Consider the following 113727-nt stretch of genomic DNA (forward strand, 5'->3'; position numbering starts at 1 on the left):
CACCGTGCCCAGATAGCTGGACCAGCCCTTGGCCACCACCGCGGCGCCGATGGCCAACTCCAGCAGCAGATTCCAGCCGATGATCCAGGCCAGGAACTCCCCGAAGGTGGCGTAGGAGAAGGTGTAGGCGCTGCCGGCCACCGGCAGGGTGGAGGCGAACTCGGCGTAGCACAGCGCCGCCAGCGCGCAGGTGCCCGCCGCGATCACGAACGACACCCAGATGGCCGGGCCGGTGATGTCGCCGGTCGTCGACGCGGTGACGGTGAAGATGCCGGCGCCGATCACCACCGCGACGCCGAACACGACCAGGTCCCACCAGGTCAGGTCCTTGCGCAGCCGGGTGTCCGGCTCGTCGGTGTCGGCGATCGACTGTTCCACCGACTTCGTCCGCCATCGACTGGCCATTCAACCGCCCTTTCCCAACGCTGGGAGCCATTGGTCCGTCACAGTACTGGGTAGTCTCCGCAGATGCCGGACGGCAAAGCAAACGCGCGGGAGCACGCGCTGGTCATCGGGGGAAGCATCGCCGGCCTGTGCGCGGCGCGGGTGCTGTCGGAGTCGTATTCGGCGGTGACGGTCTGCGAGCGCGACGAGTTGCCGGCCGCGCCGGCCAGCCGGGCGACCGTCCCGCAGGACCGGCACCTGCACCTGCTGATGGCGCGCGGGGCGATCGAATTCGAGAAGCTGTTTCCCGGCCTGCTCGACGACATGACGGCCGCCGGCGTGCCCAGGCTGCACAACCGGCCCGAGTGCATCCATCTGGGCGCCGCCGGCCACGTGCTGGGCACCGGGCAAACCCTGCGCGACGAGTTCACCGCCTACGTGCCCAGCCGTCCGCAGCTGGAATGGCAGCTGCGCAAACGGGTGCACGCCATCGGCAACGTGACGGTGCTGCGCCGCTCGGTGGCCCAGCCGCGGTTCGACCCGGCGCGAGCGCGGGTGACCGGGGTGTGGCTGGACCCGGTCGCCGGCGGGTCCGCGGAGTTCGTCGCCGCGGATCTGGTGGTCGACGCGGCGGGGCGCGGCACCCGATTGCCGGTGTGGTTGTCGCAGTGGGGTTTTCAGCGCCCACCCGAAGAGGTGATCGACATCGGCATCAACTACGCCACCCAGCACTTCCGCATCCCCGACGGGCTGATCGCCCAGAAGGTGGTGGTGGCCGGCGCCTCGCACGACGAGCCGCTGGGGCTGGGCATGCTGTGCTACGAGGACCGGGTCTGGGTGTTGACCACGTTCGGGGTGGCCGACGCCAAACCGCCCCGCACGTTCCCCGAAATGCTGACGCTGGCGCGCCGCTTGCTGCCCGCCCACTTCGGCGACGCGCTGGCCCGGGCCGAGCCGCTGGGCGATCCCGCGTTTCACGCCTTTCCGGCCAGCCGGTGGCGCCGCTACGACAAGCTGGACCGCGTCCCGGCCGGCGTCGTCGCCCTCGGCGACGCGGTGGCCAGCTTCAACCCCACCTTCGGCCAGGGGATGACGATGACCGCGCTGCAGGCCGGTCATCTGCGCCGCGCGCTGCGATGCCCCGACGACCGGCTGGCCGCGGCGCTGTACCGGGCCACCGCCAAGACCACCTTCCCGGTGTGGACGATGAACGCCATCGGCGACGTCACCTTCCACCACGCCACCACCAAACGACCCGCCCCGTGGTGGTGGCGACCGTCGGGCGCGCTGTTCGACCAGTTCCTGGGCGCCGCCGAGACCGAACCCGTTCTGGCGGAATGGTTTCTGCGCCGGTTCTCGCTGCTGGACAGCCTCTACCTGATCCCGCCGCCCCGCATCGTCGGGCGCGCCGTCGGGCACAACATGCGGCTGTGGCTGGGGCAGCGCCGCCGGGCGGGCCGGCCGGGGACCGCTACAGCCCGACCGTCGCCCTGAACAGCTTGGTGGGTTCGTGGGCGACCAGCCGGATCGGGGCATCGTCGGCGGCCACCCAAGCGGCCATGCCGCGCTTGAGCCGCAGCGAGCCGGATTTGCCGTGCACGGTCGTGCAGCCCTGGATGCACAGCAGGATCTGCGGGCCGTCGTGGCTGCAGGTGGCGTCCACCTCGTGGCCGACGTACTCGTCCTCCAGCTCCAACAGCGCGACGGCGAACTCGTCGGTCGGGGTCTCATAGATCCGCCCGAAGCCCTCGCGCCGCACGCGCGGGCGCAGCTGGTCCTCGGTGGTGGGCGCGAAGTCGAGCACCCGCAGCAGCTCGGGCACGTCGACGTGCTTGGGAGTCAGGCCGCCGCGTAACACGTTGTCGGAGTTGGCCATCACCTCCACGGCGAAGCCCCGCAGATAGGTGTGCAGGTTGCCGGCCGAGACGAAGATGGCCTCGCCCGGGGCGAGGCTGACCCGGTTGAGCAGCAACGCCGCCAGCACCCCGGCGTCGCCGGGATAGCGCTCGCCCAGCTCGAGCACGGTCTTGGCCTCGGCCGCGAATTCCGTTGCGCCCGAACTGAGATAGGCGATTGCGCCGTCCAGCACGGCGGGCACCAGCACGTCGATGTCGGGCTGCGGGGCGGTGATCCAGGTGGTGAACAGCGCGCGCAGGCCGTCGGCGTCGGACTGGTCGCCCAGCAACTCGATGAAGGGATCGAGATCGGAGACGGCCAGCGCCCGCAGCAGCTCGACGGTGCGCGACGCCGGGCGGAACCCGGCCAGCGCCTCGAACGGATACAGCGCGACCAGCAACTCCGGCTTGTGCGAGGTGTCGCGGTAATTGCGCACCGGCGAGTTCAGCGGGATGCCGAGCCGCTCCTCGCGCAGGTAGCCCTCGGCCGCCTGCTCGGCGCTCGGGTGTGCCTGCAGCGACAGCGGCTCGTCGGCGGCCAGCACCTTGACCAAAAACGGCAGCACGTCACCGAACCGGGCCCGCGACCCCGGACCGAGCTGTCCCTCCGGGTCGGCGCGCAGCGCGTCGAGCAACGTGATCTCGCCGTTGTCGGTCTCCAGCCAGGCCGGGTCGCCCGGGTGGGCGCCGAACCAGAGTTCGGCCTCCGGGTGCGCCGCCGGCACCGGTCGTTCGGTGAATTCGGCGATGGCGGTACGCGAACCCCATGCGTATGTTCTCAAAGCCCCGCGAAGCAGCTCCACTGTTCTATCTATCCCCGCACCAGTCGCATGTAAACGGCGGCCATCTCCAGCCGGACGGCCAGCACCGCCAGCTGCTGCTCGGTCCGCCCGGGCCCGCCGAGTGCGGGTGACACGCCGGAGCCGGCCGAGCCGCCGGGGCCGTCGGGCACATCCTCGGCGGCCAGCAGGTACACGTCGTCGAGCCCGGCCGTGCGGGCGGCCACCACCGTCTGCTCGGCGGCCAGCACCACCGCCAGCACCCGCAGCCGGGGCGGCAGCGGCCCGTCGATCTGCTCGTCGTGGAACAGCGCGGCGTCCGGATCCTCCAGGGCGCGCGGCACCGCCGCGCGCATGGCGACCACCGCGTCGGCCAGCCCGGTGGCCGGGGTCACCTGGTTGGCCACCCGCAACAGCACGGAGCTGCCGTGCCGGGCCAGCGCCAGGGTCGCCGCGCTGTCGCCGGCCAGCGCGACCTGGCGATCGGCGATCCGCGCGGCCAGCAGCTTGGCCGGGTTGGTGAACAGCTCGCGCCCGGCGCTGTTGCGCAGCGCCTCGGCGTCCAGCTCGTCGGCGAGCAGCCCCAGGTCGACGCTGGGCCGCGGGTCCACGGCGTGGACCACCGCCAGCCCGGCGGCCAAATACCGGCACAGGCCGAACTCGTCGGGCACCCACAGTCGGGGCGCCAGCACGGCGGCGCGGCCCGCGGTGGAATCGCGCAGCGGTCCCTCGTACGGCGCGACGACCACCACCCGCGCGCCGCGGCGCACCCCGGTCGCGGCGGCGGCGACGAGCGCCGGGTCGCCGGGGTCGTCGCCGGCGACGACCAGCACGTCGAGCGGGCCCACCCACGGCGGCGCCTCGCCGGCCAGCGCGAACGGCTGCGAGGCCACTCCCCCGAGCGTCGCCGACAGCATCACCCCGGCGGTCTCGGCGGTTCCGCGGCCGGCCACCCAGATCACGCTGCGCGGCCGGTCCTCGACCCGCAGCGGCTCCAGCGCGCCCTCCTCGACCGCGGTGGCGATGGCCCGCACCTGCGCGCCGGCCGACGACGCGGCCCGCAGCAGGCCGTCGCGGTCGGCGCTCAGCAGGCCCTCGGTGTCCTCCAGATCGATTGCGCGGGTGGCGTTCACGGCGCCGCCCCCGCGTCCGCCTCGGTCGTCGTTCCCGCGGTGATCGCGGCGATCTCGGCGCTGATCTGGGCGACCACCGCGGCGACGTCCTCTGCCGTGCGGCCCTCCACGTTGAGCCGCAGCAGCGGTTCGGTGTTGGAGCTGCGCAGGTTGAACCAGCTGCCGTCGCCCAGGTCCACGGTCACCCCGTCCACGTGGTCCAGGGAGTGGATCCGGGTGCCGAACGACCTCAGCACCGCTTCGGTGCACTGCCCGGCGTCGGCGACGGTGAAGTTGATCTCGCCGGACGACTCGTAGCGCTGGTAGTCCGCGGTCAGCTCGGACAGCGGGCGGTCCTGTTCGCCGAGGGCGGCCAGCACGTACAGCGCGGCCAGCATCCCCGAGTCGGCGCCCCAGAAGTCGCGGAAGTAGTAGTGCGCCGAGTGCTCGCCGCCGAAGATCGCGCCGGTGTCGGCCATCAGCGCCTTGATGTAGGAGTGCCCCACCCGCGAGCGCAGCGGGGTGCCGCCGCGCTCGCTGACCAGCTCGGGCACCGCGCGCGAGGTGATCACGTTGTGGATGATCGTCGCGCCGATCTCGCGGCCGAGTTCGCGGGCGGCCACCAGGCTGGTCACGGTCGACGGCGACACCGGGTTGCCGCGCTCGTCGACCACGAAGCAGCGATCGGCGTCGCCGTCGAAGGCCAGGCCGATGTCGGCGCCGGTCTCGCGCACGTAGGCCTGCAGGTCGACCAGGTTGGCCGGGTCCAGCGGGTTGGCCTCGTGGTGCGGGAAGGAGCCGTCGAGCTCGAAGTACAAGGGCGCCAACGTGATCGACTCGATCGGGCCGAGCACCGCGGGCGTGGTGAGGCCGGCCATGCCGTTGCCGGCGTCGACGGCGACCCGCAGCGGGCGCAGCCCGGAGGTGTCTACCAGCGAGCGCAGGAACCGCCCGTAGTCGGCCAGCACGTCGCGGTCGCCGACCGATCCCGGTGGCCCGTCGTAGTCCTCGACGCCGGCGATCACGTCGTCGGCGATGATGCGCAACCCGCTGTCGGCGCCGACCGGCCGGGCGCCGGCGCGGCACAGCTTGATCCCGTTGTAGGCCGCCGGGTTGTGGCTCGCGGTGAACATCGCGCCGGGGCAGTCCAGCAGGCCGGAGGCGAAGTAGAGCTGATCGGTGGACGCCAGCCCGATGCGCACCACGTCCAGACCCTGCCCGGTCACCCCGGCGGCGAACGCGGCGGCCAGGGTGGGTGAGCTGTCGCGCATGTCGTGGCCGATGACGACCTGGCCGGCGCCCTCGGCGCGCATCAGTTTGGCGAAGGCCGCGCCGAGGTCGGCGACCAGCGGCTGGTCGAGCTCTTCGCCGACCAGCCCACGCACGTCGTACGCCTTGACGACACGGTGGACAGTCGCGGCGGGCCGGGACATGCGGGACTCCTGACGACGTGAACTCTTGGCCGCCAGCCTATCGGGCCGGGGAGAACACCGGCCGCCGCGGTGCGCGCGGATTCGGGTGCGCCCCCATCGGGTGCGGCCCGGGTCAGTCGCTGGGGTCGGGCAGCACCCGCAGATGCCCGCGGCGCCGTCCGGAACGTTGCTCGGGCGGGGCGATCAGGCTGCTGCTCGGCGCGGTGGCCTGGGCGCCGCCGGGGTGAAGATGCGGATCGCCGAAGCCGTTTCGGGGCACCGCCGCACCGGCGTAGGGCAGCGTGCGCTCGGCCGAACCGCCTTCGCGGACCGCGTCGGCGAGGGCGACCAGGTCGTCCTCGTCGGGGTGGGTGGGCAGCGGCCCGGCGTGGCGCACCAGGTCCCACCCGCGCGGGGCGGTGATCCGGCCGGCGTGGTTGACGCACAAATCCCAGGAATGCGGTTCCCGTGCGGTCGCCAGCGGGCCGACGACTGCCGTCGAGTCCGAGTAGACGAACGTCAGGGTCGCCACGGCGTAGTGCGGGCACCCGGGCCGGCAACAGCGACGGGGAACGTTCACGCTCGAAAGGCTATCGTGCGCAAACGCCGCCGAAGCGCCGGACACGCGCAACGCCGCGGCCCCCGATGTGCAACCGTTACCATCGGCCCGATGAGTGAATCCCGTGGCGATTCGCGCAGCTCCGGCCGAAGCGGCCGGTTTTCGCGACGATCGGCTCCGCGCCGGCTCTCGCGCAGGGGCCGCGACATGCGCGGCCCGCTGCTGCCGCCTACCGTGCCGGGATGGCGCAGCCGCGCCGAACGCTTCGACATGGCGGTGCTGGAGGCCTACGAACCCATCGAGCGGGACTGGCAGGACCGGCTGGCCGACCTGGACGTGGCGGTCGACGAGATCCCGCGCATCTCGGCCAAGGATCCCGACAGTGTGCAGTGGCCGCCGGAGGTGATCGCCGACGGCCCGATTCCGCTGGCCCGGTTGATCCCCGCCGGTGTCGACATCCGCGGCAACGCCACGCGAGCGCGAATTGTGTTGTTCCGCAAGCCAATTGAGCGACGGGCCAAGGATACCGTGGAACTCGGGGAATTACTGCACGAAATCCTGGTGGCCCAGGTCGCCATCTACCTCGACGTGGAACCCTCGGTCATCGACCCGACGATCGACGACGACTGACCCCCGGTCGTTGCGGGAGCGGGTCAGATGATGCCGCGCTTGAGGCGGCGGCGTTCGCGTTCGGACAGACCGCCCCAAATGCCGAAGCGCTCGTCGTGCTCGAGTGCGTACTCCAGGCACTCGTGGCGCACCTCGCAGCCCAGGCAGATCTTCTTGGCCTCGCGGGTGGAGCCGCCCTTCTCCGGGAAGAAGGCCTCCGGGTCGGTTTGCGCGCACAGCGCCCGGTCCTGCCACTGGTCGGCGACGGGCGCCGGCAGCGGCTCGGGCTCGAATGCGACTGGCGCATCAGGAACCACGGTCAAGTGCGGCCGGACGGGACGGGCCGGCGCCGAGTCGATCGGGGTGTGCGGCGTGCCCGCCATGGCGCCTCGAAGATTTTCGTAAGACATACGGTCGTCCGCCTCCTCAGCTTGATTGGAGTGTGATTGGTTCCCACTGTTCTGATGTACAGACAATTCGAACAAGTGATCGAATCTCGGTCTGCGACACCGGAGTCGGCCGGCCAACCGGGAAATGACACTGATGTGATTAGACACGGGTTGACCTGCCGGGTCAAGCACTTTGGCGCATTTCCATACCATCTCGTGATCGAATTTCGGCGTTTCTGTTGTTTTGCGCCTTCGGCGTGTCGATCACACCGTTCACAATTTCCCCACCAGCTTCCCGACAAGCGGTGTGCAACCTCAACTTTGAGGCGCCCGCGACGGGCCCGACACCGCAGCGTCGCCGGGCAGTACTGTCGTGCTCTGTGAGGCTCAAGTGAAGGTCACCGTTCTGGTCGGTGGGGTTGGCGGCGCCCGCTTCCTGCTGGGTGTTCAACAGTTGTTCGGGCTGGGTCAGTTTCGTGCGCAACGGCATACGCACGGGCGCCCGGACACGGCGGCGGGCAGCCACGAGCTGACGGCGATCGTCAACATTGGCGATGACGCCTGGATCCACGGACTGCGCGTCTGCCCCGATTTGGACACCTGCATGTACACCTTAGGTGGAGGTGTGGACCCGGAGCGAGGGTGGGGGCACCGCGACGAAACCTGGCACGCCAAAGAGGAATTGGCGCGCTACGGGGTGCAGCCGGACTGGTTCGGTCTGGGCGACCGCGATATCGGCACCCACCTGGTGCGCACCCAGATGCTCAACGCCGGCTACCCGCTGACACAGATCACCGCCGCGCTGTGCGACCGCTGGCAACCCGGCGCGCGGCTGCTGCCGGTCAGCGACGACCGGTGCGAGACACACGTGGTGATAACCGATCCCGACGACGGCAGCCGGCGGGCCATCCACTTCCAGGAGTGGTGGGTGCGCTACCGCGCCCAGGTGCCCACCCACAGCTTCGCGTTCGTCGGCGCCGAAAAGGCAGCCGCGACAACGGAAACCATCGCCGCCATCGCCGACGCCGACGCCATCCTGATCGCCCCGTCCAACCCGGTGGTGAGCGTCGGGGCCATCCTGGCCGTACCCGGCGTCCGCGGCGCGTTGCGGGCGGCCGGCGCGCCGATCGTCGGCTACTCCCCGATCATCGGTGGAAAGCCGTTGCGCGGCATGGCCGATGCCTGTCTGTCGGTGATCGGGGTGGAATCCACCGCCGAGGCCGTCGGCCGCCACTACGGCGCGCGGCGGGGCACCGGGATCCTGGATTGCTGGCTGGTGAGCCAGGACGACCACGCCGACATCGAGGGGGTGGCGGTGCGCGCGGTGCCGCTGATGATGACCGACCCCGCGGCGACCGCCGAGATGGTCAGCGCGGGGCTGCAGCTGGCGGGCGTGACGCCGTGAGTCCCGCCGGCGAGCACGGCACCGCCGCCCCGATCGAGATCCTGCCGGTGGCCGGGCTGCCCGAATTCCGCCCCGGCGACGATCTGGGGGCGGCCGTCGCCAAGGCGGCGCCGTGGCTGCGCGACGGCGACGTCGTCGTCGTCACCAGCAAGGCCGTCTCCAAGTGCGAGGGCCGGCTGGTGCCGGCGCCGGCCGATCCCGAGGAACGCGATCGGCTGCGGCGCAGGCTGGTCGACGAGGAAGCCGTCCGGGTGCTGGCCCGCAAGGGCCGCACCCTGATCACCGAGAACCGGCACGGGCTGGTGCAGGCCGCCGCCGGGGTGGACGGATCCAACGTCGGCCGCGACGAGCTGGCGCTGCTGCCGCTGGACCCCGACGCCAGCGCCGCGGCGCTGCGCGCGCGGCTGCGCGAGCTGCTGGGCGTCGAGGTCGCCGTGCTGGTCACCGACACCATGGGCCGCGCCTGGCGCAACGGCCAGACCGACGCCGCAGTGGGGGCGGCGGGACTGGCTGTGCTGCACGGCTATTCGGGTGCGGTGGATCAGCACGGCAACGAGCTGCTGGTCACCGAGGTGGCGATCGCCGACGAGATCGCCGCGGCCGCCGATCTGGTGAAGGGCAAACTGACCGCGATGCCGGTGGCGGTGGTGCGTGGGCTGTCGGTGACCGACGACGGGTCGACCGCCCGGCAGTTGTTGCGGCCGGGCACCGAGGACCTGTTCTGGCTGGGCACCGCCGAGGCCATCGAGTTGGGCCGCCGCCAGGCGCAGCTGCTGCGCCGTTCGGTGCGCCGGTTCAGCGCCGAGCCGGTGCCCGCGGAGCTGGTGCGCGAGGCCGTCGCCGAGGCCCTGACCGCGCCGGCCCCGCACCACACCCGCCCGGTGCGGTTCGTCTGGCTGCAGACCCCGGCGGTGCGGACCCGGCTGCTGGACGCGATGAAGGACAAGTGGCGCGCCGACCTGGCCGGCGACGGCCGGCCCGCCGAGTCGATCGAACGCCGGGTGGCGCGCGGCCAGATCCTCTACGACGCGCCCGAAGTCGTCATCCCGATGCTGGTCCCCGACGGCGCGCACAGCTATCCCGACGCCGCCCGCACCGACGCCGAGCACACCATGTTCACCGTGGCGGTCGGCGCGGCCGTGCAGGCCCTGCTGGTCGGGTTGGCGGTGCGCGGGCTGGGCAGCTGCTGGATCGGCTCCACGATCTTCGCCGCCGACCTGGTGCGCGCCGAGCTCGGGTTGCCCGCCGACTGGGAGCCGTTGGGGGCCATCGCCATCGGCTATGCCGCCGAACCCGCCGGGCCGCGGGATCCGGCGGACCCTGGGGATCTGCTGATCCGCAAGTGATACTGAGCGCGTGACGACGTTCGCGGGCAAGGCGGCGGCCTCGGCCGACAAGGTCCGCGGCGGCTACTACACGCCGGCGCCGGTGGCGCGGTTCCTGGCCCACTGGGTGCGCCGGGCCGGGCCGAGGATCGTCGAACCCTCCTGCGGCGACGGCGCGATCCTGCGCGAGCTGGCCCGGCTCAGCGACCGGGTGCACGGCGTCGAGCTGATCCCGCACGAGGCGGCCAAGGCCCGGCGATTCGCACCGGTGTCCGCCGAGAGCCTGTTCAGCTGGCTCGCCACCGCCGAGGACGGCGGCTGGGACGGCGTCGCCGGCAATCCGCCCTACATCCGGTTCGGGAATTGGGCGTCGCCGCAACGCGATCCGGCGCTGGCGTTGCTGCGGCGCGAGGGTTTGCGGCCGACCCGGCTGACCAACGCCTGGGTGCCGTTCGTGGTGGCCGGCACCGTGCTGGTGCGCGACGGCGGCCGGGTGGGGCTGGTGCTTCCGGCCGAGCTGCTGCAGGTCGGCTACGCCGCGCAGCTGCGCGAGTTCCTGCTGAGCCGATTCCGCGACATCACGCTGCTGACCTTCGAGCGGCTGGTGTTCGACGGCGTCCTGCAGGAGGTGGTGTTGTTCTGCGGCGTCGTCGGGACGGGTCCGGCGCGCATCCGCACCGTGACCCTGGCCGGCGCGGACGCCCTGGCGGACATCGACGTCGAGCGCCTGGCGTCCGCACCCGCGCTGCTGCACGAGCACGAGAAGTGGACCAAGTACTTTCTGGACCCGGCCGCGATCGAGCTGCTGCGCGCGCTCAAGGCCTCGGCGACGCTGACCCGGCTGGGCGCGCTCGCCGAGGTGGACGTGGGCATCGTGACCGGCCGCAACGCCTTTTTCACCTTCACCGACGAGCAGGTGACCGCGTTGGGGCTGCGCCGGCACTGCGTGCCCCTCGTCTCGCGCAGCGCCCAGCTGTCCGGGCTGATCTACGACACCGATTGCCGGGCAAGCGATCTCGCCGCCGGGCAGCGCGGCTGGCTGCTCAACGCGCCGCGCGAGCCGGCCGATCCCGCGTTGACCGCGCACATCCGCGCCGGGGAGGCCGCCGGGGTGCACCGCGGCTACAAGTGCTCGATCCGCACGCCGTGGTGGAGCACGCCGTCGCTGTGGCAGCCCGATCTGTTCCTGCTGCGCCAGATCCACGCCGCGCCCCGGCTGACGGTCAACGCCGCGGGGGCCACCAGCACCGACACCGTGCACCGGGTGCGGGTTGGGCCGGGCGTCGACCCGGCGGCGCTGGCCGCGGTGTTCCACAACAGCGTCACGTTCGCGTTCGCCGAGATCATGGGCCGCAGCTACGGCGGGGGCGTGCTGGAGCTGGAGCCGCGCGAGGCCGAGCAGCTGCCGCTGCCCCGGCCGGAGTGCGCGGACGCCGATCTGGTCGGCGATGTCGACCTGTTGCTGAAGGCCGGCGAGCTGGACAAGGCGCTGGACGTCGTGGACCGCCGGGTGCTGATCGACGCGCTGGGCGTCCCGCCCCGGGCGGTGGCGGACTGCCGCGCGGCCTGGGCGTGTCTGCGGGATCGCCGGAAACGGCGGGCATCCCGGTGAGCGTGCGCGACTCGGTGCTGGCGCTGCTGACGCAGTGGGATCCGCCCGATGCGGCCCAGGATTCGTTGCGGCACGCGGTGTTGGCGTTCGTGCACGCCCGCCCCGACGCGTGCCGGCGGGAGTGCGAGCCCGGGCATGTCACCGCGTCGACGCTGGTGCTCGACCACACCGGCGACCGGGTGCTGCTGACCCTGCACCGCCGGCTGGGCCGGTGGGTGCAGTTGGGCGGGCACTGCGACGACGACGACGCCGGCATCGTCGCGGCGGCGTTGCGCGAGGCCACCGAGGAGTCCGGGATCGACGGGCTGCGGATGGCGCCCGGGTTGGCCGCGCTGCACGTGCATCCGGTGACCTGCTCGCTGGGGCTGCCCACCCGGCATCTGGATCTGCAATTCGTCGCGCACGCGCCGGCCGGCGCCCGGATCGCGATCAGCGACGAGTCCGAGGACCTGCGCTGGTGGCCCGTCGACGCGCTACCCGCGGGCACCGATCACGCGCTGGCCTATCTGGTCGCCCAGGCCACGCGAGCGTCACGCTAGCGTGGCCGCCGGCGGCGGGCGTCACGCTGGCGTGACGCCCGGCGAAAGCGAACGCGAAAGCGAACGCGAGCCTCAGACGTCGGAGGAGTAGCGAATCCCGCCGTCGGGGATCGACACGCCGGGCCACACCCGGGCGCCGCGCAGCAGCTCGCAGCGCGCCCCGATGTCGGCGCCGTCGCCGATCACCCCGTCGCGGATCAGCGCGCGCGGGCCGATGCGCGCGCCGAACCCGACGATCGAGCGCTCGATCACGCTGCCGGCCTCCACCTTGACGCCGTCGAAGATCACCGCGCCGTCCAGCCGGACGCCGGGGCCGATCTCGGCGCCCCGGCCGACGACGGTGCCGCCGATCAGCACGGCGCCCGGCGACACCGCCGCGCCGTCGTGCACCAGCTGCTCGCCGCGGTGGCCGTGCAGGGCCGGCGACGGCGCGATGCCGCGCACCAGATCCGCCGAGCCGCGCACGAAGTCCTCGGGGGTGCCCATGTCGCGCCAATAGGTGGCGTCGACGTAGCCGCACACCGTGACGTCGGGATCGGACAGCAGCGCGGGGAACACCTCGCGCTCCACCGACACCTCGCGGCCGCGCGGGATCCGGTCGATGACGCGGCGGGCGAAGACGTAGCAGCCGGCGTTGATCTGGTCGGTCGGCGGGTCCTGGGTCTTCTCCAGGAACGCGGTGACCCGGCCGTCCTCGGTGGTCACGCAGCCGAAGGCGCGCGGATCGCTCACCCGGACCAGGTGCAGGGTGACGTCGGCCTGCTGCGCGGCGTGGAAGTCGAGCATCTGGCCCAGGTCGGCACCGGAGAGCACGTCGCCGTTGAACACCATCACGGTGTCGTGCCGCAGCTGGCCGGCGACGTTGGCGATGCCGCCGCCGGTGCCCAGCGGCCGCTCCTCGGTCACGTACTCGATCTGCAGACCCAGCTTGGAGCCGTCGCCGAACTCCGCCTCGAACACCGCGGCCTGATACGACGTGCTCAGGATGACGTGCTCGATGCCGGCCGCGGCGATCCGGGACAGCAGGTGGGTGAGGAACGGCAGCCCGGCGGTGGGCAGCATCGGCTTGGGCGCCGACAGGGTCAGCGGCCGCAGCCGGGTGCCCTTGCCGCCCACCAGGATCACCACGTCGACTTCGGGAGTTCCCACCTCAGTGCCGCCCTTCTACCCGCCGCCCGGACTCGCGCAGCGCGCTGCGCACCATCAGCCGGGCGCGCACCGCCAGCGACGCGCGCAGCGCCCAGCGCAGCGGCGCGCGCATCCAACCGGAATACCGGTCGGCCAGAAACATATAGGTGCTGCGGTGGTGGGCGGCCAGGTGGCTGGCCGGGTCGGCCCCGGTGGAGTGGCCCTTGTGGTGCAGCACCTCGGCCGACGGCACGTAGACCGACAGCCAGCCGGCCTTGCCCAGCCGGTCGCCGAGGTCGACGTCCTCCATGTACATGAAGTAGCGCTCGTCGAACCCGCCGACCCGCTCGAATGCCGAGCGGCGCACCAGCAGGCACGAACCCGACAGCCAGCCCACCGGCCGCTCGCTGGGCTCCAGCCGCTCCTGGCGGTAGGCCGTCGACCACGGGTTGTTCTTCCAGAACGGCCCGACGACCGCGTGCATGCCGCCGCGCACCAGGCTGGGCAGGTGCCGCGCCGACGGGTACACCGACCCGTCGGGGTCGCGCACCAGCGGGCCCAGCGCGCCGGCCCGCGGCCAGCGCGCCGCCGCGTCCAGCAGCGCGTCGATGCTGCCCGGGCCCCACTGCACGTCCGGGTTGGCGACGATCACCCACTCGCCGCCGCGATCCAGCTGTGCCACAGCACGATTCACCGCGGTGCCGTAGCCGAGGTTGGCGCCGGTGTGAAACAGCCGCACGTTGGGGTAGCGCTCGACGGCGGCCTGCGGCGTCCCGTCGGTGGAGCCGTTGTCGGCCAGCAGCACGCACACCTCGCGTTCGGTGGCCAGCGACAGCGACGCCAGGAAGCGCTCCAGGTGCGGGCCCGGTGAATAGGTCACCGTCACCACCGGCAGCACGTCAGTCACGCGTAGAGGGTATCGGTCGATCCGCCGCGGCCGGGCTACCAGCGTTGGTGAGCGCGGCGACAAGCGCAGGGCGCCAGGGCCGTAGCGGCCGCAGCCCGGCCGCGGCGGACTCGCGGCTGCCCAGCGCCGAGTAGGTCGGCCGCGGCGCCGGCCGGGGAAAGTGCTCGGTGCCCACCGGCCGCACCCGCGCCGGGTCGGCGCCGCATTCCTCGAAGACCGCGCGGGCCTGCTCGAAGCGGGACACCGCGCCCTCGTTGGCGGCGTGCAGGACCGGCCCGGGCACCCGGTCGTCGACGATCTGCAGCAGCGCGGCCGCCAGGTCGCCGACGTAGGTCGGCGACCCGATCTGGTCGTCGACCACCTGCACCGGGCCCTCCCCCGCGGCCAGCCGGCGCATGACGGCGACGAAGTCCTTGCCGGTGCCGCCGGTGTAGACCCAGGCGGTGCGCACCACGACGCCCTGCGCGGGATCCGGCAGCGCCGCCAGCACGGCCCGCTCCCCCGCGACCTTGCTGCGGGCGTACACGCCCTGCGGGGCGACGGGGTCGCCGGGCTCGTAGGGGCGCGGCCGGTCCGGGGCGCCGGCCGGGGACTCGCCGCCGAACACGTAGTCGGTGGAGACGTGGAGCAGCCGGGCGCCGGCGCGCGCGCAGGCCCGCGCGATATGCCCGGGGCCGGCCTCGTTGACCGCGAAGGCGCCCGCCTCGTCGCTCTCGGCGCCGTCGACGTCGGTGTAGGCCGCGCAGTTGATCACCACGTCGCCGGGCCGCACGATGCGTTCGGCCGCCGCCGGGTCGGTGATGTCCCACTGCGCGGACGTCAGCGCCACCACGTCACGGCCCTGACCCGCCGCCAGCGCGCTCACATAGCCGCCCAGCTGCCCACCGGCGCCGGCGATCACGATCCTGCCTGACATGGTTCGAGTTTGGCATGACGGCTCGGGCCGCCGGGACGGCCGGGGCACGCGGGCGCCGGCTACCCGTGAAGCCAGTGTGTCGCAAGTAATGTAGTGGGATGCCTGTGCAACGTGTGGTTCGTGTGATTGCCACCGCGCTGACGCTCGCGGTCGTGCTCGGCACCGGGATCGCGTGGAGCAACGTCCGGTCCTTCGAAGACGGCATCTTTCACATGTCGGCGCCGTCGCTGGGCAAGGGCGGCGACGACGGCGCGATCGACATCCTGCTGGTGGGCCTGGACAGCCGGACCGACGCGCACGGCAACCCGCTGTCGCAGCAGGAGCTGGAGACGCTGCGGGCCGGCGACGAGGAGGCCACCAACACCGACACCATCATCCTGATCCGCATCCCCAACAACGGGAAGTCGGCGACCGCGATCTCGATCCCGCGCGACTCCTACGTCGCCGCGCCGGGGCTGGGCAAGACCAAGATCAACGGTGTCTACGGTCAGACCCGGGAGGCCAAGCGCGCCAGCCTGGTCAAGGCCGGCGACTCGGCCGAAGACGCCGCGGCCCAGGGCACCGAGGCCGGTCGTGAGGCGCTGATCAAGACCGTCGCCGACCTCACCGGCGTCACCGTCGACCACTACGCCGAGATCGGCCTGCTTGGTTTCGCGCTGATCACCGACGCGCTCGGCGGCGTCGACGTGTGCCTCAAAGAGCCGGTGTTCGAACCGCTTTCGGGTGCCGACTTCCCGGCCGGCCCGCAGCGGCTCAGCGGCCCGGAGGCGCTGAGCTTCGTGCGCCAGCGCCACGAACTGCCGCGCGGCGACCTGGACCGGGTGGTGCGCCAGCAGGTGGTGATGGCCTCGCTGGCGCACCGGGTCATCTCCGGGCAGACGCTGTCCAGCCCCGCCACGGTCAAGCGGCTGGAGGCCGCCGTGCAGCGCTCGGTCGTGATCTCTGCGGGCTGGGACGTGATGGACTTCGTGCAGCAGATGCAGAAGCTGGCCGGCGGCAACGTCGCGTTCGCCACCATCCCGGTGCTGGACGGCGCCGGCTGGAGCGACGACGGCATGCAGAGCGTGGTGCGGGTGGACCCGCACCAGGTCGCCGACTGGGTGGGCAGCCTGCTGCACGACCAGGAGCAGGGCAAGACCGAGGAGATCGCCTACACCCCGGCCAAGACCACTGCCAGCGTCGTCAACGACACCGACATCAACGGTCTGGCTGCGGCCGTCTCGGATGTGTTGAGCGCCAAGGGCTTTGCCACCGGCACGGTGGGCAACAACGACGGGGGGCACGTCAAGACCAGCCAGGTGCGCGCCGCCAAGAGCGACGACCTGGGCGCCAAAGAGGTGTCCAAGGAACTGGGCGGGTTGCCGGTGGTGGCCGACAGCTCGCTGGCGCCGGGCGCGGTGCGGGTGGTGCTGGCCAACGACTACAGCGGTCCCGGCTCGGGCCTGTCGGGCACCGAATCGATCATGCCCGCCAAGGTGTCCACCGCCGGCGCGGTGAGCACCAACGACAAGGCGCCCGCGCCGTCGCCGATCCTGACCGCCGGCTCCGACAAGCCGGAGTGCATAAACTAGCGCCGGTGCGCCAATCGAGCACGCTGTCCGCGGCGATCCTGGATCCCATGCTGCGGGCCGACCCGGTCGGTCCGCGCATCACCTACTACGACGACGCGACCGGCGAGCGCATCGAGCTCTCCGGTGTGACGCTGGCCAACTGGGCCGCCAAGACCGGCAACCTGCTGCGCGACGAACTCGGCGCCGGACCGGCCAGCCGGGTCGCGATCCTGTTGCCCGCGCACTGGCAGACGGCGGCGGTGCTGTTCGGGGTGTGGTGGATCGGCGCCGAGGCGGTGCTCGCCGGCCCGGCCGATCTGGCCGTGTGCACGCCGCCGCGGCTGGACGAGGCCGACGCCACCGGCGCCGGCGAGGTGGCGGTGCTGTCGCTGGATCCGTTCGGCCGCCCGGTGAGCGACCTGCCGATCGGGGTGACCGACTACGCCACCGCGGTGCGGGTGCACGGCGACCAGATCGTGCCCGAGCCGCGACCGGGCCCGGCGCTGGACGGCCGCTCGGTCGACCAGGTGCTGCAGCAGTGCCGAAGTTCCGCGGCGGCACGGGGTTTGACGGCGGCCGACCGGGTGCTTTCCAGCGCGTCGTGGCCGGATCCCGACGCGCTGGTGGACGGGCTGCTGGCGATCCTGGCCGTCGGCGGCTCGCTGGTTCAGGTGGCCAATGCCGACCCGGCGGTGCGGCAGCGCCGGATCGAATCCGAGAAGGTCACCCGGGTGCTGTGAGCGCCCGCCTTCGGGCGGCCCGATACATATTGATATCGCTATATTTCGATGTTAACGTCGTGCGAGCATGGGCTGAACGCGCACACGACAGGAAGGTTGCGGCAATGGCGGTCTACGGGCTGTTGGCGAAGGCGGCAGGGACGGTGGTCACCGGGTTGGTCGGCGTGACGGCCTACGAGGTGGTGCGCAAGGCCGTGGCCAAGGCGCCCCTGCACGAGACGGCCGTCAAGGGGGCCGAACTGGGCCTGCGCGGCACCCGCAAGGCCGAGGAGGCCGCCGAGTCGGCGCGGCTCAAGCTGGCCGACGTGATGGCCGAGGCCCGCGAGCGCATCGGCGAGGAGGCGCCCACACCATCGATCGCCGACACCCACGACCACGAGCACTGACCCTTCCGCTATGGAAGACCCTGCGCTGCAAGTTATTTCGGATGCGGCCGGACGGATGCGGGTGTCAGTCGGGTGGGTGCGCGCCGACTCGCGGCGCGCCGTGGCGGTCGAAGAGGCGGTGGCCAAGTGCGACGGCGTGCGGGTGGTGCACGCCTACCCGCGCACCGGCTCGGTGGTCATCTGGTATTCACCGCGGCGCTGCGACCGGTCCGCGGTGCTGGCCGCCATCGGCGAGGCCGCCCACGTCGCCGCCGAGCTGATCCCGGCCCGCGCGCCGCACTCCTCGGAGATCCGCAACGCCGACGTGCTGCGCATGGTGATCGGCGGCGCGGTGCTGGCCCTGCTCGGCGTGCGCCGCTACGTGTTCGTCCGCCCGCCGCTGCTGGGCCCCAGCGGTCGGCTGTTCGCCACCGGCGTCACCGTGTTCACTGGCTACCCCTTCCTGCGCGGCGCGCTGCGCTCGCTGCGCTCCGGGCGGGCCGGCACCGACGCGCTGGTCTCGGCCGCGACCGTGGCCAGCCTGGTGTTGCGCGAGAACGTGGTCGCGCTGACCGTGCTGTGGCTGCTCAACATCGGCGAGTACCTGCAGGACCTGACGCTGCGCCGGACCCGGCGCGCCATCTCCGAGCTGCTGCGCGGCAGCCAGGATACGGCGTGGATTCGCCTGGAGCACAACGAGATTCAGGTGGCCACCGACACCCTGCAGATCGGTGACGAGGTGGTGGTGCACGACCACGTCGCCATCCCGGTGGACGGCGAGGTGATCGACGGCGAGGCGATCGTCGACCAGTCCGCGATCACCGGGGAGAACCTGCCGGTCAGCGTGGTGGTCGGAATGCCGGTGCACGCCGGCTCGGTGGTGGTGCGCGGCCGCCTGGTGGTGCGCGCCCGCGCCGTCGGCAACCAGACCACCATCGGGCGCATCATCACCCGGGTCGAAGAGGCGCAGCACGACCGGGCGCCGATCCAGACCGTCGGCGAAAACTTCTCGCGCCGTTTCGTTCCCACCTCGTTCATCGTGTCGGCCATCACCCTGGCGGTCACCGGCGACGTCCGCCGGGCCATGACGATGCTGCTGATCGCCTGCCCGTGCGCGGTCGGGCTGGCCACCCCGACGGCGATCAGCGCGGCGATCGGCAACGGCGCCCGGCGCGGCATCCTGATCAAGGGCGGCTCGCACCTCGAGCAGGCCGGCCAGGTCGACGCGATCGTCTTCGACAAGACCGGCACGCTCACCGTCGGCCGGCCGGTGGTCACCAATATCGTTGCCATGCACAAGGATTGGGAGCCCGAGCAGGTGCTGGCGTATGCCGCCAGCTCGGAGATCCACTCCCGGCACCCGCTGGCCGAGGCGGTGATCCGCTCCACCGAGGAACGCCACATCACCATTCCTCCGCACGAGGAGTGCGAGGTGCTGGTCGGGCTGGGCATGCGCACCTGGGCCGACGGCCGGACCCTGCTGCTGGGCAGCCCGTCGCTGCTGCAGGCCGAGAAGGTCAAGGTGTCCAAGAAGGCCAAGGAGTGGGTGGACAAGCTGCGCCGCCAGGCCGAGACCCCGCTGCTGCTCGCGGTAGACGGCACACTGGTCGGGCTGATCAGCCTGCGCGACGAGGTCCGTCCCGAGGCCGCCGGTGTGTTGAAGAAGTTGCGCGCCAACGGTATTCGGCGGATCGTGATGCTCACCGGCGATCATCCCGACATCGCCGCGGTGGTGGCCGACGAGCTCGGCATCGACGAGTGGCGCGCCGAGGTGATGCCGGAGGACAAGCTCGCCGCGGTGCGCGATCTGCAGGAGGAGGGCTTCGTCGTCGGCATGGTGGGCGACGGCATCAACGACGCGCCGGCGCTGGCCGCCGCCGACATCGGCATCGCGATGGGCCTGGCCGGCACCGACGTCGCCGTGGAGACCGCCGACGTGGCGCTGTCCAACGACGACCTGCACCGGCTGCTCGACGTGCGGGACCTGGGCTCGCGCGCCGTCGACGTCATCCGGGAGAACTACGGCATGTCCATCGCCGTCAACGCCGCGGGGCTGATCATCGGCGCCGGCGGCGCGCTGTCCCCGGTGCTGGCCGCCATCCTGCACAACGCGTCGTCGGTGGCGGTGGTGGCCAACAGCTCCCGGCTGATCCGCTACCGGCTGAACTGACAGCCGCACTCCCCGCCCCGCCAGGCCCGCACGCCCTGCCACACGGCGCCGCCAGTCCGCCCCGTGCGCGGCGGCGAGGGCCGGGGGGCCGGGCGCCGGGATGCGGCCGGCCGCCGGTAGTTATTGTGGCTAACGGTAGAGCGGAAGGGGCTTCCTCGATGGCGCGCACCGACGACGACACCTGGGACCTGGCCACCAGCGTGGGCGCGACCGCCACCATGGTGGCCGCCGGACGGGCCCGGGCCACCCGGGACGGCCTGATCGACGACCCGTTCGCCGAGCCGCTGGTGCGCGCCGTGGGCGTCGACTTCTTCACCCGGTGGGCCGCCGGCGAACTGGACGCCGCCGACGTCGACGTGCCCGGGGCGGCGTGGGGCATGCAGCGCATGACCGACATGCTCACCGCCCGCACCCGCTACATCGACGCGTTCTTCGCCGAGGCGGGCGCCGCGGGAATCCGACAGGTGGTGATCCTGGCCTCCGGCCTGGATGCCCGCGCCTACCGGCTGCCCTGGCCGGCCGGCACCACGGTGTTCGAGATCGACCAACCGCGGGTGCTCGAGTTCAAGGCCGCCACCATCGCCCAGCTCGGCGCCGAGCCCACCGCGCCGGTGCGCGCCGTCGCGGTCGACCTGCGCCACGACTGGCCGTCGGCGCTGCGGCAGGCGGGCTTCGACGTCGGGCGCCCCGCCGCCTGGGCCGCCGAGGGGCTCCTCGGCTTCCTGCCGCCGCAGGCCCAGGATCGGTTGCTGGACAACGTCACCGCGCTGTCCGCCGACGGCAGCCAGTTGGTGGCCGAGGTCTTCGCCAACACCGGCGCCAGCGGGGACGCCTTGAATGCGGCCGGCGAAAAGTGGCGGCGGCACGGCCTGGACGTCGCCCTGGACGACCTGGGCTTCCCCGGCGAGCGCAACGACCCGGCCAGCTACCTGCAGCAGCTGGGCTGGCAGCCGGTGCGCACACCGCTGAACCAGATGCTGGCCAACAACGGGCTGCCGCTGCAGTCGACCGAGCCCGGCGCGCCGTTCGCCCAGAATTACTACTGCACCGCGGTGCTGAACAAGGCAGGTTAGGAACCCAACGCATGCCACACGAGACGCCGAACGGCAAGCCCCCCAAGCCCCTTGACGGATTCCGGGTGCTCGACTTCACCCAGAACATCGCCGGGCCGATGGCCGGTCAGGTGCTGGCCGACCTGGGCGCCGAGGTCATCAAGATCGAGGCGCCGATCGGCGAGGCGGCCCGGCACATCACCGCCGTGCTGCCCGGCCGTCCGCCGTTGGCCACCCTGTTCCTGCCGCACAACCGGGGCAAGAAGTCGGTGCTGGCCGACCTGCGCGACGACGAGGCCAAGCAGCGGATCCTGCGACTGGTCGACACCGCCGACGTTGTGCTGGAAGGGTTTCGGCCCGGGGTGATGGAACGGATGGGCCTGGGCCCCGAGGAGCTGCAGGGCCGCAACCCCAGACTCGTCTACGCCCGGCTGTCCGCCTACGGCGGCAACGGCCCGGAGGGCAGCCGGCCGGGGGTGGACCTGATGGTGGCCGCCGAGTCGGGCATGACCACCGGGATGCCCACCCCTACCGGCAAACCCCAGATCATCCCGTTCCAGCTGGTCGACGCCGCCAGCGGGCACGTGCTGGCCCAGGCGGTGCTGGCCGCGCTGCTCAACCGGGAGCGGCACGGGGTGGCCGACGTGGTGCGGGTCGCCATGTACGACGTGGCGGTCAGCCTGCAGGCCAGCCAGCTGACCATCCACCTCAACAAGCCGAACGCCGACCACAAGCCGAGCGATTCGGCGTCAAAACCCAAGCGGCGCAAGGGTGTTGGTTTCGCCACCCAGCCGTCGGATGCGTTCAAGGCCGCCGACGGCTACCTGGTGATCAGCGCGTACGTGCCCAAGCACTGGGACAAGCTGTGCGAGGTCATCGGCCGGCCCGACCTGCGCGACGACGAACGGTTCGCCGACCAGCGCTCCCGCGCGCTGAACTACCCCGAGCTGACCGAGGAGCTGGAGAAGGCGCTGGCCGCCAAGACCGCCGACGAATGGGTCCGGCTGCTGCAGGACGCCGGGCTGATGGCCTGCCACGCCTACACCTGGAAGCAGGTGGTGGGCACCCCGCTGTTCGCCGAGAACGAGCTCGCCCTGCAGGTCGGCGAGGGTGCCGACGCCGTCACGGTAATCCGCACTCCGGCAAGGTATTCCAGCTTCGAGGCGGCGTCGGCCGGCTGGGCCACCGACCCTCCCCCGGCGCTGGGTCAGCACACCGAGGAGTACCTGGGCGCACCGCAGACCGCGTCGTGAGCCTCACTGCGCCAGCTTGACCACCCGGTCGTCGCCGCGGTCGGCGACGTAGACGCTCTGGTCCCTGTCCACCGCCACCGCCAACGGCGTGTTGAGCGCGGTGAACGGCAGCACGGTGCCGCTGGTGGCGCCCGGCGGGTACTTCATGACGTCGTTCTTGTCGTGCTCGGTGACGTAGACGGTGCCGCCGTTGTCCACCGCGATGCCCCACGGCACCGACAGGTCGTGAAAGGGCAACTCCGACTGGGTGTTCGACGCGGCGTCGAGCTTCACCACCCGGTTGTTGTCGGTGTCGGCGACGTAGACGTTGCCCGCCGGGTCGACGGCCACCCCGTCCGGGTTGTTCAGCCCGGTGAACGGCAGCACCGTCTGGTTCTGCGATCCCGCCGCCAGCTTCAGCACCCGGCTGTTGCCGCGGTCGGCGACGTACACGCCGCCCTGGCTGTCGACGGCCACCCCCTCCGGGTAGTTCAAACCGCTGAAGGGCAGCTCCTTTTGAGAGTTGGAGCCGGCGGCCATGCTGAGCACCCGGTTGTTGAAGTCGGCGACGTAGACCGTGCCGGCGCCGTCGACGGCCAGCCCCTGCGGCTGGTAGAGCCCGTTGAACGGCAGTACCGTCGTGGCGCCCGAGCCGGCCGCCAGCTTCACCACCCGGCCGTACATGCCCTCGCTGGTGACGTAGACGTTGCCGGCGCCGTCCAGCGTCACGCCGCCCGGGGAGAGGCGGAAGTCAATGCCGTTGAAGGGCAACACACTTTGGCCGCCGGCCTGCTTCGCGGGTCCCGACGATGCGGTGGACAGGTAGCCGACGACCGCCACCACGAAGGCGACCAGCGCGACCAGGGCGACGGCGCCGACGATGATCCACTGTTTGCGCTTGTTGTCGGTCGGGGCCACGGGACGCCCGAAGTCCGGGCCGGGCGCATACACGCGGCCGGAACCCGTTGGGGCGGCGCGGATCAGCCCCGAGCTGGGGGCGCCCGCCCGGGCAGGCGACGGGCCGACGACGGTCTCCGCGCTCGGCGACGGGGCGAACGACTCCGGCCAGTGCGTCGAGCGCTGCTCGGCCGCGCCCGCGCCCAGGGCCGCGATCTGGCCGTCGCGCAGGATCGTGGCGGCCTTGCGCTGCTCGGACGTGGTGAGCGCCTCGTGCGCGGCGGCGGCGAATTCGCCCGCGGTGCGGTAGCGATCCTCGGGGCGTTTGGCCATGCCCTTGGCGATCACCCGGTCCAGGGCGGGCGGGAACGCACCCGGGCGCAGCTGGCTCAGCGGCGGGGCCGTCTTCGTCAGGTGCGCGGCGACCAGCCGCTCGACCGTGTCGGCCCGATACGGCGGCACCCCGGTCAGGCACTCGGTCAACACGCAGGCCAGCGAATAGATGTCGACGCTGTTGGTGACCTCGTCGTCGGTGAACCGCTCCGGAGCCATGTAGTAGTACGTTCCGATCGCCGTCCCGACCTGGGTCAGCCCCGGGTCGGACGCGGCCCGCGCGATGCCGAAGTCCGCCAGGTAGGCGAAGTCGCTGGGGGTGACCAGGATGTTCCCCGGCGTGACGTCGCGGTGCGTCACCCCGGCGGCATGCGCGGCGTCCAGCGCGGCGGCGACCTGGCGGATGATGGCGATCGCCCGGGGCGGGGCCAGCGGCCCCTCCCGGTGCAGCAGCGAACCCAGATCGATGCCGTCGACCAGGCGCATCTCCACGAAGAACCGCCCGTCGATCTCGCCGTAGTCGTGGATCGGCACCACGTGCGGTTCGGTCAGCCGTCCGGCGATGTCGGCCTCGCGCTGCAGCCGCGCGCTGAACTCGGGGTTCCCGGAGAACTGCTGCGAGATCAGCTTCAGGGCCACCAGCCGGTGCTTGCGGGTGTCCTCGGCCTCGTACACCTCGCCCATGCCGCCCTGGCGCAGCAGCCGCACCAGGCGGTACGGGCCGAACCACGACCCGACCTGCGCGGCCGGCCCGTTATCGCTCACCGTCGAGCCTCCTTCGCTCGTCCGTCACGTTCAGTCGCGTCGTCAGGAAATCGCATTGACCGCGCTCGACAGCTTTGCCGTGAACGAACCCGGCAGCGGGATGGAACCGTACTGGTCCAGACCGTCCTGGCCCGGACCGATCGCGGCCTGCATGAACGCCTTCACCGCGGACCCCGTCGCCGCGTCCGGATATTTCGAGCAGACGATTTCGTAGGTCGCCAGCACGATCGGGTAGGCGCCCTGCTGGGTGGGCCGGTAGAACGACGAGGTGTCCAGCACCAGGTCCTTGCCCTGCCCCTGAAAGGTGGCCCCGGCGATGGTCTTCTCGACGGACTCCTTGGTGATGGGCACCGCGTCCGGCCCCGCCGAGGTGATGATCGACGCCATGCTCAGCTGCTTGCCGACCGCGAACGACCACTCGTTGTAGGTGATCGACCCCTCGGTGTTCTGCAGCAGCGCCGAGGTGCCGTTGTTGCCGCTGGCCCCCTGCCCGACGCCGCCGGTGAACATCTCGCTGGTGCCCTTGCCCCAGGCGCCGTTGGACGCCCCGTCCAGGTACTTCTGAAAGTTGGCGGTGGTGCCGGACTTGTCGCTGCGGAAGATCACCGCGATGGGCGTCGACGGCAGGTTGAGGCCCGGATTGACCGCCTTGAGCGCCGGGTCGTCCCACTTGGTGATGGCGCCGTTGAAGATCTTCGCGACGGTCGGCCCGTCCAGTTTGAGCCCGCTCACCCCGGTGAGGTGGTAGGTCACCGCGATCGGCCCGAACACGGTCGGCAGGTCCCAGGCGGGCGAATTGCACCGCGCCGCCGCCCGGTCGGTCTGGCCGGTGGTGGGGTCCAGCGGGATATCCGAACCCGCGAGGTCGGTCTGATTGTTGAGGAACTGCGTGACACCGGCGCCGGAGCCGTTCGCGTTGTAGTCCAGCGTGTAGCCCGGGCAGGCCCGGACGTAGGCGTAGACGAATTGCTCGATCGCGTTCTGCTGGGCGGTGGACCCGCTGTCCTTGAGCACCTTCTTGCCGCCGCAGTCCACGTGCGCGCCCGACCCCGACGACGACTTGGAGTCGCCGCCGCACCCCGTCAGCGTCAACGCGGCGGCGGCCAGCAGGCTCAGTACGGCGCCAGATCGAGCGAAACTCACGCAACTCCTCCCGCCCCCGACGGCCGGGGCCACCAAAAGTTAATCAATCGTGAATATACAAACCCTTGACAAAGGCTGAGAGGTGAATAAGGGGTGAATGAGTGCCGGGCGCACGCCCGGGACCGGCCGGCGCTCAGGCGCTGGGCAGCCGCACCACCTGAACGAAGAACTCGTCGATCTGCCGGACCGCCTTCATGAACTGGTCCAGGTCGACCGGTTTGGTGACGTAGGCGTTGGCGTGCAGCTTGTAGCTCTTCAGGATGTCCTCCTCGGCCGAGGAGGTGGTGAGAACCACGACCGGGATCTGGGCCAGGTCGGGGTCGGACTTGATCTTCTCCAGCAGCTGGCGGCCGTCGTATTTGGGCAGGTTCAGGTCCAGCAGGATCAGGTCGGGCCGCGGCGCGTCGGCGAACTCACCGCGCCGGTACAGGTAGTTGAGGCCCTCCTCGCCGTCGTGCGCCACGTGCAGCCTGTTGTTGAGTTTGTTGTGCTCGAAGGCTTCTCGCGTGATCAGCTCGTCTCCCGGGTCGTCCTCGACGAGCAGGATGTCGATGGCTCTACCGGCCGTTGTCATTGCTGCGCTCCTTCCAAAGCGACTGCGTCCGTTTCGTCGACGGGTCCGGGCATGGGCAAACTGAATTCGAATCGGGTCCCGTCGGTGTAGGACGTGTCGATCCGGACGGTGCCGCCGTGGTGCTCGACGATCTTCTTCACCAACGCCAGGCCAACCCCGGTGCCGGCGTACACCTCCCGGCCGTGCAGCCGCTGGAAGATGACGAAGACCTTGTCGGAGAACTCCTCCGGGATGCCGATGCCGTTGTCCGACACGCTCAGCAGCCACTCGCCGTCGTGGGTGCCTTCGCCGGGGGCGCATTCGATGACGACGCGGGGCCGGCGATCCTTGTGCCGGAACTTGATCGCGTTGCCGATCAGGTTCTGCCACAACATGGTCAGCAGCATCGGGTCCCCGACGATCCGCGGCAGTTCGGCCGGGCGCACGATCTCGGCGCCGGTTTCCTCGACGGCGGCGGCCAGGTTGGCCAGGCCGGCGTCCAGCGTGGCATCCAGCTGCACCTCGGCCTCGGTGGTGCCCAGCCGGCCCACCCGGGAGAAGGTGAGCAGGTCGTTGATCAGCGCCTGCATCCGTTTGGCGCCGTCGACCGCGAACCCGATGTACTCCAGGCCGCGCTCGTCGAGCTGGTCGCCGTACCGGCGCTCCAGCAGCTGGCAGAACGACGCCACCTTGCGCAGCGGCTCCTGCAGGTCGTGGGAGGCGACGTAGGCGAACTGCTCGAGTTCGGTGTTGGAGCGCCGCAATTCGGCGGCCTGCTCGTCCAGCTGCTCCTGGGCCGACCGCGACACGTCGAGTTCTTCGACCATGCGCTTGCGCATGTTCTCCACGTCGATGGCCATGTCGCGAATATCCTTGGGCCGCTTGGGCGCAACGATCGTTTCGGCGAAGTTGCCCTCGGTGATGCGCCGGCAGGACGCGGCCAGCTGCGCGATCGGGCGGGTGATGGCGGCGCGGCTGAACAAGCCCAGGAACAGGCCCGTCCCCAAAATGGCCAGCACCATGGCACCCAGCACCCAGTCGCGCCAGCCGTTGATCTCGTGCAGCTCGGCGGTCGCATTCGCCGCCGCCTGCGCCAGGTGCGTGTTCTGGGTCTCGAAAAGCGCTCGCAGATGGTCGAATTTGGCCTTGCCGAGGTCGGCGGTCGGGGCGCTGACGACGGCGGGGGCCCTGGGGGTGACGCTGGCGATGACGGGTTCGGCGTAGTTGGTGCGCCAGTCGGCGGCGGCCGACTCCACCGCGTCCAGGTCGGCGATCAGCTCGGTGTTGCCGGCGTTGCCGCCCACCAGCCGGCGAATCTCGTCGGCGGCCGCCTGCTCGGTGCGCTGCCCGTCGTAGTAGGGCGCCAGGAACTGCCGGTCCGCGGCGATCAGGTAGCCGCGCAGGCCGGTTTCCTGGTCCCGCAGCGCCGCCTGCAGCCGGGCCGCCGCGACCCGCGACGGCCCGACACCGTCGGCCACCTGCCGCGACACCTGGTCGGTGCGGTGCAGCAGCACCGCCCCGACCAGCGCCCCGATCAGCACCGTCGTGCCCATGATCCACAGCACCAGGGCCAGCCATCCCCGCACGGTCAGCTGCATGAGCCGGAGCGGACGCGGCGCGGTCACGTGATGGTCCTCTCGACGCGGAGCACGGCGATGTCATCGGTGAGGCCGCCGCGCGGCTGGGCCAGTCGCTGGGCGCCGTCGATCAGGGCGTCGACGAACGCCGGGCCGGGGCGATCGACCTGCGAGCGGGCCAGGGCGAGCAGGCCGTCCTCGCCGAGCCGTTGGGTCCCCTGCCCCGAATAGCCCTCGTAGAGCCCGTCGGTGAGCAACAGCAGGCCGTGCCCCGCGGGCAGCCGCAGCTGGTGGCGCGGCCAGTCGTCGGCGCGCAGCCCGAGCGCCGGCCCGCCCGGCGGTTCGACCCATTCCACGGTGCCGCCGCCCTGCAGCAGCATCCCCGGATGGCCGGCGCGGATGACGCTGACCTCGGGCCGCTGCGGCGAGATCTCCAGGCTGAGCACGGTCGCGAAGATCCCGGTGCCGGTGCGTTCGGAGTGCAGCACCCGCTCCAGCTGGCGCATCAGTTCGACGCCGTGCACGCCGGCCAGGGTGAGTGCTCGGAACGCGATCCGCAGCGCCGCCCCCAGGGCCGCCTCGTGCGGGCCGTGCCCGGCGACATCGCCGATCAGCACGTGCACCACCCGATCCGGTGTCTGGACCACGTCGTAGAAGTCACCGCACAGCAGCGCGTCCTCGCGGCTGGGCCGGTACCGGGCGACGATGTCCACGCCCGGGTCGTCCAGCAGCAGCGGGGAGGGCAGCAGCCCGCGTTCCAGCAGCGCGTTCTCCCGGGCCCGCAGCTGGGTGGCGTGCAGGTCGGCGGCGATCAGCTCGGCGCGTTTGCGCTCGATCGCATACAGCAGCGCGCGGCGCAGCATCTCCGGCTCCACCCGGCCCTTGACCAGGTAGTCCTGGGCGCCGGCGGCCACCGCGGAGGCCCCGAAGTACTCGTCGTTCAGCCCGGTCAGCACCACGATCGGGACGGTGGCGTCGAGCTTGGCGATGCGGTTCAACGCGTCGATCCCGCTGGCGTCGGGCAGGTGCAGATCCAGCAGCACGCAATCGGGCCGGGTGGATTCCAGCTCGCGTTCGGCGTGCGCCATCGACTGCGCCCACACCACCCGGATGTCGGTGACCGCGTCGGTGACGAGTTCCTCCACCAGCACCGCGTCGCCGCGGTCGTCCTCGACCAACAACACCGACAACGGCTTCAGTGACTGCCGCTGCGCGGCCGGCGTGACCGCGGCCTGCGCTGGTATCAATTCCCGGCCATCTGTGGACGGGCATGGGAAGTCACGTTCTGCACTGCAGACCCCCTGGCCGCGATGAGACCCATTGCTGTGTGGCGGTGCGTGGACGGGTGGCCGGTGCCTGTTTACCGACCGTCGGTCTGAACTTCACCCACCCGGGGAAATCCTATGCGGTACCGCTGGGCTTTTCCCAACAGCCACGCGCAACGCTCAGCGCAACAGCGCCCGCGACATCACCACCCGCTGAATCTGATTGGTGCCCTCGTAGATCTGGGTGATCTTGGCGTCGCGCATCATCCGCTCGACCGGGAAGTCCTGCGTGTACCCGTAGCCGCCGAACAGCTGCACCGCGTCCGTGGTCACCTCCATCGCGACGTCGGACGCCAGGCACTTCGACGCCGCGGAGATGAACCCCAGGTGCGATTCGCCGCGCTCGGCGCGGGCGGCGGCGTGGTACACCATCAGCCGGGCCGACTCCACCTTCATCGCCATGTCGGCGAGCATGAACTGCACACCCTGGTTGTCGCTGACCGGTCGGCCGAACTGCTTGCGCTCCTTGGTGTATGCGATGGCGGCGTCCAGCGCGCCCTGCGCGATCCCGACGGCCTGGGCGCCGATGGTGGGCCGGGTGTGGTCCAGCGTCGCCAGCGCGGTCTTGAAGCCGGTGCCCGGCTCGCCGATGATCCGGTCGCCCGGGATGCGGCAGTTCTCGAAGTACAGCTCGGTGGTCGGCGAGCCCTTGATGCCGAGCTTCTTCTCCTTGGGCCCGACGGTGAAACCCTCGTCGTCCTTGTGCACCATGAACGACGAGATGCCGTTGGCGCCCTTGTCCGGATCGGTCACCGCCATCACCGTGTACCAGCTCGACTTGCCGCCGTTGGTGATCCAGCACTTGGCGCCGTTGAGGATCCAGTCATCCCCGTCGGCGCGGGCCCGGGTGCGCATCGACGCCGCGTCGCTGCCGGCCTCGCGCTCGGAGAGCGCGTAGGACGCCATCGCCGAGCCGTCCGCGATCGACGGCAGCACCTGCTTCTTCAGCTCGTCGGAGCCGCGCAGGATCAGCCCCATGGTGCCCAGCTTGTTGACCGCGGGGATCAGCGACGCCGAGGTGTCGACGCGGGCAACCTCCTCGATGACGATGCAGGCCGCCACCGAGTCGGCGCCCTGCCCGCCGTACTCCTCCGGCACGTGCACGGCGTTGAACCCCGCCGCGTTCAACGCCTCCAGCGCCTCCTGCGGGAACCGGGAGTTCTCGTCCACGTCGGCGGCGTGCGGAGCGATCTCCTTTTCCGCCAGCGCCCGGATCGCGGCACGCAGCTCCTGGTGCTCCTCGGGCAGTTGGAACAGATCGAAGTCGGGGTTTCCGGCCCATCCAGCCATCTCTAACGCCTCCTAGTGCTACTGACCGGTAACTTTACCGTGCAGCCTTTGCAGCGCCTCATCCTTGGCCCGCACGCTGTCGGCCAGCTGGGTCTGGAACTCGACGATGCGGGCCCGCAGCCCCGGGTCGGAGGCGCCGAGGATGCGCACCGCCAGCAGGCCGGCGTTGCGGGCGCCGCCGATGGAGACGGTGGCCACCGGCACCCCCGCGGGCATCTGCACGATCGACAGCAGCGAGTCCAGCCCGTCCAGCCGGCCCAGCGGCACCGGGACCCCGATCACCGGCAGCGGTGTCGCCGAGGCGACCATGCCGGGCAGGTGGGCGGCGCCGCCGGCGCCGGCGATGATCACCTCGATGCCCCGCCCGGCGGCGTCGCGCGCGTAGTCGAACATCACCCCCGGCGTGCGGTGCGCCGAGACCACCCGCACCTCGGTGGGCACGTCGAACTCGGCCAGCGCGGCCGCGGCGTCGGCCATCACCGACCAGTCGCTGTCGCTGCCCATGATCACCGCGACGCGAGGAGCTTCGGTCACGCTCATTGATGCCGCTCCTGTTCGTGTGGGTCCCATCCGTCCGTCCACTGCCCGTGGGACAGCCAGTGCGCCGCCAGCTCGGCGCGCCGCCGCAGCGCGGCCAGCCCGGCCGTGTCGGCGGCGGGGAAGTCGCCGAGGAAGTTGATGTGACCGACCTTGCGGCCGGGGCGTTCCCCCTTGCCGTACAGGTGCACCCGGGCGTCGGGCATGCGCGCGAACAGGTGGTGCAGCCGCTCGTCGACGCTCATCCGCGGCCGCTCCCGGGCGCCCAGCACGTTGGCCATCACGGTGACCGGCGCCAGCGCGTCGGTGTCGCCGAGCGGATAGTCCAGCACCGCGCGCAGGTGCTGCTCGAACTGGCCGGTGCGCGACCCGTCCATGGTCCAGTGCCCGGAGTTGTGCGGGCGCATCGCCAGCTCGTTGACCAGCAGCGCGCCGTCGGTGGTTTCGAACAGTTCCACGGCCAGCACGCCGACCACGCCGAGCTCGCCGGCCAGCCGCAGCGCCAGCCGTTGCGCGTCGGCGGCCAGGTCCTCGCCCAGGCCGGGGGCGGGCGCGATCACCTGCACGCAGATGCCGTCGCGTTGCACCGTCTCGACCACCGGCCACGCCGCGCCCTGCCCGAACGGCGACCGGGCCACCAGCGCGGACAGCTCCCGGCGCAGGCTCACCTGTTCCTCGGCCAGCACCGGCACGCCGTCGGCCAGGAAGGCGGCCGCGATCTCCCGGGCGTGCACCGGGTCGCGGGCCATCCGCACGCCGCGCCCGTCGTAGCCGCCGCGGACCGCCTTGACCACCACCGGGCCACCGACCCGCCGGGCGAAGGCGTCGAGCTCGTCGAGGCTGTTGATCTCGGCGTACCGCGGCACCGGCACACCCAGGGATTCCAGCCGCCGCCGCATCACCAGCTTGTCCTGCGCGTGCACCAGGGCCTGCGGCGGCGGCGCCACGTTGACGCCCTCGGCGACCAGCTTGTCCAGCAGTTCGCCCGGCACGTGCTCGTGATCGAAGGTCAACACGTCGGCGCCCGCGGCCACCCGGCGCAGGTCCTCGAGGTCGGTGTGCGAGCCGATCACCACGTCGGACGCGACCAGCGCGGCCGACTCGTCGGCGGCGGTGGCCAGCACCCGCAGCGACTGGCCCAGCGCGATCGCGGCCTGGTGGGTCATCCGGGCGAGCTGGCCGCCGCCGACCATGGCGACGACGGGGACGGCGCGGGGAACGGCTCGGGGCGCCGCTTTCGCGGAGGCGGCGCCCGGCGGGCGGGTACTCGGCACGGCCATCATGGTGTCACGGCGAACAACCGGGTGCTAAATGCCGGCGGCCGCCGTGTTGAGCGGGGCTGACACAGAATTGTTATGTACGATTTTGCGTCGATTTTGTGTCCGTCCGTAGACTGACGTGTTGTGTCCTTCGCCGAAGCCACGATCGCGCGTTTGCCCAGGCTTTTGCAGCCCTATTTGCTACGCCACCACGAGCTGATCAAATTCGCCATCGTCGGCGGCACCACATTCGTCATCGACTCGGCGATTTTCTACACGCTGAAGCTCACCATTCTGGAGCCCAAACCGGTGACCGCCAAGGTGATCGCGGGCATCGTGGCGGTCATCGCGTCCTACGTGCTGAACCGGGAATGGAGCTTCCGCAATCGCGGCGGCCGCGAGCGTCACCACGAGGCGCTGCTGTTCTTCGCGTTCAGCGGGGTCGGGGTGCTGCTGTCTATGGCGCCGCTGTGGTTCTCCAGCTACGTGTTGCAGCTGCGCCAGCCCACGGTGTCGCTGACGGTGGAGAACGTCGCCGACTTCATCTCGGCCTACATCATCGGCAACCTGCTGCAGATGGCGTTCCGGTTCTGGGCGTTCCGGCGCTGGGTATTCCCCGACCAGTTCGCCCGCGACCCCGACAAGGCGCTGGAGTCCGCCCTCACCGCCGGCGGTATCGCCGAGATCTTCGAGGACGCGTTCGAGGACGACGGTGGCAACGTCACGCTGTTGCGGGCCTGGCGCAACCGGGCCGGCCGGCTGACTCAGCTGGGCGATTCCTCCGAGCCCAGGGTGTCGAAGACCTCGTGATACAGCAGCGCGTGCACCTCGCGCAGCCGCGGAATGTCGTGGAACTCCAACGGATCCTGTGACGCCGACTCGATGATCAGCGTGCCGGTGCGCAGCATCCGCTCGGTGATCCGGTCGCGGAACTCCACGCTGTTGATCCGGGCCAGCGGAATGTCGATGCCGGTGCGGGTGGCCACGCCGTGCCGGAACATCACCCGCCGGTTGGTCACCACGAAATGGGTGGTCAGCCAGCCGAAGAAGGGCCACAGCGTCAGCCAGCCGACGATCACCAGCCAGATCCCCCAAATCACGCCGTGGATGATGTTCTTGGCGAGCTGCTCGAAGTGCGTCGAGTCGAGGTAACCCGAGCCGAACGCCGCCAACCCGGTGCCGAGGATCAGCACCAGCACCGGCCCGATCAGCCGCTTCCAGTGCGGGTGGCGGTGCACGATGACGTGTTCGCCGGCGGCCAGAACGTTATCCGGGTAGCCCATGCCCGCCGACCTTAGCCGGGCCCGGTGCCGGGCGGGTGCGGCTAGCGCAGATGCACCACGTCGCCGGCGGCGACGACGACGGTTTGCCCGCCGCTGTCCAGACACAGCCGGCCCTGGTCGTCGATGCCGCCGGCGGTGCCCTCGATGTGTTTGCCGCCGGGCAGGTCGGCGCGCACCCGGGTGCCGATGGTCAGGCTGCGGGCCCGGTAGTCGGCGGCCAGCGCCCAGTCCGCCCCGCGCGCGGCCTGCCAGCTGACGATGCGCCGGCCGAGCTCGCGCAACAGCCCGGACACCAGCGCGGTGCGGTCCGGCGCGGCCACCCCGAGGTCGAGCAGCGAGGTGGCGCCGGGGCCGTCGATCTCGTCGGCGGACTGAGTCACGTTGAGCCCCAAGCCGATAACCACCACCGGCTTGGACACCTCGGCGAGGATTCCGGCCAGCTTGCCCGGCGAGCCGGCCGGCCCGGCCAGCACGTCGTTGGGCCACTTCAGCCCGACCGCCACCCCCGCCGGCTGCAGCAACGGGGCCACCGTGTCGACCACCGCCACCCCGGTGGCCAGCGGCAGCCAGCCCCACCCGGCGGCCGGGACGTCGACGACGCTGACCCCGACCGACATGGTGACCTGGGCGCGCGGCGTGGCCGACCAGCCCCGGCCGTGCCGCCCCCGCCCGGCGGTCTGGTGCTCGGCGATCAGCACCGCCCCGGCGACGTCGTCGCCCGCCGCCGCGCGCGCCAGCAGGTCGGCGTTGGTGGAGCCGGTCTGCTCGACGACGTCGAGCCGGCGCCAGCCCAGCCCGGTGCCGATCAGTTCGGCGCGCAGCGCGGCGGCGTCCAACGGGGCTCGAAGCCGGTCTCGGTCGGTCACCGGACCCAGCCTAGAACTCACGGCCGGCGGTCGCGCATGTCCAGCACGGCCAGATGGCTGAACAGCATGCTGGTTCCGATCGGGTTGCCGCCGCCGGGATAGGTGGTGCCGCTGGGGGCGGCCATGGTGTTGCCCGCCGCGTACACCCCGGGGATGGGCCGGCCGGCGGTGTCCAGCACGCGGGCCGCGGTGTCGGTGCGCAGACCGCCCTTGGTGCCCAGATCGGAGACGCCGAACGCGGCGGCGTGATACGGCGGTGTGTCGATGGGCACCAGCGGGGAGGCGCCCGCCGAGAAGGCCCGGTCGAACGCCTCGTCGCCCCGGCCGAAGTCCTCGTCGACGCCGGCGGCGGCAAACCCGTTGAACCGCAACACCGTTGCCGTCAGCCGCTGCGCGGGAACGCCGATCTTAGCGGCCAGCTCGGGCAGGCTGTCCGCGGTGTGCCACAAGCCGGCGGCGACGTATTTCTCGGTCTCGACGAGGGAGACGTTGGTCGCCTTCACCGGCGGCACCGCACCCTCCTTGTCGTCGTAGATCATCCAGTACGGCAGCCTGAGCGACCCGTCCCGCAGGTGGGCCAGGATCTGCCGGCCGGCCCGGTCGTAGGCCATGGACTCGTTGACGAACCGGTCGGCGGACTGGTTGACGAAGATGCCGCCGGTGAACCACAGCGCGAACGCCGAGCGGCCGTCGGGATGGGTCAGGCCCGGCGACCACCACGCCTGGTCCAGCAGGTCGGTGTCGGCGCCGACGGCGATGCCCGCCTGCAGCGCCAGGCCGCGACTTCCCGGGCCGCCCATGGTGTCTCGCGCCTGCCCCGGCACCCCGTAGGCGCGGCGCAAGTCCGGGTTGGCCTCGAAGCCCCCGGCGGCCAGCAGCACCCCGCGCCGGGCGCGGACGGCGCGGCGCTCACCGCCGGTCTCGACCACCGCGCCGACCACCCGGCCGTCGGTGCGCACGAGCTCCACCAGGGCGGTGTCGCGCCGCAGCGTGGCCGTCGGGAACTCGCCGATGGCCCGCAGGAACCGGGCGATTAGCGCGCGGCCCCCGAGGTAGTAGTCGGACGGCGGTTCGGCGCCGAGCCGGTCGGTGTCCAAGGGCCCGCGGATCACCGTCCGGAATTCGGGGGCGGCGGCCACCGGCAGCGGCTTGGCGGCGATGTGGCGTTGGCCGTCCAGCCGCGCCTTGGGCGCCTTGCCGTAGTAGTCGGGCCAGGGCAACGGCACGAACGCCAGGTGCGGGTCGGCCTCCAGGTATTCGATCAGTGGGGCCCCGCCGCGCACATAGGTTTCCTGCAGCTCGCGCGGGGTGCGGTCGCCGACCACGGCGTGGTAGTAGGTGAGCGCGTCCTCGATGGTGTCGTCGGTGCCCGCGCGGATCAGCACCGGATTGCACGGGAACCAGACGCCGCCGCCGCCCGAATAGGCGGTCGTGCCACCGAATTTCGACGTCGCCTCGACGAGCAGCACCTCGAGGCCCTCGCGCGCCGCGGTGTAGGCGCCGGTGACGCCGCCGGCACCGGATCCCGCCACCAGCACGTCGCACTCCGCGGTCCACTGCACCGTGCCCATAGTCAGCGCAGCCTATCCGCGCCGCTAAGCTCGTCTCCCATGACGAGCGTTACCGACCACACCGCCGAACCCGCCGCGGAACACTCCATCGACATCCACACCACCGCGGGCAAGCTGGCCGAGCTGCACAAGCGCCGCGAGGAGTCGCTGCACCCGGTGGGTGAAGAGGCCGTCGAGAAGGTGCACGCCAAGGGCAAGCTGACCGCCCGCGAGCGGATCCTGGCCCTGCTCGACGAGGACTCGTTCGTGGAGCTGGACGCGCTGGCCCGGCACCGCAGCAAGAACTTCGGCCTGGAGAACAACCGCCCGCTCGGCGACGGTGTGATCACCGGCTACGGCACCATCGACGGCCGCGACGTGTGCATCTTCAGCCAGGACGCCACCGTGTTCGGCGGCAGCCTGGGCGAGGTGTACGGCGAGAAGATCGTCAAGGTGCAGGAGCTGGCCATCAAGACGGGCCGCCCGCTGATCGGCATCAACGACGGCGCCGGCGCCCGCATCCAGGAGGGCGTCGTCTCGCTGGGCCTCTACAGCCGCATCTTCCGCAACAACATCCTGGCCTCGGGCGTCATCCCGCAGATCTCGCTGATCATGGGCGCGGCCGCCGGCGGGCACGTCTACTCCCCCGCCCTGACCGACTTCGTCGTCATGGTCGACCAGACCAGCCAGATGTTCATCACCGGGCCCGACGTCATCAAGACCGTCACCGGTGAGGACGTCACCATGGAGGAGCTGGGCGGCGCGCACACCCACATGGCCAAGTCGGGCACCCTGCACTACGTGGCCTCGGGCGAGCAGGACGCCTTCGACTGGGTCCGCGACCTGCTCAGCTACCTGCCGCCCAACAACGCCACCGACCCGCCCCGCTACGCCGAGCCGCACCCGGCGGGGGCCATCGAGGACAACCTCACCGACGAGGACCTCGAGCTGGACACGCTGATCCCGGACTCGCCCAACCAGCCCTACGACATGCACGAGGTGATCACCCGGATCCTCGACGACGACGAGTTCCTGGAAATCCAGGGCGGTTACGCGCAGAACATCGTCGTCGGGTTCGGCCGCATCGACGGCCGGCCGGTCGGGATCGTGGCCAACCAGCCCACCCAGTTCGCCGGCTGCCTGGACATCAACGCCTCGGAGAAGGCGGCGCGGTTCGTGCGGACCTGCGACTGCTTCAACATCCCGATCATCATGCTGGTCGACGTCCCGGGCTTTCTGCCGGGCACCGGCCAGGAGTACAACGGCATCATCCGGCGCGGCGCCAAGCTGCTGTACGCCTACGGCGAGGCCACCGTCCCCAAGATCACCGTGATCACCCGCAAGGCCTACGGCGGCGCCTACTGCGTGATGGGCTCCAAGGACATGGGCTGCGACGTCAACATCGCCTGGCCGTCGGCGCAGATCGCGGTGATGGGCGCCTCGGGTGCGGTCGGGTTCGTCTACCGCAAGCAGCTGGCCGAGGCCGCGAAGAAGGGCGAGGACGTCGACGCGCTGCGGCTGCAGCTGCAGCAGGAGTACGAGGACACCCTGGTCAACCCGTACGTCGCCGCCGAGCGCGGCTACGTCGACGCGGTGATCCCGCCATCACACACCCGCGGCTACATCGCCACCGCGCTGCGGCTGCTGGAACGCAAGATCGCCCATCTGCCCCCCAAGAAGCACGGGAACATTCCGCTATGAGTTCCGCCACGAGTGACGAAAACGCTTCGGCCGCAACCGAAGCCGCGCCGCACGAGCCGCACATCCAGATCCTCAAGGGTGAACCCACCGTCGAGGAGGTGGCCGCGCTGGTCACGGTGCTGGGATGTGTCGGCGGCGCGCCGGAGCCCGAGCAGCCCGAGAAGACCCGCTGGGGTCTTCCGGTCGACCGGCTGCGCTTCGCGATGTCCAACTACCAGCGGCTGACCATGCAGCAGATGACGCACCTGAGGCGTTGACCCGCCTGGTGCTGGCCTCGGCCTCGGCCGGCCGGCTCAAGGTGCTGCGCCAGGCGGGGGTGGACCCGCTGGTCGTGGTGTCCGGGGTGGACGAGGACGCGGTGATCGCCGCGCTGGGGCCGGATGCGTCGCCAAGCGCCGTGGTGTGCGCGCTGGCGACGGCCAAGGCCGACCGGGTGGCCGGCGCGCTTCAGGCCGGCGTCGCCGCCGATTGCGTTGTGGTCGGCTGTGATTCGATGCTGTTCATCGACGGCGGGCTGTGCGGCAAACCGGGCTCGGCCGACGCCGCGCTGCGCCAGTGGCGCCGCATCGGCGGGCGGTCCGGCGGGCTGTACACCGGGCACTGCCTGTTGCGGCTGCGCGACGGCGATATCACCCACCGCGAAGTCGAATCAGCTTGCACCACAGTGCATTTCGCCTCTCCCGCCGAGGCGGATCTGCGGGCGTACGTGGCCGGCGGGGAGCCGCTGGCGGTGGCCGGCGGCTTCACCCTGGACGGCCTGGGCGGCTGGTTCGTCGACGGGATCGACGGCGACCCGTCCAACGTGATCGGCGTCAGCCTGCCGCTGCTGCGGACCCTGCTGGCGCGGGTGGGGCTGTCGGTGTCCGCGCTGTGGGCGGCCGACTGACGTCCAACGTCGAGCCAAGGGACGCCCAACGTCGAGTTGTTGGGCCGAAAACCCGAAATTCCCGACAACAAGTCGACGTTGGCGCGCCGTGCCACCGACAAAGTCGACGTTGGGCCCCGAGCAACGAGATGGGTAGGCTCGAAACCGTGCCACTACCGCCCGATCCACACCCGTCCCTGCAGGAATACGCGCACCCCGAGCGCCTGGTGACCGCCGACTGGCTGTCGGCCAACCTGGGCGCCCCCGGCCTGGTGATCGTCGAGTCCGACGAGGACGTGCTGCTCTACGACGTCGGCCACATCCCCGGCGCGGTCAAGATCGACTGGCACACCGACCTCAACGACCCGCGGGTGCGCGACTACATCGACGGCGCGCGGTTCGCCGAGCTGATGGACCGCAAGGGCATCTCCCGCGACGACACCGTGGTGATCTACGGCGACAAGAGCAACTGGTGGGCGGCCTACGCGCTGTGGGTGTTCACCCTGTTCGGCCACCCCGACGTGCGGCTGCTCAACGGCGGGCGCGACCTGTGGCTGGCCGAACGCCGCGAGACCACCCTGGACGTGCCCACCAAGACCTCCACCGGCTACCCCGTCGTCACCCGCAACGACGCGCCCATCCGCGCCTTCAAGGACGACGTGCTGGCCATCCTGGGCAGCCAGCCGCTGATCGACGTCCGCTCCCCCGACGAGTACACCGGCAAGCGCACCCACATGCCGGAGTATCCCGAGGAGGGCGTGCTGCGCGGCGGTCACATCCCCACCGCCCGGTCCATCCCCTGGGCCAAGGCGGTCGACGAGAGCGGGCGTTTCCGCAGCCGCGCGGAACTCGAGGAGCTCTACGGGTTCCTCCGGCCCGACGACAAGACCGTGGTGTACTGCCGCATCGGCGAGCGGTCCAGCCACACCTGGTTCGTGCTGACGCATCTGCTGGGCAAGCCGGGAGTGCGCAACTACGACGGCTCGTGGACCGAATGGGGAAACACGGTGCGCACCCCGATAGTGGCGGGCGAGGAGCCCGGTCAGGCGCCGGCGGGAGTGTGACGGCGGCGCGATGAGCATCCCCGCGCCGCTGGCCGAAGTGGTGTCCGACTTCGCCGAAGTGCAGGGCCAGGACAAGCTGGCGCTGCTGCTGGAATTCGCCAACGAACTCCCCCCGCTGCCGCCGGAGCTCGAGGAGGCGGCCATGGAGCCGGTGCCCGAATGCCAGACGCCGCTGTTCATGCACGTCGATGCCAGCGACCGGAACCGGGTGCGGCTGCACTTTTCCGCACCCGCCGAATCGCCGACCACCCGGGGCTTCGCCGCGATCCTGGCCACCGGTCTGGACCGCCAGCCCGCCGCCGACATCCTCGCGGTGCCAGAGGATTTTTATGATGACCTCGGGCTGGCCGCGCTGATCAGCCCGCTGCGATTGCGGGGCCTGTCGGCGATGCTCGCCCGGATCAAGCGCAGGCTGCGCGAGTCGCCCGGCTAAATCCGGACCGCCTGCGTCGGCCCAACGGTGCGGCGCTTAGACTTCCGGAGAACTCGTAGTAAGAAATTCTCTTAGAGAAGCCCCGCAGCAATACGTCTGCCGATATGCCAAACAGGAGGCGCAGTGGCCAGTCACGCCAGCTCGAGGATCTCCAAGGTGCTCGTCGCCAACCGCGGCGAGATCGCTGTCCGGGTGATCCGCGCGGCCCGCGATGCGGGCCTGTCCAGCGTGGCGGTGTACGCCGAACCGGATGCCGACGCGCCGCACGTCCGGCTGGCCGACGAGGCGTTCGCTCTGGGTGGTCAGACGTCGGCCGAGTCCTACCTGGACTTCGGCAAGCTGCTCGACGCGGCCGCCAAGTCCGGGGCCAACGCCATCCACCCCGGCTACGGCTTCCTGTCCGAGAACGCCGACTTCGCCCAGGCCGTGATCGACGCCGGGCTGATCTGGATCGGCCCCAGCCCGCAGTCCATCCGCGACCTCGGTGACAAGGTCACCGCCCGCCACATCGCCGCCCGCGCGCAGGCGCCGCTGGTGCCCGGCACCCCCGACCCGGTCAAGGACGCCGACGAGGTGGTGGCCTTCGCCAAGGAGTACGGCGTGCCGATCGCCATCAAGGCCGCGTTCGGCGGCGGCGGCAAGGGCATGAAGGTGGCCCGCACCATCGAGGAGATCCCCGAGCTCTACGAGTCGGCGGTGCGCGAGGCCGTCGCGGCGTTCGGCCGCGGCGAGTGCTTCGTCGAGCGCTACCTGGACAAGCCGCGCCACGTCGAGGCCCAGGTGATCGCCGACCAGCACGGCAACGTCGTCGTCGCCGGCACCCGCGACTGCTCGCTGCAGCGCCGGTTCCAGAAGCTGGTCGAGGAGGCGCCGGCGCCGTTCCTGTCGGACGCGCAGCGCAAGGAGATCCACGAGTCGGCCAAGCGGATCTGCAAGGAGGCCCACTACTACGGCGCCGGCACCGTCGAATACCTGGTCGGCCAGGACGGCCTGATCTCCTTCCTGGAGGTCAACACCCGTCTGCAGGTCGAGCACCCGGTCACCGAGGAGACCGCCGGCATCGACCTGGTGCTGCAGCAGTTCAAGATCGCCAACGGCGACAAGCTGGACATCACCGAGGACCCGGAGCCGCGCGGGCACGCCATCGAGTTCCGGATCAACGGCGAGGACGCGGGACGCAACTTCCTGCCCGCGCCCGGCCCGGTCACCCGCTACGACATCCCCACCGGGCCCGGGGTGCGGCTGGACTCCGGCGTCGAGGCCGGCTCGGTGATCGGCGGGCAGTTCGACTCGATGCTGTCCAAGCTGATCGTGTACGGCGCCGACCGGCAGCAGGCGCTGGCCCGCGCCCGCCGCGCCCTGGACGAGTTCCACGTCGAGGGTCTGGCCACCGTCATCCCGTTCCACCGCGCCGTGGTGCGCGACCCGGCCTTCATCGGTGACGACAACGGGTTCGCGGTGCACACCCGCTGGATCGAGACCGAGTGGAACAACACCGTCGAGCCGTTCACCGGCGGCGAGCCCCTGGACGACGAGGACGCCCGGCCCCGCCAGAAGGTGGTGGTGGAGGTCGGCGGCCGCCGGCTCGAGGTGTCGCTACCCGGGGATCTGGCCCTGTCCAACGGTGGCTCGGCCGACCCGGCCGGCGTGATCCGCAAGAAGCCCAAGCCGCGCAAGCGGGGCGGGCACGGCGGCGCGACGGCCTCCGGCGACGCGGTCACCGCGCCCATGCAGGGCACCGTGGTCAAGGTCGCGGTCGAGGAGGGCCAGGAGGTCTCCGCCGGCGACCTGGTGGTGGTGCTCGAGGCGATGAAGATGGAGAACCCGGTCACCGCGCACAAGGACGGCGTCATCACCGGCCTTGCGGTCGAGGCCGGCGCCGCCATCACCCAGGGCACGGTGCTCGCCGAGATCAAGTAGGGCTCCGGCGAGAGATTTCGCCGACGGCGTTGTCGCGCCCGGGCGCCGGGAGTAGGGTTACCGGCAAGGTTGAGTTCACAGCCGCCCGGGATGCGTCGGTGACGTGGAGGCAGGCTGAATTCCCTGCCCCCGCCGAACTTTTCCGGCATCGCCGACGTGTTCCACAGCACGATCTCCGCACGGGATGGAGTCAGCGATGTCTGTGGCCCAATCTTGGCAGCAAAGCCGCACCGCACAATTCACGGCGCGGTGGGGGCTGACCGGGACCCTGATCACCGTCGACGGCGAACTCGACGCCGCCAACGCCGATCAGCTCGCCGCCTACGTGCAACAGAGCGTCAACCGTTCCCGCCGCGTGATCCTGGACCTGCGTGGCCTGAATTTCATTGGCACCGCAGGTTTTTCGGCCCTGCATCGGATCAACGTGATCTGCTCGGCGGCCCAGACGTCGTGGGCCATGGCGCCCAGCCCCGCGGTGGCGCGGCTGCTGCGGCTGTGCGACCCGGACGGCACGTTGCCGGTGACCACCCCGAAGGCCGAGCCGCTGCTGGAGCCGCGGCGGGCCAACGGCGACGAATCGCCCGGGCCGCTACTGCAATTGGTCACGAAGCCGCGTTAGCGACTTGGCCAGCAGCCGCGACACGTGCATCTGCGAGATGCCCACCCGCTCGGCGATCTGGGTTTGGGTCATCGACTCGAAGAACCGCAACACCAGCACGGTGCGTTCGCGTTCGGGCAGCGCCTCGAGCAACGGCCGCAGCGACTCCTGGTCCTCGATGCGGTCCAGCCCGGTGTCCACGTCGCCCAGCGTGTCGGCGATCGCGCGCACTTCCTCTTCTTCGCTGCCGCCGCCGCTGTCGATGGACAAGGTGTTGTAGGAGCTGCCGGCGACCAGCCCCTCGACCACCTCTTCGCGGTCCATCTCCAGCTCCGCGGCGAGCTCGGTCGCGGTGGGCGCCCGGCCCAGCCGCTGCGACAGGTCGGCGGTCGCGGTGCCCAGCCGCAGGTGCAGTTCCTTGAGCCGCCGCGGCACCTTCACCGACCAGCTGTTGTCCCGGAAGTGCCGGCGAACCTCACCCATGATGGTGGGCACCGCGAACGAGACGAAGTCCGAGCCGGCGTCGACGTCGAACCGGACCACCGCGTTGACCAGGCCGACCCGGGCCACCTGAACCAGGTCGTCGCGGGGCTCGCCGCGGCCCTCGAAGCGGCGCGCAATGTGGTCGGCCAGCGGCAGGCACCGCTCGACGATCTTGTCCCGTTGACGCTGAAACTCCATCGAGTCGGGCTCGGCAGTGGCCAACTCACGGAACATGTCCGGGACATCGGCGTATTCGTTCGGGCGAGAAACCGAACCGCCGGCAGCTCGCGCTGTCACCTGCTGGAGGCCGCCCGTCGCGCCGTCAGTGTGATGCCGAAGACACTGCCGGCTTCGTTGGGTTCGCGACCGTCATGGAAAGTCTGAACGTCGTCGGCCAACGACGTCAGCACATGCCAGCTGAAGCTGCCGGGCGCCACCACGTCGTGGGTGTCGCATGCCGCGGAAGCCTCGACCACTAATTGGTCGTCTTGCGGGTCGACCACGACGATCAGCGTCGCGTCGGGAGTGGCGGAGCGAATCAACCGGGTGCACACTTCGTCGACCGCGAGCCGCAGGTCCGCCACCGCATCGAAATCCAGGTCCTCGAAAGTGCCGATGGCGCCGACCAGGGTGCGCAGCATCGCGAGGTTTTCCAGCCGCGCGGCGACATGGAGTTCGACGGCGCGGTGGCCGCGCGGACGCTTGTCAGCGTGCAATCCAGCATCCTTCATATGGTCTCCCGGCAATGTTCGACTGACACTACTACTGCTCTGCAGCCCACCGTGGACCGTGCGTTCGAGCCGGTTAGTCATGATCGCCGCCGGGAGTTCCGCCCGGGGTGGACGGGCCTGACACCACCGACATGGTCGCGACGCGCCGCCTGCGACGCGTCGCGGTGATCGCCGGGATCACGCTGGACGTATTGATTGTCGTCGCAGCAGGCATTTATGTCGGGGTGTTCGTGATTGTGTCCCCGATGATGGGGTGACGTTCGATTTCGAGGTGACGCGACCGTTTCGGCACTCATCATGGTGCCACCTTGATACCCGCTCGACGCGGCCCGTAACCGCGGATTCGGCTATCCCGCAAAATTTCAGGGCGGCAGCCGTCGCGGCTGGTCCGGCGGCCGGCGACCCGGCCGGCGAGGCCCGGAAACACCGGGGCAATTCGGCGCCGTCAGCTGGCCGGCCACTGCCTGTGCACCTCGGGATGTTCGGCGTACCAGCGGTCGGCGATCCGGCGGATCCGGCGGTGCTCCACGGCCAGCCAGACCAGCCCCAGCACCGCGGCGATGACCGCCGTGACGCCGGCCGTCATGCCCTCGTGATGATGTCCGGTGGCAAACGCCGCAAGGCTTCCGCAGGCTCCGACGACGCCCGCGACGACTAACAGATACCCCGGCCAGTGCAGGACGTCGATCAGCGACTCGCCGGCGAGCGGCCGCGTGGTCCTCAGATGGTCGACGGGGTCGTGAAAGGTGTCTCCCATGGCTGCTCCTCACCGCACCCTCAACGTTAGATCGCGGCCGGGCAAAGCTGAAGGGCAAAGCTACAGGGCCAGCACCGGACCGGCGATTGGGGCGACTCCCATGGCCACCATCAGCGCCATCACGGTCAGCAGGAACCAGCCCGCGCCGTGCCAGCCCCACCAGGTGCCGCGGGCCTTCCACACCCGGTAGGTGCGCACGAACGCCCAGATCCCGCCGGCCAACGCGATCAGCGGGCCGCCGAACGCCAGCAGCGTGCGCTGGGGCGGCCCGCACGCGACGGTGTCCACACCGCCGGTCGGGCAGGTGCTCACCCACACCGCGGCGATCAGCAGGAAGCCGACGGCGCCGGCCGCGCACAGCACGGCGAACCGGATGGCGGCGTGCACCTCACGGTCTTCCTGGCCCAGGCGATCACCGCCCGACCGCTCGTCTGCCTTCTGCATCGTCCTCACTCCCCCGGCTCGGCCCCCCGTCTTGTTTCATCGCTGCCCGCGCCGCAATGGTTACGGCGGCCCGACGGCGGCCGGTGGGCGCCTCGGCGGCCCGCGGACGCGCCGCCCTGGCGGCCGCGCGGTGGCAGCGCAATGCGCACGGGATCAGATACCCGCCGGCAAACCCGGGTAAACCGGTCCGGGACGCTAGCCCAGGGTCGGCAGCGCGTCGCGGACCGCCCCGATCGCCGCGTCGATCTCGCCGCGCGAGACGGTCAGCGCCGGGCGGAACCGCACCCCGTCGTCGCCCGTGGGCAACACGATCACCCCGCCTCGCCACAGCCGGCCGATCAGCTCGTCGCGGTCCGCCGTGGTGGGCAGGCTGAACGCGCACATCAGCCCGCGGCCGCGGACGTCGAGCACCAGGCCGGGGAACTCGCGGGCCAGGTCGTGCAGGCCGCGCAGCAGGTAGGCGCCCTGCCGGGCGGCGTGCTCGAACAGCTCGTCGGCCTCGATCACCTCCAGGATGCGGCGGGCCCGCACCATGTCGGCCAGGTTGCCGCCCCAGGTGGAGTTCAGCCGCGACGACACCGCGAACACGTTGTCGGCCACCTCGTCGACCCGGCGGCCGGCCATGATTCCGCACACCTGGGTCTTCTTGCCGAACGCCACCACGTCGGGCTGCACGCCGAATTGCTGGTAGGCCCAGGCGGTTCCGGTCAACCCGCAGCCCGTCTGCACCTCGTCGAAGATCAGCAAAGCGTCGTGTTCGTCGCATAGCCGCCGCATGGCCGCGAAGAACTCCGGCCGGAAGTGGCGGTCGCCGCCCTCGCCCTGGATGGGTTCGGCGATGAAGCAGGCGATGTCGTGCGGGTGCGCCGCGAACGCCGCGCGGGCCTGCCGCAGCGACTCGGCCTCCAGGGCGTCGATGTCGGCCCCGCACCGCAGGTGGGGCGCGTCGATCCGCGGCCAGTCGAACCTCGGGAAGCGGGCCACCGTGACCGGCTTGGTGTTGGTCAGCGACAGCGTGTAGCCGCTGCGGCCGTGGAAGGCGCCGCGCAGGTGCAGCACCCGGGTGCCCAGCGCGGGGTCGACACCGCGCCGTTCGTTGTGCCGGTTCTTCCAGTCGAACGCCACCTTGAGCGCGTTCTCCACGGCCAGCGCGCCGCCGTCGACGAAGAACAGATGCGGCAGCGCCGGGTCGCCCAGCACCCGGACGAAGGTCTCGACGAAGCGGGCCATCGGCACCGAGTAGACGTCGGAATTGCTGGGCTTGTTCAGCGCGGCGGCCGTCAGCTCGGCGCGAAACTCCGCATCGCGCGCCAGCGCGGGGTGGTTCATGCCCAGCGCCGACGACGCGAAGAAGGTGAACATGTCCAGGTAGCGCCGCCCGTCCCGGGCGTCATAGAGCACCGATCCGCGGGAGCGGTCCAGGTCCAGCACGAAGTCGAAACCGTCGGTCAGGATGCTGCGCGACAACACCTCGTGCACCCGGTCGGGGCCGGTGCAGGAGCGGGCGCGGGCCAGGCGTTCCAGTGCGGCGGTCATGCCGCCATGGTAGCCGATCTTTACGAAATCATGAGGTACAGACAGTAAGATTTACGGTACATATACCCTATTGTCGTAAAATGTGTTCAATATGATGGTGCTTCGCGTCCTGACGTTCGCGGCGGTCCGGATCCGCTGCAGCAGGTCCTCGAGCGCCCGGGCGGACTCGACGCGCACCAGCAGCACGTAGCTTTCCTCGCCGGCCACCGAATGGCACGATTCGATCTCCTCGATGTGCTGCAGGCGGGCCGGCGCATCATCGGGTTGAGAGGGATCCAGAGGAGTGATGGCCACGAACGCCGACAGCCGGTGCCCGACCGCCTCCGGTTCGATGCGCGCGGAGTATCCCGTGATCACGCCGCGGGCCTCCAGCCTGCGCACCCGCGACTGCACCGCCGAGACCGACAACCGGGCGCTGGCGGCCAGCTCGGCCAGCGTGGCGCGGCCGTCGGCGACCAGCTCGCGCACCAGAATCCGGTCGACATCGTCGAGCGTCTCACTCATGGCCGGAGACTATCGCAGCGGCGGTGCCCGTTGAGCCGGCCGAAATGGTTGCCCGCCTGGCGGTTGCGCGCGATGTTCGCCGCGGGCCTCTCGGCGATGTACGCCGCCGAGGTGCCCGGCTACGCCACCCTGGTGCAGGTGTGCACGCGGGTGAACGCCGATCACGTGGCGCGGCACCCCGACGCCGAACGGTGGGGCTCGCTGCGCCGGGTCACCGCCGAGCGGCACGGCGCCATCCGGGTGGGCAGCCCGGCCGAACTGCGCGCGGTCGCCGATCTTTTCGCCGCGTTCGGCATGGCGCCGGTCGGCTACTACGACCTGCGCCGCGCTGCGTCGCCGATCCCGGTGGTGTGCACCGCTTTTCGGCCGGTCGACGGCAACGAGTTGTCGCTCAACCCGTTTCGCATGTTCACCTCGATGCTGGCCACCCGCGACCGGCGCTACTTCGACCGCGACCTGCGCGCCCGGGTGGACAACTTCCTGGCGCACCGGCAGCTGTTCGATCCGGCGTTGCTGGCCCGGGCCCGGAGCATCGCCGCCGCGGGCGGCTGCGCCGACGATGCCGCCCGGCCGTTCGTCGCGGCCGCGGTGGCGTCATTCGCGTTGTCCGGCAAGCCGATCGAGCGGTCCTGGTACGACGAGCTGTCGCGGGTGTCGGCGGTGGCCGCCGACATCGCCGGTGTCTGCTCCACCCACCTCAACCACCTGACCCCGCGCGTGCTGGACATCGATGAGCTGTACCGGCGGATGACCGGGCGCGGCATCGCGATGATCGACGCCATCCAGGGCCGCCGGCCACCGGCGGGCCGGCGGTGTTGTTGCGGCAGACCTCTTTTCGCGCGCTGGCCGAACCCCGCCGGTTCCGCGGCGACGACGGCCGCATCACCGAGGGGACGGTACGGGTGCGCTTCGGCGAGGTGGAGGCGCGCGGTGTGGCGCTGACCCCGCGGGGCCGCCGCCGCTACGACGCCGCGATGGCCGCCGACGACCCGGCCGCGGTGTGGGCCAACTACTTTCCCGCCACCGACGCGCAGATGGCGGCCGAGGGCCTGGGCTACTACCGCGGCGGCGACCCGTCAGCACCGATCGTCTACGAGGACTTCCTGCCCGCCTCGGCGGCGGGCATCTTCCGGTCCAACCTGGACGCGGAAACCCCCGGTGCCGCCCAGGCCGCCCCTGCCGTCGACGACTCCGGCTACGACCAGGACTGGCTGGCCGGGGCGCTCGGCCGCGAGATCCACGACCCCTACCCGCTGTACGAGGCGCTTGCCCAGGAGGCCCCCCGATGACTTTGCCCACCGCCGACGAATTGCGCGCCCGCGCCGCCGATGCCCTGCGCTCCCTCGGAGCCCACGTCGAGCTCGGCGCGCCGGACGCGCACGGGCTGCCCGCCAGCACCCCGATCACCGGCGAGGTGCTGTTCACCGTCGCACCCACCACACCCGATCAGGCCGAGCACGCGATAACCCAAGCAGCCCAAGCGTTTTCGGAATGGCGCCGCACCCCGGCCCCGGTGCGCGGCGCGCTGGTGGCGCGGCTGGGCGAGCTGTTGCGCGCGCACCGCGACGAGCTGGCCGCCCTGGTCACCCTCGAGGTCGGCAAGATCACCTCCGAGGCGGCCGGCGAGGTGCAGGAGATGATCGACATCTGCCAGTTCGCCGTCGGCCTGTCCCGGCAGCTCTACGGCCGCACCATCGCCTCGGAACGCCCCGGGCACCGGCTGTCCGAGACCTGGCACCCGCTCGGGGTGGTCGGCGTGATCACCGCGTTCAACTTCCCGGTCGCGGTGTGGGCGTGGAATGCCGCGCTGGCGCTGGTGTGCGGGGACACCGTGGTGTGGAAGCCCTCGGAGCTGACGCCGTTGACGGCGCTGGCCACCCAGGCGCTGATCGCCCGGGCCGCGGCCGACGTGGGTGCCCCGCCCGGGGTGAGCGCGGTGGTGCTGGGCGATCGCGAGCTGGGCGAGCTGCTGGTGGACGACGAGCGCGTCGCGTTGGTGTCGGCGACCGGGTCGGTGCGGATGGGCCGGGCGGTCGGGCCGCGGGTGGCGGCCCGGTTCGGGCGGGTGCTGCTGGAATTGGGCGGCAACAACGCCGCCGTCGTGACGCCGTCGGCCGACCTGGACCTGGCCGTGCGGGCCGTGGTGTTCGCCGCCGCCGGCACCGCCGGTCAGCGCTGCACCACGTTGCGGCGGCTCATCGTGCACCACTCGGTGGCCGACGAGGTGGTCGCCCGGGTGGTGTCGGCGCTGCGCCGGCTCCCGATCGGCGACCCGTTCGAGCCGGGCACGCTGGTGGGGCCGCTGATCCACGAGACCGCTTACCGCGACATGGTGGGGGCGCTGGAGTCTGCGCGCGCCGACGGCGGCGAGGTGATCGACGGCGACCGCAGGCACCCCTTCGCCGTCGAGCACCCGAGCTCTTACTATGTGGCGCCGGCGGTGGTGCGCATGCCCGCGCAGACGCCCATCGTGGCCACCGAGACGTTCGCGCCCATCCTCTACGTGCTGACCTATGACCGGCTGGACGACGCGATTGCGCTCAATAATGCCGTGCCGCAGGGTCTTTCGTCGGCCATCTTCACCACGGACCTGCGCGAGGCGGAACGCTTCCTGGACGAATCCGACTGCGGAATCGCCAATGTCAACATCGGCACGTCCGGCGCGGAGATCGGCGGCGCGTTCGGTGGGGAGAAGCAGACCGGCGGCGGGCGGGAGTCGGGCAGCGACTCGTGGAAGGCCTACATGCGCCAAAGTACCAATACCGTCAATTATTCCGGTGCATTACCGCTGGCCCAGGGCGTCGAGTTCGGATGAATCCATTGTGGCCGGTGTCTCATGTCGTATGAGTACTATCTGACACATGGCGACGGCCCGAAGGCGATTATCCCCCGAAGATCGGCGGGCTGAGCTGCTCGCTTTAGGGGCGGAGGTCTTCGGCAAGCGGCCCTACGACGAGGTCCGCATCGACGAGATCGCGGAGCGCGCCGGGGTGTCGCGGGCCCTGATGTACCACTACTTCCCGGACAAGCGAGCGTTTTTCGCGGCGGTGGTCAAGGACGAGGCCGACCGGCTGTACGAGAACACCAACATGGACGACGTCACCGGGTTGACCATGTATGAGGAGATCCGGGTCGGGGTGTTGGCCTACATGGCCTACCACGAGCAGAACCCGGAGGCCGCATGGGCCGCCTACGTCGGCCTGGGCCGGTCCGACCCGGTTCTGCTGGGCGTCGAGGACGACGCCAAGAACCGGCAGATGGAACACATCATGTCCCGGATCAACCAGCTGCTCGCCGAGGTGCCCGCCACCCTGGAGCCCGACGTCGAGCGGCACCTGCGGGTCATCCTGCACGGCTGGCTGGCGTTCACCTTCGAGATCTGCCGGCAGCGCATCATCGACCCCACCACCGACGCCGACAAGCTCGCCGACGCCTGCGCGCACGCGCTGCTGGACGCCATCGGCCGGGTGCCCGAGATCCCCGAGGAGCTGGGCGAGGCGATGGCCAACTCGCGGCTCTGAGCGGGCCGCGACCATGTCGGTGCCCGTTGGCACCATGGACAGGTGAGCACCCGCGCCGAGCCCCGGCCGTCCGACCCGCTGGGCCGGTTCAGCGCGATCACCCGGGAGTGGTTCACCAGCACCTTCGCCGCCCCGACCACGGCGCAGGCGCAGGCCTGGAGCGCCATCGCCGACGGCCACAACACGCTGGTGATCGCGCCGACCGGGTCGGGCAAGACGCTGGCCGCGTTCCTGTGGGCCCTGGACAGCCTGGCCGGCCAGGCCGAGCGTGCGCCCGGCACCCGGGTGCTCTACGTGTCGCCGCTCAAAGCGCTGGCCGTCGACGTCGAGCGCAACCTGCGCACGCCGCTGGCCGGGCTCACCCGCATCGCCGAGCGCGCCGGCCTGCCGGCCCCCGACATCAGCGTCGGGGTGCGCTCCGGTGACACCCCGCCGGCGGTGCGTCGCCAGCTGATCAACCGGCCGCCCGACGTGCTGATCACCACGCCGGAGTCGCTGTTTCTGATGCTCACCTCGGCGGCCCGCGAGACGCTGGCCGGGGTGCAGACGGTGATCGTCGACGAGATCCACGCCATCGCGGGCGGCAAGCGCGGCGCGCACCTGGCGCTGTCGCTGGAGCGCCTGGACGCGCTGCGCGAGGGCCGGCCCGCCCAGCGCATCGGGTTGTCGGCGACGGTGCGGCCGCCCGACGAGCTGGCCCGTTTCCTGTCCGGGGCGGCGCCGGGCACCCGGACCACCGTGGTGGCCCCGCCGTCGGCCAAGACCGTCGAGCTGAGCGTGCAGGTACCGGTGCCCGACATGGCCAACCTGGCGAACAACACCATCTGGCCCGACGTGGAGAACCGCCTGGTCGACCTGATCGAGGCGCACGGTTCGACCATCGTGTTCGCCAATTCGCGGCGGCTGGCCGAGCGACTCACCGCCCGGCTCAACGAGATTCACGCCGAGCGCAGCGGCGTCGAGCTCTCCGCGACCGCCAATCCGAAGGTGGCCGGCGGCGCCCCGGCGCACATCATGGCCTCGGGTCAGACCTACGGCGTGGAGCCGATACTGGCTCGGGCCCACCATGGTTCGGTCAGCAAGGAACAGCGCGCGCTGGTCGAGGAGGACCTCAAACGCGGCCTGCTCAAGGCGGTGGTGGCCACCTCCAGCCTGGAGTTGGGCATCGACATGGGCGCCGTCGATCTGGTCATCCAGGTGGAGGCGCCGCCGTCGGTGGCCAGCGGGCTGCAGCGCATCGGGCGGGCCGGCCACCAGGTCGGCGAGGTGTCGCGCGGGGTGCTGTTCCCCAAGCACCGCACCGACCTGATCGGCTGCGCGGTGACCGTGCAGCGCATGCTGGCCGGCCAGATCGAGACCATGCGGGTGCCGGCCAACCCGCTGGACATCCTGGCCCAGCAGACCGTGGCGGCGGCCGCCCTCGAACCGCTGGACGCCGACCGGTGGTTCGACACGGTGCGCCGGGCCGCCCCGTTCGCGACGCTGCCGCGCAGCATCTACGAGGCCACCCTGGACCTGCTCTCCGGCAAGTATCCGTCCACCGAATTCGCCGAGCTGCGACCGCGATTGGTCTACGACCGCAACACCGGCACGCTGACCGCGCGCCCCGGCGCCCAGCGGCTGGCGGTCACCTCCGGCGGCGCCATCCCGGACCGCGGGCTATTCACCGTCTACCTCGCCTCGGAAGCCGAAAAGCCCTCTCGGGTAGGCGAACTCGAAGAGGAGATGGTGTACGAGTCGCGGCCCGGCGACGTCATCTCGCTGGGCGCCACCAGCTGGCGGATCACCGAGATCACCCATGACCGGGTGCTGGTGATCCCGGCGCCCGGGCAGCCGGCCCGGTTGCCGTTCTGGCGCGGTGACGGCGTGGGCCGCCCGGCCGAGCTGGGTGCCGCGCTCGGCGCGTTCACCGGCGAACTCGCCGGCCTGAGCCGAGAGGAATTCGATTCCCGGTGTGCCGCATTGGGTTTCGACGCGTACGCCGTCGACAATCTGTACGGCCTGTTCGACGAGCAGCGCACCGCCGCCGGGGTGGTGCCCACCGACACCACGTTGCTGGTCGAGCGGTTCCGCGACGAGCTCGGCGACTGGCGGGTGATCCTGCACTCGCCGTACGGGCTCGGCGTGAACGGGCCGCTGGCCCTGGCAGTGGGCCGCCGGCTGCGGGAGCGCTACGGCATCGACGAGAAGCCCACCGCGTCCGACGACGGCGTGGTGGTGCGGCTGCCGGACACGGTTTCCGATTTCGCGTCCGACGGTGGCGACACCCCGCCCGGCGCAGAGCTTTTCGTCTTCGACGCCGACGAGATCGACCCGATCGTCACCGCCGAGGTGGGCGGTTCGGCGCTGTTCGCGTCGCGGTTCCGCGAGTGCGCGGCGCGCGCGCTGCTGTTGCCGCGCCGGCACCCCGGCCGCCGCTCGCCGCTGTGGCAGCAGCGCCAGCGCGCCGCCCAGCTGCTGGAGGTGGCCCGCAAATACCCCGACTTCCCGGTGGTGCTCGAGACCGTCCGGGAATGCCTGCAGGACGTCTACGACGTGCCCGCCCTGGTCGCGCTGATGGCCGGCATCGCGCAGCGGCGGGTGCGGGTGCTGGAGGTGGAGACGCAGCGGCCCTCGCCGTTCGCGGCCTCGCTGCTGTTCGGCTACGTCGGCGCGTTCATGTACGAGGGCGACAGCCCGCTGGCCGAGCGGCGGGCCGCCGCGCTGTCGCTGGACAGCACGCTGCTGGCCGAGCTGCTGGGCCGGGTGGAGCTGCGCGAATTGCTCGACCCCGAGGTGGTCGCGGCCACCGCCCGGGCGCTGCAGCACCTGGCGCCCGAGCGGGCCGCCCGCGACGCGGAGGCCGTCGCCGACCTGCTGCGGCTGCTGGGCCCGCTCACCGAGGACGAGGTGGTCGCCCGGGCCGGTGGCGCGGACGCCGTCGAGGTCAGGGGCTGGCTGGAGGGCCTGCGCGCGGCCCGGCGCGCGGTGCCGGTGTCGTTCGCCGGCCGCAGCTGGTGGGTGGCCATCGAGGACATCGGCCGGCTGCGCGACGGCCTGGGCATCGCGGTTCCGCTGGGCGTGCCGGCCGCGTTCACCGAGGAGGTCGCCGACCCGCTGGGCGAGCTGCTGGGCCGGTATGCGCGCACCCACACCCCGTTCAGCACCGCCGAGGCCGCCGCCCGGTTCGGTCTGGGGCTGCGGGTGACCGCCGACGTCCTGGGCCGGCTCGCCGACCCCTCCACTTCGCAGGGCCGGCTGGTGCGCGGCGACTTCGTCGCGGCGCGGCCGTCGGAGCCGGGCGGAGTGCTCGGGGCCGAGCAGTGGTGCGACGCCGACGTGCTGCGCATCCTGCGGCGGCGGTCGCTGGCCGCGCTGCGCGCCCAGGTGGAGCCGGTCAGCACCGCCGCCTACGGGCGGTTCCTGCCCGCCTGGCACCGGGTCGGAGCGGCCGAATCCTCGCGCGCGCCCGGCCATTCCGGGCTGGACGGGCTGATGTCGGTGATCGAGCAGCTGGCCGGGGTGCGGCTGCCGGCCTCGGCGCTCGAGCCGCTGGTGCTGGCCCCGCGGGTGCGCGACTACTCCCCCGCCCTGCTGGACGAACTGCTGGCCACCGGTGAGGTCACCTGGTCGGGCGCCGGGTCCATCTCGGGCAGCGACGGCTGGATCGCCCTGCACCCCAGCGAGTCCGCGCCGCTGACGCTGCAGGGGCCCGCCGACATCGAGCTGGGCGAGGCGCACCGCGCCATCCTGGATGTGCTGGCCGGTGGCGGCGGCTACTTCTTCCGTCAGCTGGCAACCGACGGGGTGTCCGACGCCGAGCTCAAAGCCGCACTGTGGGAACTGGTTTGGGCCGGCTGGATCACCGGCGACACGTTCGCCCCGGTGCGCGCCCTGCTCGGCGGCGGCGGAACGCGCCGGCGTTCGGCGCCGGCGCACCGCGCGCAGCGGCCGCCGCGGCTGAGCCGGTACAGCGTGGCGCACCCGCAGGCCCGTCCGGCCGACACGACCGTGGCCGGCCGATGGTCCGTGCTGCCGCCGCCCGAGCCGGACTCCACGGTGCGCGCCCACTTCCAGGCCGAACTGTTGTTGGGCCGGCACGGCGTGCTGACCCGGGGCGCGGTGGCCGCCGAGGGCGTCGCGGGCGGGTTCGCCACGCTGTACAAGGTGCTGAGCACTTTCGAGGACGCCGGCCGCTGCCAGCGCGGCTACTTCATCGAATCGCTGGGCGGGGCGCAGTTCGCCGTCGCCTCCACCGTCGACCGGCTGCGCGGGTTCGCCGACGGGGTCGACCCGCAACGGCCCGAGTATCGGGCGATCGTGCTGGCCGCCGCCGATCCGGCCAACCCGTACGGCGCCGCGCTGCCCTGGCCGGCCTCGAGCGCGGACGGGGCCCGGCCCGGCCGCAAGGCCGGGGCGCTGGTGGTGCTGGTGGACGGCGAGCTGGCCTGGTTCCTGGAGCGGGGCGGCCGGTCGCTGCTCACCTTCACCGACGACCCGGCCGCCCAGCACGCCGCGGCGGCGGCGCTGGCCGGGCTGGTCTCGGCCCGTCGCGTCGCGGCGATCCTGGTGGAGCGCATCGACGGGGTGCCGGCGTTGGCGCCGCGCGGCGACGGTGCCGCCGGCAACGACGCGCTGACGGCGCTCGCCGACGCCGGGTTCGCCCGCACCCCGCGCGGAATGCGGCTGCGCTGACCATGCCCGAGGGTGACACCGTCTGGCACACCGCCGCCGTGCTGCGCGAGCATCTGCTCGGCGAGACGCTGACCCGCTGCGACATCCGGGTGCCGCGGTTCGCCACCGTCGACCTCACCGGGCAGGTGGTCGACGAGATCCTCAGCCGTGGAAAGCATCTGTTCATCCGGGTGGGCGCCGCCAGCATCCACTCGCACCTGAAGATGGAGGGCAGTTGGCGGGTCGGCCCGCGGGTGCGGGTCGACCACCGGGCGCGCATCGTCCTGGAAACCGGCTCCGCGACCGCGGTCGGCGTCGATCTGGGCGTGCTGCGGATCCTGGACCGCGATCGCGACGGCGAGGCCGTCGCGCATCTGGGACCCGATCTGCTCGGCGAGGATTGGGACCCCGCGCGGGCCGCCGCCAACCTGGTGGCCCGCCCGCAGCGGCCGATCGCCGAGGCGCTGCTGGATCAGCGGGTGCTGGCCGGGATCGGCAACGTCTACTGCAACGAGTTGTGCTTTGTCAGCGGGCATCTGCCCACCGCGCCGGTGAGCGCCGTCGCCGACCCGCGGCGGCTCGTCTCGCGTGCCCGGGACATGTTGTGGCTCAACCGCTTCCGTTGGAACCGGTGCACCACCGGCGACACCCGCAACGGCCGGCAGCTGTGGGTCTACGGGCGGGCCGGCCAACCGTGCCGCCGCTGCGGCACCCCCATCGAGTTCGACGACTCCGGGGACCGGGTGACCTACTGGTGCCCGTCCTGCCAGCGCTAATCGCGGGCGTGGGCCAGGAAGAACTCCGCGATGGCCTCCGACCCGTCCAGCGTGTGCGTGGTGGGGCCGATGACCGCGGCGGGCAGGTACTGCTTGCCGCCGGGCCAGGTGTGCCCGCCCTTGTCGATCCGGTAGAAGACCACCTCGGTGGACGCCGCGCACGACGTGGAGTCGAAGCGGTGCACCACCGTGCCGTCGCGGGCGTCGGGCAGCAGCTCCATCGACGGATCGCCCTGGCATCCGTCGACCTTGCGCCACTTGTCCACCATGGCTTCCGCCGAGACGGCGTGGCTGAGGCCGCCCCGGCCGCGCACCGCCCCGCCCTTGAACGGCACCAGCGGATCGGCGGTCCCGTGCGCCGCCCACACCGACACCGGCCGGGACGGGTTGCAGGCCACGCCCACGCCGAGGGTGCCGGCCACCGGCGCGACGGCGGCGAAGACGTCGGCGCGGTCGCAGGCGAGCCGGTTGGACATGAAGCCCCCGTTGGACATTCCGGTGACGAAGACGTGGCCGGGCGCGACGCGGTAGTCGTTTTGCAGCTTGGTCACCAGCCCGACCAGGAAGGCGACGTCGTCGACGTGGTGGCGATCCGCCGGTGAGGCGCCGCGCCCGTCGGCCCAGCTCTTCTCGTAGCCGTCGGGGTAGACGACCAACAGGTTGTGCGCGTCAGCAACGGCGTCGAAGCCGGTCAGCCCGCGCTGCGCGATGCCGGTTCCGCCGCCGCCGTGCAGGCTGAGCACCAGGCCGACGGGGTCGCCCGCCGGCACGTGCAACATGTAGGTTCGGTCCATGCCGCCGGAACGAAAGGTGCCGGAAATGTCTCGCGCGCTGGCCGCCGACACATGCCGCACACCGCAGCCGACCACGCATACCGCCAGCACAGCGAGCCACAGCCATCGCGCGTACGCCATCTCGTCAGATCACCGGCGCCGCGTCGAGCAGGGCCCGCAGGTGACGCGCAGTCGACGCCGGAGCAAACCCTGGTGTGGCACGCACCGCATTATCGGTGATACGGCAGCCGGTGCCGCCGCGACATGCGAGCATTCGACCTAGCCCCGCCTCCAGCAAGCAACGGCACTTCTGTTCCACGGGAGTATCACAAATGACGAGCACCCAGATACGCAAGCGCGCCCGGCCGCGGTCGCTGGTGGTCGCCGGCCTGCTGCCGCTGGCCGGCCTCCTCGGCGTGATCACGACGCCGGCGTATGCCACCTCGGCCGACGACGCGTTCCTGGCCGCGCTGAAGGCCAAGGGCATCAACTACGAGTCCCCCGACGCCGCGGTCAACTCCGGCCACACCGTGTGCCACGAACTCGACATGGGCCAGACCCCCGAGCAGGTCGCCAACAACGTGCTGTCCAGCAGCACCCTGGACAGCTATCACGCCGGCTATTTCGTGGGCGTCAGCATCAAGGCGTACTGCCCGAAGTATGCGGCGGCGGCAGCCGGATCCTGAAATTTACAGCCGGTTGACAGGCTCGTGACGAAACCGCGGATAAAATCTGAACATCCGAATTCAGGTGACGAAGCGCAGAGCCACGATGATTCCGAGACTGCTGGCCGGTATGGCCTGTGTCGCAATCGCTCTCGGCCCGCCCGTCGGGGCCGCGGCGCCGGCCGGCGCCGACCCCGGCCCGTTCGCCCATCTGAATTGCGCCTGCGATCAACCGGATCCGCCCGGCGGCGCGACGCCGCGGGATGCGATGAATCAGGGCATCCGGCAAGGCCTTTCCGCTCCCCCGGCGGCCGAATAGCCGTCCTGCGCCCTGCCGCCCCGCCACACGCGGCCCCGGCTGTCCGGAATGCTCTGCGCCCCATCGTCTTTCCCTCTAGCCCGCTGACGGCGGCCGCTGCATCACGGTGCCGGGAAGCTCCGCGCCGTACTCGATGTCGTCGTAGTCGCGCCCGTTGCGCCGGCGGGTTCCGTTGCCGCCCGGGCGCATCGGCGTCATCGGCAGCATCGGCGGCTGCCCGGCCCCGGTCGCGAGCGGCGAGGCGGCCGACGCCAGTTGCACGGGCGCCTGCGACCCCAGCATTCCCACCGTCGCCGGCGGCATGGTCAGGTTGCCCAGCGAGATGCCCACGCCCAGCGCCGCCCGCGGCGCCAGGGACGATCCGGCGGCGCCGACGGCGCTGACCAGTCGCACCTCGGCCGCCGACAGGGCGGCTGTGCCTTCGGCCAGGCCGCCGGCGACGTCGGCGCCCAGCGACTGGAATCCGCTGGCGGTCTGCAGCTGGGCCAGCACCCCGATCAGGTTGATCGGAAATCCGCTGGCGGCCAGGAATTGGTTGCCCCAGGTGCTCCAGTACTTGAACCAGCCAGTGTTGGGATCGAAGAAGGCGGTGGAGGCGGCCTGCAGGGTGCCGGCGACACCGGTCTGGGTGCCGGAATCAGCGGCGTTCGTCGCGGGCACCATCGCGGCCTGGGTGCTCACCCCGGACGGGTTGGCCACCTGGGGCGGCTCGGTGAACCGGGGCAACCTGACCGCGGTCGCCGAGGTCGCCGCGTAGCGGTACATCGCCGCGGAGTTGTTCACCCACATGGCGTGGTACTCGGCCTCGGTTTCGGCGATGGCCGGATAGTTGATCCCGAAGAAGTTGGTGGCCAACAACATTGCCAGGCGGGCGCGGTTGGCGGCGACCAGCGAGGGATGCACCACCGTCCAGTGCGTCAATTCGAATGCGGCAGTGGCGGTTTGCACCGAGGTGGCGATCTCCTGGCATTGCTGGGCGGTGATCCGCAACCAGTCCACGTACGGCTCGAGCGCCCGGGTCATCGCGAGCGCGGATGGCCCCTGCCAGGTGGTCGACAGCGCCGCCAGCTCCGCGGTGTAGCTGCTCGCCGACTGTTCGAGCTCCATGCTCAGCTGCTGCCACACCCCGGCGGCTTCGATCCATGACCAGGCACCGGGTCCAGCGTGGATCAGCGCCGAGGTGACCTCCGGCGGCAGTATCCCAAAATCCATGAACCTTTACCTTGGCTGCATTCGGGAAGAATGTGGGTGTGGGCCGCGCTGCGGACGGGCCCGTTCGGCGATTCGGTGTCCGCGGTGAGGGCGGGGCACCATGGTCAATTCATCCGGCCGACGGATTACGAGGCATCACTTTGCCTTTGACTTCCCGGCCGTAGGCGACGTCCTCGTACTTCTGCTGTTTACGTTTTCGCCAGCCGGTGCCCGCCGAGGTGGTCGGCGGCGGCACCATCATCGGCATCAGCGGGAAACCCGATTCGGCCGCGGGCAGCGGCGACGCCGCCGAGGCCAGCTGCACGCCGGTCTGGGTTCCCGGCAGCAGCCCGACCACCGCCGGGGGCGCGGTCAGTTTGCCCAGCGACACCCCGACGCCCATCGCGCCGCTCGGCGCCACCGCTCCCGCGCCGATGCCCTTGATCGCGTTGGCCAGGCTGGCGGTGGTCGCGCCCAGGCCCTCGGACAGGCCGGAGCCGATGTCGCCGCCGACGGATGCGACCCCCTGGGCGGTGGCCAGCTGCGCCCACACGCCCAGCAGGTTGATCGGGAAGCCGGACGAGATGAACTGGTTGCCCCAGGTGCTGAAGTAGTTGAACCAGCCGGCGTTGGGATCGAACCCGCCGGGCATGTTGAGGTCGTTGAGCACCGAGCCCACCGACGAACCCGAGGAGTCGACCGACGCCTTCATCACCGCGGCCTGCTGGTTGGCGGTCCCGCCGGGGTCGGTGACGGCCAGCGGCGAATTGAACTGGGTCAGCGGCGATGTCGCCTGCGACGAGGCCGCCTGGTAGCGGCTCAGCGCGGCCGAGTTGTTCGCCCACATGGTCTGGTATTCGTTCTCGGTCTCGGCGATCGCCGCCGTGTTGGTGCCGAACCGGTTGGTGGCCAGCAACTGGGCCAGCCGGGTGCGGTTGGCGCTGACGACCGACGGGTGCACCACGGTGGACCGCACGGTGCCGAACGCCGTCGCCGCGGCCTCGGCGGAGTTCGCCAGCTGCGCGGACTGCTGCGCGGTCTCGCGCAGCCACAGCAGGTAGGGCTGGACGGATTGCAGCATCGCCATCGCCGAGGGGCCGTCCCAGGACTCGATCAGCGACGACAGCGTCGAGGCGTAGCTGGACACCGAGTTCTCCAGCTCGACGGCGACGCGCTGCCAGGCGGCGGCGGCCTCGATCAGCGAGCCCGCGCCCGGCCCGGTGTGGATGAGCGTCGAGGTGACCTCGGGGGGTGCAAACAGATCCATCACATCTCACAATGCCCACGCTGAGAACGCCTCAGCAAATTTGCGTTGACCAGGCCGCGAACAGCGCGGAAACTCTGCACGTCCAGGCCTGTCACCTGCGGTCATGTCCCTCCCAGACCGACTGCCGATGTTAGGCCACCCTATACCCATAACAGAAATCGTTTTCACATTTGCTGGCGGTGTGCCAGCTGGGCGTGCCGGCGGTCGCCGTCCGCCGCCGGGCAGTCTCGGCTCAGTCGATGTGGCCGGGCGGGTCGGCGAAGGCGAGATCGGCCGGGTGCTGGTCGGGTCCCAGCTGTTCGCAGTGCCCGTCGGGCACCAGGTAGGAGCTGGCCCGTTGGGGATCAGGCGGGTGACCGCGACGCAGCGCTGCCAGGTGCCGTCGGGCTGGACGGGGCCGTCACACTTGCTCAGCACGGGCCCGCCGTACTGGCAGCCGGCCCGGGCCGGCGGGGCCGCGGCGATCACCCCGGCGGCCAGCAGCAGGGCGGCCGCCGCTGCGACGGTGCCGTGCCTCATGGTTGCCTCCCGTCACGTCGGCGCCGGCTATGACGCTACCGCGTGTTGCGCCCGGGTGGGTCGCCGTTCAGCGCAGCGTCCGGTCGGTCTTGGTGACGCAGCGGTAGAGCTCCTCGCCGTAGGGGACGACGATCGCGGCGGCCACCGCGGCGGCGACCGCGGCGAGGTAGCCGCCGGGCAGCGGGTTCTGCTTCCAGCGCAGCCGCCAGGCGTCGCGGGAGCGGGCGCCGCGGGCGAGCTCGCGCACCTCCCGCCAGTGCAGGCAGCCCAGCGCCGAGGCCGCCATGATCGGCAGCGACTCCAGGAAGCTGTGCACGTGCTGCTCCCAGGTGGTGACCCGGCGCCCGCTGCGCTCGGCGGCGGTGACGTCCCACAGCGCGGTGGCCTCGTGGGCGGCGATGGACGCCAGGATCGTCGAGAGCACCAGCGGGTTGATCTCGCACAGCAGGACCAGGGTGATCGGCACCCCCACCTCGGCCATCATCAGCAGATGGATCAGCGACTCCCGGGTGCCCGAGGTGATCTCAATCCTGCTGCGCCGGTGCTGGTTCCAATCCAGCAGGGCCGGGATGAACCAGGCCGGCAGCAGCCCGTAGAGCAGGTACCGCAGCAGCGCGGTCTCGGCGTCGTTGGCCCGTTCCGGAATCCGCAATTGCCGTCGCACACGCCACCAGGTACCCGCGCAGCGGCGCGCCAAACTCCGTCATGGACCTGGGTCGTCGAGGGTCCGGCGGCTGACGAAGACGCGGCGGGCGCCGGTGCGCGGATCGTCGAACTCGATGCGCTGGGCAAGCAGCTGCAGCGGGGTGCTGAAGTCATCGGCCGGCACGTCAATCATGTTGGGATACAACGGATCACCGATGATCGGTATGCCCAGCGAGGCCATCTGCAGGCGCAGCTGATGGGTGCGTCCGGTGCGTGGCCGCAGCCGGTACAGACCGTCCGGGGACAACAGCTCCACCTCCGTCAGCGCGTTGGGCGGCCCGGGTTCGCAGACCGCCTGCATCCGGCCCCGGTGCTTGACGATGCGGCCGGCCAGCACCCGCGGGAACACCAGCGCCGGGTCGACGGCGGCCCGGGCCAGATAGGTCTTGTCCACCAGCCCGCGGGAGAACAGCGTCTGATAGGCGCCGCGCACCTCGCGCCGCGCGGTGAACAGCAGCACCCCGGCGGTCAGCCGGTCCAGCCGGTGCGCGGGGCTCAGCTCCGGCAAGCCGAGCTCCCGGCGCAGCCGCACCAGCGCGGTCTGGGCGACGTGCCGTCCGCGCGGCATGGTGGCCAGAAAGTGCGGCTTGTCGACGACGACGATGTCGTCGTCGCGGTGCAGCACCGGGAGGTCGAAGGGCACCACCACCTCGTCGGGCAGCTCGCGGTAAAGGTACACACTGGCCCCGGCCGGCAACACGGTGGCCTCGTCGACCACCGCACCGTCTGCGGTAACCACTTCGGCGGCAAGGACTTTGGCGCGGGCCGCGGCGCCGAACCGGGCGGTGAGCTCGGCCAGCACCGGACCGCCGCGCAGCCGCACCCGGGCGGGTCCCAGCCCGTCGCGAACCGGCAGCGGCACCGGTCTCAATTGAGCGGCACCGGCTCGAGGATCTCGGCGCGCGCCTCGGGCGCACTGGCCCGCAGCTCGTCGGCCGACACGTCGTCGGGCTGGGCCTGCGACAGGATCTCGGCCTGCACCCGGGCGGTGTAGTTGGCGACCTCGCGCTCGACGTCGCCGGCCGTCCACCCCAGCACCGGCGCGACCACGTCGGCGACCTCGCGGGCGCAGTCGACGCCGCGATGCGAGTATTCGATGGAGATGCGCATCCGGCGGGCCAGGATGTCCTCCAAATGCAAAGCGCCCTCGGCGGTTACGGCGTACAGCGCCTCCACCCGCAGATAGCCGGGCGCCTCCGTGATCGGGTTGAGCAGGTCGGGCCGATCGGCGGCCAGCGCCAGCACGTCACCGATCAAAGAGCCGTAGCGGTCCAGCAGGTGGCGCACCCGGTAGGGATGCAACCCGCGCAGCTGCGCGACGTGCTCGGCCTGATTGATCAGCGCGAAGTAGCCGTCGGCGCCGAGCAGGCTGACCTTCTCCGTGATCGACGGCGCCACCCGGGCCGGAATGAATTGCGCCGCAGCGTCAATCGCGTCGGCGGCCATCACCCGGTAGGTGGTGTACTTGCCGCCGGCGATGGCCACCAAGCCGGGTGCGGGCACCGCCACCGCGTGCTCGCGGGACAGCTTGGAGGTTTCCTCGCTCTCCCCGGCCAGCAGCGGCCGCAGCCCCGCATACACCCCGTCGATGTCGGCGTGGGTGAGCGGGATCGCCAGCACGGTGTTGACGGTGGACAGGATGTAGTCGATGTCGGCCTTGGTGGCCGCGGGGTGGGCCAGATCCAGATCCCAGTCGGTGTCGGTGGTTCCGATGATCCAGTGGCTGCCCCACGGGATGACGAACATCACCGACTTCTCGGTGCGCAGGATGATCGCCACGTCGCTGACGATGCGGTCGCGCGGCACCACCACGTGCACCCCCTTGGATGCCCGCACCTGAAATCGCCCGCGCTGCTTGGACAATGCCTGGATCTCATCGGTCCACACGCCGGTCGCGTTGACCACCACATGCCCGCGGACCTCGGTGACCGAGCCGTCTTCGGAGTCGCGCACCCGCACCCCGGTCACCCGGTCGCCCTCCCGCAGCAGGGCGACCACCTGGGTGGAGTTGCGCACCACCACGCCGTAGTGCGCCGCGGTGCGCGCGACGGTCAGGGTGTGCCGGGCGTCGTCGACGATGGTGTCGTAGTAGCGGATTCCGCCGATCAGCGCGCTGCGTTTGAGGCCCGGGCACAGCCGCAGCGCACCGGCGCGGGTCAAATGCTTTTGCGCCGGAACGGATTTCGCGCCGCCCAGCCGGTCGTAGAGAAAGATGCCGGCGGCGATGTAGGGCCGTTCCCACAACCGATTGGTCAGCGGGAACAGAAAGGGCATCGGCTTGACCAGGTGCGGTGCCAGCGTGGTCAGCGACAGCTCGCGCTCGTATAGGGCCTCGCGCACCAGCCCGAACTCCAGCTGCTCGAGATAGCGCAGGCCGCCGTGGAACATCTTCGAGGAACGGCTCGAGGTGCCCGACGCGAAGTCGCGGGCCTCCACCAGCGCGACCTTGAGCCCGCGGGTGGCGGCGTCCAGGGCGCAGCCCGATCCCACCACGCCGCCGCCGATCACCACCACGTCGAACTGCTCGGCGCCCAGCCTGTCCCAGGCCGCCGCGCGTTGCCGCGGTCCCAGCGCCGAAGCCGGCGAGCCGGGCTCGCCGAGTGCGTGGATCGGATCGCTCACTGCAGGGCTCCTGTCCGGTTACTCGTCAGTAGGGCGTGCTGCACCAAGGCTAACCATTAGTCCAGGTCGTCGTGGGCCATCAGCCGCCGGGCCGCCTCGGTGATCGAACCGGACAGCGACGGGTAAACCGCCAGCGTCTGCGCCAATTCGTTGACGGTGATGCGGTTCTGCACCGCCACCGCGATCGGCAGGATCAGCTCGGAGGCGATCGGCGCCACCACCACGCCGCCGATCACCACCCCGGTGGACTTGCGGCAGAACACCTTCACGAAACCCTGCCGCAGCCCCGACATCTTGGCCCGCGCATTGGTGCGCAGCGGCAGCATGATGGTGCGCGCCGACACCGAACCGTCGTCGATCATGGTCTGCGGCACGCCGACGGCGGCGATCTCGGGCCGGGTGAACACCGTCGCCGCGACTGTGCGCAGCCGGATCGGGCTGACGCCCTCGCCGAGCGCGTGATACATCGCGATGCGGCCCTGCATGGCGGCCACCGAGGCCAGCGGCAGCAGGCCGGTGCAGTCGCCGGCGGCGTAGATGCCGGGCACCGAGGTCCGCGACACCCGGTCCACCGTCAGGTAGCCGCCGCGGCCCAGCTCGATGCCGACCCGCTCCAGGCCCAGGCCGGCGGTGTTGGGCACCGAGCCGATGGTCATCAGGGCGTGGCTGCCCGCCACGGTGCGCCCGTCGGTCAGGGTGACCAGCACCCCGTCGGGCGTGCGGGTGACCGATTGCGCGCGGGCGTTCTTCACCAGCTGCACGCCCCGCTCGGAGAACGCCTCTTCCAGCACCAGGGCGGCGTCGGCGTCCTCGTAGGGCAGCACCCGGTCGCGGCTGGCCACCACGGTCACCGGCACGCCCAATTCGGTGTAGGCGTGCACGAACTCGGCGCCGGTCACCCCCGAGCCGACCACGATGAGGTGGTCGGGCAGCGCGTCGAGGTTGTAGAGCTGGCGCCAGGTCAGGATCCGCTCGCCGTCGGGCTGGGCCGACGGCAGGATCCGCGGGCTGGCGCCGGTGGCGATCAGCACGACGTCGGCCTCGTACTCGCTGCTGCTGCCGTCGGGGGCGGTGGCCTTGATGCGGTGGCGGGCCAGCCCCGGGGTGGGGTCGATCAGCTCGCCGCGGCCGGCGACCACTCGCACGCCCACGCCGAGCAGCTGTTCGGTGATGTCGGCGGACTGCTCGGTGGCCAGTTGCTTGACCCGGGCGTGGATCTGGGGCAGCGAGATCTTGGCGTCGTCGATGTCGATCTCGAAGCCCAGCCGCGGCGCGCGGCGCAGCTCGGTGCGCAGCCAGGTCGAGGCGATGAATGTCTTGGACGGCACGCAGTCGTCCAGCACGGCCGCGCCGCCGATTCCCTCGGAGTCGATCACCGTGACGTGGGTGCTGTCGGGGTGGGAGGAGGCGGCCACCAGGGCGGCTTCGTAACCGGCCGGGCCGCCGCCGAGGATCACAATGCGGGTCACCACGACCCCCAACCTAGCCCGGTGACGATGCCCGCCGCAGCGCGGCGGCGCCCGGCTCGGGGGAAGACCGAGGCAGCCCGGACGTCTAAGCTTTCCCCGTGCCGCTCTACGCCGCGTACGGGTCGAACATGGATCCCGAGCAGATGCTGAAGCGCGCACCCCACTCGCCGATGGCCGGAACCGGCTGGCTGCACGGCTGGCGGCTGACGTTCGGCGGCGAGGACATCGGCTGGGAGGGCGCGCTGGCCACGGTCGTGGAGGACCCGGGTTCCAAGGTATTCGTCGTGCTCTACGACATGACGCCGGCGGACGAGAAGAACCTCGACCGCTGGGAGGGCTCGGAGTTCGGCGTGCACAAGAAGATCCGCTGCCGGGTGGACCGCATCTCGTCTGACACCACCACCGACCCGGTGCTGGCGTGGCTGTACGTCCTGGACGCCTGGGAGGGCGGCCTGCCATCGGCCCGCTACCTCGGGGTGATGGCCGACGCCGCCGAAATCGCCGGCGCGCCAGCCGATTACGTGCACGACCTGCGCACCCGCCCGGCCCGCAACATCGGGCCCTGACTTTCCGTCGCGGCCTAGCCGCCTAGAACACCTGGAACAGCGCCGACTGTTCGACGATGTTGGCCATCACCCGCACCCCGATCGCCAGGGCCCGCTCGTCGAGGTTGAACGTCGGCTGGTGCAGGTCCAGCTGTGGCCCCACCCCAGGCCACACCCCCAGCCGCGCCATCGCGCCGGGAATCTCCTCGAGGTACCAGGAGAAGTCTTCGCCGCCACCGGACTGGCGGGTGTCGGCCAGGGCGTCGGGGCCGAGCGCCTCGATCGCGTGGGTGAGGATGCGCGTCGAGACGTCCTCGTTGACCACCGGCGGCACGCCGCGCCGGTACTGCAGCGTGTGCTCGATGCCCAGCGGCGCGAGCAGCCCGGACACCGTCTCCCGGATCACCTCCTCGAGACCCACCCAGGTCTGCCGACTGGCGGTGCGCACGGTGCCGGCCAGCACCCCGGTCTGCGGGATGGCGTTGGCCGCCACCCCGGCGTTGACCGCGCCCCACACCAGCACGGTGCCGTTGCGCGGGTCGATGCGCCGCGACAGCACCCCGGGCAGCCCGGTGATCAGGGTGCCCAGCCCGTACACCAGGTCGGCGGTCAGGTGCGGCCGCGAGGTGTGCCCGCCCGGCGAATACAGGGTGATCTCGATCTGGTCGGCCGCCGAGGTGATCGGGCCGTGCCGGACCGCGATCTGGCCGACCTCCAGCCGGGGGTCGCAGTGCAGGGCGAAGATCCGCGACACCCCGGTGATGGCGCCGGCGGCGATGGCGTCGATCGCCCCGCCGGGCATCAGCTCCTCGGCGGCCTGGAAGATCAACCGCACCCCGACCGGCAGTTCCGGCACCGACGCCAGCACCAGCGCGGTGCCCAGCAGGATGGCGGTGTGCGCGTCGTGCCCGCAGGCGTGCGCCACGTTGGGCATGGTGGAGGCGTAGGGCGCGCCGGTGCGCTCGGCCATCGGCAGCGCGTCCATGTCGGCCCGCAGCGCGATCCGGGGCTCGTGCTCGGGGCCGAGATCGCAGGTCAGCCCGGTCCCGCCGGGCAGCACCTTGGGGTTGAGTCCGGCCTCGGCCAACCGCTCGGCGACGAACTGGGTGGTGGCGTATTCCTGGCGGCCCAACTCGGGATAGCGGTGGATGTGCCGACGCCACTCGATCAGGTCTTGGTTGTGCGCGGCCAGCCAGGAGGTGGCGGCGTCGGCCAGGCTCATGGGTGCGCCCCGCCGCGTCTGCGCTCGTGCGCGGCCAGCACCCGATCGCGCTCGGCCGGCGTCTGGGCCAGCGCGACGACGGTGCGGGCCAGCATGATCGCGCCCTCGATCACCGCGCGGTCGGCGCTGGGTCCGGCGGCGGCGTCGGCGAAGGCGCGCTGATGCACCATGGCGCCACCGGATTCGACCCCGACCACCGGGTGGATCCCCGGCAGCGCCTGCGTCACGTTGCCCATGTCGGTGCTGCCCATCGGCAGCGCGGCTTCGTACTCCGGGGCCACCGGCTGCCGGCCCAGCCGGCACATCTCCTCGCGAAAGATGTTGGCCAGCCACGCGTCCGGCTTGAGTTCGTCGTAGGCGGGCGCGGGGTTGTCGATCTCGTATTCGCAGCCGGCGGCCATTGCGCCCGCGGCGAAGCAGGCATACATCCTGCCCTCCAGCTCGCGCAGCGAGTCGGATTCGACGGCGCGCATCGCGTACTGCAGCGACGCGTGCCCGGGGATGACGTTGACCGCCTGCCCGCCGTCGGTGACGATGCCGTGCACCAGTTGGCCCGGCGCCAGTTGCTGACGCAGCAGCCCGACGGCCACTTGCGCGACGGTGACGGCGTCGAGGGCGTTGACGCCCAGGTGCGGCGCGACGGCGGCGTGCGATTCCTTGCCGCGGTAGCGCACGATCGCCTCGGACAGGGCCAGCGAGCGGGCCGCGGCGATGTCGGCCGGCCCGGGATGCAGCATCACCGCCGCGGAGATGTCGTCGAACACCCCGGCCTTGAGCAGCAGCGCCTTGCCGCCGCCGGCCTCCTCGGCGGGAGTCCCCACAAGCGCCACCCGCAGGCCTAGGTCGTCGGCCACCTCGGCCAGCGCCAGCGCGGTGCCCACGGCCGACGCCGCGATGATGTTGTGGCCGCAGGCGTGCCCGATCTCGGGCAGGGCGTCGTATTCGGCGCAGACCCCGATGGTCAGCTGGCCGCTGCCGAAGTCGGCGCGAAAGGCGGTGTCCAGGCCGCCGGCGGCCGCGGTGATCTCGAAGCCGCGCTCGGCGACCAGCGCCTGCGCCTTGGCGCAGCTGCGGTGCTCGGCGAACGCCAGCTCCGGCTCGGCGTGGATGGCGTGCGACAGCTCGACGAGATCGGCACCGCGCCGCCGCACGACATCCTCGACGCTGTCCAGCGGGCTGTCTGATCCGACGGGGGGCACTCTCGCAGTATGTCGCAGTATCCGACCGGGGCCCAACGCCCCTGGCTATACCCGCCCGGCGATGAACCCCGCCGCCTGGGCCGGGTAGGGCGGGTCCTCGTAGACGTGGTGCGCGTCCCGGTCCCGCCCGCCGACGACGCACACCGGGTCGCCGTCGCTGCACAGGTCGATGGCGCGACCGGCGAACGCCCCGGTGGTCGACAGGGGCGTGTTGAAGCGGTTGCCGGGGTTGCCGAACACCGCCACCGCCGCGATCTTGCTCGCCAGGCCGGGATCCAGTGGGGGTGCCGACCCGAAGTTGCCGATCCGCTGCCCGACCGGCGGTACCCCGGCGAGCATCGAGACCGCGGCCGCGCCCTGCGAGAACCCGCCGAGCACCAGCCGGGTGGACGGGCACCGGTCGACCATCTCGGCGATGTGGTCGCGGGCGTCGTTGGCGCCGTCGGCGGTGGTCAGGAAGTTGTAGCTGGCCGGATAGTTCACCGCGTAGGCGTCGACGTTGCGGTTGCCCAGCGCCGGTTGCAGCGCGGCGAACAGCGCATCGCCCACGGCTCCCAAGCCCGGGGGCTCGGCGGTGCCGCGGGCGAAAATCAGTTGCACGTCCGGACATCCGTCGGCCGCCGCCCACGGCGCCGGGCCGCAAGTGATGGCGACCACCGACAAGGCGACCGCGACGACAATTCCAATGGCCGGGCCAACCACCGGCCACCCACGCAGATTCATACGCCAGATCCTGGCACACCCCCCCGACACCCGCTCCCGGGCCGGCGCTCGCCGTCGCCGGGCTCGGCTCGATCGCCCGACTCCTTACTCGCGCCCTAACGGCGCTCGCCGTCGCCGGGCTAGGCTCGATCGCCCGACTCCTTACTCGCGCCCTAACGGCGCTCGCCGTCGCCGGGCTAGGCTCGATCGCTGTGGCCGAAACCCCGTCCAACCCAGGCGAGCTCGCGCGCCAGGCGGCCGCGGTCATCGGCGAACGGACCGGCGTCGCCGCACACGACGTGGCCATCGTCCTGGGGTCGGGATGGTCGCCGGCGGTCGCCGCGCTGGGCGCCCCGACGGCGGTGCTGCCGCAGGCCGAACTGCCCGGCTTCCGCCCGCCCACCGCGGTCGGGCACACCGGCGAGCTGGTGTCGATGCGTATCGGCGAGCACCGGGTGCTGGTGTTGGTCGGCCGCATCCACGCCTACGAGGGCCACGACCTGTGCCACGTCGTGCACCCGGTCCGGGCGGCCTGCGCGGCCGGGGTGCGCGCGGTGGTGCTCACCAACGCGGCCGGCGGCCTGCGCCCGGACCTTGCCGTCGGCGAACCGGTGCTGATCAGCGACCACCTCAACCTGACCGGGCGGTCCCCGCTGGTCGGCCCGCAGTTCGTCGACCTCACCGACGCCTACTCGCCGCGGCTGCGCGAGCTGGCCCGCCAAGCCGATCCCACGCTGGCCGAGGGCGTCTACGCCGGCCTTCCCGGCCCGCACTACGAGACCCCGGCCGAGATCCGGATGCTGCGCACGCTGGGCGCCGACCTGGTCGGCATGTCGACGGTGCACGAAACCATCGCCGCCCGGGCGGCCGGCGCCGAGGTGCTGGGGGTGTCGCTGGTGACCAACCTGGCCGCCGGCATCAGCGGCGAGCCGCTGAGCCACACCGAGGTGCTGGCCGCCGGCGCCGCCTCGGCCACCCGGATGGGCGCGCTGCTGGCCCTGATCCTCGGCCAACTCCCCCGGTTCTAGGACCGTGACGCCCGAGGAATGGATCGCCCACGATCCCGACCCCCGCACGGCCGCCGAGCTCGCCGCATGCGAAGCCGCAGAACTCACCGCCCGCTTCGCCCGGCCCTTGCGATTCGGCACGGCGGGACTGCGCGGCCCGGTCCGCGCCGGCCCCGACGCGATGAACGTCGCGGTGGTGTCGCGGGCCAGCTGGGCGCTGGCGCAGGTGCTCAAGCGCCGCGGCCCGGCCGGCGCGCGGGTGATCGTGGGACGCGACGCCCGGCACGGCTCCGCGGTATTCGCCACGGTGGCCGCCGAAGTGCTTGCTGCCCAAGGGTTTTCGGTGCTGCTGCTGCCCGGGCCGGTGCCCACCCCGGTGGTCGCGTTCGCGGTGCGGCACACCGGCGCCGCCGCCGGGGTCCAGATCACCGCCTCGCACAACCCGCCGACCGACAACGGCTACAAGGTGTACGACGGCGGCGGCATCCAGATCGTCTCCCCCACCGACCACCAGATCGAAGCCGCGATGGCCGACGCGCCACCGGCCGACGAGATCCGCCGAACACCCGTCCCACCGGCGCACACCGACCTCGTCCAGCGCTACATCGAGCGGGCGGCCGGGGTGCGGCGCGGCACCGGTTCGGCGCGGGTGGCGCTCACCGCTCTGCACGGCGTGGGCGGGACGGTGGCCGTCGACGCTCTGCACCGCGCCGGCTTCGGCCGAATACACACCGTGGCAAGCCAATTCGCGCCCGACCCGGACTTTCCCACCGTCGCGTTCCCCAACCCCGAGGAGCCCGGCGCCACCGACGCGCTGCTGACCCTGGCCGCCGATGTAGACGCCGACGTGGCGATCGCACTGGATCCCGACGCCGACCGCTGCGCCGTCGGCATACCCGACGCCTCCGGCTGGCGGATGCTCTCCGGCGACGAAACCGGTTGGCTGCTCGGCGATTACCTGCTCTCCCAGCCGCAGCGTGCCGACCGACCCGTGGTGGCCAGCACGGTGGTGTCGTCGCGGATGTTGTCGGCCATCGCCGCGCGGCACGGCGCCGTGCACGTCGAAACCCTCACCGGCTTCAAGTGGTTGGCACGCGCCGACGCCGAGGTGCCCGGCGGCACCCTGGTGTACGCCTATGAGGAGGCGATCGGACACTGCGTGGACCCCGCCGCGGTGCGCGACAAGGACGGCATCAGCGCCGCCGTGCTGGTGTGCGACCTGGTGGCCGGCCTGATCGCGCGGGGCGGTTCGGTGTCCGGCCGGCTCGACGAGCTGGCCCGCCGCCACGGCGTGCACGACGTCGCCGCGGTGTCGCGCCGCGTCGGGACCGACGGGGCTGCCGAGCTGATGCGACGGCTGCGCACCAGCCCGCCGGAGACGCTGGCCGGGTTCGGGGTGGCGCTCACCGACATCACCGACGCGCTGATCTTCACCGGCGGCGACGACGACACGTCGGTCAGGCTGGTGGTGCGGCCTTCCGGGACCGAGCCGAAGGTGAAGTGCTACTTGGAGATTCGCTGCGCGCCGAGCGACGACCTGGCGTCTTCGCGGCGGCGCGCCCGCGCCCTGCGGGAGCTTCTGGTCGCGACGGTGCGGAGCTGGTGAACAGGTTCGGCCCGAATTGGCGATCCCCGGCATCGCCGAGGCCGGGCACGATGTAGGCCGCCTTGTTGAGTCCCTTGTCTACCGCGGCGGTGAACACTCGCGCGTCGGGCGCCGTTTCCCCAACCGCCGCAAGACCTTCCGGCGCGGCCACCACACACAGCACGGTGATGTCGGTGGCGCCGCGACGCTGCAACAGCCCCAGGGTGTGCACCATCGAGCCGCCGGTGGCCAGCATCGGGTCCAGCACCATCACCGACCTGCCGGCCAGCTTGTCGGGCAGCGCCGCCAAATACGGGACCGGCCGGTGGGTTTGCTCGTCGCGGGCGACGCCGACGAAGCCCACCTCGGCCTCGGGCAGCGCGGCCTGCGCCGGGTCGACCATGCCCAGCCCGGCGCGCAGCACCGGAACCAGCAGCGGCGGATTGACCAGTCGGGTCCCGACGGCCGCGGCCACCGGGGTGCGGATCCGGACCGACTTGCGCGGCACGTCGCGGCTGGCCTCGTAGACCAGCATCAGCGTCAGATCGCGCAGCGCGGCCCGAAATCCGGCGGTGTCGGTGCGTTCGTCGCGCAGCACCGTCAGCCGGGCCGCGGCCAACGGGTGGTCGATCACGCACACGTCCATCTGGTCGAGCGTATATAACGATCGGGCAAAGCCCCGCTGACACGCTTGCCCGCCGGCCGCAAACGCCTTACCGCCGTTCGTATACTGCGGGCGTGTCGCGCGAAAATCGAAGTCGCAGAAGGCTGATCGGCGGCGCATACCGAAGCCTGCGGCTGCTCGGCGCCATGGCCGCGGTGGCGCTGGCGGCCAGCCCGTTGACACCGCGCACCAGCCTTGCGGCAGCGGCCATTCCGCAACCGTCGCACATCGTGATCGTGGTGGAGGAAAACCGTTCCGAGAGCGGCATCATCGGCAACAAGTCGGCGCCCTTCATCACCGCGCTGGCCGCGTCCGGCGCCAACATGACCCAGTCGTTCGCCGAAACCCACCCCAGCGAGCCCAATTACCTGGCGCTGTTCGCCGGCAACACGTTCGGGGTGACCAAGGACCTGTGCCCGGTCAACGCCGGCGCCGCACCCAACCTGGGGTCCGAATTGCTCGCCGCCGGTTACACATTCGCCGGCTACGCCGAGGGCCTGCCGTCCCCGGGCTCACCGGTGTGCAGTGCGGGCAAGTACGCGCGAAAACATGTGCCGTGGGCCAACTTCACCAACGTGCCGGCGGCGAGCTCGCTGCCGTTCTCGGCGTTCCCGATGGGCAACTACGCCAGCCTGCCGACGGTGTCGTTCGTCATCCCGAACAACGACAACAACATGCACGACGGCTCGATCGCGCAGGCCGACGCCTGGCTGAACCGGCAGCTGTCCGGCTACGCCAATTGGGCGCTGGCCAACAACAGCCTGCTGATCGTCACCTTCGACGAGGACGACAACTCCAACGTCGGAGCCAGCCGCAACCAGATCCCCACGGTGTTCTACGGCGCCCACGTCCGCCCCGGCAACTACGCCGAGCAGATCAACCACTACAACGTGCTTGCCACCGTCGAGCAGATGTACGGGCTGCCCAAGACGGGCTATGCCGCCGGCGCCGCCCCCATCACCGACATCTGGGGCTGAGCGCCAGGTCGCTATTCTGTGCCGCATGGCTGCTGACCTCGTGCCCATCCGCTTGAGCCTGTCCGCCGGCGACCGCTACACGGTGTGGGCGCCGCGTTGGCGTGACTCCGGCGACGAGTGGGAAGCCTTCTTGGGCAAGGACGAGGATCTGTACGTCTTCTCCTCGGTCGCCGACCTGGTGGCCTTCGTGCGGTCGGACGAGGACAACGACCTGACCGACCATCCGGCGTGGACGCGGCTGCGCACGGCGCACGCGCACAAGTTCGAGCCCGCGAAGGACAAGCAGTTCGATCTGGTCGCGGTCGAGGAGCTGGTGTCGGAGAAGCCGACCGAGGAGTCGGTGACCGCGCTGGCCGGCGTCCTGGCCATCGTGTCGTCCATCGGGTCGGTGTGCGAGCTGGCTGCGGTGTCGAAGTTCTTCAACGGCAACCCGGCCCTGGGCACCGTGTCCGGCGGGATCGAGCACTTCACCGGCAAGGCCGGCGCCAAACGCTGGCATGCGATCGCCGAGATCATCGCGCGCGGCTGGGACGACGTGCTCGGCGCGATCGACGACATCGCCACCACCCCCGAAGTCGACGAGACGTTGTCGGCCAAGGCCGAAGACGAGCTGGCCGAGGAGCGCGACGACGAGGAGACCGACGAGACGGACGAGGCCGCCGAGGCGCCGGCCGACGCGACCGAGCCGGACGAGGAGGCCCTCGAGGACGACGAGGCCGACGGCGAACCGGACGACGACGCCGACGAAACCGAGACCCGCGCGGCCGGCGACACCGTGGTGCTCGGCGGCGACAAGGACTTCTGGCTGCAGGTCGGCATCGACCCGATCCGCATCATCACCAGCTCGGGCACCTTCTACACGCTGCGCTGCTACCTGGATGACCAACCGATCTTCCTGGGCCGCAACGGACGCATCAGCGTCTTCACCTCCGAGCGCGCGCTGGCCCGCTACCTGGCCGACGAGCACGACCACGACCTGGCCGACCTGAGCACCTACGACGACATCCGCACCGCCGCCACCGACGGCTCGCTGGAGGTCGAGATCACCGACGACAACATCTATGTGCTCAGCGGGCTGGCCGACGACCTGGCCGACGGGCCGGACGCGGTGGATCGCGACCAACTGGAGCTGGCCGTCGAGGTGCTGCGCGACATCGGTGACTACTCCGAGGATTCCACCGTCGACAAGGCCCTCGAGCCCGGCCGGCCGCTGGGCAAGCTGGTGGCCGCCGTCCTCGAGCCCGGCTCGGTGGCCAAGCCGTCGCCGCCGTATGCCGCGGCGGTGCGCGAGTGGGAGAAGCTGGAGCAATTCGTCGACGGCCGGCTGCGCCGCGAATAGCCCGCTGCGTTTGACGGGCTAGGTTGGGTGTCGTGTCGCTTCCCGGTATCGGCCCGTTGCCCCTCTACGGGTTCCAGCGTCCGGGCATGCTGCTGTTCGGGCTGGTGCCGCTGGCGCTGCTCGCCCTCTACCTCGTGGTGCAGGCCCGCCGCCGGCGCCGCCTGCACCGCTACACCGACGCCCCGGTGGCGCAGTCGCCGTGGCGGCATCTACCGATCGCGGTCTCGCTGCTCAGCCTGGTGTTGCTGACCATCGCGCTGGCCACCCCCACCCACGACATGCGCATCCCGCGCAACCGCGCGGTGATCATGCTGGTCATCGACATGTCGCAGTCCATGCGGGCCACCGACGTCGAACCCAACCGGCTCAAGGCCGCCGAACAGGCGGCCAGCCAGTTCGCCAGCCAGCTGACCCCCGGCATCAACCTCGGGCTGGTCGGCTTCGCCGGCACGCCCTACCTGCTGGTGCCGCCGACCCCGCAACACCAGGCGACCATCGACGCGCTGAAGAAACTGGACTTCGCCGACAGCACCGCCACCGGCGAGGCGATCTTCACCGCGCTGCACGCGATCAGCGCCACCGCGGTCGCCGGCGGCGACACACCGCCGCCGGCCCGCATCGTGCTGCTCTCCGACGGCGGCGAGAACAAGCCGTCCAACCCCAGCGACCCGCACGACGGCGTCTACACCGCGGCGCGCCTGGCCAAGGACGAGGGCGTGCCCATCTCGACGATCACGTTCGGCACCAAGGGCGGCGAGATCGAGATGGACGGGCAGAAGGTGGCCGTCCCCGTCTCGACCGACCAGATGAAGATGGTCGCCAAGCTGTCCGGCGGGCAGTCCTACACCGCCACCAATCTGGGCGAGCTGCAGAAGAGCTACAACGCGATCGAGAACGAGATCGGCTACCGCACGGTGCCGGGACCGGGCAGCGCGGGCTGGCTGCGGCTCGGCGTGCTGACCGCCCTGATCGCGACGGCGCTGGCGTTGCTCATCAACCGGCGCCTGCCCACCTAGCGCGCCAGCACCGCTTGGTCAGGCGGGCAGCCGGCGGTTCAGCAGCAGGCCGGCCAGCACGGCGCCGGCCAGCACGACGGCGCCGAGCAGCATCCACGCCATGCTGGCGTCGCCCTTGACGGTCTCGTAGCCGATCTGGCGCTGCAGCGTCGAGTACACGTTCTTCAGCGAATCCAGGCTGTCGGCGTGGAACGCCTGGCCGTCGGTGATCTCGCAGATCTTCTGCAGAGTCTGGTCGTCCACCGGAACCGGGATGGTGGCGCCCTCGTAGTCGACGGTGCCGTAGGGGGTGCCGAAGGAGATGGTGGAGATCTGCACGCCCTCGGCCTTGGCGGCCCGGGCCGCGGTGAACGCCCCCTGCGGGGCGTTCGGGTCCAGCGGCACGTTCTCGGCGCCGTCGGACTCCAGCACGATCCGCGCCGGCGGCGGGCCCTCGCCGCCGCCCATCACTGACCCGACCGTCGCGATGGCCTGCAACGCGGTGAAAATGCCTTCGCCCGTAGCGGTTTTCGGCGCCGGCTGCAGACTGTCGATGCCCGCCTTGACCGCGGACCGGTTGGTCGTCGGCGGCACCAGCAGCGTGGCGTTGGCGGCGAACTCGACCAGCCCCAGATTGATGGCCGGCGTCAGCTGGTCGGCGAACTGCTTGCCGGCCTCCTTGGCCGCGGCCAGCCGGTTGGGCGGCACATCGGTGGAGGCCATCGACTCCGACACGTCGATCACCAGCATCACCACGGCGCGGTTGAGCGGAATGCGGACGTCGGACGTCGGCCCGGCCATCGCGGTGGTCAGCAGTACCAGCGAGGTCGCCAGCAGGATGGTGGGCACGTGCCGCCACCGGCTCGGGTGGGGCGGCGCGACGCGCTCGAGCACCTCCATGTTGGCGAACCGCAGCACCCGGCGCCGCCGGGCGAATTGCTGCACCACGTACAGGCCGATCACCAGCAGCACGGCCAGCAGGAACAAGAAGAACCAGGCATGCTGAAAGCCCGCCAGCGACACCGGGCCCAGAAGCGGCAACTTCATGTCCAGCCACAGTATTCGTCAAATACCGACCGTGCACATGGCGGCGGCCGTGCGAGCAACGACGCCCAGCCAGGTTGCGTGGCGTTTACCCGCTAAATGTCGGACCCCCCTGCTTTTATGACGTTATGCCTTTCCCCGCAGCGCATCCGCTGGCAGAAAACGTTCCGCGGCGTCTAGATGTGCTCTTCGAGGAGTTGGCGGAGTTGACCGGTCAACGCAATGCGATTGATGGGCGCATCGTGGATATTGTGGCCGAGATCGACCGTGACGAACTGTGCGGAATCACCGGCGCGCGGTCGGTGCCGGCGTTGGTGGCCTGGAAGACCGGCTGCTCGCCGGCAAACGCGCACACGATCGCCACCATCGCGGCCCGGCTGCCGGAGTTCCCGCGTTGCGCCCAGGGCATGCGGGAGGGCTGGCTGTCGCTGGATCAGGTCGGGGTCATCGCGGCGCGGGGCGGGGCGGGATCTGATGAGCATTACGTGGAGTTGGCGCGGGTCGCCACGGTCAGCCAGCTGCGCACCGCGGTCAAGCTGGAACCGCGCCCCGAACCCGAACCGCAGCGTGAGCCCGAGCGCGCGTTCACCAGGACCAGCACCGAGCAGGGCAGTTGCTACCGAATCACACTTGCCCACGACGAGGCGGCGAAGTTTGACGCGGCGTTGCAGTCGCATCTGGATGCGCTGATCGCCGAGTGGGAACACGACCGCGACAACACCGAACGGGTTTTCGATCAGCGACCGCCGTTGCCGGACAGCCTCGATGCGTTCATGCGTCTGGTCGAAACCGGGTGGGACGCAGAGGCGGCTCGCCGCCCGCACGGCCAGCACACCACCGTGGTGATGCATCTCGACATCGCCCAGCGCCTCGCCGCACTGAATCTGGGCCCACTGCTCACCGACGCCGAACGCCAATACCTGACCTGTGATGCCACCTGCGAGGTGTGGTTCGAACGCGACGGTCAGCCCATCGGCGCTGGCCGCACCACCCGGGTGATCAACCGGCGGCTGCGCCGCGCACTCGAGCACCGCCACCCCACCTGCGCGGTGCCCGGCTGCGGGGCCACCCGCGGTCTGCACGCTCATCACCTGCGGCACTGGGAAGACGGCGGACCGACCGAGTTGGCCAACCTGGTGCTGGTCTGCCCCTACCATCACCGGCTGCACCACCGCGGCATCATCACCATCACCGGTCCCGCCGACGCCCTCAGCGTCACCGACAGCGACGGGCAACCACTCAGCGCGGGGTCGCTTGCGCGCCCTCCCAGCCACCCCCCGCCCGCGGTACCACCATGCCCCGGGCCCCTCGGCGAACGCGCCGACTGGTGGTGGTATGACCCCTTTCAGCCCCAACCACCACCCAGTAACAACTGAGCCCAAACAGGCTGGGGCATCAAGAAATTCGTCCGGGTGAGAAACGGATCGAATGCGTTTGCAAGAATTCCGGCGCCGAGAGGTTGAGGTGGCTCTAGCGTAAAGGGCGTGACAACAGCCAACCAAGCCGACGGAACACCGCCGGTCCCAAGGTCCCGCAAGATCCTCTGCACCGTCTATGCCGCGATCGCTCTCGCCGCGCTGATTGCAACATGGAGTAACGGTGGCCCGTACGTCCACAGCGCCGCCGACTTCTTAGGCGCCTTTTGGCGCGATGCCAAGGCCACGTCGGCCTCGCGTTTCGTGGCGGCCGACGCCCTGATGTTGGCCATTAGCGTCGTCATTCTGATGGTCATTGAAGCAACGAAGCACAGCGTGCGATTCGTCTGGGTTTACGTCGTCGGGTCATTCTTCGTTGCCATCAGTGTGATGTTTCCGCTGTTCCTGATCGCCCGCGAGTTGCGCATGGGCACGTCCGAAACGCCGCGCCTCCGCATGACAGATACGACCCTGCTCGCAGTTGTCGGCGTCATGACCGCCGCCCTGACTGTCTGGATCGACATGGGGTGAGGTTTGTTGGGATCGGTAGCAAACCGGCCCCTCTGTAATGGTTTCGATCAGACAATTACCCACAGGGCCGGATTCGCCGTGGGTCGAGGCATCGTCAAGTGAAGGGAGTGTGCACGAGTTCGTAGGTCAGCCGGACTGTAACCCGCCGGCTTCATCCGATCAGCACCGCGTACCGGGGTTTGATCACCTCGTCGATGATGGCCAGCCGCTCGTCGAACGGGATGAAGGCGGACTTCATCGCGTTGATGGTGAACCGTTCCAGATCGCTCCATCCGTAGCCGAAAGCCTGGACCAGCCGGTGCATCTCGCGGCTCATGTAGGTGTCGCTCATCAGCCGATTGTCGGTGTTGACGGTCACCCGGAACCGGGTGCGGGCCAGCAGGTCGAACGGATGGTCGGCGATGCTTTTGACGGCCCCGGTCTGCACGTTGGAGCTGGGGCACAGTTCCAACGGAATTCGCTTGTCCCGCAAGATGTTCGCCAGTCTGCCCAACCGTACCTTGCCCTTGTCGGGGCCGTCGGCCAGCACGTCGATGTCGTCGACGATCCGCACCCCGTGGCCGAGCCGGTCAGCGCCGCAGAACGCGATGGCCTCGTGGATGGACGGCAGGCCGAACGCCTCTCCGGCGTGAATGGTGAAGCGCGCGTTGTGATCTCGCATGTAGTCGAACGCCTCCAGGTGCCGGGTCGGCGGGTTGCCGGCCTCGGCGCCGGCGATGTCGAATCCGACCACTCCCTTGTCCCGCCACTGGATCGCCAGCTCGGCGATCTCCCGGGACACCGCCGCGTGCCGCATGGCGGTCACCAACAGTCGCACCACGATCGGCCGGCCCGCTGCCGCACAAGCCTTCTCGCCGTCGGCGAACCCGGCCAGCACGGCGTCGACGATCTCGTCGAAGGACATGCCGCGGTTGATGTGCAGCTCGGGAGCGAACCGGATCTCGGCGTAGACCACCGAGTCCTCGGCCAGGTCCTCTACGCACTCGTACGCCACCCGGTGCAGCGCCTCGGGGGTCTGCATCACCGCCACGGTGTGCGAGAAAGGCTCCAGGTAGCGCTCCAGCGAGCCGCTGTGCGAGCGGGTGCGAAACCAGGTCGCCAGCTCCTCGACGTCGGTGGCGGGCAGCCCGTCGTAGCCGGTCTGCCCGGCGATGTCCAGCACGGTCGACGGGCGCAGGCCGCCGTCGAGGTGATCGTGCAGCAGGGCCTTGGGCGCCTTGCGGATCTGCTCGAGCTCCAATGGTGCGGTCATGTGACGATCCGATCGATGATCAGCGGTCGCGGCGCCGGCGCGCCGTCGCCGACGTTCCAGCCGCCGTCCAGCTCGGCCAGCGCGGCGCCGAAGCGTTCCGGGGTGTCGGTGTAGAGGGTGAACAGCGGCTCCCCGGCGACGACCGGCTCGCCGGGACGGCGGTGAATCCGGAGGCCGGCGCCGGCTTGCACCCGTTCGCCCGGACGGGATCTTCCCGCGCCGAGCCGCCAAGCCGCCAGCCCCACTGCCATCGCGTCGATATCGCCCATTGTGCCGCCCCGGGGAGCGGTCACGGTCTCGGAGTGCCTACCGATCGGCAAGGGTACCGACAAATCACCGCCCTGAGCGGCGACGAGACGGCGGAACCGGTCCATCGCGGTGCCGTCGCGCAGGGTGTCGGCGGGTTCCCGGTCGCCGACCCCGGCCAGCGCGAGCATCTCGGCGGCCAGCCGCAGCGTCAGCTCGACGACATCGGGCGGCCCGCCCCCGGCCAGCACCTCGAGCGCCTCGGCCACCTCCAACGCGTTGCCGACGGTCGCGCCCAGCGGCCGGTTCATGTCGGTGAGCAGCGCGCGGGTGGGCACCCCGTGCGCGGCGCCCAGCCCGACCATGGTGTGCGCCAGGTCGCGGCACTGCTCCTCGGTCTTCACCAACGCCCCCGAGCCGACCTTCACGTCGAGCACCAGCGCGCCGGCCCCCTCGGCCAGCTTCTTGCTCATCACCGAGCTGGCGATCAGCGGCAGCGATTCCACGGTGGCGGTGATGTCGCGCAGCGCGTACAGCTTGGCGTCGGCCGGGGCCAGGTCACCGGCGGCGAAGATGGCCGCCCCGACCTCGCGCAGCTGCTCACGCACCCGCCGGCTGGGCAGCTGCGCGCTGAACCCGGCGATCGCGTCCAGCTTGTCCAGGGTGCCGCCGGTGTGGCCGAGCCCACGGCCCGAGGCCTGCGGCACCGCCGCCCCGCAGGCGGCGACGACCGGCACCAGCGGCAGGGTGATCTTGTCGCCGACCCCGCCGGTGGAGTGCTTGTCCACCGTCGGCACACCCAGGTCGGAGAAGTCCAGCCGGTCGCCGGAGGCCAGCATCGCCGACGTCCAGGCGGCGGTCTCGCCGCCGTCCATGCCGCGCACCAGGATCGCCATCAACAGGGCCGCCATCTGCTCCTCGGCCACCAGGCCGCGGGTGTAGGCGTCGATCACCCAGTCGATGGCGGCGTCGGACAGCCGGCCGCCGTCGCGCTTGGTCCTGATCACCGTGGGCGCGTCGAACCCGGGCCGCATCAGTCCCGCCCGGCGGCCAGCTGGTCGGGGCCGAACGCGTCCGGCAGCAGCTCGCCGAGCCGGCGCGGCCCGCCCGGATGGTCGATCAGCAGCTCGGGGCCGCCGTGTTCGGCCAGCACCTGGCGGCACCGCCCGCACGGCGTCAGCACCGATCCGCGCCCGTCCACGCACGCCAGCGCGACCAGCCGGCCGCCGCCGCTCGCATACAGGGCGCACACCACCGCGCACTCGGCGCAGAGACCAAGGCCATATGAGATGTTCTCCACATTGCAACCGGTCACCACCCGCCCGTCGTCGACCAGCCCGGCCGCGCCCACCCGGAACCGCGAGTACGGCGCATAGGCGCCCGCGGACACATCGATTGCCTTGTCCCGCAGTGCATTCCAGTCAATGTCCGGCATAACGAAACCCCGCTCAGCCACGGCCTGTACCGACAGTCACCCTAGCCGGAAACCGGCATTTCGCTTGACGGACATCGGCGCGGGGCGCGCCGGGTGCGAGCTAAGCTCAAGTGCCCGGCGTGACCGTCGCAAGCAAGAAGGTCGGAAGAAGGCGGTGAGGGGTGACACAGGGGTGACAACACAACCGACAACCGCGGATCCGGCGACACCGGTATCGGCTCCCGCGCGCAAACGCAGGCCACCACGCACCCTGTACCGGGGTGACCCCGGCATGTGGTCGTGGGTGCTGCACCGGATCAGCGGCGCGACGATCTTCTTTTTCCTGTTCGTGCACGTCCTGGACGCCGCGATGCTGCGGGTCAGCCCGCAGACCTACAACGCGGTGATCCACGACTACCAGATGCCGATCGTCGGGGTGATGGAGTACGGCCTGATCGCCGCGGTGCTCTTCCACGGGCTGAACGGCATCCGGGTGATCCTGATCGACTTCTGGTCCGAAGGCCCGCGCCACCAGCGGCTGATGTTCTGGATCGTCGGCGTGGCGTTCCTGCTGCTGATGGTCCCGGCCGGCGTGGTGACCGTCATCCACATGCTGGGGCACTTCCGATGAGCACCCCCGACCTGCAGCTCGGCCCGGGCCAGATCGCCCCGGTCAAACAGCGCTTCTACGACCGCCCGGCCAGCCTGGACAATCCCCGCTCCCCGCGGCGCCGCGCCGGCATCCCCAACTTCGAGAAGTTCGCCTGGCTGTTCATGCGGTTCTCCGGCGTCGCGCTGTTCGTGCTGGCGATCGGCCACCTGTTCATCATGCTGATGTGGGACGACGGCGTGTACCGCATCGACTTCAACTACGTGGCGCAGCGCTGGGCGTCGCCGTTCTGGCAGTTCTGGGATCTGGCGCTGCTGTGGCTGGCCCAGCTGCACGGCGGCAACGGGCTGCGCACCATCATCGACGACTACAGCCGCAAGGACAGCACCCGGTTCTGGCTGAACAGCCTGCTGCTGCTGTCGATGGGCTTCACCCTGGTGCTGGGCACCTACGTGCTGCTGACCTTCGACCCGAACATCTCGGGATAGGCGAGTCATGATCCAACAACATCGATACGACGTGGTGATCGTCGGCGCCGGCGGTGCCGGGATGCGCGCGGCCGTGGAAGCCGGCCCGCGGGTGCGCACCGCGGTGCTGACCAAGCTCTACCCCACCCGCAGCCACACCGGGGCGGCCCAGGGCGGCATGTGCGCGGCGCTGGCCAACGTCGAGGAAGACAACTGGGAATGGCACACCTTCGACACCGTCAAGGGCGGCGACTACCTCGCCGACCAGGACGCGGTGGAGATCATGTGCAAGGAAGCCATCGACGCGGTGCTCGACCTGGAGAAGATGGGGATGCCGTTCAACCGCACCCCCGAGGGCCGCATCGACCAGCGCCGCTTCGGCGGCCACACCCGCGACCACGGCAAGGCCCCGGTGCGCCGGGCCTGTTACGCCGCCGACCGCACCGGCCACATGATCCTGCAGACGCTCTACCAGAACTGTGTGCGGCACGACGTGCAGTTCTTCAACGAGTTCTACGCGCTGGACCTGGTTTTGACGCAGACGCCCAGCGGCCCGGTGGCCAGCGGCGTGGTGGCCTACGAGCTGGCCACCGGCGACATCCACGTCTTTCACGCCAAGGCCGTCGTGCTCGCCACCGGCGGGTCTGGCCGGATGTACAAGACCACCTCCAACGCGCACACCCTGACCGGCGACGGCATCGGCATCGTCTTCCGCAAGGGACTTCCCTTGGAGGACATGGAGTTTCACCAGTTCCACCCGACCGGCCTGGCCGGATTGGGGATTCTGATCTCCGAGGCGGTGCGCGGCGAGGGCGGCCGGCTGCTCAACGGCGAGGGCGAGCGGTTCATGGAGCGCTACGCCCCCACCATCGTCGACCTGGCGCCGCGCGACATCGTCGCGCGCTCAATGGTTTTGGAGGTGCTGGAGGGCCGCGGCGCCGGACCGCACAAGGACTACGTCTACATCGACGTGCGCCACCTCGGCGAGGACGTGCTGGAGTCCAAGCTGCCCGACATCACCGAGTTCGCCCGCACCTACCTGGGCGTGGACCCGGTGCACGAGCTGGTGCCGGTGTACCCGACGTGCCACTACGTGATGGGCGGCATCCCCACCACGGTCACCGGACAAGTGTTGCGGGACAACACCTCCACCGTGCCGGGCCTGTACGCGGCCGGCGAGTGCGCATGCGTGTCGGTGCACGGCGCCAACCGGCTGGGCACCAATTCGCTGCTGGACATCAACGTGTTCGGCCGCCGGGCCGGCATCGCCGCGGCCAACTACGCCCGGGGCCACGACTTCGTGGACATGCCGCCGGACCCGGCGGCGATGGTGGTGCGCTGGGTCGCCGACATCCTCTCCGAACACGGCAACGAGCGGGTCGCCGACATCCGCGGCACGCTGCAGCAGTCGATGGACAACAATGCGGCGGTGTTCCGCACCGAGGAGACGCTCAAGCAGGCGCTGACGGACATCCACGCGTGCAAGGAGCGGTACTCGCGAATCCGCATCCACGACAAGGGAAAACGATTCAACAGCGACCTGCTGGAAGCCATCGAGCTGGGCTTCCTGCTGGAGCTGGCCGAGGTCACCGTGGTGGGGGCGCTCAACCGCAAGGAGTCCCGCGGCGGCCACGCCCGCGAGGACTATCCCAACCGGGACGACGTCAACTACATGCGCCACACCATGGCCTACAAGCAGGGCACCGATCTGCTGAGCGACATCGCGCTGGACTTCAAGCCGGTGGTGCAGACGCGCTACGAACCCAAGGAACGGAAGTACTGAATGTCTGTCGAGCCGGACGTCGAAACCTTGGAACCGCCGCTGCCGCCGGTTCCCGACGAAGCGGTGATGGTGACCGTCAAGATCGCCCGGTTCAACCCCGACCAGCCCGACGCGTATGCGGAAACCGGTGGCTGGCAAAGCTTTCGGGTGCCGTGCCTGCCCAGTGACCGGATGCTCAACCTGCTGATCTACATCAAGAGCTACCTGGACGGGACGCTGACCTTCCGGCGTTCCTGCGCGCACGGGGTGTGCGGCTCGGACGCCATGCGCATCAACGGCGTCAACCGGCTGGCGTGCAAGGTGCTGATGCGCGATCTGCTGCCCGAGCCCAAGAAGGGCAAGCCGGGCAAGCCGCTGACCATCACGGTCGAGCCGATCCGCGGGCTGCCGGTGGAAAAGGACCTGGTGGTCGACATGGAGCCGTTCTTCGACGCCTACCGCGCGGTCAAGCCGTACCTGATCACCACCGGCAATCCGCCCACCCGCGAGCGCATCCAGAGTCCGGCCGACCGGGCCCGCTACGACGACACCACCAAGTGCATCCTGTGCGCGGCATGCACCACCAGCTGCCCGATCTTCTGGCACGAGGGCAGCTACTACGGCCCGGCCGCGATCGTCAACGCGCACCGGTTCATCTTCGACAGCCGCGACGAGGGCGCCGCCGAGCGGCTGGACATCCTCAACGAGGTCGACGGGGTGTGGCGCTGCCGCACCACGTTCAACTGCACCGACGCCTGCCCGCGCGGCATCGAGGTGACCAAGGCCATCCAAGAGGTCAAGCGCGCCATCATGTTCTCCCGCTGATCGCTCGAGCTTTTGCCCCCTTCTGCCCGCGAACGTCCCCTTCTGCCCGCGAACGTCACGTTTTGCCCGCGGGCGTCACGTTTTGCCCGCGAGCGTCACGCCAGCGTGGCAGTCGACGCCGGGCGTCACGCCAGCGTGGTAGTCGACGCCGGGCGTCACGCCAGCGTGGCAGTCGACGCCGGGCGTCACGCCAGCGTGGCAGTCGACGCCGAGCGTCACGCCAGCGTGGTAGTCGACGCCGGGCGTCACGCCAGCGTGGCAGTCGACGCCGGGCGTCACGCCAGCGTGACGCCCGCGCCGCGGCCAGAAGGTTCCAGGGGCCGTCACACATCGCGGGCCTGCCTCGTCTGATCGGTATGACACAGAAAACTCGCATCGAACCCCTGCCCCCTCAGCGCGCCGGGCTGCTGACCCGGGCCATGTACCGGATCGCCAAGCGGCGCTACGGCCAGGTTCCCGAACCGTTCACCGTCGCCGCGCATCACCGCAAGCTGATGGTCGCCAGCGCCGTGCACGAAACCCTGGTCGACCGGGCGTCCAAGACGCTGCCGGCCAGCGTGCGCGAGCTCGCGGTGTACTGGACCGCCCGCCAGATCGGCTGCTCGTGGTGCGTCGACTTCGGGTCCATGCTGCAGCGCCTCGACGGCCTGGACATCCAGCGGCTCACCGAGATCGACGACTACGCCACCTCACCGGCGTTCACCGACGACGAGCGCGCCGCCATCGCCTACGCCGCCGCGATCACCACCGACCCGCACACTGTCACCGACGAGCAGGTCGACGATCTGCGCGCCCGGTTCGGCGATGCGGGCACCTTCGAGCTGACCTATCAGATCGGGCTGGAGAACATGCGGGCGCGGGTGAATGCGGCGCTGGGCATCACCGAGCAGGGCTTCAATTCCGGTGACGCGTGCCGCATCCCGTGGGCCACGGGCGACACGGAAACTAGCGACCCAGCGGCGAACCGGTGAACTTGTCCGGATTGGCGATATCCCAGAGCGCGCAGACCTTTCCCTCGCGCACCGTCATCGCCATGATCCGCGGGCACATCTCCCGATAGCCGTCACCGCCCGGCAGGCCCGCCGTGTAGATGCCCAGCTCGCCGTTGACCAGCCCCAGCTGGTAGGCGGAATAGAAGCCGGGGCCGTAGCGGCGGGCCAGGCCGAGCATGAACCGCACCACCTTGTCCGCGCGGTGGATGACCTGAACGGCGGTGGGCGCCTTGCCATTCGAGTCGCCGGTGAACATCACGTCGGGGTGCAGCAGCGCCACCACGGCCTCCAGGTCGCCGGCGGCCATGGCGGCCATCAGCTGTCCCACCACCTCGTCGTGCGACGGGTCGGGCTCAGGCGGCGGCTGCGCGCTGACGACCTTGCGCGCCCGCGACGCCAGCTGCCGGGCGGCGGCCTCGCTGGTGCCCAGCACCTCGGCCACCTCCGAGAACGGCACGGCGAACCCGTCGTGCAGCACGAACGCCACCCGCTGATCGGGCGACAACCGCTCCAGCACCACCATCGCCGCGAACCGGGCGTCCTCGCCGGCCACCACGGCGGCCAGCGGATCGGCGCCGGAATGCGGGCCCAACCCGGTGACCACCGGCTCGGGCAGCCAGTTGCCGGTGTAGGTCTCGCGGCGGTGCGTGGCCGAGCGCAACCTGTCCAGGCCCAGCCTGCTGACCACCGTGGTCAGCCACGCTCGCAGATCGGTGATGGCGCCGTCCTGCCCGTGCCAGCGCAGCCACGCGTCCTGGACGATGTCCTCGGCGTCGGCGACCGTACCGGTCAGCCGGTAGGCGACCGACATGAGATGGGGCCGCAGCGACTCGAACTCGCTGACCTGCTGCGCGGAGGTCATGAAGCGAGCGTAGGCCATCGGGCCGGGCGTTAGGCTCACCAACGACATGACGGATCACCTCTGGCTGCACTTCGCCCGGCACGGCCCGGGCATCACGCCGCCGATCATCACCCGCGGCCACGGCGTCACCATCTACGACGACCGCGGCAACAGCTACCTCGACGGCCTGTCCGGGCTGTTCACCGTGCAGGTCGGCCACGGCCGCGCCGAACTCGCCGAGGCCGCCGCCCGGCAGGCGGGCACGCTGGCGTTCTTCCCGCTGTGGGGGTACGCCACGCCGCCCGCGATCGAGCTCGCCGAGCGGCTGGCCGGCTACGCCCCCGGCGATTTGAACCGGGTGTTCTTCACCACCGGAGGCACCGAGGCCGTCGAGACGGCGTGGAAGCTGGCCAAGCAGTACTTCAAGCTCACCGGCAAACCCGGTAAGCACAAAGTGATTTCGCGCGCGGTCGCCTACCACGGCACCACCCAGGGCGCGCTGGCGATCACCGGCCTGCCGCGCTACAAGGCGCCGTTCGAGCCGGTGACGCCCGGCGGGTTCCGGGTGCCCAACACCAACTTCTACCGGGCACCCGAAGCATTCGCCAACGACCCCAAGGGTTTTGGGCTGTGGGCGGCGGACCGGATCGCCGAGGCGATCGAGTTCGAGGGCCCCGACACCGTGGCCGCGGTGTTCGTCGAACCGGTGCAGAACGCGGGCGGCAGCATCCCGCCGCCCCCAGGCTATTTCGAGCGGGTCCGCGAAATCTGCGACCGCTACGACGTGCTGCTGGTCTCCGACGAGGTGATCTGCGCGTTCGGCCGGATCGGCTCGATGTTCGCCTGTGCCGACTTCGGCTATGTGCCCGACATGATCACCTGCGCCAAGGGCATGACGTCGGGCTACTCGCCGATCGGCGCGATGATCGCCAGCGAGAGGTTGTTCGAGCCGTTCGCCGACGGCGACACCATGTTCCCGCACGGCTATACCTTTGGCGGCCACCCGGTTTCGGCGGCGGTCGGGCTGGTCAACCTCGACATCTTCGAGCGCGAGGGGCTCAACGACCGGGTCAGGACCCTGGCGCCGACATTCCGCGCCACTCTGGAAAAGCTGTACGACCTGCCCATCGTCGGCGACGTCCGCGGCGAGGGCTTCTTCTACGGCGTGGAACTGGTCAAGGATCGGGCCACCAAGCAGACCTTCACCGATTCCGAACGCCGCGCGCTGCTGGGACGGGTCGGTGCCGCGCTGTTCGAGGCCGGATTGTATTGCCGTACCGACGATCGCGGCGATTCCGTCATCCAGCTGGCGCCGCCGCTGATCAGCGGTCAGGCCGAGTTCGACACCATCGAGGCGGCGCTGCGCGGCGTGCTCAGCGACGAGTGCCGCCGGCTGTAGCCAGCACCCGCTTGACCTCGTAGGCGGCCAACAGCACCTCGCGGGAATGCGCCGCCGACGGGCTGTTCGCGATCCGCGATTGCGCGTTGCACAGCCAGGTGAGCGCCGAGCGCAGGTCGCCCTCGGGGGCGGCGTCGCGGTGCACCTTCAGCTCGGTGAGCATCCGGTCCTGGCCGGGGCCGCGCACCTGGGTTCCCTTCTCCACCTGCTTGAGCAGCTGTTCCAACGATCGCGGGCCGTCGCCGCCGCGCCGCCATCGGGACCAGAACCGCTCGTTGGAAATGGCACATCCCTCGGGATTCGGGGCGGCCGATCGGCTTCGGACTCGCCGCGCGCCCAGCCTAACCCGCGCCCGCCGCGGCCGCTGAGTAACTTCCGCCTCAGCAGTCACAGCGCGGCTCCCCGGATTCGGGCCCCCGATCGCTTACTGTGCACAGACGATGTCAACTTCAGGGGCCCTGGTACGTTCCGCATCATGCCTGGCAGCGGCGCTTTTCCTGGCGGCCGCGCCGGCGGTTTCGGGCACGGCGTCGCCGCTGGGACGGGCCGAGCCCGGCGCCGAACCCAATGCCGCGCCGACGAACTGCCCGTACAAGGTGAACACCCCGCCGGCCGTGGATTCCTCGGAGGTCCCCACCGCCGGTGACCCCCCGACGCCGCTGGCGGTGCCCGCCAAGCCGGTCGGCGGCGACGCCCTGGGCAGCTGCGGCATCGTCGCCGCGCCCAACACGCCGCCGCTGCCCGGCGACGTGTCCGCCGAGGCCTGGCTGGTGGCCGACCTGGACAGCGGCGCGGTCATCGCCGCCAAGGACCCGCACGGCCGGCACCGCCCGGCCAGCATCATCAAGGTGCTGGTCGCGATGGCCGCCATCAACACGCTCAACCTGAACAAGGCGGTGCCCGGCACCGCCGACGACGCGGCCGCCGAGGGCACCAAGGTGGGCGTCGAGGAGGGCGGCGTGTTCACCGTCAACCAGCTGCTGCACGGGCTGCTGATGCACTCCGGCAACGACGCCGCGCACGCGCTGGCCATGCAGCTGGGCGGCATGCAGCAGGCGCTGGAGAAGATCAACGTGCTGGCAGCCAAGCTGGGCGGGCAGGACACCCGGGTGGCCACGCCGTCGGGTCTGGACGCGCCGGGCATGAGCACCTCGGCCTACGACATCGGGCTGTTCTACCGCTACGCCTGGCAGAACCCGACCTTCGCCGACATCGTCGCGACCCGCACCTTCGACTTCCCCGGCCACGGCGACCACCCGGGCTACGAGCTGGAGAACGACAACCAGCTGCTCTACAAGTATCCGGGCGCGCTGGGCGGCAAGACCGGCTACACCGACGACGCGGGCCAGACGTTCGTGGGCGCGGCCAATCACGACGGGCGGCGGCTGGTGGCGGTGCTGCTGCACGGGACGCGGCAGCCGATCGCGCCCTGGGAGCAGGCCGCGCACCTGCTGGACTACGGGTTCGCCACACCGCAGGGCACCCAGGTCGGCTCGCTGATCGCGCCCGACCCGTCGCTGGCGCCGGCCAAGCGCGACGGCGCCGCCGACCGGCTGGCCGGCAACGCCGCGGCCGCCGGGATGATCTCCTCGGCCGACGCGCTCCCGGTCCGGGTGGGGGTGGCGGTGATCGGCACCATCGTGGTGTTCACACTGATCATGATGGCCCGCTCGATGAACCGCCGACCCCAGCACCGCTGAGCACCGTGGCACGCGGATCGCGGCGCGGCCTGCTGGTCGGGCTGACCGCCGCCAGCGTGGGCGTCATCTACGGTTACGACCTGTCCATCATCGCCGGCGCGCAGTTGTTCGTCACCGAGGACTTCGGCCTGTCCACCCGGCAACAGGAACTGCTGACGACGATGGCGGTGATCGGCCAGATCGGTGGGGCGCTTTTCGCCGGGGTGCTCGCCAACGCGATCGGTCGCCAGCGGTCGGTGCTGCTGATCCTGTCCGGCTACGCGGTTTTCGCGCTGCTGGCCGCGTTCTCGGTGGGTCTGCCGATGCTGTTGACCGCGCGGCTGCTGCTGGGCCTGACCATCGGTGTGACGGTGGTGGTGGTGCCGGTGTACGTGGCCGAGTCGGCCCCGACGGCGGTGCGCGGCGCGCTGCTGACGGCCTATCAGCTGGCGATCGTCAGCGGCCTGATCGTCGGCTACCTGAGCGGGTATCTGCTGGCCGGCACGCACAGCTGGCGCTGGATGCTGGGGTTGGCCTGTGTTCCCGCATTGTTGTTGCTGCCGTTGGTGTTTCGGATGCCCGACACGGCGCGCTGGTATCTGCTCAAGGGCCGGGTCGACGACGCGCGGCGGGCGCTGCTGCGGGTGGAACCCGCCGCGCGGGTGGACGACGAGCTGGCCGAGATCGACCGCGCGGTGAGCGAGGAAGCCGCGAGCCTGCCGGCCATGCTGGCCGAGATGGTGCGCAGCCCCTACCGGCGCGCCACCGTCTTCGTGGTGGTGCTGGGCTTTCTGATTCAGATCACCGGCATCAACGCGATCATCTACTACAGCCCGCGGATCTTCGAGGCGATGGGCTTCACCGGCAATTTCGCGCTGCTGGCGTTGCCGGCGCTGGTGCAGGTCGCCGGCCTGGTTGCGGTGGGCACCGCGCTGCTGCTGGTCGACCGGGTGGGCCGGCGGCCAATCCTGTTGTGCGGCACCGCCATGATGATCGTGGCCGACGTGGTGCTGGTGGCCGTGTTCGGCCGCGGCCCGGGCGGCGTGATCGCCGGGTTCGCCGGGGTGCTGCTGTTCATCTTCGGCTACACCATGGGTTTCGGCTCCCTGGGTTGGGTGTACGCCAGCGAGAGCTTCCCGTCGCGGCTGCGGTCCATCGGGTCGAGCACCATGCTGACCTCCAACCTGGTGGCCAACGCCATCGTCGCCGCGGTGTTCCTGACGTTGCTGCATTCCTTGGGCGGCGCAGGCACTTTCGCGGTGTTCGCGGTGCTCGCGGTGGTCGCGTTCGCGTTCGTCCACCGGTACGCGCCGGAGACCAAGGGCCGCCAGCTCGAGGACATCCGGCACTTCTGGGAGAACGGCGGCCGGTGGGACTGATCGCCGCGGGGACGATGGTGGCATCCGGGCGGGTCCGCCGCCCGGGCTGGGTTGAGACGTCCGGCGGGCACATCGCGGCGTGCGGCACCGGCCCGCCGCCGCGCCCGGCCGACCGCGAGTTCCCCGACGGCACGGCGGTGCCCGGCTTCGTCGACATGCACGTGCACGGCGGCGGCGGCGCCTCCTACACCGACCCCGACGGCATCGCGAAGGCCGCCGCCTTCCATCTGCGGCACGGCACCACCACCACGATGGCCAGCCTGGTGACCGGCTCGCCGGCCGAGCTGCTGGGCGGGGTGCGCGCGCTCGCCGAGGCCACCCGGGATCGCACGGTCGCGGGCATCCACCTGGAGGGCCCGTGGTTGAGCCGCGCCCGCTGCGGCGCCCACGACGCCCGCCGGATGCGCGACCCCGACCCGCACGAGATCGACGCGGTGCTCTCGGCCGGCGGCGGCGCGATCAGGATGGTCACCCTGGCGCCCGAGCTGCCCGGGGCCGACGCGGCGATCCGGCGTTTCGTGGACGCGGGAGTCGTTGTGGCAGTTGGGCATACGAATGCCGACTACCGGCAGACCCGGCACGCCATCGCGCTGGGCGCCACTGTCGGCACGCATCTGTTCAACGCGATGCCGCCGCTGCATCATCGCGAGCCCGGCCCCGCGCTGGCGCTGCTGCGCGACCCGCGGGTCACCGTCGAGCTGATCGCCGACGGCGTGCACGTGCATCCCGACGTGGTGCACGCGGTGATCGACACGGCCGGGCCGGAGCGGGTCGCGCTGGTCACCGATGCGCTGGCCGCCGCCGGCCGCCCCGACGGCGCGTTCCGGCTGGGCCCGGTGCACATCGACGTCGTCGCCGGCGTCGCGCGGGTGCACGGGACGACGACGATCGCGGGCAGCACCGCCACCATGGACCGGCTCTTTCGCACCGTGGCCGGGTCAGGCACCGACCGCGACGCCGCGCTGGCGGCCGCGGTGCAGATGACGTCGACGACGCCGGCGCGCGCGCTGGGGCTCGATCGGGTGGGCAGCTTGCGGGCCGGCCATGAGGCCAACCTCGTTGTGCTGGACGATGATTGGCGAGTTAGGGCCGTCATGGTCCGCGGCGACTGGCTGGCCGACGCGTAGCGATCTTGTTAACATCGGTGCCGTCAACAACTGACACCGGACGAGGGGCCCCGTACCCGGCCAGCGACAAGACGGCGCCGTGGAGGTGCGCAATGGCCTGGCTGATCCTGATCGCCTCGGGTGTGCTGGAAGCGGTGTGGGCGACCGCGCTGAGCCGGTCCGAGGGTTTTTCCCGGCTCGGCCCGTCGCTGGTTTTCTTTGTGGCGCTGGCATTTTCGATGACCGGGCTGGCGGTCGCGATGCGCAGCCTGCCGGTCGGCACCAGCTACGCGGTCTGGGTGGGCGTCGGCGCCGCGCTCACGGTGACCTATGCGGCGCTGGTCGGCGACGAACCGGCGTCGCCGGTCAAGCTGGTGCTGATCGCGGGGATCGTGGCCTGCGTCGCGGGCCTGAAGCTGCTCGGCTAGCGGCGCCGGCGGGTGAGCCGGGCGAACGCCAGCGCCGCAACGGCTCCCAGACCCATCGCGGTCAGCGTCTGGCGGGTGTTCAGCCCCTCGTCCAGGTGCACCCGCGGCGCGATGATCGCCGGCGCCGGAGGGGCGACGGGCCGATCACGCGTATCGGTGGACGCGGTCGCCGCCCACGCCGTGCAGAACAGCACGAGATAGGCTGTGATGTAAGCGAATACCATCAACCCGAGCACCGGGCCGAAGGCGGCGCCGGCCGGGCTGCGCAGCACCGTCCGCAGATAGATCGACGCGACCTGTTTGAACACCTCGAAGCCGATCGCCGCGATCAGCCCGGCCCGCATCGAATCCACGAAACTGACCTTCTCCCGCGGCAGCCGGGCGATCATCCAGGTGAACAGCAGCCACGACACCAGCGTCGCGATCAGTATGGAGAAGATCCAGAACAGCCAGTCGAAGACCACGAACTGCGGTATGCCAAGCCATTTCAGCAGCGCGGCCATGGGTGCGGCGTGGCCGACGGTGGTCAGCCCGACGGTGGCCACGATCACCGCGAACGTCCCCACCATGGCCAGCAGGTCGGAGAGCTTGTTGCGCACGAAGCCCGGCGACTCGATCTGGGTGTCCCACCACATCTCGGTCAACGCCTGGCGCAGATGCGATATCCAGCCCAGCCCCGCCCACACCGCGGTGGCCAGGCCGATCACCCCGACCGACGTCCGGGCATCGATCGCCGAGTTCATCAACTCTTGCAGCTGATTTCCCAGCGCCCCGTTCACTTGCGAGCGGATGTGGTCGTCGATGCTGCTGAGCAGTTGCGGCCGCCGCGCCAGCACGAAACCGAACACCGCGAAACCGACCATCAGCAACGGAAACAACGCGAAGATCGTGTAATACGTCAGGCCCGCCGCGAAGAAGCCGCCGTTGCGGTCGTCGAATCGCTGGTAGGCGCGGATGAGGTGATCCAGCCAGCCGTGCCGGGCCCGCAGCCGATCAAGAAACCCCGCCTCGGCCGGCTCGCTCATCGTGGAACTTCTTACCCCCGTCGCGGAAGGAACCCAAGCCGATCGTAAACCCGTTCGACGGTTTTCCCGGCGACATCCTGGGCCCGTTGCGCCCCGGCCGCCAGAACGGCCTCCAATTCGGCCGGGTCGGCCATCAATTCGTCGACGCGGGCCTTGATCGGGGTGACGAACTCGACCACCGCGTCCGCGGTGTCCTTCTTCAGATCGCCGTAACCCCTTCCGGCGTAGCCCTGCACGAGCTTGTCGATGTCGACGCCGCTGACCGCGGACTGGATGCTCAGCAGGTTGGACACTCCCGGCTTGGCGTCGGTGTCGAACCGGATCTCCCGCTCGCTGTCGGTGACCGCGGAGCGAATCTTCTTGGCGGACAACGCCGGATCGTCGAGCAGATTGATCAGCCCGGCATCGGTAGACGCCGACTTGCTCATCTTCGACGTCGGGTCGGCCAAGTCGTAGATCTTGGCGGTGACCTTGGGGATGAGCATCTCCGGCACCACGAACGTGTCCGGGAAGCGGGCGTTGAACCGCTGCGCCACGTCGCGCGCCAACTCCAGGTGCTGGCGCTGGTCCTCGCCGACGGGCACCAGGCCGGTGTCGTAGGCCAGCACGTCGGCGGCCTGCAGCACCGGATAGGTGAACAGGCCCACCGTGGTGGAGTCCGCGCCCTGGCGCAGCGACTTGTCCTTGAACTGCGTCATCCGCGAGGCCTGGCCGAAGCCGGTGAAGCAGCCCAGCACCCAGGCCAGCTGGGTGTGGGCGGGCACGTGGCTTTGCACGAACACGGTGCTGCGGGCCGGGTCGATGCCCAGCGCCAGGTACTGGGCGGCGGTGACCAGGGTCCGCCGGCGCAGCGCCGCGGGGTCCTGGGCGATGGTGATGGCGTGCAGGTCGACCACGCAGAAGAACGCGTCCCAGTCGTCGCCCCAGTCGTCCTGCAGGGTCACCCACTGCGAGATGGCGCCCAACGCGTTGCCCAGGTGCAGCGAATCGGACGTGGGCTGGACGCCGGAGAAAATCCGGCGGGATCCGGTGGCGGTGCTCATGATGCACCGATCTTTTCACGCCTCGTCTCCCGCGCCGTGCCGCGGCCCGCACGGACCGCTGCCCGCGCCGCCCGCCAAACTTGCGGTACCGGCGGTACCGCATTTAATGTCGCGGTATGACGACTCGTGCGCCCATCCACCTCGGCCCCAAGGATGGTTCCGGGGAGCCGGTCGTGCTGCTGCACGGGTTCCTGATGTCGCAGACGGTGTGGGATCCGGTGGCGCCGCGGCTGGCCGACACCGGCCGTTACGAGGTCTTCGCCCCGACCATGGCCGGCCACAACGGCGGACCGTACGCGGGCACCTGGCTGCTCAGCTCGTCGGTGCTGGCCGACCACGTCGAACGTCAGCTCGACCAGCTCGGCTGGGACAGCGCCCATCTGGTGGGCAACTCGCTGGGCGGCTGGGTGGCCTTCGAACTCGAGCGGCGCGGCCGGGCGCGCAGCGTCACCGGCATCGGCGCCGCCGGCGGCTGGACCCGCTGGAGCCCGGTCAAGTTCGAGGTGATCGGCAAGTTCATCGGGGGCATGCCGCTGCTGTTGCTGGCCCGGCTGCTCGGCCAACGCATCCTGCAGTTGCCGCTGAGCCGGCGGCTGGCGACGCTGCCGCTGAGCGCCACGCCGAGCGGGGTCAGCGAGCGCCAGCTGTCCGGCGTCATCGAGGACGCCGCGCACTGCCCGGCCTATTTCCAGCTGCTGGTCAAGTCGCTGCTGCAGCCCGGGCTGCTGGAGCTGGCGCAGACCGCGGTGCCGGTGCAACTGGTGCTGTGCGAGAAGGACCGGGTGGTGCCGCCCAGCAGGTTCAGCCGGCACTTCACCGACCACCTGCCGCCGGAGACGAGGATCACCAGGCTCGACGGCGTCGGACACGTGCCGATGTTCGAGGCGCCTGAGCGGGTCACAACGGTGCTCACCGACTTCATCGACGACTGCGTGGCCCGCTCCCAGCGCCAGCAGCCCCCCGCTAGTTAGTCAGCTCCCGCCGCAGGTTCTCGGCGATCGAGTTGAGGAATTCCTCGCTCTGCTGCCACTTTTGGTCGGGGCCGATCAGGATGGCGAGGTCCTTGGTCATCTTGCCGCTCTCCACGGTGGAGACGACGACGCGTTCCAGGGTCTGCGCGAACTCGATCACCTCGGGGGTATCGTCCAGCTTGCCGCGGTGCGCCAGCCCGCGCGTCCAGGCGAAGATCGAGGCGATCGGGTTGGTCGAGGTTGGCTTGCCGGCCTGGTACTGACGGAAGTGCCGGGTGACGGTGCCGTGCGCGGCCTCGGCCTCGACCGTCTTGCCGTCGGCGGTCATCAGCACCGAGGTCATCAGCCCCAGCGAGCCGTAACCCTGTGCTATCGCGTCGGATTGGACGTCGCCGTCGTAGTTCTTGCAGGCCCACACGTAGCCGCCCTCCCATTTGAGGCAGGCCGCCACCATGTCGTCGATCAGCCGGTGTTCGTAGGTCAGCCCCTCCGCTTCGAACTGCTCCTTGAATTCCTCGTCGTAGATGCGCTGGAACTCGTCCTTGAACATGCCGTCGTAGGCCTTGAGGATGGTGTTCTTGGTCGACAGGTACACCGGCCATTTGGCGTTCAGGCCGTACTTGAACGACGCGCGGGCGAAGTCGCGGATCGACTCCCGGAAGTTGTACATCCCCATCACCACCCCGCCGTCCTCGGGGATGGACACCATCTCGTGCACGATCGGCTCGCTGCCGTCGGCGGGAGTGAAGGTGATCGCGACGGTGCCCGGCTTGTCCACCTTGAAGTTGGTCGACCGGTACTGGTCGCCGAATGCGTGGCGGCCGATGACGATCGGCTTGCTCCAGCCCGGAACCAGCCGCGGCACATTGGATATCACGATCGGCTCGCGGAAGATGGTGCCGCCCAAGATGTTCCGGATCGTCCCGTTCGGGGACAGCCACATCCTCTTGAGGTTGAACTCCCGGACCCTCGCCTCGTCGGGGGTGATCGTCGCGCACTTGACGCCCACGCCGTGCTTCTTGATGGCATACGCCGCGTCGATCGTCACCTGGTCGTCGGTGCGGTCGCGGTGCTCGATGCCCAGGTCGTAGTAGTCCAGGTCGATGTCGAGGTAGGGAAGGATCAAGTTCTCCTTGATCATCTTCCAGATGACCCGGGTCATCTCGTCACCGTCGAGCTCGACGACGCGGCCCTTGACCTTGATCTTGGACGTGTTGGCGGGCTTGGACATGTCAGCGCTGCGACGCGGCCAGCGCCTCGTTGAACGTCTTGCTCGGCCGCATCACCGCGGTGGTCTTCTCGCTGTCGGGCTGGTAGTAGCCGCCGATGTCGACCGGCCGGCCCTGCACCTCGGCGAGCTCCTCGACGATCCGCTGCTCGTTTTCGCCCAACGACTCGGCCAGCGCGGCGAAATGCCGGCGCAGCTCGTCGTCGTCGTTTTGCGCGGCGAGCTCTTGGGCCCAGTACAGCGCCAGGTAGAACTGGCTGCCCCGGTTGTCGAGCTCTCCGGTCTTGCGCGACGGACTCTTGTTGTTCTCCAACAGCTTTCCGATGGCGGCATCCAGCGTCTTGCCCAGCAGCTTGGCCCGCTGGTTACCGGTCTTGATGCCGATGTCTTCGAAACACGCTCCCAGAGCCAGGAATTCACCGAGGGAGTCCCAGCGCAGATGGTTCTCCTCAACGAGCTGGTGCACATGCTTGGGCGCCGACCCGCCGGCTCCGGTCTCATACATGCCGCCGCCGGACATCAACGGCACGATGGACAGCATCTTGGCGCTGGTGCCCAGCTCCAGGATGGGGAACAGGTCGGTGAGGTAGTCGCGCAGGATGTTTCCGGTGACGGCGATGGTGTCCTGGCCGCGCATGGCCCGTTCCAGCGTGTACCGCATGGCCCACACCTGCGGCATGATCTGGATGTGCAGGCCCTCGGTGTCGTGCTCCTTGAGGTATTCCTTGACCTTCTTGCGCAGCTCGACCTCGTGCGGGCGTTCGGTGTCCAGCCAGAACACCGCCGTCATCCCCGAGTTGCGGGCCCGGGTGACGGCCAGCTTGACCCAGTCCCGGATCGGTTCGTCGCGCACGATCGGCATCCGCCAGATGTCGCCGGTCTCGACGTTCTGGGTCAGCAGGACCTCCCCCGTGTCCAGGTCGACGATGTTGGCGACGCCGTCCTCGGGGATCTCGAATGTCTTGTCGTGCGAACCGTATTCCTCGGCTTGCTGCGCCATCAGCCCGACGTTGGGCACCGTGCCCATGGTCGCCGGGTCGAACGCGCCGTGGGTTTTGCAGAAGTTGATGATCTCCTGGTAGATCCGGGAAAAGGTGGACTCGGGGTTGACGGCCTTGGTGTCCTTCTGCCGCCCGTCGGCGCCGTACATCTTGCCGCCGGCGCGGATCATCGCCGGCATGGACGCGTCCACGATCACGTCGCTGGGCGAGTGAAAGTTGGTGATGCCCTTGGCCGAATCGACCATGGCCAGCTCGGGCCGGTGCTCGTGGCAGGCGTGCAGGTCGCGGATGATCTCGTCGTGCAGCGACGCCGGCAGCGACTCGATCTTGCTGTACAGGTCGACCAGCCCGTTGTTGACGTCGACGCCGAGCTCGTCGAACAGCGCCTGATGCTTGGCGAAGGCCTCCTTGTAGAAGACCTTTACCGCGTGCCCGAAGACGATCGGGTGGCTGACCTTCATCATGGTCGCCTTGACGTGCAGCGAGAACATCACGCCGGTCTCGTAGGCGTCCTGCATCTGCTGCTCGTAGAACTCGACCAGGGCCTTCTTGCTCATGAACATCGAGTCGATGATGTCGCCGGTGCGCAGCGAAACCATCGGCTTGAGCACGATCGTCTTGCCGCTCTTGGTCTCCAGCTCCATCTTGACGTTGCGGGCGCGGTCCAGCGTCATCGACTTCTCGCCGTGGTAGAAGTCGCCGTGCTTCATGGTCGCGACGTGGGTGCGCGAGGCCGGCGACCACTCCGCCATGTGGTGCGGGTGCTTGCGGGCGTACTCCTTGACCGCCTTGGGTGCGCGACGGTCCGAGTTGCCTTGCCGCAGAACGGGATTGACCGCACTGCCCAGGCACTTGGCGTAGCGCTCGCGGATCTCACGGTCCTCGTCGGTCTTCGGGCTCTGCGGGAAGTCGGGGATCTTGTATCCCTTGCCCTGCAGCTCCTTGACGGCGGCGATCAGCTGGGGCACCGAGGCGCTGATGTTGGGCAGCTTGATGATGTTGGTGTCGGCCAGCTTGGTCAGCCGGCCCAGCTCGGCCAGGTTGTCGGGCACCCGCTGCTCTTCGGTCAGGTGCTCGGGGAACTCGGCCAGGATGCGGGCCGCCACCGAGATGTCGCTGGTCTTGATCTCGATGCCCGCCGGTTCGGCGAAGGCCCGCACGATCGGCAGGAACGCGTAGGTCGCCAGCAGCGGCGCCTCGTCGGTCAGCGTGTAGATGACGGTCGGCTTCTCGGCGCTCACGGTCCCTCTCCCGGCGTCAATGATGGGTTCGCATTGTGGGGCTCAGCAATCTATCTGCCACGTTATCAAGGGTGTTTGGACAGGTGTCGGGGCGCGTCTGCCCGCATCACCGCCGGCTCACCGCCGGGTCGCCACCGGGGAGTTGGCACCGGGTCGGCACAGTAAGATAGTCTTTGTATCGGTCATGAGCGCCAGCATCAAGCCCCGGCTTGCTGGCCGGCAACCCTCCAACCGCGGTGGGGTGCCCCGGGTGATGACCAGGTTGAGTAGCCACCACAACCGGCTATCCGGCAAGCGCGGGTCCGCCATGACGGGCCCCTGAGCAGACAGGGAAACGTGATGCGCATTCACTCGGTTCATCGGCAAGCTCGATCGCGCCCGCGCGTGCGTCGCTGCTGACGGCTGCCAGCCGGATTCTTCTTCCGACTTCTTCCGACCGACTTCTTCCGACCGAGAGAAAGCACCCCCGTGAGCTCCGAGAACACCGATCACGACACCGACCCCAGCGCGCACTGGTCGTTCGAGACCAAGCAGGTGCACGCCGGCCAGCACCCCGACTCGGCCACCAACGCCCGGGCCCTGCCGATCTACCAGACCACGTCGTACACCTTCGACGACACCACCCACGCCGCCGCCCTGTTCGGGCTGGAGGTGCCGGGCAACATCTACACCCGGATCGGCAATCCGACCACCGACGTCGTCGAGCAGCGCATCGCCGCGCTGGAGGGCGGGGTGGCGGCGCTGTTTCTGAGCTCCGGTCAGGCCGCTGAGACTTTCGCCATATTGAACCTGGCAAGTGCCGGAGATCACATCGTCTCCAGCCCGCGGCTCTACGGCGGCACCTACAACCTGTTCCACTATTCGCTGGCCAAGCTCGGTATCGAGGTCAGCTTCGTGGAGGATCCCGACGACCTGGATTCCTGGCAGGCCGCGGTCCGGCCGAACACCAAGGCGTTCTTCGCCGAGACGATCTCCAACCCGCAGATCGACATCCTGGACATCCCCGGCGTCTCGGGCGTCGCCCACGCCAACGGCGTGCCGCTGATCGTCGACAACACCATCGCCACGCCGTACCTGATCCAGCCGTTCGCGCACGGCGCCGACATCGTGGTGCACTCGGCCACCAAGTACCTCGGCGGTCACGGCTCGGCGATCGCCGGCGTGATCGTCGACGGCGGCACCTTCGACTGGACGCAGGGCCGGTTCCCGGGCTTCACCACCCCCGACCCGAGCTACCACGGCGTGGTGTTCGCGGAGCTGGGCCCGCCGGCGTACGCGCTCAAGGCCCGCGTGCAGTTGCTGCGCGACCTCGGTTCGGCCGCGGCGCCGTTCAACGCGTTCCTGGTCGCCCAGGGCATCGAGACGCTGAGCCTGCGCATGGAGCGGCACGTCGCCAACGCGCAGCGGGTGGCCGAGTTCCTGGCCTCTCATGACGGCGTGCTGTCGGTGAACTACGCGGGACTGCCCGGCTCGCCGTGGCACGAGCGGGCAAAGAAGCTGGCGCCCAAGGGAACCGGGGCGGTGCTGTCGTTCGAGTTGGCCGGCGGGGTGGAGGCCGGCAAGGCGTTCGTGAACGCGCTGAAGCTGCACAGCCACGTCGCCAACATCGGCGACGTCCGCTCGCTGGTCATCCACCCGGCCTCGACCACGCACGCCCAGCTGTCCCCGGCCGAGCAGCTGAGCACCGGGGTCAGCCCGGGGCTGGTGCGGCTGGCGGTCGGCATCGAGGGAATCGACGACATCCTGGCCGACCTGGAGCTCGGCTTCGCCGCGGCCGCCAAATTCGGTGCGAACGCGGGCACCTCCGGCGCCGACCCGCACGCCGTGGCGGCGTTCTGAAGGACCCGGCCATGACCATCCCCGACGTTCCCACCCAGACGCTGCCCGACGAAGGCGAAATCGGCTTCGTCCACATCGGCTCGCTGACCACCGAGGCCGGTGCGGTGATCGACGACGTGCACATCGCCGTGCAGCGCTGGGGCGAGTTGTCGCCGACGCGGGACAACGTGGTGGTGGTGCTGCACGCGCTGACCGGTGACTCCCATGTCACCGGGCCGGCCGGGCCCGGACATCCCACCGGCGGCTGGTGGGACGAGATGGTCGGGCCGGGCGCGCCGATCGACACCGACCGCTGGTGCGCGGTGGCCACCAACGTGCTGGGGGGTTGCCGCGGTTCCACCGGCCCGAGCTCGCGGACCCGCGACGGAAAGCCTTGGGGCTCAAGGTTTCCCCGGATCTCGATTCGCGACCAGGTGGAGGCCGACATCGCGGCGCTGGCCGCGCTGGGCATCGACGAGGTGGCCGCCGTGGTGGGTGGATCCATGGGCGGCGCAAGGGCTTTGGAGTGGATCGTCGGTCACCCGAGCAGGGTGCGGGCCGGGCTGCTGCTGGCGGTGGGCGCGCGCGCGACCGCCGATCAGATCGGCACCCAGTGCACCCAGATCGCGGCGATCAAATCCGATCCGAATTGGCAGGGCGGCGACTATCACGACACCGGGCGCACGCCCGACGCCGGGCTGGCGATCGCGCGGCGCTTCGCGCATCTGACCTACCGCGGCGAGGTCGAGCTCGACACCCGGTTCGGCAACGACGCGCAGCTCGACGAGGATCCCGCCAACGGCGGCCGGTACGCGGTGCAGAGTTATCTCGAGTACCAGGGCGTCAAGTTGGTGGAGCGGTTCGACGCGGGCAGCTACGTGGTGTTGACCGAGGCGCTGAACAGTCACGACGTCGGCCGGGCCCGCGGCGGGGTGCGCAAGGCGTTGCGCAGCTGCCCGGTGCCGGTGGTGGTGGGCGGCATTACGTCGGACCGGCTGTACCCGCTGCGTCTGCAGCAGGAGCTGGCCGAGCAGCTGCCGGGCTGCGCCGAGCTGCAGGTCGTCGACTCCATCTGCGGGCACGACGGGTTCCTGGTGGAGTCCGAGGCGGTCGGCGAAATGATCCGCAAGACACTGCTGTTGGCCGGTTCGCAGAGCGCCGGTCCGGGCGGCGCCGGCCCGGGGAGCAGGAAAGGCACGACCCGCCGGTGACCCGCTCGCGCCACGACCGCTCCCTCTCGTTCGGCTCGGCGGCCGCAGCCTACGAGCGTGGGCGGCCCTCCTATCCGCCGGAGGCGATCGACTGGCTGCTGCCGGTCGGCGCGCGTCAGGTGCTCGACCTCGGCGCGGGCACGGGCAAGCTGACCACCCGGCTGGTGGAACGCGGCCTGGACGTGGTGGCCGTCGACCCGATTCCGGACATGCTGGAGGTGTTGCGGAGCTCGCTGCCGGAGACCCGGGCGCTGCTGGGCACCGCCGAAGAAATCCCGTTGGAAGACAACAGCGTTGACGTGGTGTTGGTGGCGCAGGCCTGGCATTGGGTGGATCCGGAGCGGGCGATCCCGGAGGTGGCCCGGGTGCTGCGGCCCAGCGGGCGGCTCGGCCTGGTGTGGAACACCCGCGACGAGCGGCTGGGCTGGGTGCGCGAACTGGGCCGCATCATCGGAAGCGACGGCGACGGCCGCACCAACGTGACGCTGCCCGAGCCGTTCACCGACCTGGCGCACCATGAGGTCGAGTGGACGAATTACCTTACGCCGCAAGCATTGATCGACCTGGTGGCGTCGCGCAGCTACTGCATCACCTCGCCGACCGAGGTGCGCACCCGAACCCTGGACCAGGTCCGCCACCTGCTGGCCACGCATCCGGCGCTGGCGAATTCGACCGGCCTGGCGCTGCCCTATGTCACCCGGTGCACCCGGGCGACGCTGGCCGGCTGAGCGCCGGGTCAATCGGGTTCGTCCCCGTCGTCATCGCCGTCGTCGTCCTCGCCCCCGTTCTCCCCGCGGAGCAGTTTTTCGGGGTGGTGGAAGGTGTTGGTGCGGGGTTGGTTTCGGTCCAGGTGGGGTGGTGGGATCCATTCGGTTTCCCCGCGTGCGTTTTTGTGGGTGGTCCAGGCGCCGGGTTGGAGCAGGCGGTGGTGGGGTCCGCAGGCGAAGGTCAGATCGTTGATGTCGGTGGTGTGGCAGGTGGCGTAGTCGGTGCAGTGATGCACCTCGGCGTAGTAGCCGGGCACGGTGCAGCCGGGGGCGGTGCAGCCGCGGTCTTTGGCGTACAACACGATGCGCTGTGCGGGGGAGGCCAGGCGTTTGGTGTGATACAGGGCCAGGGCTTTGCCGTGGTCGAAAATGGCCAGGTAGTGGCGGGCGTGGCGGGATAGCCGGATCACATCGGACATGGGCAGCAGGGTGCCGCCGCCGGTGAGCCCTTTGCCGGCGGCGGTTTCGAGGTCGGCCAGGGTGGTGGTGACGATGATGGAGGCCGGGAGGCCGTTGTGTTGGCCGAGGTTTCCTGAGGCCAGCAGGGCGCGCAGGCCGGCCAGCAGCCCATCGTGGTTGCGTTGAGCCGCCGAGCGGGCATCAGCGTCGATGGCGGTTTGACTCGGAGTGCCCTCCACGCAGGGGTTTTCGTCGAGTGGGTTGCACATGCCGGGGGCGGCGAGTTTGGCCAGCACCGCCTCGAGGGTGGCACGTAGTTCGGGGGACAGCCAGCCGCGGAGTTCGGACATGCCGTCGGCGTGTTGGTTGCCCAGGGTGAGGCTGCGGCGGCGGGCCCGGTCTTCGTCGCGGTAGAGGCCGTCGGGGTTGAGGCAATCGGCCAGCGTGCCGGCCAACGCGGCGAGCTGTTCGGGCCGATACCGGGTGCCTTCCCTGGCCAGGTCGGTTTCGGCGCGCTCCCGGGTCGCCTGGTCGATCCAGCCCGGCAACTGGTGGCAGAACTTACGGATCACCGCCACCTGCTCGAGACCCAACAACCCCTCTCGTTGCCGCGCGGCGGTGGCCGCCAGCAGCGGCGGCAACGGTTCCCCGGTCAACCCCACCCGCGGGCCCAGGTCGGCGGCGGTGTGTACCCGCCGGGCGGCCTCGGCGCGGCTGATCAGCGTCGCCTCGGCGATCGCATGCGAAAGCCGGCCCCCCAACTCCGCCGGGCTGGCTTGCCGGGCAACGAGATTGATCAACTGATGCTCGGGGACCGGCAGGCGCCGGCGCACCGTCTCGCAACGCTGCAACAACGATAGACACTCGCGCGGCGTCAACGCGTCAAAACTCAACTCGCCCAGGCGGTCGACCGCAGCATCCAGCGCATCGAAGACCTTGACGATCTCTTCACGACTGCTGCAGCCCATGCCTCGAAGTGTATGAAGGGGCACCGACAAGAATCGCCGCCATGTGACCACAGAAACCAAAGTGACACAAGGGATTTCACCTGCCGACGGGCGTCGAGGGAGCCGCGGTCGTCGAGCAGTCGGTGCGTCCACAATGGCGACGAATCAATTGCCCGGCAACCGACTTGCGGGCCGGCCAATAATCCACCTCGCCGACGCCGCGGCCTTACGAAACGCTTATTGTGCGAACCTTTATCCCACCGTGTCGTAAACGTGACAGTGATGGCTCAGAGTTCGTAGGGCGTGATTCGAGTGCCGTCGGTGCACTCCAGGCGGACGGGGAGGCTGGCGTGAAGGCACTTGCACGAACTCATCAATGGATCTGGGTTTTGCGCCACCAGCCCTTCACCATTCGGCTGCTGGCCGCGGCCGCCGGCCTGCTCACGGTGGCGTCGGCGTTCGCGGCGCCGGCCGGGGCGGAGGGAAACGGCGACGACTTCATCGACGCGCTCAACCACGCCGGCATCGACTTCGGCGAACCGGGAAACGCGATGGCCGTCGGCGAGTCGGTCTGCCCCATGCTGTCGCAGCCGGGCGGCAATTTCGCCGCGGTGGCGTCCAGCGTCGCCGGCCGGGGCATGTCCCCCACGATGGCCCGCATGTTCACCACCATCGCAATCCAGACGTACTGCCCCCAGGAGATGGCGAACATCGCCAGCGGCAACCTGTCCGGCGCCATGCCGCAGGTTCCGGGAATGCCCGGGCAGCTTCCCACGATGGCCGGCCAGATCCCGGGCATGGCGGGCCAGACGGGCCAACTGCCGACGATGCCCGGCCAGCTGCCGAGCTTCTGATCGAGGCGCGCCGAGCGTGTGGGCCATGGACGAAAAATGACGAAAAGTCGTACCTAAAGCCCACGTTCGACGCGGACCAAACACTCGGAACGTCAGCCGGTGCCCAGCGGGTCGATGGTCCAGGCGATGTAGACCATCGCCGCCCCGACCATCGCGGTGATGACGAAGTCGATTCCCTTGCCGCGCACCACCAGCAGCCCGGCACGCTCCTCGGACAGCACCAGCCGCAGCAGCGCCGCCACCCCCACCCCGATGCCGAGCAGCAGTGAACCGCGGCGCCAGAAGTTGGCGCCCACCAAGGCCAGTGCCACCGCAAAGATCAAGCCCACCAACAGAATCGGCCACTGGGCCCGCATCAGGGTGCGTGCGGTCATTCCCGCTCGGCCAGCTCGACGACGTTGGTCAACAGGAACGCCCGGGTCAACGGGCCCACGCCGCCGGGATTCGGCGACACGTGACCGGCCACCTCCCACACGTCGGGGTGCACGTCGCCGGCGAGCTTGCCGTCGACCCGGCTGACCCCCACGTCGAGCACCGCGGCCCCCGGGCGCACCATGTCGGCGGTCAGCAGGTGCGGCACCCCGACGGCGGCCACGATGATGTCGGCCTGCCTGGTCAACGCCGGCAGATCACGAGTTCCGGTGTGGCACAACGTAACCGTCGCGTTCTCCGAACGCCGGGTCAGCAGCAGCCCCAGCGGACGACCGACCGTCACACCGCGGCCGATGACCACCACGTGCGCCCCGGCGATCTCGACGTCGTAGCGGCGCAACAGGTGCACGATTCCGCGCGGCGTGCACGGCAGCGGCGCCGGATTGTTGAGCACCAGCCGCCCCAGGTTGGTGGGGTGCAGGCCGTCGGCGTCCTTGTCCGGGTCCACCCGCTCCAGCGCCGCGTTCTCGTCCAACTGCTTGGGCAGCGGCAACTGCACGATGTACCCCGTGCATTCGGGGTTGGCGTTGAGCTCGTCGATGGTGTCGTTGAGCGCGGCGGTGCTGATGTCGGCGGGCAGGTCACGGCGGATCGAGGTGATGCCCACCTTGGCGCAGTCGGCGTGCTTGCCGCGCACGTAGGCCTGCGAGCCCGGGTCGTCGCCGACCAGGATGGTGCCCAAACCGGGGGTGCGGCCGGCCGCGGTCAACGCGGCGACCCGCTGCTTGAGGTCGACGAAGATTTCGTCGCGGGTGGCCTTGCCGTCCAGTGTGATTGCTCCCACGCTGACAGTCTGGCAGACCTCGATGATGGCGACCCGCTGCGCCCGGCTCCGCCGCGCTTGCGATCGCCATGTAACTCGATTGATGGCGACCCGCTGCGCCCGGCTCCGCCGCGCTTGCGATCGCCATTAGGCTCCCCGATATGCCCACCCCTCCGGACGTGTTCAGCCCCGCCAAGCTCGGTCCGATCACGCTGCGCAATCGCATCATCAAGTCCGCCACCTTCGAGGCGCGTACACCGGACGCGCTGGTGACCGACGACCTCATCGAATACCACCGGCTGCCCGCCGCGGGCGGCGTCGGCATGACGACCGTCGCCTACTGCGCCGTCTCCCCCGGCGGCCGCACCGAGGGCAACGGCATCTGGATGCGGCCCGAGGCCGTGCCCGGGTTCCGCCGGCTCACCGACGCGATCCACGCCGAGGGCGCGGCGGTCAGCGCGCAGATCGGGCACGCCGGGCCGGTGGCCAACGCCAGGTCCAACAAGGCGCAGGCGCTGGCGCCGGTCCGGTTCTTCAACCCGATCGGAATGCGGTTCGCCAAGAAGGCGACCCGCGACGACATCGACGAGGTGATCGCCGCGCATGCCGACGCCGCGCGGCTGGCCATCGAGGCCGGGTTCGACGCCGTCGAAATCCACCTGGGCCACAACTATTTGGCGAGTTCGTTCCTGTCCCCGCTGATCAACCGGCGCAACGACGAGTTCGGCGGGTCGCTGCAGAATCGGGCGAAGGTGGCCCGCGGCATGGTGATGGCCGTGCGGCGGGCGGTGGAAAAGGAGGGCACGCCCATCGCGGTGACGGCCAAGCTGAACATGGCCGACGGGGTGCGCGGCGGCATCAGCACCGAGGAATCGCTGACCACCGCCAAGTGGCTGGAGTCCGACGGCGGCCTGGACGCGATCGAGCTCACCGCGGGCAGCTCGCTGGTCAACCCGATGTACCTGTTCCGCGGCGATGCGCCGCTCAAGGAGTTCGCCGGCGCGTTCAAGCCGCCGCTGCGCTGGGGCATGCGCATGACGGGCAAGAAGTTCCTGCGCGAATACCCCTACCGCGAGGCGTATCTATTGCGGGACGCCAAGCTGTTTCGCGCCGAGCTGAAGATGCCGCTGATCCTGCTGGGCGGCATCACCAATCGGGAGACGATGGACCTGGCGATGGCGGAGGGGTTCGAGTTCGTCGCCATGGCCCGCGCGCTGCTGGCCGAGCCGGATCTGATCAACCGGATCGCCGCCGACGGTGCCGCGCACCGGGTGCATTCGGCGTGCACGCACTGCAATCAGTGCATGCCCACCATCTACAGCCGAACGCACTGCGTGGTCACCGGTGCGCCCGACCGGCACACCAGCGCCGCAACTTAATCCACAGCGCTGCAAGCTACAGTTGTGGCGATGTCAGCACCAGCCCCGCCAGCGCTAACCGTCCATCACGAAGGCTCGGAACGTACCTTCGCCGCGGGCCACGACGTGGTCGTCGGGCGCGATCTGCGAGCCGACATGCGCATCACACACCCTCTGATCTCGCGCGCCCACCTGCTGCTGCGCTACGACCAGGGCAAGTGGCTGGCCATCGACAACGGTTCGCTCAACGGAACTTTCGTCAACGGCCGCCGGGTGCCGGTGGTCGAGATCCACGACGGGTGCGCCATCAACATCGGAAACCCGGACGGCCCGCTGCTGACCTTCGACGTCGGCCGCCACCAAGGCATGGCCGGACGCCCGCCCCGCACCGAGTCGATGGGCATACCGGTGGCGGCCCACCCGCCCGCACCGGCGGCCTGGTCGGCTCAACCGGCGCCGCCGGTCGCCGCCCGCCCCGCCGGCCGGGCGCACCCCAACTGGGCCGCGCCACCGCGGCGCCCGCAGCCCGCGCCGCGCCCGGCCCGCCGGGCCAGACCATGTACGGCGGCCGCCCACCCGGCGGCTACCCGCCCGCCGCGCCGCCCCCGCCGCCCGTCGCACCGGCCCCGGCGGCCCCGCACACCCAGATGGCGCCCGCGGCTTCCAAGCCGCCCGAGGTGGCCAACCTGGCGACCAAGATGTTCCAGGCGCTGATGCCGTCGCGGTCCGGCGCCATCCAGAAGCCGGCCGGGTCGCAGACCATCGGCCGGGCCACCGACAACGACATCGTCATCCAGGACGTGCTGGCCTCCCGCCACCACGCCTTTCTGATCCAGACGCCGCTGGGCACCGAGATCCGCGACGCGCACAGCGTCAACGGCACCTTCGTCAACGGCGTGCGGGTCGGCTCGGCCGTGCTCACCGAGGGCGACGTGGTCACCATCGGCAACGTCGACCTGGTGTTCACCCGGGACGGGCTGATCCGGCGCACCGAGGCGGCCACCCGCAGCGGCGGGCTGGAGGTCAACTCCGTCTGCTACACCGTCGACCACGGCAAGCAGCTGCTCGACCACATCTCGCTGACCGCCCGGCCCGGCACGCTGACCGCCATCATCGGCGGCTCAGGCGCCGGCAAGACCACGCTGTCGCGGCTGATCGTCGGCTACACCACCCCCACGTCGGGCACGGTGACCTTCGAGGGCCACAACATCCACACCGAGTACGCATCCATGCGCAGCCGGATCGGCATGGTCCCGCAGGACGACGTGGTGCACCGCCAGCTCACGGTCAACCAGGCGCTCGGCTACGCCGCCGAACTGCGGCTGCCGCCCGACACCAGCAAAGAGGAACGGGCCCGCGTCGTCGCCCAGGTGCTCGAGGAACTCGACATGACCCAGCACGCCGAAACGCGGGTGGACAAGCTCTCCGGTGGGCAGCGCAAACGCGCCTCGGTCGCCCTCGAGCTGCTCACCCAGCCGTCGCTGCTGCTGCTCGACGAGCCGACGTCCGGCCTGGACCCGGCGCTGGACCGTCAGGTGATGCTGATGCTGCGCCAGCTCGCCGACGCCGGGCGGGTGGTATTGGTGGTCACCCACTCGGTGTCCTACCTGGACGTGTGCGACCAGATCCTGCTGATCGCCCCCGGCGGCAAGACCGCCTTCTGCGGGCCGCCCGACCAGGTCGAGCCCGCGCTGGGCACCCGCAACTGGGCCGACATCTTCGCCAAGGTCGGCGCCGACCCGGACGAGGCCAACCGGCGCTTCAAGGAGCGCAACCAGCAGTCGTCGCAGCCGCCGACGCCGCAGAGCCCGGCGGACCTGGGGGAACCCCCGCAGACCGACCTGTGGCGGCAGCTGTCGACGATCGCGCGCCGCCAGGTCCGGCTGGTGGTCTCCGACCGCGGCTACACCATCTTCCTGGCGGTGCTGCCGTTCCTCATCGGCGCGTTGTCGCTGACGGTGAAGGGCCCGCATCCGGGGCTGGGGCCGGCCGACCCGCTCGGACCCGCGCCCACGCAGCCGCAGTACATCATGGTGCTGCTGAACATCGGTGCGGTGTTCATGGGCACCGCGCTGACCATCCGAGATCTCATCGGCGAGCGGGCCATCTTCCGACGAGAGCAGGCGGTGGGGTTGTCCACCACCGCCTATCTGCTGGCCAAGATCGCGGTGTTCTGTGTCTTCGCGACCGCCCAGGCGGCGATCGCGACCATCATCGTGCGGCTGGGCAAGGGCGCGCCGACCGCGCACCCGCAGTTCTTCGGCAACTCGACGTTCTCGCTGTTCGTCACCGTGGCGGGCACCTGTATCGCGTCGGCGATGCTGGGCCTGCTGCTGTCGGCGCTGGCGCAGTCCAACGAGCAGATCATGCCGCTGCTGGTGGTGTCGATCATGTCGCAGCTAGTGTTCTCCAGCGGCATGATCCCGGTCTACCAGCGCATCGGCCTCGAGCAGCTGGCCTGGCTGACACCGGCGCGGTGGGGCTATGCCGCGGGCGCGTCCTCGATCGACTTCCCGTCGCTGGTCAAGGTCAAGCAGATCCCCACCAACGACCCGATCTGGCAGCACTCCAAACACATCTTCGTGTTCGACATGGCCATGCTGGCGCTGCTGTCGATCGGTTACACCGGCTTCGTGCGCTGGCACATCCGGCTGAAACGCTGAGGCCGGCCGGCCGGCCGCGAACTCTAATCTGGGTGTGATGACTCGCTCCGCGCAGCCCGTGCTGACTGCCCGATCCGACCGCTCCGAAGGCAGCTTCGCCGCGGGCCGTGACGTGGTCGTCGGCAGCGACCTGCGCGCCGACCTGCGGGTGGCGCACCCATTGATCGCCCGGGCGCACGTGCTGCTGCGCTTCGAGCAGGGCCGCTGGAGGGCGGTGGACAACAACACGCTCAACGGGGTTTATGTGGACGGCCGGCGGGTGCCGGCGGTCGACATCCAGGACGGGCAGACCATCAACATCGGCAAACCCGACGGCCCGCGCATCACGTTCGAAATCGGCCAGCACACCGGCGCCGTCGGCCTGCTCCCGCCGCCGCCCCGGCAGCCGAAACCGCCCGGGCAGCCGCCGACGCGTTCGTTCCGGCGCCGAGACACCCAGCGCAGCGCCGTCCCGCCGGACGCCGCGACGCGCGGGGTGCCGCAGCCTGGGCCGCCGCCGCGCACCCAGACCGGCAGGACCGGCGGCAGCGGGGAGTTCCCGACCACCCGGGTCAGCGTCCCGGGTCCCGACGCCGATCGCCGGCCGGCGCCCGGGCGCGCCGCCTGGATCGGGCGCGCCCTCAACAACGACATCGTCATCCACGATGTGCTGGCCTCCCGTCATCACGCCTTCTTGACCCCGACGCCGACCGGCGCCGAGATCCGCGACGCCAACAGCAGCAACGGCACCTTCGTCAATGGTGTGCGGGTCGGTGCGGCGGCGCTGTCCGACGGCGACGTGGTCACCATCGGCAACGTCGACCTGGTGTTCACCGGCGGCATGCTGGTCCGCCGCCAGGAGGCGGCCACCCGCGCCGGCGGCCTGGAGGTGCGCGAGGTCAACTTCGGCGTCGACGGCAAGCAGCTGCTGGAACGGATCTCCCTGGTCGCTCGTCCCGGCACCCTGACCGCGCTGATCGGCGGGTCGGGCGCGGGCAAGACCACGCTGTCGCGGCTGATCGCCGGGTATGCCACCCCCACCTCCGGCTCGGTGACGTTCGAGGGCCACGACATCCACACCGAGTACGCCTCGCTGCGCACCCGGATCGGCATGGTGCCGCAGGACGACGTGGTGCACCGCCAGCTCACGGTCAGCCAGGCGCTCGGCTACGCCGCCGAACTGCGGCTGCCGCCCGACACCAGCAAGTCCGACCGGGCCCAGGTGGTCGCCCAGGTCCTCGACGAGCTGGGCCTGACCGAGCACGCCGACACCCGGGTGGACCGACTGTCCGGCGGCCAGCGCAAACGGGCGTCGGTGGCGCTGGAGCTGCTCACCGGGCCGTCGCTGCTGATCCTCGACGAGCCGACGTCGGGCTTGGACCCGGCGCTGGACCTGCAGGTCATGACCATGCTGCGCCAGCTCGCCGACGCCGGCCGGGTGGTGCTGGTGGTCACCCACTCGCTGACCTACCTGGACGTCTGCGACCAGGTGCTGCTGATGGCGCCGGGCGGCAAGACGGCGTTCCTCGGCCCGCCCGGCCAGATCGGCCCGGCGATGGGCACCACCAACTGGGCGCACATCTTCGCCAAGGTGGGCGCCGACCCGGACGAGGCCAACCGCCGCTTTCTGGCCCAGAACCGGCCGCCGCCGCCCGCGCGGACCGAGGCGCCGGCCGAGCTGGGCGCCCCGGCGCAGACCAGCAAGCGCCGGCAGTTCTTCACCATCGCCCGCCGTCAGGTCCGGCTGGTGGTCGCCGACCGCGCCTACTTCCTGTTCCTGGCGGTGCTGCCGTTCGTGATGGGCGCGCTGTCGCTGACCGTGCCGGGCAGCGCCGGGTTCGGCTACGCCGATCCGGCCGGCGAGTCGGCCGGCGAGGCCGGCACCATCCTGACGTTGCTCACCATGGCCGCCGCGTTCATGGGCACGGCGCTGACCATCCGCGACCTGATCGGCGAGCGGCCGATCTTCCGCCGCGAGCAGGCGGTCGGGCTGTCCAGCACCGCCTACCTGCTGGCCAAGATCGTGGTGTTCTGCGTGTTCGCCGTCGCGCAGGCGGCCGTCGCCACCGCCATCGTGGTGCTGGGCAAGGGACCCCCGACGCGGCCGGCCGTGCTGCTGGGTAACGCCACCTTCGAGCTGTTCGTCGCGGTGGCGGCGACGTGCGTGGCCGCGGCGATGCTGGGCCTGCTGCTCTCGGCGCTGGCGCGGTCGCACGAGCAGATCATGCCGCTGCTGGTGGTGTCGCTGATGATGCAGATGGTGCTGTGCGGCGGCATGGTGCCGGTCACCCACCGGGTCTTCCTCGACCAGCTGTCCTGGCTGGTGCCGTCCCGGTGGGGCTATGCGGCGCAGGCGGCGACGGTGGACCTGTGGACGGTGTCGCCCGGCCCGCAGAGCACGCGGGACAGCCACTTCCAGCACACCGCGACGGCCTGGCTGTTCGACATGGCCATGCTGGCGGTGCTCTCGGTGGGCTACGCCGCGCTGGTGCGCTGGCGCATCCGGTTGCGGCGCTGACTCGCTAGCCGTCCCCGCCGTCCAGCCGCAGCCCGTGCGCCAGCGCGAAGGCGACGGCCTGGTCGACGTGAAGTCCACCTCATCGAACGTCACCGGCCGCAGCCGACACTGCTCGAACACCGACCCCAGCATGGTGCACTGCTCGAAAGTGCTGTGCCACAACGATGTTCGACGAAAGGTGCAGTTGCGGAAGGCCGACGCGCGGTGCCGCGACTCGGCCAGGTTGGCGCCGCTGAAATTGCATTCGGTGAACACCACCCGCTCGGTCGACAGCCCGACCAGGTCCTCGTCGGTGAAATCGTGCCGCTCGAATTCGCGGTCGACCCACGCGGTCAATTGGCCGACAGGCTGGCCAGCGCGTATTCGCTGACCGCGATCAGGGCGTCGGTCGCCGACCGGCGGTCCCTGGCGTCGACGGTGATCACCGGGATGTGCGGCGGCAGCGTCAGCGCCTCGCGCACCTCCTCGACCGGGTAGCGGGGTGCCCCGTCGAACTCGTTGACCGCGACCAGGAATGGCAGGTTGCGGTGCTCGAAGAAGTCCACGGCGGCGAAGCTGTCCTGCAGCCGGCGGCAGTCGACCAGCACCACCGCGCCGATCGCGCCGCGCACCAGGTCGTCCCACATGAACCAGAACCGGCGCTGCCCCGGCGTGCCGAACAGGTACAGCACCAGATCGTCGGCCAGGGTGATCCGGCCGAAGTCCATCGCCACCGTGGTGGTCCGCTTGTCGGGCGTGGCCTCCAGCGCGTCCACGCCGGTCGAGGCGTCGGTGAGCATGGCCTCGGTGCGCAGCGGCATGATCTCCGACACCGCCCCGACGAACGTGGTCTTGCCGGCGCCGAATCCGCCGGCGATCACGATCTTGGTCGACGCGTGGTCGCCGGAGTCAAGCTGCACGTCAGAGTGCG

The 113727-nt window shown here is 70.6% G+C and carries 104 protein-coding genes, 5 pseudogenes and 2 riboswitches (3 of these 111 cut by a window edge); of the genes and pseudogenes, 54 read left to right on the top strand and 55 right to left on the bottom strand.

The features are described from left to right. Positions 1–405, bottom strand: partial view of an amino acid permease gene (locus NF20_RS16215; protein WP_019733461.1) — the beginning only. It extends 1113 nt beyond the left edge of the window; 405 of the gene's 1518 nt are visible here — the first part of the coding sequence; it begins with the start codon at positions 403–405; its stop codon lies beyond the left edge, outside the window. Between the two features lie 63 nt (positions 406–468). On the opposite strand from NF20_RS16215, the gene NF20_RS16220 reads away from it, so the two are divergent. Beyond that, positions 469–1878, top strand: a complete 1410-nt coding sequence (locus NF20_RS16220) for an FAD-dependent oxidoreductase (RefSeq protein ID WP_019733460.1) — start codon at positions 469–471, stop codon at positions 1876–1878. Here the strand turns inward: NF20_RS16220 and manA are convergent. From manA to NF20_RS16240, 4 genes are all read right to left on the bottom strand, one after another. After that, entirely contained in the window at positions 1856–3082 is a 1227-nt protein-coding gene (gene manA / locus NF20_RS16225; protein WP_003874557.1) for a mannose-6-phosphate isomerase, class I, read from the bottom strand. The two genes, NF20_RS16220 and manA, sit on opposite strands and share 23 nt — an antisense overlap. An 8-nt stretch (positions 3083–3090) precedes the next feature. After that, complete coding sequence (locus NF20_RS16230; protein WP_003878948.1) at positions 3091–4191, bottom strand: hypothetical protein; 1101 nt, start codon at positions 4189–4191, stop codon at positions 3091–3093. Beyond that, complete coding sequence (locus NF20_RS16235) at positions 4188–5603, bottom strand: phosphomannomutase/phosphoglucomutase (RefSeq protein ID WP_019733651.1); 1416 nt, start codon at positions 5601–5603, stop codon at positions 4188–4190. Before NF20_RS16235 ends, NF20_RS16230 begins: the two co-directional genes overlap by 4 nt. A 112-nt stretch (positions 5604–5715) precedes the next feature. Continuing rightward, complete coding sequence (locus tag NF20_RS16240) at positions 5716–6162, bottom strand: DUF3499 domain-containing protein (protein ID WP_180896997.1); 447 nt, start codon at positions 6160–6162, stop codon at positions 5716–5718. Between the two features lie 186 nt (positions 6163–6348). Here NF20_RS16240 and NF20_RS16245 point away from each other — a divergent pair, with 186 nt between their 5' ends. Further along, on the top strand, positions 6349–6771 hold the full coding sequence (locus tag NF20_RS16245; protein ID WP_003874553.1) for a metallopeptidase family protein: 423 nt from the start codon (positions 6349–6351) through the stop codon (positions 6769–6771). Between the two features lie 23 nt (positions 6772–6794). Here NF20_RS16245 and NF20_RS16250 read toward each other — a convergent pair whose 3' ends face one another. Further along, complete coding sequence (locus tag NF20_RS16250) at positions 6795–7133, bottom strand: WhiB family transcriptional regulator (RefSeq protein ID WP_011725952.1); 339 nt, start codon at positions 7131–7133, stop codon at positions 6795–6797. 397 nt (positions 7134–7530) lie between these two features. On the opposite strand from NF20_RS16250, the gene cofD reads away from it, so the two are divergent. From cofD to NF20_RS16270, 4 genes are read left to right on the top strand one after another with little or no spacing between them, the layout of a single operon-like run. Then, positions 7531–8544, top strand: coding sequence for a 2-phospho-L-lactate transferase (gene cofD, locus NF20_RS16255; protein WP_033717352.1), 1014 nt, complete (start codon positions 7531–7533; stop codon positions 8542–8544). After that, the gene (locus tag NF20_RS16260; RefSeq protein ID WP_033711582.1) at positions 8541–9890 is read left to right on the top strand and encodes a coenzyme F420-0:L-glutamate ligase; all 1350 of its coding nucleotides are present in this window, start codon (positions 8541–8543) and stop codon (positions 9888–9890) included. Before cofD ends, NF20_RS16260 begins: the two co-directional genes overlap by 4 nt. A gap of 10 nt (positions 9891–9900) precedes the next feature. Continuing rightward, the gene (locus tag NF20_RS16265; protein ID WP_033711581.1) at positions 9901–11481 is read left to right on the top strand and encodes a class I SAM-dependent methyltransferase; all 1581 of its coding nucleotides are present in this window, start codon (positions 9901–9903) and stop codon (positions 11479–11481) included. Further along, on the top strand, positions 11478–12020 hold the full coding sequence (locus NF20_RS16270; RefSeq protein WP_019733955.1) for an NUDIX hydrolase: 543 nt from the start codon (positions 11478–11480) through the stop codon (positions 12018–12020). Before NF20_RS16265 ends, NF20_RS16270 begins: the two co-directional genes overlap by 4 nt. 72 nt (positions 12021–12092) lie before the next feature. Here NF20_RS16270 and NF20_RS16275 read toward each other — a convergent pair whose 3' ends face one another. The 3 genes from NF20_RS16275 to rfbD are packed head-to-tail and all read right to left on the bottom strand — an operon-like array spanning position 12093 to position 14971. Continuing rightward, positions 12093–13169, bottom strand: coding sequence for a sugar phosphate nucleotidyltransferase (locus tag NF20_RS16275; protein ID WP_011725957.1), 1077 nt, complete (start codon positions 13167–13169; stop codon positions 12093–12095). A 1-nt stretch (position 13170) separates the two neighbouring features. Continuing rightward, complete coding sequence (locus NF20_RS16280) at positions 13171–14037, bottom strand: glycosyltransferase family 2 protein (RefSeq protein WP_003878954.1); 867 nt, start codon at positions 14035–14037, stop codon at positions 13171–13173. 10 nt (positions 14038–14047) lie between these two features. After that, positions 14048–14971: a dTDP-4-dehydrorhamnose reductase gene (gene rfbD / locus NF20_RS16285; RefSeq protein ID WP_033711580.1), complete on the bottom strand. Its 924-nt coding sequence runs from the start codon at positions 14969–14971 to the stop codon at positions 14048–14050. A gap of 98 nt (positions 14972–15069) precedes the next feature. On the opposite strand from rfbD, the gene NF20_RS16290 reads away from it, so the two are divergent. The 6 genes from NF20_RS16290 (at position 15070) to NF20_RS16315 (ending at position 22101) form a co-directional block, all read left to right on the top strand. Next, positions 15070–16542, top strand: a complete 1473-nt coding sequence (locus NF20_RS16290; protein ID WP_003874544.1) for an LCP family protein — start codon at positions 15070–15072, stop codon at positions 16540–16542. A gap of 5 nt (positions 16543–16547) precedes the next feature. Further along, positions 16548–17261: a TIGR03089 family protein gene (locus NF20_RS16295; RefSeq protein ID WP_196243835.1), complete on the top strand. Its 714-nt coding sequence runs from the start codon at positions 16548–16550 to the stop codon at positions 17259–17261. Positions 17262–17365: 104 nt separating this feature from the next. After that, entirely contained in the window at positions 17366–17647 is a 282-nt protein-coding gene (locus NF20_RS16300) for a DUF1490 family protein (RefSeq protein WP_009978763.1), read from the top strand. 10 nt (positions 17648–17657) lie between these two features. Next, positions 17658–19796: a manganese-exporting P-type ATPase CtpC gene (gene ctpC, locus NF20_RS16305; protein WP_033711579.1), complete on the top strand. Its 2139-nt coding sequence runs from the start codon at positions 17658–17660 to the stop codon at positions 19794–19796. A 158-nt stretch (positions 19797–19954) separates the two neighbouring features. After that, complete coding sequence (locus tag NF20_RS16310; protein WP_003874539.1) at positions 19955–20869, top strand: class I SAM-dependent methyltransferase; 915 nt, start codon at positions 19955–19957, stop codon at positions 20867–20869. A gap of 11 nt (positions 20870–20880) precedes the next feature. Next, on the top strand, positions 20881–22101 hold the full coding sequence (locus NF20_RS16315) for a CaiB/BaiF CoA transferase family protein (protein WP_003874538.1): 1221 nt from the start codon (positions 20881–20883) through the stop codon (positions 22099–22101). Between the two features lie 3 nt (positions 22102–22104). Here the strand turns inward: NF20_RS16315 and NF20_RS16320 are convergent, their stop codons facing one another. From NF20_RS16320 to NF20_RS16355, 8 genes are all read right to left on the bottom strand, one after another. Further along, entirely contained in the window at positions 22105–24075 is a 1971-nt protein-coding gene (locus tag NF20_RS16320; RefSeq protein WP_033711578.1) for a serine/threonine-protein kinase PknD, read from the bottom strand. A gap of 42 nt (positions 24076–24117) precedes the next feature. Then, positions 24118–25218: a phosphate ABC transporter substrate-binding protein PstS gene (gene pstS, locus NF20_RS16325; RefSeq protein WP_033711576.1), complete on the bottom strand. Its 1101-nt coding sequence runs from the start codon at positions 25216–25218 to the stop codon at positions 24118–24120. 133 nt (positions 25219–25351) lie between these two features. Beyond that, a complete protein-coding gene (locus tag NF20_RS16330) occupies positions 25352–25792 on the bottom strand; it encodes a response regulator (RefSeq protein ID WP_003874535.1) in 441 nt (146 codons plus the stop codon). Then, positions 25789–27396: a sensor histidine kinase gene (locus tag NF20_RS16335; RefSeq protein ID WP_033711575.1), complete on the bottom strand. Its 1608-nt coding sequence runs from the start codon at positions 27394–27396 to the stop codon at positions 25789–25791. Before NF20_RS16335 ends, NF20_RS16330 begins: the two co-directional genes overlap by 4 nt. Then, positions 27393–28538, bottom strand: coding sequence for a PP2C family protein-serine/threonine phosphatase (locus tag NF20_RS16340; protein ID WP_033711588.1), 1146 nt, complete (start codon positions 28536–28538; stop codon positions 27393–27395). Before NF20_RS16340 ends, NF20_RS16335 begins: the two co-directional genes overlap by 4 nt. 255 nt (positions 28539–28793) lie before the next feature. Further along, on the bottom strand, positions 28794–29963 hold the full coding sequence (locus NF20_RS16345; protein WP_003878960.1) for an acyl-CoA dehydrogenase: 1170 nt from the start codon (positions 29961–29963) through the stop codon (positions 28794–28796). 18 nt (positions 29964–29981) lie between these two features. Beyond that, complete coding sequence (gene purE, locus NF20_RS16350; protein WP_011725965.1) at positions 29982–30503, bottom strand: 5-(carboxyamino)imidazole ribonucleotide mutase; 522 nt, start codon at positions 30501–30503, stop codon at positions 29982–29984. Continuing rightward, positions 30500–31783, bottom strand: a complete 1284-nt coding sequence (locus NF20_RS16355; RefSeq protein ID WP_023870662.1) for a 5-(carboxyamino)imidazole ribonucleotide synthase — start codon at positions 31781–31783, stop codon at positions 30500–30502. Before NF20_RS16355 ends, purE begins: the two co-directional genes overlap by 4 nt. 120 nt (positions 31784–31903) lie before the next feature. Here NF20_RS16355 and NF20_RS16360 point away from each other — a divergent pair, with 120 nt between their 5' ends. Then, positions 31904–32569 (top strand): GtrA family protein, encoded by a 666-nt coding sequence (locus tag NF20_RS16360; protein WP_003874529.1) that lies wholly within the window; start codon positions 31904–31906, stop codon positions 32567–32569. On the opposite strand, the gene NF20_RS16365 is transcribed toward NF20_RS16360, so the two are convergent. The 3 genes from NF20_RS16365 to NF20_RS16375 are packed head-to-tail and all read right to left on the bottom strand — an operon-like array spanning position 32524 to position 35479. Further along, the gene (locus NF20_RS16365; RefSeq protein WP_009978777.1) at positions 32524–33042 is read right to left on the bottom strand and encodes a PH domain-containing protein; all 519 of its coding nucleotides are present in this window, start codon (positions 33040–33042) and stop codon (positions 32524–32526) included. The two genes, NF20_RS16360 and NF20_RS16365, sit on opposite strands and share 46 nt — an antisense overlap. Positions 33043–33083: 41 nt before the next feature. After that, positions 33084–33908 carry a biotin--[acetyl-CoA-carboxylase] ligase gene (locus NF20_RS16370; RefSeq protein ID WP_031353823.1) on the bottom strand — a complete coding sequence of 275 codons (825 nt, stop codon included), beginning with the start codon at positions 33906–33908 and terminating at the stop codon, positions 33084–33086. A gap of 17 nt (positions 33909–33925) precedes the next feature. Next, complete coding sequence (locus NF20_RS16375; protein ID WP_011725968.1) at positions 33926–35479, bottom strand: FAD-binding protein; 1554 nt, start codon at positions 35477–35479, stop codon at positions 33926–33928. A gap of 39 nt (positions 35480–35518) precedes the next feature. On the opposite strand from NF20_RS16375, the gene NF20_RS16380 reads away from it, so the two are divergent. The 7 genes from NF20_RS16380 to NF20_RS16410 all read left to right on the top strand — a co-directional run bounded on the left by NF20_RS16380 (position 35519) and on the right by NF20_RS16410 (position 42060). Beyond that, complete coding sequence (locus NF20_RS16380) at positions 35519–37159, top strand: acyl-CoA carboxylase subunit beta (protein ID WP_003874526.1); 1641 nt, start codon at positions 35519–35521, stop codon at positions 37157–37159. Continuing rightward, positions 37156–37416 (top strand): acyl-CoA carboxylase subunit epsilon, encoded by a 261-nt coding sequence (locus NF20_RS16385; RefSeq protein ID WP_011725969.1) that lies wholly within the window; start codon positions 37156–37158, stop codon positions 37414–37416. The genes NF20_RS16380 and NF20_RS16385 overlap by 4 nt, the downstream gene beginning before the upstream one ends. Then, the gene (locus NF20_RS16390; protein ID WP_019732479.1) at positions 37413–38045 is read left to right on the top strand and encodes a Maf family protein; all 633 of its coding nucleotides are present in this window, start codon (positions 37413–37415) and stop codon (positions 38043–38045) included. The genes NF20_RS16385 and NF20_RS16390 overlap by 4 nt, the downstream gene beginning before the upstream one ends. Positions 38046–38191: 146 nt before the next feature. Next, positions 38192–39088 carry a sulfurtransferase gene (locus tag NF20_RS16395; protein WP_003878966.1) on the top strand — a complete coding sequence of 299 codons (897 nt, stop codon included), beginning with the start codon at positions 38192–38194 and terminating at the stop codon, positions 39086–39088. 10 nt (positions 39089–39098) lie between these two features. After that, entirely contained in the window at positions 39099–39521 is a 423-nt protein-coding gene (locus NF20_RS16400; RefSeq protein ID WP_003874522.1) for a SufE family protein, read from the top strand. Positions 39522–39644: 123 nt separating this feature from the next. Next, positions 39645–41441, top strand: coding sequence for an acetyl/propionyl/methylcrotonyl-CoA carboxylase subunit alpha (locus NF20_RS16405; protein WP_003874521.1), 1797 nt, complete (start codon positions 39645–39647; stop codon positions 41439–41441). Positions 41442–41625: 184 nt separating this feature from the next. Beyond that, entirely contained in the window at positions 41626–42060 is a 435-nt protein-coding gene (locus NF20_RS16410) for an STAS domain-containing protein (protein WP_019732480.1), read from the top strand. On the opposite strand, the gene NF20_RS16415 is transcribed toward NF20_RS16410, so the two are convergent. Beyond that, entirely contained in the window at positions 42031–42819 is a 789-nt protein-coding gene (locus NF20_RS16415; RefSeq protein WP_003878969.1) for an RNA polymerase sigma factor SigF, read from the bottom strand. The genes NF20_RS16410 and NF20_RS16415 overlap by 30 nt on opposite strands. Continuing rightward, entirely contained in the window at positions 42816–43253 is a 438-nt protein-coding gene (locus NF20_RS16420; protein WP_003878970.1) for an ATP-binding protein, read from the bottom strand. The genes NF20_RS16415 and NF20_RS16420 overlap by 4 nt, the downstream gene beginning before the upstream one ends. Positions 43254–43360: 107 nt before the next feature. On the opposite strand from NF20_RS16420, the gene NF20_RS27710 reads away from it, so the two are divergent. Further along, on the top strand, positions 43361–43510 hold the full coding sequence (locus tag NF20_RS27710; protein ID WP_003874517.1) for a hypothetical protein: 150 nt from the start codon (positions 43361–43363) through the stop codon (positions 43508–43510). Between the two features lie 188 nt (positions 43511–43698). Here NF20_RS27710 and usfY read toward each other — a convergent pair whose 3' ends face one another. From usfY to NF20_RS16440, 4 genes are all read right to left on the bottom strand, one after another. After that, positions 43699–44010, bottom strand: a complete 312-nt coding sequence (gene usfY, locus NF20_RS16425) for a protein UsfY (RefSeq protein WP_003874516.1) — start codon at positions 44008–44010, stop codon at positions 43699–43701. Positions 44011–44070: 60 nt separating this feature from the next. Then, positions 44071–44454: a hypothetical protein gene (locus NF20_RS16430; protein WP_003874515.1), complete on the bottom strand. Its 384-nt coding sequence runs from the start codon at positions 44452–44454 to the stop codon at positions 44071–44073. Between the two features lie 195 nt (positions 44455–44649). Further along, the gene (gene lat, locus NF20_RS16435; protein ID WP_009978790.1) at positions 44650–45990 is read right to left on the bottom strand and encodes an L-lysine 6-transaminase; all 1341 of its coding nucleotides are present in this window, start codon (positions 45988–45990) and stop codon (positions 44650–44652) included. A gap of 51 nt (positions 45991–46041) precedes the next feature. Continuing rightward, positions 46042–46494 carry an Lrp/AsnC family transcriptional regulator gene (locus tag NF20_RS16440; protein ID WP_003874513.1) on the bottom strand — a complete coding sequence of 151 codons (453 nt, stop codon included), beginning with the start codon at positions 46492–46494 and terminating at the stop codon, positions 46042–46044. A gap of 30 nt (positions 46495–46524) precedes the next feature. Between NF20_RS16440 and NF20_RS16445 the strand changes: the two are divergent. From NF20_RS16445 to nei2, 5 genes and pseudogenes are all read left to right on the top strand, one after another. Next, positions 46525–47783: pseudogene (locus tag NF20_RS16445) on the top strand (2-oxoadipate dioxygenase/decarboxylase family protein). Further along, positions 47780–49309 (top strand): aldehyde dehydrogenase family protein, encoded by a 1530-nt coding sequence (locus NF20_RS16450; protein ID WP_009978792.1) that lies wholly within the window; start codon positions 47780–47782, stop codon positions 49307–49309. The pseudogene NF20_RS16445 and the gene NF20_RS16450 overlap by 4 nt, the downstream one beginning before the upstream one ends. A 46-nt stretch (positions 49310–49355) precedes the next feature. Beyond that, positions 49356–50015 carry a TetR/AcrR family transcriptional regulator gene (locus NF20_RS16455; RefSeq protein ID WP_009978793.1) on the top strand — a complete coding sequence of 220 codons (660 nt, stop codon included), beginning with the start codon at positions 49356–49358 and terminating at the stop codon, positions 50013–50015. Positions 50016–50057: 42 nt separating this feature from the next. Continuing rightward, positions 50058–54689, top strand: coding sequence for an ATP-dependent helicase (locus tag NF20_RS16460; protein ID WP_011725976.1), 4632 nt, complete (start codon positions 50058–50060; stop codon positions 54687–54689). A 2-nt stretch (positions 54690–54691) separates the two neighbouring features. Further along, positions 54692–55444, top strand: a complete 753-nt coding sequence (nei2, locus tag NF20_RS16465; protein WP_023870660.1) for an endonuclease VIII Nei2 — start codon at positions 54692–54694, stop codon at positions 55442–55444. On the opposite strand, the gene NF20_RS16470 is transcribed toward nei2, so the two are convergent. Then, positions 55441–56358 carry an alpha/beta hydrolase family esterase gene (locus NF20_RS16470; protein ID WP_009978799.1) on the bottom strand — a complete coding sequence of 306 codons (918 nt, stop codon included), beginning with the start codon at positions 56356–56358 and terminating at the stop codon, positions 55441–55443. The genes nei2 and NF20_RS16470 overlap by 4 nt on opposite strands. A gap of 191 nt (positions 56359–56549) precedes the next feature. Here NF20_RS16470 and NF20_RS16475 point away from each other — a divergent pair, with 191 nt between their 5' ends. Both NF20_RS16475 and NF20_RS28730 read left to right on the top strand, forming a co-directional pair. Further along, positions 56550–56903, top strand: coding sequence for a DUF732 domain-containing protein (locus tag NF20_RS16475; protein WP_009978801.1), 354 nt, complete (start codon positions 56550–56552; stop codon positions 56901–56903). A gap of 85 nt (positions 56904–56988) precedes the next feature. Then, on the top strand, positions 56989–57201 hold the full coding sequence (locus NF20_RS28730; protein ID WP_011725978.1) for a hypothetical protein: 213 nt from the start codon (positions 56989–56991) through the stop codon (positions 57199–57201). A 75-nt stretch (positions 57202–57276) separates the two neighbouring features. Here NF20_RS28730 and NF20_RS16480 read toward each other — a convergent pair whose 3' ends face one another. From NF20_RS16480 to NF20_RS16510, 7 genes and pseudogenes are all read right to left on the bottom strand, one after another. After that, positions 57277–58413: a PPE family protein gene (locus tag NF20_RS16480; RefSeq protein WP_003874503.1), complete on the bottom strand. Its 1137-nt coding sequence runs from the start codon at positions 58411–58413 to the stop codon at positions 57277–57279. Between the two features lie 109 nt (positions 58414–58522). After that, positions 58523–59659, bottom strand: a complete 1137-nt coding sequence (locus tag NF20_RS16485) for a PPE family protein (protein WP_003878975.1) — start codon at positions 59657–59659, stop codon at positions 58523–58525. Between the two features lie 232 nt (positions 59660–59891). Then, positions 59892–60178, bottom strand: a pseudogene (locus NF20_RS16490) (hypothetical protein). Between the two features lie 67 nt (positions 60179–60245). Then, the gene (locus NF20_RS16495; RefSeq protein ID WP_011725979.1) at positions 60246–60842 is read right to left on the bottom strand and encodes a hypothetical protein; all 597 of its coding nucleotides are present in this window, start codon (positions 60840–60842) and stop codon (positions 60246–60248) included. A 39-nt stretch (positions 60843–60881) separates the two neighbouring features. After that, complete coding sequence (locus NF20_RS16500) at positions 60882–61754, bottom strand: pseudouridine synthase (protein ID WP_023860891.1); 873 nt, start codon at positions 61752–61754, stop codon at positions 60882–60884. After that, complete coding sequence (locus NF20_RS16505) at positions 61751–63505, bottom strand: glycerol-3-phosphate dehydrogenase/oxidase (protein ID WP_003874498.1); 1755 nt, start codon at positions 63503–63505, stop codon at positions 61751–61753. The genes NF20_RS16500 and NF20_RS16505 overlap by 4 nt, the downstream gene beginning before the upstream one ends. A gap of 56 nt (positions 63506–63561) precedes the next feature. Next, positions 63562–64977 (bottom strand): NAD(P)H-quinone dehydrogenase, encoded by a 1416-nt coding sequence (locus NF20_RS16510; RefSeq protein WP_023860890.1) that lies wholly within the window; start codon positions 64975–64977, stop codon positions 63562–63564. A 95-nt stretch (positions 64978–65072) separates the two neighbouring features. On the opposite strand from NF20_RS16510, the gene NF20_RS16515 reads away from it, so the two are divergent. After that, a complete protein-coding gene (locus NF20_RS16515) occupies positions 65073–65540 on the top strand; it encodes a gamma-glutamylcyclotransferase (RefSeq protein WP_003874496.1) in 468 nt (155 codons plus the stop codon). A gap of 22 nt (positions 65541–65562) precedes the next feature. Here the strand turns inward: NF20_RS16515 and NF20_RS16520 are convergent, their stop codons facing one another. Genes NF20_RS16520 through NF20_RS16530 form a run of 3 tightly spaced genes read right to left on the bottom strand, consistent with a single transcriptional unit; the run spans position 65563 to position 68603 of the window. Next, positions 65563–66741, bottom strand: coding sequence for a M20 family metallopeptidase (locus NF20_RS16520; protein WP_003874495.1), 1179 nt, complete (start codon positions 66739–66741; stop codon positions 65563–65565). Then, positions 66738–67940, bottom strand: coding sequence for a M20 family metallopeptidase (locus NF20_RS16525; RefSeq protein WP_011725981.1), 1203 nt, complete (start codon positions 67938–67940; stop codon positions 66738–66740). Before NF20_RS16525 ends, NF20_RS16520 begins: the two co-directional genes overlap by 4 nt. 45 nt (positions 67941–67985) lie before the next feature. Then, positions 67986–68603: a cutinase family protein gene (locus NF20_RS16530; protein ID WP_179295698.1), complete on the bottom strand. Its 618-nt coding sequence runs from the start codon at positions 68601–68603 to the stop codon at positions 67986–67988. Positions 68604–68854: 251 nt separating this feature from the next. Between NF20_RS16530 and NF20_RS16535 the strand changes: the two genes are divergently transcribed. After that, entirely contained in the window at positions 68855–69670 is an 816-nt protein-coding gene (locus NF20_RS16535) for a purine-nucleoside phosphorylase (protein WP_009978811.1), read from the top strand. A 4-nt stretch (positions 69671–69674) separates the two neighbouring features. Further along, positions 69675–71255 (top strand): phospho-sugar mutase, encoded by a 1581-nt coding sequence (locus NF20_RS16540; RefSeq protein ID WP_009978812.1) that lies wholly within the window; start codon positions 69675–69677, stop codon positions 71253–71255. A 7-nt stretch (positions 71256–71262) separates the two neighbouring features. On the opposite strand, the pseudogene upp reads toward NF20_RS16540, so the two are convergent. Beyond that, positions 71263–71880, bottom strand: a pseudogene (gene upp, locus NF20_RS26495) (uracil phosphoribosyltransferase); the annotation flags it as partial. A 164-nt stretch (positions 71881–72044) separates the two neighbouring features. Between upp and NF20_RS16550 the strand changes: the two are divergent. The 3 genes from NF20_RS16550 to NF20_RS16560 are packed head-to-tail and all read left to right on the top strand — an operon-like array spanning position 72045 to position 75230. Next, positions 72045–72875, top strand: a complete 831-nt coding sequence (locus NF20_RS16550) for an alkaline phosphatase family protein (RefSeq protein WP_009978816.1) — start codon at positions 72045–72047, stop codon at positions 72873–72875. A gap of 25 nt (positions 72876–72900) precedes the next feature. After that, complete coding sequence (locus NF20_RS16555; protein ID WP_023860885.1) at positions 72901–74214, top strand: hypothetical protein; 1314 nt, start codon at positions 72901–72903, stop codon at positions 74212–74214. Between the two features lie 32 nt (positions 74215–74246). Then, entirely contained in the window at positions 74247–75230 is a 984-nt protein-coding gene (locus NF20_RS16560; RefSeq protein WP_003878991.1) for a VWA domain-containing protein, read from the top strand. Positions 75231–75248: 18 nt separating this feature from the next. Here NF20_RS16560 and NF20_RS16565 read toward each other — a convergent pair whose 3' ends face one another. After that, positions 75249–76256: a VWA domain-containing protein gene (locus tag NF20_RS16565; protein WP_009978819.1), complete on the bottom strand. Its 1008-nt coding sequence runs from the start codon at positions 76254–76256 to the stop codon at positions 75249–75251. Positions 76257–76381: 125 nt separating this feature from the next. Between NF20_RS16565 and NF20_RS16570 the strand changes: the two genes are divergently transcribed. Both NF20_RS16570 and NF20_RS16575 read left to right on the top strand, forming a co-directional pair. Continuing rightward, the gene (locus tag NF20_RS16570; RefSeq protein ID WP_050593695.1) at positions 76382–77629 is read left to right on the top strand and encodes an HNH endonuclease signature motif containing protein; all 1248 of its coding nucleotides are present in this window, start codon (positions 76382–76384) and stop codon (positions 77627–77629) included. Between the two features lie 108 nt (positions 77630–77737). Continuing rightward, the gene (locus tag NF20_RS16575) at positions 77738–78199 is read left to right on the top strand and encodes a DUF2834 domain-containing protein (RefSeq protein WP_019733602.1); all 462 of its coding nucleotides are present in this window, start codon (positions 77738–77740) and stop codon (positions 78197–78199) included. 151 nt (positions 78200–78350) lie between these two features. On the opposite strand, the gene NF20_RS16580 is transcribed toward NF20_RS16575, so the two are convergent. From NF20_RS16580 to NF20_RS16590, 3 genes are read right to left on the bottom strand one after another with little or no spacing between them, the layout of a single operon-like run. Continuing rightward, on the bottom strand, positions 78351–79451 hold the full coding sequence (locus NF20_RS16580; protein WP_033711571.1) for an adenosine deaminase: 1101 nt from the start codon (positions 79449–79451) through the stop codon (positions 78351–78353). Further along, positions 79448–80731 carry a thymidine phosphorylase gene (locus NF20_RS16585; protein WP_033711569.1) on the bottom strand — a complete coding sequence of 428 codons (1284 nt, stop codon included), beginning with the start codon at positions 80729–80731 and terminating at the stop codon, positions 79448–79450. Before NF20_RS16585 ends, NF20_RS16580 begins: the two co-directional genes overlap by 4 nt. Further along, positions 80731–81132 carry a cytidine deaminase gene (locus NF20_RS16590; RefSeq protein ID WP_003874481.1) on the bottom strand — a complete coding sequence of 134 codons (402 nt, stop codon included), beginning with the start codon at positions 81130–81132 and terminating at the stop codon, positions 80731–80733. The genes NF20_RS16585 and NF20_RS16590 overlap by 1 nt, the downstream gene beginning before the upstream one ends. A gap of 271 nt (positions 81133–81403) precedes the next feature. Here NF20_RS16590 and sdhC point away from each other — a divergent pair, with 271 nt between their 5' ends. From sdhC to NF20_RS16610, 4 genes are read left to right on the top strand one after another with little or no spacing between them, the layout of a single operon-like run. Beyond that, the gene (gene sdhC / locus NF20_RS16595) at positions 81404–81742 is read left to right on the top strand and encodes a succinate dehydrogenase, cytochrome b556 subunit (RefSeq protein ID WP_033711568.1); all 339 of its coding nucleotides are present in this window, start codon (positions 81404–81406) and stop codon (positions 81740–81742) included. Beyond that, positions 81739–82209, top strand: coding sequence for a succinate dehydrogenase hydrophobic membrane anchor subunit (locus NF20_RS16600; protein ID WP_009978825.1), 471 nt, complete (start codon positions 81739–81741; stop codon positions 82207–82209). Before sdhC ends, NF20_RS16600 begins: the two co-directional genes overlap by 4 nt. 7 nt (positions 82210–82216) lie before the next feature. Continuing rightward, positions 82217–83971, top strand: a complete 1755-nt coding sequence (gene sdhA / locus NF20_RS16605) for a succinate dehydrogenase flavoprotein subunit (RefSeq protein ID WP_003874478.1) — start codon at positions 82217–82219, stop codon at positions 83969–83971. Further along, the gene (locus NF20_RS16610; RefSeq protein ID WP_009978827.1) at positions 83972–84775 is read left to right on the top strand and encodes a succinate dehydrogenase iron-sulfur subunit; all 804 of its coding nucleotides are present in this window, start codon (positions 83972–83974) and stop codon (positions 84773–84775) included. A gap of 75 nt (positions 84776–84850) precedes the next feature. Here NF20_RS16610 and NF20_RS27285 read toward each other — a convergent pair whose 3' ends face one another. Continuing rightward, entirely contained in the window at positions 84851–85054 is a 204-nt protein-coding gene (locus NF20_RS27285) for a hypothetical protein (RefSeq protein WP_095884727.1), read from the bottom strand. Positions 85055–85131: 77 nt separating this feature from the next. Here NF20_RS27285 and NF20_RS16615 point away from each other — a divergent pair, with 77 nt between their 5' ends. Further along, on the top strand, positions 85132–85746 hold the full coding sequence (locus NF20_RS16615) for a carboxymuconolactone decarboxylase family protein (protein WP_023870652.1): 615 nt from the start codon (positions 85132–85134) through the stop codon (positions 85744–85746). On the opposite strand, the gene NF20_RS16620 is transcribed toward NF20_RS16615, so the two are convergent. Further along, on the bottom strand, positions 85721–86629 hold the full coding sequence (locus tag NF20_RS16620) for a sigma-70 family RNA polymerase sigma factor (protein WP_033711585.1): 909 nt from the start codon (positions 86627–86629) through the stop codon (positions 85721–85723). The two genes, NF20_RS16615 and NF20_RS16620, sit on opposite strands and share 26 nt — an antisense overlap. A gap of 46 nt (positions 86630–86675) precedes the next feature. Here NF20_RS16620 and NF20_RS16625 point away from each other — a divergent pair, with 46 nt between their 5' ends. Continuing rightward, a complete protein-coding gene (locus NF20_RS16625; RefSeq protein WP_009978831.1) occupies positions 86676–88007 on the top strand; it encodes an aspartate aminotransferase family protein in 1332 nt (443 codons plus the stop codon). On the opposite strand, the gene NF20_RS16630 is transcribed toward NF20_RS16625, so the two are convergent. Then, on the bottom strand, positions 87982–88233 hold the full coding sequence (locus NF20_RS16630) for a hypothetical protein (RefSeq protein WP_003874473.1): 252 nt from the start codon (positions 88231–88233) through the stop codon (positions 87982–87984). The two genes, NF20_RS16625 and NF20_RS16630, sit on opposite strands and share 26 nt — an antisense overlap. Before the next feature lie 214 nt (positions 88234–88447). On the opposite strand from NF20_RS16630, the gene NF20_RS16635 reads away from it, so the two are divergent. The 4 genes from NF20_RS16635 to NF20_RS16650 all read left to right on the top strand — a co-directional run bounded on the left by NF20_RS16635 (position 88448) and on the right by NF20_RS16650 (position 92599). Beyond that, positions 88448–89707, top strand: coding sequence for a D-alanyl-D-alanine carboxypeptidase family protein (locus tag NF20_RS16635; RefSeq protein WP_023864892.1), 1260 nt, complete (start codon positions 88448–88450; stop codon positions 89705–89707). 5 nt (positions 89708–89712) lie between these two features. Continuing rightward, positions 89713–91065, top strand: a complete 1353-nt coding sequence (locus NF20_RS16640; RefSeq protein ID WP_023895833.1) for a sugar porter family MFS transporter — start codon at positions 89713–89715, stop codon at positions 91063–91065. Positions 91066–91079: 14 nt separating this feature from the next. Then, positions 91080–92192, top strand: coding sequence for an N-acetylglucosamine-6-phosphate deacetylase (gene nagA / locus NF20_RS16645; RefSeq protein WP_263428277.1), 1113 nt, complete (start codon positions 91080–91082; stop codon positions 92190–92192). A gap of 17 nt (positions 92193–92209) precedes the next feature. After that, positions 92210–92273, top strand: a riboswitch (guanidine-III (ykkC-III) riboswitch). 11 nt (positions 92274–92284) lie between these two features. Then, positions 92285–92599: a DMT family transporter gene (locus tag NF20_RS16650; protein WP_003874469.1), complete on the top strand. Its 315-nt coding sequence runs from the start codon at positions 92285–92287 to the stop codon at positions 92597–92599. On the opposite strand, the gene yhjD is transcribed toward NF20_RS16650, so the two are convergent. Together yhjD and trpS are read right to left on the bottom strand one after the other, a co-directional pair. Next, on the bottom strand, positions 92596–93624 hold the full coding sequence (gene yhjD / locus NF20_RS16655) for an inner membrane protein YhjD (RefSeq protein ID WP_019732860.1): 1029 nt from the start codon (positions 93622–93624) through the stop codon (positions 92596–92598). The two genes, NF20_RS16650 and yhjD, sit on opposite strands and share 4 nt — an antisense overlap. An 11-nt stretch (positions 93625–93635) precedes the next feature. Beyond that, complete coding sequence (gene trpS, locus NF20_RS16660) at positions 93636–94667, bottom strand: tryptophan--tRNA ligase (protein ID WP_003874467.1); 1032 nt, start codon at positions 94665–94667, stop codon at positions 93636–93638. A 173-nt stretch (positions 94668–94840) separates the two neighbouring features. Between trpS and NF20_RS16665 the strand changes: the two genes are divergently transcribed. Further along, positions 94841–95638, top strand: a complete 798-nt coding sequence (locus NF20_RS16665; protein WP_033711565.1) for an alpha/beta fold hydrolase — start codon at positions 94841–94843, stop codon at positions 95636–95638. Here the strand turns inward: NF20_RS16665 and NF20_RS16670 are convergent. Then, complete coding sequence (locus tag NF20_RS16670) at positions 95631–96869, bottom strand: NADP-dependent isocitrate dehydrogenase (RefSeq protein ID WP_009978838.1); 1239 nt, start codon at positions 96867–96869, stop codon at positions 95631–95633. The two genes, NF20_RS16665 and NF20_RS16670, sit on opposite strands and share 8 nt — an antisense overlap. A 1-nt stretch (position 96870) precedes the next feature. Then, on the bottom strand, positions 96871–99108 hold the full coding sequence (locus NF20_RS16675) for an NADP-dependent isocitrate dehydrogenase (RefSeq protein ID WP_011725997.1): 2238 nt from the start codon (positions 99106–99108) through the stop codon (positions 96871–96873). Between the two features lie 180 nt (positions 99109–99288). Beyond that, a riboswitch (SAM riboswitch) is annotated at positions 99289–99411 on the top strand. 165 nt (positions 99412–99576) lie between these two features. Between NF20_RS16675 and NF20_RS16680 the strand changes: the two genes are divergently transcribed. The 3 genes from NF20_RS16680 to NF20_RS16690 are packed head-to-tail and all read left to right on the top strand — an operon-like array spanning position 99577 to position 102865. After that, complete coding sequence (locus NF20_RS16680) at positions 99577–100947, top strand: bifunctional o-acetylhomoserine/o-acetylserine sulfhydrylase (RefSeq protein ID WP_009978841.1); 1371 nt, start codon at positions 99577–99579, stop codon at positions 100945–100947. Between the two features lie 11 nt (positions 100948–100958). After that, positions 100959–102137, top strand: a complete 1179-nt coding sequence (gene metX, locus NF20_RS16685; protein WP_009978842.1) for a homoserine O-acetyltransferase MetX — start codon at positions 100959–100961, stop codon at positions 102135–102137. After that, positions 102134–102865 carry a class I SAM-dependent methyltransferase gene (locus NF20_RS16690; protein ID WP_033711563.1) on the top strand — a complete coding sequence of 244 codons (732 nt, stop codon included), beginning with the start codon at positions 102134–102136 and terminating at the stop codon, positions 102863–102865. The genes metX and NF20_RS16690 overlap by 4 nt, the downstream gene beginning before the upstream one ends. A gap of 8 nt (positions 102866–102873) precedes the next feature. On the opposite strand, the gene NF20_RS16695 is transcribed toward NF20_RS16690, so the two are convergent. Beyond that, a complete protein-coding gene (locus NF20_RS16695) occupies positions 102874–104271 on the bottom strand; it encodes an HNH endonuclease signature motif containing protein (RefSeq protein ID WP_033711562.1) in 1398 nt (465 codons plus the stop codon). Between the two features lie 329 nt (positions 104272–104600). On the opposite strand from NF20_RS16695, the gene NF20_RS16700 reads away from it, so the two are divergent. Beyond that, positions 104601–105104, top strand: a complete 504-nt coding sequence (locus NF20_RS16700) for a DUF732 domain-containing protein (RefSeq protein ID WP_050593694.1) — start codon at positions 104601–104603, stop codon at positions 105102–105104. A gap of 92 nt (positions 105105–105196) precedes the next feature. Here the strand turns inward: NF20_RS16700 and NF20_RS16705 are convergent, their stop codons facing one another. Both NF20_RS16705 and NF20_RS16710 read right to left on the bottom strand, forming a co-directional pair. Next, a complete protein-coding gene (locus tag NF20_RS16705) occupies positions 105197–105478 on the bottom strand; it encodes a DUF3017 domain-containing protein (protein WP_033711560.1) in 282 nt (93 codons plus the stop codon). Further along, positions 105475–106320, bottom strand: a complete 846-nt coding sequence (locus NF20_RS16710) for a bifunctional methylenetetrahydrofolate dehydrogenase/methenyltetrahydrofolate cyclohydrolase (RefSeq protein ID WP_009978848.1) — start codon at positions 106318–106320, stop codon at positions 105475–105477. The genes NF20_RS16705 and NF20_RS16710 overlap by 4 nt, the downstream gene beginning before the upstream one ends. Positions 106321–106460: 140 nt before the next feature. Here NF20_RS16710 and NF20_RS16715 point away from each other — a divergent pair, with 140 nt between their 5' ends. The 3 genes and pseudogenes from NF20_RS16715 (at position 106461) to NF20_RS16730 (ending at position 112817) form a co-directional block, all read left to right on the top strand. Beyond that, positions 106461–107678, top strand: coding sequence for an NADH:flavin oxidoreductase (locus NF20_RS16715; protein ID WP_033717353.1), 1218 nt, complete (start codon positions 106461–106463; stop codon positions 107676–107678). 30 nt (positions 107679–107708) lie between these two features. Next, positions 107709–110320: pseudogene (locus tag NF20_RS16725) on the top strand (FHA domain-containing protein). Between the two features lie 37 nt (positions 110321–110357). After that, positions 110358–112817 (top strand): ATP-binding cassette domain-containing protein, encoded by a 2460-nt coding sequence (locus NF20_RS16730; RefSeq protein WP_033712588.1) that lies wholly within the window; start codon positions 110358–110360, stop codon positions 112815–112817. A gap of 66 nt (positions 112818–112883) precedes the next feature. Here the strand turns inward: NF20_RS16730 and NF20_RS26505 are convergent. Continuing rightward, a pseudogene (locus NF20_RS26505) lies at positions 112884–113153 on the bottom strand (pentapeptide repeat-containing protein); the annotation flags it as partial. After that, a protein-coding gene (locus NF20_RS16740; RefSeq protein WP_003874387.1) for a GTP-binding protein crosses the window boundary here: on the bottom strand, positions 113150–113727 show its 3' portion. Its footprint extends 10 nt past the window's final position; only the last 578 of its 588 coding nucleotides appear in the window; its start codon lies beyond the right edge, outside the window — the gene reads right to left on this strand; the stop codon is at positions 113150–113152. The pseudogene NF20_RS26505 and the gene NF20_RS16740, both read right to left, overlap by 4 nt. Beyond that, positions 113718–113727: the 3' portion of a DUF742 domain-containing protein gene (locus NF20_RS16745; RefSeq protein WP_003874386.1), read on the bottom strand. Its footprint extends 365 nt past the window's final position; only the last 10 of its 375 coding nucleotides appear in the window; its start codon lies off the right edge, out of view; its stop codon occupies positions 113718–113720. Before NF20_RS16745 ends, NF20_RS16740 begins: the two co-directional genes overlap by 20 nt.

The sequence above is a fragment of the Mycobacterium sp. MAC_080597_8934 genome (assembly GCF_000523975.1).
Lineage (GTDB): Bacteria > Actinomycetota > Actinomycetes > Mycobacteriales > Mycobacteriaceae > Mycobacterium > Mycobacterium avium.

What these genes read in the sequence shown, in the direction of transcription:
- sdhC (WP_033711568.1), top strand. Translation starts at nt 81,404, where the DNA reads ATGTGGTCGTGGGTGCTGCACCGGATCAGCGGCGCGACGATCTTCTTT.
- rfbD (WP_033711580.1), bottom strand. Translation starts at nt 14,971, where the DNA reads ATGTCAGGCAGGATCGTGATCGCCGGCGCCGGTGGGCAGCTGGGCGGC.
- lat (WP_009978790.1), bottom strand. Translation starts at nt 45,990, where the DNA reads ATGACCGCCGCACTGGAACGCCTGGCCCGCGCCCGCTCCTGCACCGGC.
- ctpC (WP_033711579.1), top strand. Translation starts at nt 17,658, where the DNA reads ATGGAAGACCCTGCGCTGCAAGTTATTTCGGATGCGGCCGGACGGATG.
- NF20_RS16650 (WP_003874469.1), top strand. Translation starts at nt 92,285, where the DNA reads ATGGCCTGGCTGATCCTGATCGCCTCGGGTGTGCTGGAAGCGGTGTGG.
- NF20_RS16635 (WP_023864892.1), top strand. Translation starts at nt 88,448, where the DNA reads ATGTCAACTTCAGGGGCCCTGGTACGTTCCGCATCATGCCTGGCAGCG.
- NF20_RS16625 (WP_009978831.1), top strand. Translation starts at nt 86,676, where the DNA reads ATGACGGATCACCTCTGGCTGCACTTCGCCCGGCACGGCCCGGGCATC.
- NF20_RS16365 (WP_009978777.1), bottom strand. Translation starts at nt 33,042, where the DNA reads ATGGGCTACCCGGATAACGTTCTGGCCGCCGGCGAACACGTCATCGTG.
- NF20_RS16355 (WP_023870662.1), bottom strand. Translation starts at nt 31,783, where the DNA reads ATGATGGCCGTGCCGAGTACCCGCCCGCCGGGCGCCGCCTCCGCGAAA.
- nagA (WP_263428277.1), top strand. Translation starts at nt 91,080, where the DNA reads ATGGTGGCATCCGGGCGGGTCCGCCGCCCGGGCTGGGTTGAGACGTCC.
- NF20_RS16590 (WP_003874481.1), bottom strand. Translation starts at nt 81,132, where the DNA reads ATGCCGGACATTGACTGGAATGCACTGCGGGACAAGGCAATCGATGTG.
- NF20_RS16420 (WP_003878970.1), bottom strand. Translation starts at nt 43,253, where the DNA reads ATGAAGGATGCTGGATTGCACGCTGACAAGCGTCCGCGCGGCCACCGC.
- NF20_RS16705 (WP_033711560.1), bottom strand. Translation starts at nt 105,478, where the DNA reads ATGACCGCACGCACCCTGATGCGGGCCCAGTGGCCGATTCTGTTGGTG.
- NF20_RS16695 (WP_033711562.1), bottom strand. Translation starts at nt 104,271, where the DNA reads ATGGGCTGCAGCAGTCGTGAAGAGATCGTCAAGGTCTTCGATGCGCTG.
- NF20_RS16290 (WP_003874544.1), top strand. Translation starts at nt 15,070, where the DNA reads ATGCCTGTGCAACGTGTGGTTCGTGTGATTGCCACCGCGCTGACGCTC.
- NF20_RS16610 (WP_009978827.1), top strand. Translation starts at nt 83,972, where the DNA reads ATGTCTGTCGAGCCGGACGTCGAAACCTTGGAACCGCCGCTGCCGCCG.
- NF20_RS16300 (WP_009978763.1), top strand. Translation starts at nt 17,366, where the DNA reads ATGGCGGTCTACGGGCTGTTGGCGAAGGCGGCAGGGACGGTGGTCACC.
- NF20_RS16620 (WP_033711585.1), bottom strand. Translation starts at nt 86,629, where the DNA reads ATGACCTCCGCGCAGCAGGTCAGCGAGTTCGAGTCGCTGCGGCCCCAT.
- NF20_RS16600 (WP_009978825.1), top strand. Translation starts at nt 81,739, where the DNA reads ATGAGCACCCCCGACCTGCAGCTCGGCCCGGGCCAGATCGCCCCGGTC.
- NF20_RS16400 (WP_003874522.1), top strand. Translation starts at nt 39,099, where the DNA reads ATGAGCATCCCCGCGCCGCTGGCCGAAGTGGTGTCCGACTTCGCCGAA.
- NF20_RS28730 (WP_011725978.1), top strand. Translation starts at nt 56,989, where the DNA reads ATGATTCCGAGACTGCTGGCCGGTATGGCCTGTGTCGCAATCGCTCTC.
- NF20_RS16585 (WP_033711569.1), bottom strand. Translation starts at nt 80,731, where the DNA reads ATGCGGCCCGGGTTCGACGCGCCCACGGTGATCAGGACCAAGCGCGAC.
- NF20_RS16315 (WP_003874538.1), top strand. Translation starts at nt 20,881, where the DNA reads ATGCCACACGAGACGCCGAACGGCAAGCCCCCCAAGCCCCTTGACGGA.
- sdhA (WP_003874478.1), top strand. Translation starts at nt 82,217, where the DNA reads ATGATCCAACAACATCGATACGACGTGGTGATCGTCGGCGCCGGCGGT.
- NF20_RS16330 (WP_003874535.1), bottom strand. Translation starts at nt 25,792, where the DNA reads ATGACAACGGCCGGTAGAGCCATCGACATCCTGCTCGTCGAGGACGAC.
- NF20_RS16485 (WP_003878975.1), bottom strand. Translation starts at nt 59,659, where the DNA reads ATGGATCTGTTTGCACCCCCCGAGGTCACCTCGACGCTCATCCACACC.
- NF20_RS16520 (WP_003874495.1), bottom strand. Translation starts at nt 66,741, where the DNA reads ATGAGCCTGGCCGACGCCGCCACCTCCTGGCTGGCCGCGCACAACCAA.
- NF20_RS16555 (WP_023860885.1), top strand. Translation starts at nt 72,901, where the DNA reads ATGGCTGCTGACCTCGTGCCCATCCGCTTGAGCCTGTCCGCCGGCGAC.
- NF20_RS16310 (WP_003874539.1), top strand. Translation starts at nt 19,955, where the DNA reads ATGGCGCGCACCGACGACGACACCTGGGACCTGGCCACCAGCGTGGGC.
- NF20_RS16220 (WP_019733460.1), top strand. Translation starts at nt 469, where the DNA reads ATGCCGGACGGCAAAGCAAACGCGCGGGAGCACGCGCTGGTCATCGGG.
- NF20_RS16410 (WP_019732480.1), top strand. Translation starts at nt 41,626, where the DNA reads ATGGAGTCAGCGATGTCTGTGGCCCAATCTTGGCAGCAAAGCCGCACC.
- usfY (WP_003874516.1), bottom strand. Translation starts at nt 44,010, where the DNA reads ATGGGAGACACCTTTCACGACCCCGTCGACCATCTGAGGACCACGCGG.
- NF20_RS16345 (WP_003878960.1), bottom strand. Translation starts at nt 29,963, where the DNA reads ATGGCTGGATGGGCCGGAAACCCCGACTTCGATCTGTTCCAACTGCCC.
- NF20_RS16440 (WP_003874513.1), bottom strand. Translation starts at nt 46,494, where the DNA reads ATGAGTGAGACGCTCGACGATGTCGACCGGATTCTGGTGCGCGAGCTG.
- purE (WP_011725965.1), bottom strand. Translation starts at nt 30,503, where the DNA reads ATGAGCGTGACCGAAGCTCCTCGCGTCGCGGTGATCATGGGCAGCGAC.
- NF20_RS16470 (WP_009978799.1), bottom strand. Translation starts at nt 56,358, where the DNA reads ATGGCGTACGCGCGATGGCTGTGGCTCGCTGTGCTGGCGGTATGCGTG.
- NF20_RS16715 (WP_033717353.1), top strand. Translation starts at nt 106,461, where the DNA reads ATGCCCACCCCTCCGGACGTGTTCAGCCCCGCCAAGCTCGGTCCGATC.
- NF20_RS16380 (WP_003874526.1), top strand. Translation starts at nt 35,519, where the DNA reads ATGACGAGCGTTACCGACCACACCGCCGAACCCGCCGCGGAACACTCC.
- NF20_RS16570 (WP_050593695.1), top strand. Translation starts at nt 76,382, where the DNA reads ATGCCTTTCCCCGCAGCGCATCCGCTGGCAGAAAACGTTCCGCGGCGT.
- NF20_RS16455 (WP_009978793.1), top strand. Translation starts at nt 49,356, where the DNA reads ATGGCGACGGCCCGAAGGCGATTATCCCCCGAAGATCGGCGGGCTGAG.
- yhjD (WP_019732860.1), bottom strand. Translation starts at nt 93,624, where the DNA reads ATGAGCGAGCCGGCCGAGGCGGGGTTTCTTGATCGGCTGCGGGCCCGG.
- NF20_RS16430 (WP_003874515.1), bottom strand. Translation starts at nt 44,454, where the DNA reads ATGCAGAAGGCAGACGAGCGGTCGGGCGGTGATCGCCTGGGCCAGGAA.
- NF20_RS16670 (WP_009978838.1), bottom strand. Translation starts at nt 96,869, where the DNA reads ATGTCCAAGCCCGCCAACACGTCCAAGATCAAGGTCAAGGGCCGCGTC.
- NF20_RS16385 (WP_011725969.1), top strand. Translation starts at nt 37,156, where the DNA reads ATGAGTTCCGCCACGAGTGACGAAAACGCTTCGGCCGCAACCGAAGCC.
- NF20_RS16375 (WP_011725968.1), bottom strand. Translation starts at nt 35,479, where the DNA reads ATGGGCACGGTGCAGTGGACCGCGGAGTGCGACGTGCTGGTGGCGGGA.
- NF20_RS16730 (WP_033712588.1), top strand. Translation starts at nt 110,358, where the DNA reads ATGACTCGCTCCGCGCAGCCCGTGCTGACTGCCCGATCCGACCGCTCC.
- NF20_RS16565 (WP_009978819.1), bottom strand. Translation starts at nt 76,256, where the DNA reads ATGAAGTTGCCGCTTCTGGGCCCGGTGTCGCTGGCGGGCTTTCAGCAT.
- NF20_RS16250 (WP_011725952.1), bottom strand. Translation starts at nt 7,133, where the DNA reads ATGGCGGGCACGCCGCACACCCCGATCGACTCGGCGCCGGCCCGTCCC.
- NF20_RS16580 (WP_033711571.1), bottom strand. Translation starts at nt 79,451, where the DNA reads ATGACCGCACCATTGGAGCTCGAGCAGATCCGCAAGGCGCCCAAGGCC.
- trpS (WP_003874467.1), bottom strand. Translation starts at nt 94,667, where the DNA reads ATGAGCACCGCCACCGGATCCCGCCGGATTTTCTCCGGCGTCCAGCCC.
- NF20_RS16235 (WP_019733651.1), bottom strand. Translation starts at nt 5,603, where the DNA reads ATGTCCCGGCCCGCCGCGACTGTCCACCGTGTCGTCAAGGCGTACGAC.
- NF20_RS16550 (WP_009978816.1), top strand. Translation starts at nt 72,045, where the DNA reads ATGGCCGCGGTGGCGCTGGCGGCCAGCCCGTTGACACCGCGCACCAGC.
- NF20_RS16480 (WP_003874503.1), bottom strand. Translation starts at nt 58,413, where the DNA reads ATGGATTTTGGGATACTGCCGCCGGAGGTCACCTCGGCGCTGATCCAC.
- NF20_RS16450 (WP_009978792.1), top strand. Translation starts at nt 47,780, where the DNA reads ATGACTTTGCCCACCGCCGACGAATTGCGCGCCCGCGCCGCCGATGCC.
- metX (WP_009978842.1), top strand. Translation starts at nt 100,959, where the DNA reads ATGACCATCCCCGACGTTCCCACCCAGACGCTGCCCGACGAAGGCGAA.
- NF20_RS16475 (WP_009978801.1), top strand. Translation starts at nt 56,550, where the DNA reads ATGACGAGCACCCAGATACGCAAGCGCGCCCGGCCGCGGTCGCTGGTG.
- NF20_RS16245 (WP_003874553.1), top strand. Translation starts at nt 6,349, where the DNA reads ATGCGCGGCCCGCTGCTGCCGCCTACCGTGCCGGGATGGCGCAGCCGC.
- NF20_RS16615 (WP_023870652.1), top strand. Translation starts at nt 85,132, where the DNA reads ATGACACAGAAAACTCGCATCGAACCCCTGCCCCCTCAGCGCGCCGGG.
- nei2 (WP_023870660.1), top strand. Translation starts at nt 54,692, where the DNA reads ATGCCCGAGGGTGACACCGTCTGGCACACCGCCGCCGTGCTGCGCGAG.